The following is a 113,817-nucleotide window of genomic DNA, read 5'->3' on the forward strand; positions in this document are numbered from 1 at the left end:
CCGTCGGCGGTGAGGCCGTCGACGATCCGGAAGAGGTTGTCGACCTCGTCGGGGTCGAGGGCGGCGGAGGGCTCGTCCATCACGATGAGCCGGACGTCGTGGGAGAGCGCCCGCGCCATGGAGACGATCTGTTGCTGGGCGGCGGAGAGGTCGCCGACGTGCCGGGCGGGGTCGATCTCCGGATGCCCGAGGCGGGCCAGGAGCGCTTTCGCGGCGAGACGCCCCTCCCCCGTGCGGACGATGAAGCCGGCGCTGGTCGGCTCGTGGCCGAGGAAGACGTTCTCGGCGACCGAGAGGCCTTCGACCAGGTCGAGTTCCTGGTAGATGGTGGCGATGCCCAGGCGCATGGCCGCGATCGGCGACTTGAGCCGGACGCTCTCACCGCGCCAGGTGATCTCGCCGTCGTCCGGCTGGTGGGCTCCGGCGAGCACCTTGATGAGGGTGGACTTGCCCGCACCGTTCTGGCCGAGGAGGCAGTGGACCTCGCCGGCCTGGACTTCCAGGTCGACGCCGTCCAGGGCGCGGACGCCCGGGAAGAGCTTGGTGATGCCGGACATGGTGAGCAGGGGTGGTTCTGGTGCCATGACGAATCCCCTCGGCGAATGGGGTCTCCCCTGCTCGGGCGGTGCCGAGGGGCCGGGGAGGGCCGGTGAGCGGACAGGGCGCAGGGCTGGAGGTGCCGTGGAGCCGGCGGCACCGCGAACGGCTGCTGACTAGTACCTGATGAGCGAGACCCGACGGGTACCTGACCGATGTAGCTGACGAGTACCGCACTAGTACCTGGCTGATGCCGGGTAGCTGACCAATACGGTGGTGCGTACGGCCCTGTGGTCAGGCCGGTGAGAAGAGGTGGTCGCTGATGAGCCGGGCTGCGCCGATCACTCCGGCGGTGGGCCCCAACTCGCCCAGCACGATGGGCAGATTGCCGGTGGCCAGGGGCAGGGACTGCTTGTAGACCTGGGTGCGGACACTGGCGAGGAGGTTGTGACCGAGGCCGGTGACCCCGCCGCCGATCACCACCAGACCGGGATTGAAGAAGCTGACCAGACTCGCGATCACCTGGCCGAGCCGGTTGCCGCCCTCGCGGATCAGGTCGAGCGCGGCGACGTCCCCGGCGGCGGCGGCGGCCGCCACGTCGGCGGCGGTGAGGCGGCCCGCCGCCTCCAGCCGGGCGGCGAGCTCGGGCGAGCGGCCCTCCCGGGCCGCGTCCTCCGCGTCCCGCGCGAGGGCGGCGCCGCTGAAGTGGGCCTCCAGGCAGCCCTTGTTGCCGCAGGCGCAGGGCCGGCCGTCCGGGTCCACCTGGATGTGCCCGATGTCCCCCGCGCTTCCGGTCGTACCGCGGTAGACCTCGCCGCCGACGACGATGCCGCAGCCGATGCCCGTGCCGATCTTGACGCAGAGGTAGTCGCCCACGGAGCGGGCGACGCCCGCGTGCTGCTCCCCCATCGCCATGAGGTTCACGTCGTTGTCGACCATGACGGGGCAGCCCAGCTCCTGGCTCAGCGCCTCGCGGACCGGGAAACCGTCCCAGCCCGGCATGATCGGCGGCGCGACCGGCACGCCCTCGGGGAAGCGGACGGGGCCGGGGACCCCGATGCCCGCGCCGTCGAAGCCCTCGGCGAGCCCGGAGGCCCGCAGTTTGGCGGCCAACGACAGGACCTGCTCGAAGACGGCGACGGGGCCCTCGCGCACGTCCATCGGGTGGTTGAGGTGTCCCAGTACCTCCAGCTCCGCGTTGGTGACGGCCACGTCTATCGAGGTGGCGCCGATATCGACCCCGAGGAAACGCAGTTCGGGAGCGAGCCGGATGTTGTGCGAGCGGCGCCCGCCGCGCGATGCGGCGAGTCCGTCGGCCACCACCAGGCCGGTCTCCAGCAGCCGGTCCACCTCGACGGCGAGCTTCGAGCGCGACAGCTCGACCTGATCACCCAGTTGCGCACGGGAGTTGGGGCCCCCGTCGCGCAGCAGTCGGAGCAGCCGTGCCTGATGCGCGTTCGCGGGTCGTGCCGTCATGCGTCTCACGCGTCCCTCCCCGCCACATCGGCCAGTCCGTCGGGCTTTCGTGGGGAAGGTAGCAGCGCTTTGCCGGAGTGGGAAGAAGTTGCGCAGGAATCAGCTCCAACTTTCTCCACACCCAGGACAAAGGTTCTCGGCCGGAGCTCACCCCGGCGCCCGGAAAAGCGGTCAGGGGCAGCGGATGACCTGACCCGCGTAGGAGAGGTTTCCGCCGAATCCGAAGAGCAGGACGGGCGCACCGGAGGCGACCTCGCCGCGCTCGACCAGCTTGGACAGGGCCATCGGGATGGAGGCGGCCGAGGTGTTGCCGGAGTCCACCACGTCCCGGGCGATGACGGCGTTGACCGCGCCGATCTTGCGGGCGACCGGCTCGATGATCCGCAGATTGGCCTGGTGCAGGACGACGGCTGCCAGGTCCTCCGGGGCGATGCCCGCCTTCTCGCAGACCCGGCGGGCGATCGGGGGGAGCTGGGTGGTGGCCCAGCGGTAGACGGACTGGCCCTCCTGCGCGAAGCGCGGCGGCGTCCCCTCGATCCGGACCGCGTTGCCCATCTCCGGCACGGAGCCCCACAGCACCGGTCCGATGCCGGGCCCCTCCGGGGTGTCGGGGGCCGCCGGGTCGGCGGTGACGACCGCGGCGCCCGCGCCGTCGCCGAGCAGGACGCAGGTACTGCGGTCGGTCCAGTCCGCGATGTCGGCCATCTTGTCGGCACCGATGACCAGGGCCCGGGCCGCCGCACCGGCCCGGATCGCGTGGTCGGCGGTGGCCAGCGCGTGTGTGAAGCCGGAGCACACCACGTTGATGTCCATCACGGCGGGCGAGCCCATGCCCAGCCGTGCCGCGACCCGCGCCGCCATGCTCGGCGACCGGTCGATCGCGGTGGAGGTGGCGACGAGGACCAGATCGATGTCCGAGGGCGTCAGCCCGGCCGTGGCCAGCGCCTTGGCTCCCGCGTGCGCGGCCATCTCGTCCACCGGCTCGTCGGGGCCACCCACATGGCGGGTCTTGATACCGACCCGGCTGGTGATCCACTCATCGCTCGTGTCGACCATGGCCGCCAGATCGTCGTTGGTGAGCACCTTGGCGGGCTGGTAGTGGCCGAGCGCCACGACACGTGAGCCGGTCATACGGGTTCCCATCGTCGGGTAGGGCAGGAAACATCCAGTCTTGGTCGCTACCGCCGGGTACGGGGGCACGTGATCCCACAGGAATCCGGCCCACACGTTGGAGCGTTGACAACAGCCTGGTCAGCGTGCTGCGGCCCTGACTGCGACACACCGGTGCGGGTGCCGGACAATGTCGGGGTCGGGTTCCGGCTTCGCCCCTACGGAAAGAAGCCATCGCACACGGACAGAATCGGGGTTCACATCCATGGGACGGGCCACCGAACGCCGCCGCACCCTCCGCATCCGGGACGGTGCCGTCTCCTCCCGCGCGGACACCCTGGTGGCGGAGGAGCCCCTGGAGATCCGCCTGAACGGCCGTCCGCTGGCCATCACGATGCGTACGCCGGGCGACGATTTCGCGCTGGCGGCGGGCTTCCTCGTCAGCGAGGGGGTGATCGCCGAAGGGAACGAGGTGCGGTCGATCGCCTACTGCGCCGGGGCGACGGCGGACGGTGTGAACAGCTACAACGTGGTGGACGTGAAGCTCGCGCCCGGGGTCGAGGTCCCCGACATCACGCTGGAGCGGAACGTCTACACCACCTCCTCGTGCGGCCTGTGCGGCAAGGCCGGCCTGGACGCGGTACGCACCACGACCCGGCACCGCGTGGCCGACACTCCCCCGGTCCGGGTCACCCCAAAGCTGCTGTCCGCCCTCCCGGACCGGTTGCGGGCCGCGCAGCGGGTGTTCGACCGGACGGGCGGCCTGCACGCCGCCGCGCTGTTCTCCGAGGAGGGCGAGCTGCTGGACGTCCGTGAGGACGTGGGACGGCACAACGCGGTCGACAAGCTGGTGGGCCGGGCGCTCACGGACCACCGGCTGCCCCTGTCGCGGGCCGTTCTGCTGGTGTCGGGGCGGGCCTCGTTCGAGCTGGCGCAGAAGGCCGTGATGGCGGGTATCCCGGTGCTCGCGGCGGTTTCGGCGCCGTCGTCACTGGCCGTGGACCTGGCGGCGGAAAGCGGGCTGACGCTGGTCGGCTTCCTGCGCGGCCCGTCGATGAACGTGTACGCCGGTGAGCACCGGATCGCGTTGGAGGCGCCGGCCCGCCAGGGCTGAGATCCGGAGTCCCGGAGCTTCCTGCTGCACGGGAACCGCCGGGGCGCGGCCCAGGAGGCGGCCGACGCGCCGGCCTCCGCGATCCTGGCGGGCGGCGATCGGCCGCACCGCGGCACCGGCGGCGGGGAAGGGCCGTGGCCGCTCCGCGGACCGGCAGTGGTCACGGTGCCCGCGGTGATCGAGGTGCCCCCGGTGGTCGCAGTGGTCGGATTGGTCGGATTCGGTGGAGATTCCGGCGCGAGCCACTTACCCCTTCGTCGGAACTGGACCGGACGGGCGCCCGAGCCTTGCCCATCTGGCCGGATTTCGACGGTTGGCCGGGGCGGACGGCACGGTATGCGGAGGGTCCGGGCCCCTCCCGCGGGGCCCCTGCCTGGGGTAGCGTCGCGGCGCTGTGCGGAGCGCCACTAGGAGCATGTCATTGCGCGATTTCACTGTCCCACCCATACCGGCGGCACCTCAGGTCGGCGGTCTGGCCGACGTGGTCTTCGCGTACGCGGAGAACGATCCGCACCGCGTCGCGCTCGGCCGCAGGTGCGCCGGGGGCCAGTGGTGTGATGTGACCTCCGGGGAATTCCGCGATCAGGTGCTGGCCCTCGCCAGAGGACTGATCGCGCACGGGGTGCGGTTCGGCGACCGGGTCGCGCTGATGTCCCGTACGCGCTACGAGTGGACGCTCTTCGACTTCGCGCTCTGGACCGTCGGGGCCCAGTCCGTGCCGGTCTACCCGACCTCCTCCGCCGAGCAGGTCCTGTGGATGCTGCACGACGCCGAGGTCGTGGCGGTGATGGTCGAGCACGAGGACCACGCGATGACCGTCGGCTCGGTGATCGACCGGCTGCCGCGTCTGAAGCGGCTGTGGCAGCTGGACGCCGGAGCGGTGGACGAGCTGTTCGGGGCGGGCGCGGGTATCGACGACGAGGTGGTGCAGCGCCACCGGCGCGCGGTGACGCCCGACTCCGTGGCGAGCGTCATCTACACCTCGGGGACGACGGGCCGCCCCAAGGGATGCGTGATCACCCACGCGAGCTTCATGTTCGAGAGCGACACGATGGTCACGCGCTGGGAGCCGGTGTTCCACTCCAGGCCAGGCGACGAGGCGGCCACCCTCCTCTTCCTGCCCTTGGCCCATGTCTTCGGGCGGATGGTCGAGATCGCCGCGGTCCGCGGCCGGGTCAAGCTCGGCCATCAGCCGGAGCTGTCCGCGAACGCGCTGATGCCGGACCTGGTGACGTTCCGGCCGACGTTCATTCTGGCGGTGCCGTACATCTTCGAGAAGGTGTTCGACGGGGCCCGGCGCAAGGCCGAGGCGGAGGGCCGGGCCGAGCCGTTCGACAAGGCCGTCGACATCGCGGTGAAGTACGCCGAGGCCATGGAGCGGAAGGCGTTCGGGGACGGGCCTGGTCCCTCGGCCGGGCTGCGGATGCGGCACCGGTTCTTCGACAAGGTCGTCTACAAGAAGGTCCGTGACGCGATGGGCGGCCGGGTGCGGCACGCGATGTCGGGCGGCTCGGGCATGGACCGCCGGCTCGGGCTGTTCTTCGCGGGCGCCGGGGTGAGCGTCTTCGAGGGGTACGGGCTGACCGAGTCGACCGCGGCGGCGACGGCGAACCCTCCCGAGCGCACCCGGTACGGGACGGTCGGGCAGCCGATTCCGGGGACGTCGGTGCACATCGCGGACGACGGCGAGGTGTGGGTGCACGGGCCGAACGTGTTCTCCGGCTATCTGGGCGATCCCGGGGCCACCCGGACGGTACTGCGGGACGGCTGGCTCGCCACCGGGGACCTCGGTGCGCTGGACGAGGACGGCTATCTGACGATCACCGGGCGGAAGAAGGAGATCCTGGTGACCTCCGGCGGCAAGAGCGTCTTCCCGGCCGGCCTGGAGGAGCGCGTGCGGGCGCATCCGCTGGTGGCTCAGTGCATCGTCGTCGGCAACGACCGCCCGTACATCGCGGCGCTCGTCACCGTCGACCAGGAGTCCGTGGAGCACTGGCTGTCGATGCGGGGCCGCACCCCGCTCGGCCCGGCCGACCTGGTGCGGGACCCGGACCTGGAGATGGAGGTCCGCCGGGCGGTGGTGGCCGCCAACACGGCGGTTTCCCAGGCCGAGTCGATCCGTACGTTCCGGATCCTGGCCCACCCGTTCACCGAGGAACTGGGGCTGCTGACACCCTCGCTGAAGCTGAAGCGCAAGGCGATCGAGACGGCGTACGCGGTCGAGGTCGACGCGTTGTACCACTGACCCGGCGGCGGGATCGGCGGGCTGGTCCTGTGCAGCCCCTGGGGCGGGAATGCCTGGGCCCGCCCGGTCGTTGTCGTGGGGAATCACCAACCGACGACGTAAGGATCGACCGCTCGTGAGCCAGGTCCCCTCCATCACCCTCAACAACGGCCTCGACATGCCGCAGCTCGGTTTCGGTGTCTGGCAGGTGCCGGACGACGAGGCGGAGAAGGTGGTCGCCACGGCCATCGAGACCGGGTACCGGAGCATCGACACCGCCGCGGTCTACAAGAACGAGACCGGCACCGGCAAGGCCATCGCGGCCTCCGGCATCGCCCGTGACGAGCTCTTCGTCACCACGAAGCTGTGGAACAGCGAGCAGGGCCACGACAGCACCCTGCGCGCTTTCGACGCCTCGCTGGACAGGCTCGGCCTGGACTACGTCGACCTGTACCTGATCCACTGGCCGGTCCCGGCGAAGGACGCGTACACCGACACGTACAAGGCGTTCGAGGAGATCCTCGCCGACGGCCGCGCGAGGACCATCGGCGTGTCGAACTTCCACCCGGAGCACCTGAAGCGGCTGCTCGCCGAGACCTCCGTGGTCCCGGCCGTCAACCAGATCGAGCTGCACCCGCAGCTCCAGCAGGCCGAGCTCCGTGCCTTCCACGCCGAGCACGGCATCGCCACCGAGGCATGGGGGCCGCTGGGGCAGGGCAAGGGCCTGCTGGAGGTGCCGACAGTCGTCGCCATCGCCCAGAAGCACGGCCGTACGCCCGCCCAGGCGGTGCTGCGCTGGCATCTGCAGAGCGGCAACATCGTGATCCCGAAGTCCGTGACACCGTCGCGGATCAAGGAGAACCTCGATGTGTTCGGCTTCGAGCTGGACGCCGACGACCTCGCCGCCTTCGCGGCGCTGGACGAGGGCAGGCGGCTCGGCTTCAACCCGGTGGAGTTCAACGTCGGCGCGTAAGCGTCCGGCCTGCGGCGCCCCACCGTGATGGGCGATTTCGGTGGGGGCGCCGTCGGCAGCCGGTGCGCCGGCCGCAGTACGGCAGTACACACGTCGAACCGGGGAGACAGGGAACATGAGCGGCGAACTCGCGCCCGTCGTCGAGGCGGGTCCGTACCGCCTGCGCAACATCGGCAGCGAACTGGTGCTGGAGGTGTACGGCGCGGCCAAGGGCAGCGGGGCCCGGGTCCAGCAGGGCGAGGCCGACGGCACGGCCGCACAGGTATGGCGGCTGGCCCCGGTGCACGAGGGCGCGGCCCTTTTCCACCTGGTCAACGAGCACAGCGGGAAGCGGCTGGACGTGGCAGGCGCCGGCACGGAGAACGGCACCCGGATCCAGCAGTGGAAGGCCAACAACTTCGGCGCCCAGGAGTGGCTGATCGAACAGCATCCGGAGGCGCCCGGGACGGTGACGCTGGTGAGTTTCATCAGCGGCCTCGTCATGGAGGTCGCCGACCGTTCCACCGAGGCCGGTGGCACGGTTCAGCAGTGGGAGGACACCGACTCCCCCTTCCAGTGGTGGCAGTTGGAGCCGGCGCCGCGGGCAACGCCGGTCAGCTGATCCTCACGGGATCAGCTCGATGTGCGGGTGGTCCGGGGACGCCGGGCAGATGGGGAGCTTCAGGTCGTAGCCGCCGGCGATGACGATCCCGGTGCGGTCCCCCGACAGAGTGCCCGGAAAAAGCGGGACGGGGTTCGCCCGGTCCCCTTCGGGTTTCCCACTGCCGCCGCCGTCCCATGCGGTCGTGGCGATGGGTCAGCAGCGGTTCCGCCGCCGCACCGCACTCGGGGCAGAGCCGGGGAACGGGGTCGGCAGGGGCTCGGGCGACGCCTCGAGGACGTCGAACGGCCGCGCCGGGGTGGTGCGACGCATACTGGCTCCTTTTGGCACTGAATGGCCGAGATCCTGGACCCGAATATGTCCTAGTCCCGTCGGCCCAGGTGCACCGTGCGGGCGGTGAGCAGGTGGACGTCAGGGCGGTGGTGAAGGCCTTCGGGGTCCTCGGGGTCCAGCAGCCGGTCCAGTACCGCGGCGTCCTCGGCCCTCAGCAGCTCCCCGAGCACCTCCCGCTCGCGGGTGATGCTCGCGACGACATGGTCGCGGGCGGGACGGGAGAGCGGGGCGGGCAGGTCGAGGAGGAAGCTTCGGGTGCCCTGCGGGACGAGGCCCACCGCGGTGAAGAGTGCGCTCCAGTCCTCGGTCTCCCGCTTCGCGCCCGGGAGTTCGGACCGCATGTGCTCGAAGCGCGTGGCGGCGACCGCGCCCATACGGGCCTCCAGGCCGGGCTGTCCGATGCCGATGTCGCGGGGCAGCCGCCGGGTGGGCAGTCCGCCCTCGACGAGCGCGACCGTGCCGCCGGGACGCAGGAGCCCGGCGAGGCCTGCCAGAGCGGCGCGCTGGTCGCCCAGGTGGTGCAGGGAGTTGCCCGCCCAGATCAGATCGGCCTCGCCCAACCGGTGGAAGTCCGCAGGGAGTTCGGCCTCCAAGGTCTGGAAGCGGTCGATCACACCAAGGCGCCCCGCACGGTTCTTCGCGCGTTCCAGGAGAGCGGGCGTGGCGTCCACCGCCACCACCTCGGCCTCCGGGAAGACCTCGGCCAGCAGGCAGGAGACGACACCGGGGCCGCTGCCGATGTCCAGGACCCGGCGGACCTGCGGCGCGGTGGGCAGGGCGGCGATCCAGCGGGCCGCCTCCTCGTACTGCGCGCCATTGAGTTCGGCCTCCTGCTCCAGCAGGGGGCCCAGAACGTCCCAGTCGATGTCCGTCGCCGGGTCGCCGCCCGATCCATGCACATGGGCATGCGCGTGGGTGCGTACGGGGGTGGCGGGTGCGTGCGCGTCGAGGTGGCCGTGACCGGCGTGGCTGCTCATGGGATCAGCCTCCCCAAAGGGCGGCCACTCGGCAATCTTCGTTGCCGGTCCGGCAAATCGAGGTGGTCTCCCGACGGGCTGTCGCGATACTCCTGCGGGCTGACGCCCCTGACCCTCTTGAACGCCGCGCTGAGGGCGAAGGGGGTGCTGTAGCCGACCTTCCGGGCCACGGCCTCCACCGTGGCGTCGCTCTCGCGCAGCAGATCGGCCGCGACGGCGAGCCGCCGGCCGGTCAGATACGCCATCGGCGGCTCCCCGACCAGCTCGGTGAACCGCCGGGCGAGACCGGCCCGGGACACCCCGGCGCGGGCGGCGAGCGAGGCGACGGTCCAGGGGTGCGCCGGGTCGTCCCTGAACAACCGCAGCGCCGTGCCCACAACCGGGTCGCCCATCGCGCGGTACCAGGCGGGAGCGTCGGCCCCGGGCCGGGCGAACCAGGCGCGGAGCACGGCGATGAGCAGCAGGTCCAGCAGACGGTCCAGGACCACGCGCTGGCCCGGTTCGTCCTGGGCGATCTCCGCGTCGAGCAGGTCCAGCAGCGGCCGGGTCCGCGCGTCGGCGGGGACCGTGAGCAGTGGGGGCACGGCGTCCAGCAGCCGGCGGCTGATCTCGCCGTCCAGCAGATAGGTGCCGACGAGGACCGCCGTGGAACCGTCGGCCGCGTTTCCCCAGGTCCGTACGGACAGCACCAGGTCCTGGGAGGCCGGTCGGCCGTGCAGCGTGGTGCAGACGCCGCCGGGACCGACGAGCGCGTGGGGTGTCGTCCCGGGTGCGTCGGCGACGCTGTACGGATCGGGGCCGCGGACCACCGCGATGTCCCCGGGGCCGAGCCGGACCGGTTCGCCTCCGCCGGACGGGACGATGAAGGCGGTGCCGCGCCGGACCGACATGAGGCAGATCGGGGCCCGGTCCTCGACCCGCACCGCCCAGGGCGGATCCATCACCATGCGGAGCAGAAACGCGCCCCGGGCCCGTGGTCCGTCCAGGAGTCCGGCGAGAGCGTCCATGGCCGCCAGCCTAGACGCGTGGGCGGAGAGGTGGACGGAGAGGTGGACGGAGAAGTAGGCGCCTGAGTCTTTGGAGCATGTCCGGGCGGCCTCGGGCCAGGGAGCCTGGAGCCATGACGGAGAACGCGTTCACTCGACGAGACAACGGCAACGACAACGGCAACGGCAACGGCGACAGCAACGGCGAGGACGGCGGACGGGGCGTGGGACGGATGACGGGGCAGGGAGCGGGCGTGGCCGCGGGAACGTTTCTGGTGACGAGCGGCACAGGCAAGACCGGTCGTCGGGTGGTGGAACGGCTGACGGCCCTCGGGGTGCCGGTCCGCTCGGGTTCACGCACGGGCGAGGTGCCGTTCGACTGGCAGGACGAGTCGGGTTGGGCGGCGGCTCTGCGCGGTGCCCGGGCCGCCTATGTGGCGTACTACCCGGATCTGGCGGTGCCCGGAGCGGCGGAGGCCATGGCCTCCTTCGGGCGGACCGCCGCGGCGTGCGGGGTGCGCAGGGTGGTGCTGCTGTCGGGCCGCGGCGAACCGCGGGCGGCCGTCGCCGAGGAAGCGCTGCGCGGGGCCGCCGGGACAGCGGAGGTCACGGTCGTCCGGTCGGCGTTCTTCGCGCAGAACTTCAGCGAGAGCGCGCTGCTGGAAGGTGTGCTCGGCGGCGAGGTGGTGTTCCCCGCGGGTACGACGGCGGAACCGTTCCTGGACCTCGATGACCTGGCCGACGTGGTGGTGGCCGCACTGACCGGGGACGGGCACGCGGGGGCGGTGTACGAGCTGACGGGCCCCCGGAGCCTGACGTTCGCGGAAGCGGCCGAGGAGCTGGGCCGGGCGGCGGGTCGGCCGGTGCGGTATGTGCCGGTGACGGGACCCGCGTACGCCTCGTTGCTGGGGGAGTTCGAGGGGTTCGGTCCGGAGGCGGAATTCCTGGCCGAGCTGTTCGCGACGCTCCTGGACGGCCACAACGCGGCGACGACGGACGACGTGAAGCGGGTCCTGGGACGGGAGCCGAAGGACTTCTCCGTCTTCGCCCGCGAGGCCGCCGGGGACGGTGCCTGGCACGGCTGAACCGGAACGCCGTGTCCTGGCCGCCCGGCCCCGGTCGGCAGGACGCCTCCCAGGGCCTGTCGCGAGCCGGGCGCGCCGCCTGGAGAGGCGGCAGTTCGACGACAGGCCTCATGGCACGTGTACACCGACCGAACGGTAGGCGGAGCGCACATATTGCCGGGGTGCCCCCGGGCCCATAACTTGCCCTTATGGAGCTCGAGTTGCGCCATCTGCGAACAGTCCGCGCCATTGCCGACACGGGCAGCCTCACCAAGGCCGCCGCCGCACTGGGGCTTGCCCAGCCTGCCCTCAGCGCTCAGCTGCGGAGGATCGAGAAGGCCCTGGGCGGCGCTCTCTTCGACCGCGACCACACCGGAGCGCGTGCCACCCCGCTCGGCGAACTGGTGCTGGAGCGGGCCCGGGTGGTGCTGCCCGCGGTCAGTGAACTCCAGGCTGAGGCAGTACGGTTCGCCAATGCCACGGGGTCGCTGGACCGGTTCCGGCTGGGCGGCACGCACGGTCCGCTGCTCGGCGGTCTGGTGGACCGGATGGCCGCCGCGCACCCGTCGGCGCCGGTGTCGACGTACACCTCGTGGTCGGTGTCCGAGATCGCCTCGTTGGTGATCGACGGCCGGCTGGACTTCGCGCTGATCGGAACGTGCGGCGAGAGTCCGCCGCCGCTGGCGGACCGGCTGGTCTGGGAGGTCGTCGGGGTGGACCCGGTCTTCGTGATGCTGCCGGAGGACCACACCCTGGCCGGTGAAGAGGAGCTGGACCTGGCAGCCCTCGCGGACGAGTGCTGGGCGGACGTGCCCGGCGACGGCTGCTTCGCCGACTGCTTCACCGCGGCCTGCACCCGGTCGGGCTTCACCCCCGTGTCGGTGTACGAGACGGACACCGCATCCGTCGTCCATCTGGTGCAGGTGGGGCGGGCGATAGGGCTGTGCCGGGCGACGTTCCCGCCGGCACCCGGCCTGGTGACCAGACCGCTGGCCGGCGCTCCGCTCAGCTGGCGTCATCTGGTGGGCTGGCACCCGCACTCGCCCGCCGCGGACGCCGCGGCGGGGACGGTGGCCGGAGCGACCCGCGCGGCGTATGCGGAGGCGGTGTCGCGCAGCCCGAACTACGCGCAGTGGCTCGGCGCGCATCCGAGGTTCGGCACGGTGGCCTGAGCCGGGCCGGGGCCGGGGCCGACCGGACCGCAGCGGCGCGGGGCCCGGCGGGCTGTCCGGCCCCGCCGGACTATTCGGCCCCGTGGGCCGGGGCGGCGGACGCCACCCGGGCGGCGAGCGCGAGGTCCTTCTCGGTGACCCTGCCTCCCGCGTCGTGCGTGTGGACGGAGAGGGCCACCGTGTTGTATCCGAGCGTCAGGTCGGAGTGGTGGTTCAGCTCGTCCTGAATCCGCGCGATGTGGACCGTCAGCGCGGCGGCGGCGAAGTGGGAGGGCAGCCGAAAGGTCCGGGTGATCCGGTCACCTTCCAGCGCCCAGCCGGGCAGGCTCTCCAGCCGACGGTCGATCTCGGTCGGCGACAGCGGTTCTGCGCTCATGGAACGGCTCCCGTGGGTCTCGGTGGATCGGCGCGTACGTCACAGCGGGCCGGGGCGGCCCGTGCCGGCCCCGGTCCGCCGGTGACGTTACGGTCTTGGCATGACGACTGTCTTGCCCGACACGGGCGTGGGGCCGCTGCTGCGGGACTGGCGGGAACAGCGGCGCATCAGCCAGTTGGAGCTGGCCCTTCGCGCGGACTCCTCGGCCCGCCACATCTCCTTCATCGAGACGGGCCGCTCCCGGCCCAGCGAGGACATGGTCCTGCGGCTGGCCGAACAGCTGGACGTCCCGGTCCGTGAACGCAACGCCCTCCTGGTGGTCGCCGGTTACGCGCCCCGCTACGCGCAGACGCCGCTCGACGACCCCGCGATGGCCTCCCTCCGCGACAGCCTCGACCGGCTGCTCTCGGCGTACGAGCCCTATCCGGCGCTCGTGGTGGACGGCACCTACACGGTGGTGGCGGCCAATCGGGGGATCGCCCTCCTGCTGGAAGGGGTGCCGGAGAAGCTGCTGGCCCCGCCGGTGAACGCCATGCGGCTCACCCTCCACCCGGAGGGGCTCGCCCCGCGCATCGTGAACCTCCCGGAGTGGCGGGCGGACCTGCTGGCGCAGATGGGCCGCCAGATCGCCCTCGTACGCTCGCCGGAGCTGCGCGAGCTGTACGACGAGGTGGCCGCCTATCCGGTCCCCGCACGGGCGGGCGGCGCGGACCGCGCCGTCCGGGACGGCCGTACGGGGCGGGAGCGCTCCGCGGCGTTCGCGCTGCCGATGCTGCTCGAACACGGGGGCCGGGTCCTGTCGTTCGTTTCGTCGATCGCGACGTTCAACACGCCGATGGACGTGACGGTGGCCGAGCTGGCCATCGAGACGTTCCTCCCCGCCGACCGGGAGACGGCCTCCTATCTGCACGCCCGCGTCCCGTCCTGATCCCCGGCCCTCGGTGCCACGACCTGCCGGGGCGGCCGGTCGTGGCGCCGGAGCGCGGGATCACCTCAGACGCGCGCTCCGTTGTCGAGCGGGTCGCGCCGGGAGGCACCCGGGCGCCCGTATGCCGAGCCCTTCCGCTTCCCGGGGGCGGGCGGCGGGGACTTGGCGTTCCGTTCCAGGACGATGGCCCCGGGTACGGCGGCGAACACCGAGGACCAGGTGCCGACGCAGATACCGATGAGCAGGGCGAGCGCGAAGTCGGCGAGCGAGTCGCCGCCCAGCACCGCGAGGGCGGCCAGGATGAACAGGGCACCCATCCCGGTGTTCACCGTACGCGGAACGGTCTGGAGGACGGCCCGGCGGGCGATGATGTCCAGCGGTGTCCGCCGGTTCGCCCCCCATATCTCCCGTACCCGGTCGAAGACCACCACCGAGTCGTTGACCGAGTAGCCGATGACGGTGAGCAGCGCGGCCAGGAAGATGCCGTCCACCGGCCGCCCCAGCCAGGCGAAGGCCCCCACCACGAGAATCACGTCGTGCACCATGGCCCCGACGGAGGCCACGGCGAACGTCCAGCGGAACCGGACCGCCAGGTAGGCCAGCTGCACGGCCACCGCGACCCCCAGGGCGATCAGGGCGTTGCGCCGCAGTTCGTCGCCGAGGCTCGGGCCGATCAGCTCGTCCCGTACCTTCGTCGTCTCGCCGCCCTCCTCGGCGAGGGCCGTCCGCAGGGCGTGTTCGCCGTCGTTGTCGAGCTTCCCGGTGCGTACGGACAGGTCGCCGTCCCCGGCCGTGGTGACCTCGGCGTCGCCGAACCCCGCGGCGGCGAGCGTGTCCCGGGCCGTTTCGATGTCGACCGGTCGGTTGGTGGAGTACTCCACCAGTCGGCCCCCGGTGAACTCCACGCCCAGATCGACCCCACGCACCACGATCCCGGCCGCCGCGACGGCGACCAGGGCCGCCGAGACGACGAGCCAGCGGACCGGTTTCCGGTAGAGCCGCGGATCCTTGCGGACCAACCAGGTCCGTACGGCGCCGGGGCGCGCGATGCCGTTGACGCTCCGGTAGTCACTGACAAAGCGGGAGTTCGCGGCGATCTCGGTGAGTGCGCGGGCGATGACCAGCGCGGAGAACATCGAGGCGACGACCCCGATGGCGAGGGTGATCCCGAAGCCCTTGACCGGCCCCGAGCCCAGGAGGAAGAGCAGTCCGGCCGCGATCAGCGTGGTCGCGTTGGAGTCGGCGACCGCACTCCACGCCTTTGTGAACCCGGTGGTCAGCGCGGAGCGCAGGGAGCGTTTCGGCCGTTCGGCGCACTCCTCCCTGGCCCGTTCGAAGACCAGGACGTTCGCGTCGACCGCCATGCCGATCGCGAGGACGAAACCGGCGAGCCCGGGGAGCGTCAGCGTGACGCCGAGGGCGACGAGCGCGGCGTAGGAGATCACCCCGTACGCGCCCAGCGCCACGGCGGCCAGCGCGCCGAAGAGGCGGTAGACGAGGGTGATGAAGAGTGCGGTGGCGGCTGCGCCGATGAGGGCCGCCCGGGCGCTCGCGTCGATGGCCGCCGCGCCGAGCGTCGGACCGACGGTCCGCTGCTCGACGATCTCGACGGGCACGGGCAGGGCCCCGCCCTTGATGAGCAGCGCCAGGTCACGCGCCTCGTCCGCGCTGAACGAGCCGGTGATCTGGGTGGCCCCGGACGGCAGTCCGGCCCGGCAGCCGACCGAGGGGTCGACCTGCGGCGAGGAGATGACCTTCTCGTCGAGGACGATGGCGACCCTCCGTCGGTCGTCCCCGGCGGGATGGCAGGCGGCCTCGCCGGTCAGCCGCTTCCAGTCCTGGCCGGCGTCCTTGCGGAATTCGAGCGAGACGCCCCAGCCCGCTCCCCCCTGCGCGTCGAAGCCGGCGGTGGCGTCCTCGACGCCCGCGCCGGAGAGCCGGGCGGGGCCGAGGGCGAGGGCGCGGCCCTGCTCGTCGGGAAGGGTCAGCCGGTCGGTGCCGGTGGTGGAATCGGTGTCGGTGGTGGAACCAGGGTCGGCGGAATCAGGGTCGGCGGTGGGCTCGGAGCCCGAGGGCTTCTCGTCCGGCTCCTCGACCGGCGGGCCCTCGACCGCGTGGAAGGTGAGCTGAGCCGTGCGGCCGATCACTTCGGCGGCCTGGCGCGGATCCTGGACGTCGGGCAGTTCGACGATGATCCGGTCCTCGCCGGACCGGGTCAGGGTCGGCTCGGAGACTCCCAGCGAGTCGATGCGCCGGCGCAGCACCTCCAGGGTGCGGTCGGTGGTCTCCCGGTCCGCCTCGACGGTGGCGGTGTCCCGGGCCTGGAGCACGATACGGGTGCCGCCCTGGAGATCGAGGCCGAGTCTGGGCGACATGGTCAGGCTGATGTAGACGGAGACGAGCAGAACGGCGACAGCCAGAACCGCTCGCACCGTGGTGGCGCGAGTCATGGAAATCCTCCGGTGGGGCGTCCGGCGCCCTCACCTCAGTGAGGACGCGGCGCCGGATCGGCAGAACAGGACGGATGGCCGGTCGTGGGACCGGTGGTCCTGCCCGGAGGCCCCCGTACGTCGGGGAGCGCGCCCCTGCGACTGCCGGGCGCGTCGAAGGAATGCGCGGCGACGCGCTGTACGCCGACGCGCGGTTCGGCCGGCCTCGGTGGAGCGGGTGTCAGCGCGTCGTGCGGCGGTGGTGGGGCGTGAAGGAGCAGGTACGCCCGGCCGGTGCCCGCCCGGGGGGCCTGCGCCGGATCGGCCGCCGCCCTGGGCTGCTCGTGCCCGGCCCGGACCATCGCACCCGTGCCCGGATGGGCCACGACACCACTCGCGTGGTCCGGCCCCCCGCGCTCAGGTCCCCCGACATGCCCGGCGCGGTGCCTGAAGTCGTATCCGGAGTTATGCCCGGCGCTGTGCCTGAAGTCGTGTCCGGAGCCATGCCCGGCGCGGTGCCGGGAGTCAGGCCCTGCGTGCTGGGTCTGCGGTGCGGCGAGCGCCGAGGCGGCGGCGGTGACGACGGGCGCGAGGCTCCGGGAAGTCGGGGCGGGCGCTGTGCCGGTCGCCGAGGCGGCGCCGCCGACCAGGGTGAGGACAGTGAGAACGGCGAGCACCAGCATGGCCGGCAGAGACCGCACCCGGAACGCGCTCGGCCGGGACGGTCCCGGGTACGGCATCACCTCGGTCGGCCGGATTGCCCGGGCGACACAGTCCGATGGCGGAGCACGGAGCTGAGGATCTGTCCGGGCCCGGGTGCGGGAGCTGCCCAGGTCCAGGGCCTGTCCCCGGGCGGCCGGGGGATGCCCGGTGCGCTCTGGGTGCCCGGTACGCGCAGCAGCTGGTGCGTCAGGCGACCTCCCTGGGAACGCACCGCCCCGAACACCCCGGCACCGCTCCCGTCACGAAGCCGTCCGGGGCCCTTCCCCGATGGGCCCGCATTCGGGCGGAGCGGCCCTGGCCACTCGCCGGGCACGGAAGTGAGCGGGCCGCGAACGTCCGGGACCGGAGGGGTCCGGGAAACAGCGGTCGGGGCAGGGATGATCCGGGCAGATTCCACTCCGTCAGGCCCGTCAGGCCCGTCAGGTCCTCCAGGTCCGCGGAGGACGGGAATCCGTCGGCCCGTGCCGACGTCCCGGGACGACGGCGGGACGGCGCGACCCGATCGCTGTCCGTCGTGCACAGAACGCATAGTCCCTCACCCCTGGCCGGCCACCGCAACCGCCCACACACCCATCGGCCCACTGATAGCGAGGCACGACCGAACCCTCACTATGCAATACGAGGTGATGGAACGCCACTTCCTCACAGATTCACAGGTGCACCATCGCAGCATGCACGGCAGGCAACCGGCTCAGCCCTCCTCCCCCGCCGCCAGGAAGGCGCCGACCAGCTTCGCGAACTCCTCCGGCACCGCGATCCGGACCCCCAGGTCCTCCGCCTTGGCGCGCTTGGATCCGGCCTTCTCCCCGGCGACCAAGAGGCTCGTGCGCCGGGAGACGCTGGAGGACGACTTGCCGCCCGCCCGCTCGATCAGTTCGTTCATCTGGTTACGCGACAGTCTCTCCAACGCTCCGGACATCGCGCCCGTGACCACCACGGTCATCCCCGTCAGGGGCAGCGTGGAATCGGGTCCGGCCTCGCCACCGGCCTCTGCCTCCGCGTCGGCCGCCTCCTCCGTCCCGGGCTCCGGGGGCGGGGTCGCGCCCGGCTCGGTCATCGTCACCCCGGCCGCGACGAGCTTGTCGATCAGCGGCGCCAGCTCCACCAGCTCGGCGACCACCGCGGCCGCCTTCTCCTTGCCGATGCCGTCGACCCGCTGGAGCGTCTCCGCGTCGGCGGCGACGATCCGGTCCATCGTGGCGAAATACCGCGCGATACGACGCGACATGGAACGCCCGGTGCCGCGTACGCCCAAGGCGCAGAAGACCCGGGACAGCGGCCGGGTCCGGGCGGTTTCGATGGCCGCCAGGAGGTTGTCCGTGGAGGTCTCGCCCATCCGGTCGAGGGCGAGCAACTGCTCCCGCTCCAGAGTGAACAGGTCCGCGAAGTCCGCGACAAGGCCCGCGTCGACGAGCTGGACGACCCGGGTGGAGCCGAGACCCTCGACGTCGAGCTGATCTCGCCCCGCCGCATACGAGACGGAGGCGACCAGATGGCAGTTGCGGCCCCGGGTACAGCGCCAGCGCTGCTCGCTCGTGTCGATGTCGGAGCCGCACTGCGGGCAGCTCTCGGGGAAGACGATGGGCGTCTCCTCGCCGGTGCGCAGGTGCACCACGGGGGCCTCGACGCGCGGGATGATGTCGCCGGCCTTGTAGACCATGACCCGGTCCCCCAGCCGCAGGTCGCGGCGGGTGATGTCGGCCGGGTTGTGGAGGGTGGCGTAACCGACGGTGGAGCCGTCGATCTCCACGGGTTCCAGGACGGCGCGCGGCGCGATGATGCCCGTGCGCCCGACGTTCCACTCGACAGCCAGCAGGCGGGTGATCTTCTCCACGGCAGGCAGTTTGTAGGCGATGGCCCAGCGGGGCGCGCGGGTGCCGGAGCCGGCCTCGCGCTGGTCGGCTGCCAGATCAGCCTTGATCACGATCCCGTCGATACCGAACGGCAGCGCGGCGCGCAGGGAACCTGTCCCCTCCACCCGCGCCTGGACCTCCTCGACCGTGGTGGCCCGGAGCGGTGCGACGTCGGTGCCCGCGGCCGTGTGCACGCCGAGGCCGGCCACGTACTCCAGGACCTCGCTGTGGGGCAGTTCGGCGAGGGTCCCGGCGAGCTCCCCGGAATCGGGCAGCGGCAGCGCGTCGTAGGCGAAGAAGGTCGTCTCCACCCGGTAGGCGCGGTCCTTGGCGCGCAGGGTGCCCGCCGCCCCGTTGCGCGGGTTGGCGAAGGGGGCGCCGCCGTGTTCCGTCCGGATCGCGTTGCCCTGTTCGAACTGCTCGTTCGTCATGAGGATCTCCCCGCGCACCTCGATGGTGACCGGGGCGGCCAGCCGCTCCGGCAGGCCGACGACGGCGCCGGCCGCGTGCGAGACGTCCTCGCCGGCCGTGCCGTCCCCCCGGGTGATGAGGCGCTCGAACCGGCCGTCCCGGTAGCGCGCGGCGACCGCCAGGCCGTCGAGCTTCGGCTCCACGCTCCACGCGGTCACCGGCCTGCCGATCCGTCGCTCCAGCGACGCGGTCCAGGTCACGAACTGCTCTGCCGAGAACACGTTGTCCAGCGAGAGCATGGGCACCGTGTGCGGCACATCGCCGACGGCGGCCCCGCCCGCGACCTTGCCCGTCGGCGAGGCGGCAAGCACCTCCCCCGGGTGGTCCGCCTCGTACGCGGCTATTCCGCGTGCCAGCCGGTCGTAGGCGTCGTCGTCCAGCGTGCTCTCGCCCGTGGCGTAGTACGCGGCGGCGGCGAGGGAGGCCTCATCCACCGCGGCGGCATAGGCGGCGGCATCGGCGAGCACAGCGGCTGAGTTCGTCATGGCCACCATTCTTCCGCCCACCACTGACAACGCCCCCGATCCCTTCAGGCCGACGCGGCCAACACGGCGGCCGAGGGGGCCGAAGCCGCGCCGAAGACCGCCGCCGACGTGGTGCGGGTGGCGGAGTTCCTCGCCGAGCTGGAACGACGGCCGGGCCGGTGCGGGCCCTCGCTGAACGGGGCGGCCGGCCTGTGGGTACAAGGGGCTGGATGACAGCCGAAGTGCCGCAGCCCGTACGCCCCGCGACCTTGGAGGACGTGGCGGCCGTGGCCGGTGTGTCACGGGCGACGGTGTTCCGGGGAATCGCCCGGGAACGGCTCGTCCGTCGGGCCCGCCCCGCCGAATCCCTCGGCCCGCACCGGTACCTGGGGGCCGGAGGACTCCTGGAGCCAGCGGGTCAGCACCCGGTGCACCGCCTCGGCGCCCACCAGCCCGCCACCCGGCGGTACGGGTGCGCCCTCGGCGGCCTCGGCGGCCACGATGTCGAGCGGGTCCGTCAGTCCGCGCGGCGAGAGCAGGAACGGCCGGGACTGTTCGCCGCCGAGGCCACCGTGCGAGCCGACCTGCTCCTCGAAGGCGTGCACGGTACCGGTGGCGGGGTCGTAACGGGAGTTGACCATCACGTCGGCGACGTGCGGGAAGGTGTCGGTGCGCCGTACGGCGGCTGCCGCCCCGACGCCGAAGACCGCCAGCGGGCCCTCGCCGTCCGTCAGGTCGGCGACGGGCACTTCGGCCCCGCCGGGCCCGAGCACCACGGAGCCGTGCTCGCCGCAGCGGACGAGGAGGAAGCCGACCCCCGGATGGTTGGCGAGCGTGGAGAGCAGCGCCGGGTGGCGGCGCTCGATCTGTTCGCGGGAGGCGCGGCCCTCGATGTCGGGAAAGGAGACCAGCCCGAGGTTGCCGGAGGCCAGCACGATCGGGTCGGAGAGTTTGGCCGGGTGCTCGGCCTCCTGGCCCTCGACGGGGCGGTGCAGTGCGATCCGCACCGCGTCGCGGGCCTCGGAGGCGCTGCGGGTGCGCTGGGCCCGGCGCGGCACGGGCAGCCCGCAGCCCGCCCGGACGAGGTCCTTGAGCGTGAGTCCGTACTTTCCCGCGAACGTCTCCCCGGAGCTCTGGCCGTGGTCGGAGAGGAGCACGATCCAGTAGGCGCGCGGGGTGTGATCGGCGATCTTGGCGATCAGGGCGAGAGAACGGTCGAGGCGCACGAGGACCTTCTCCGCGTCACGGCTGTGGGGCCCCGAGTGGTGGGCGACCTCGTCGTAGGCGACGAGGTCGGCGTAGACGGCGGTGCGTCCGGCGAACATGTCACCGAGGACGGCGGCGGCGACCACGTCGCGCTCCACGACGGTGGCGAAGGCGCGGATGAAGGGGTAGAGCCCGCCCCGCTTGATCCGCGGTGTGACCTTCCGGGCGCGGGCCCGGGTCGACTGGCCGATCTCGCGGAGGACCTCGGCGACGAAGGAGAGGGCCGTACGGGTGGCGTTGGCCGGGTCGGAGAAGTAGGCGAAGTATCCGGCGCGGGAGCGGCGGCCCTTGCCGCGTCGGGCAGCCATGGAGAGCACCAGGGCGAGCTGTCCGGCTCCGCCGCTGAAGAGATTGCCCCGGCTCGCGCCGTCGATGGTGAGCAGACCGCCGTCACGGGTGCGCTCGATGGCCCGGCGCTGCATTTCGAGGGCGCTCGATGGACGGCTGGAGACCATGACGGTGCGGGTCTCCTTCTCGTACCAGCGGAACGCGGGAACGTCATGGTTACTGCCGTGCAGGATGGCGAGCTGGCTGGCGCCGGTCTGGCTGGACCAGTCGGTGCGCCAAGGGGTGAGCCGGTGTCCGGACGAGTCGGCGAGCCAGCCGGCGACGGTCGGCATCAGCCCGTCGGCCGCGGCCTTCACCAGGACATCGTGGCCGACTCCGTCGAGCTGGAGGAAGACGGTGCCGGGCGGTCCGTCGCGGCCGGGTTCCGGCGGGCCCGGGGAGCGTCCGCGACGGCGGCGCCGGTCGGCGAGGCGGGACAACCGCCGGCGGTAGGCCTCGTCGTCGCGGACGGCGAGCGCGGTGGAGGTGGCGGAGGCTACGGCGGACATCACGGCGGCGACGACGACCGCGGTCTCCGGGTTGGCCGCGCCGCGCCCGTCCGGGATGAGGCGCAGCGCTATCAGCAGCAGCGAGCCGTTGAGGAAGAAGACCAGGGCGCCCAGGACGAGCGCGGGCACGATGAGCAGGGCCCGCACGAGGACGGGCCAGACCAGGGCCGACAGAAGGCCGAAGGCGCCCGCGCCCCAGGCTGCGGTGAAGGCCGTCCTGGTGATGGTGTCGCCGTCGTCGGACTGGAGCTGGAAGTCGGGCAGGGCTCCGGCCAGGACGAGCATGGTGAGCGTGGACACCGCCCAGACCGCGATCACCCGCATCAGGGCTCTGCCCGCCGTACGCCACTTCCCGTCACCCACGCCGGTCCACCTCACGCCCTTCCGCCCTGGCTCCGGTCGCCCGCAGCCTGCCCTTCAGCTTTTCACAGCGCCGACGCCGGTCAGCGGCTTCGGCGAGAGCCTCGAGGCCCGGCGGGACGGTACGGGGGGCGCATAGGCTCGTACCGGCAGCGCACCCGGGCATGGGCCGCGCGCGCCGCGCCGGGACAGGCCCCGGCGTCCCTGCGCCCCCGTGTTCCGGCGCCTCTGGGCCAGGTGGCCACGGGGATTGCGGGACCACGGACATCGGGATCAGGGACATCAGGATCAGGGATTACCGATGACGGATGACGGATGACGGGGATCGAGCGAGGAGGCCGAGGTGTCGGTGGAGATCACCTGGTGGGGTCATGCCACCTGCACGATCGAGGACTCGGGGGTGCGGGTGCTGACCGACCCCCTGTTCGTGCGGCGCTTCGCGCATCTGCGCCGCCGCCGGGGCGAGGTGCCGCCGCCGCAGGCCGCGGTCGCCGAGGTGGTACTGGTCTCCCATCTGCACTCCGACCATCTGCATCTGCCGTCGCTGGCCCGGCTGGCCCCCGGCAGCCGGCTGATCGTGCCGAGCGGCGCGGTGGCGGCCGTGCCGGGTCTGCGGGCGCTGCGGCGGACGCGGCAGCTGCACATCACCGAGGTCAAGCCGGGCGACACGGTGCGGGTCGGCGAGGTGCGGGTGCGGGCGGTCCCCGCCCTGCACGACGGCCGGCGGCTGCCGGTCGGGCCGCACCGGGCGCCGGCGCTCGGCTATGTGGTCGAAGGCGAGGCGCGGACGTACTTCGCCGGGGACACCGGGCTCTTCGACGGGATGGCCGACGCGGTGGGACCGGTGGACGTGGCGCTGCTTCCGGTGGGCGGCTGGGGCCCCTACCTGGGCCCCAGCCATCTTGACCCGGCCCGCGCCGCCGAGGCGCTGACCCGTCTCGCGCCGAGGTCCGCGGTGCCGGTGCACTACGGCACGTACTGGCCGATCGGTCTGGACGGGGTGCGCCCGCACGAGTTCCACTCGCCGGGTGACGAGTTCGTGCGGCATGCGGCGAAGCGGGCGCCCGAGGTGTCCGTGCATCTGTTGGGGCACGGCGAACGCGTGAGACCGGAGGCCGGCCCGTGATCCAGGAGATCCAGGAGATCCAGCAGGTGGTGCGGGAACTGCCCACCGGGTCGGCCCAGCAGGCGGTCGGCTATCCGACGCTGTTCACCCTGGTGGCGCTGGGCTCCTTGGTGCCCGTGGTGCCGACGGGGGCGCTGGTGAGTTCGGCGGCGGTGGTGGCCTTCCACCAGACGTCGCCGCTCACCCTGCTCTTCGTCTTCCTGACGGCGTCGGCCGCCGCGTTCCTCGGGGACGTCTGCCTGTACTGGCTCGGGCAGCGCGGGGTCCGGTCGAGGAACGGCTCGAAGTGGCTGGAGGCGATCACCCGCCGGGCCGCGCCGGAGCGGCTGGCCAAGGCGCAGGAGAAGCTGGAGGCACACGGCGGGACGGTTCTGGTGCTGTCCCGTCTTGTGCCGGCCGGGCGGATTCCGGTGATGCTGGCGTGTCTGCTGGGCAGGATGCCGTTGCGGCAGTTCGCCCGGGGCGATGTTCCGGCCTGCCTCGCCTGGGCGGCGACGTACCAGTTGATCGGCGTTCTGGGCGGTTCGCTGTTCCCGGAGCCGTGGCAGGGAGTGGTCGCGGCGGTCGCCCTGACCCTGCTGATCAGCGGGGCCCCGGCGGTGTGGCGCAGGCTCCGGTCGCGATTCGGCCACGGGACGGGCGACGCGACGGGTTGAACGTTTCGCCACCGCTGGGGCGGCCGTACGCGATCCCCACACACCGCGGCACCCGACTTCACCGGCAACCACATTCTCCGGTTTCCGGCTGCTCCGACTCCTCCGGCTGCTCCGGCTTCCAGCTTCCGGCTTCTCGGTTTCTCCTCGTCCGCGCTCAGCGCAGCGCGCCGAACACCGCCGCGAAACTGTCCAGCGCCCGCCCCACATGCGCGAGCTCCAGGGGCTCGGCGGCGGTGAGGGACTCCGCCTGCTGCTGCGGGGTGGCCCCCACCAGCGGTCCGGTACCCAGGCGTACGCGCAGGGCGCCCAGTTCGTCACCGAAGCGGTGTCCGCCCGGGGCCGGTGCGCCGAGCCGGTCGGTGAGGTACTCCTCCAGCTCCATGGAGTCCGTCACTCCCAGGTCCGCCAGCCGGGAGCGCAGCGGCCCGAGGTCGGCGTAGAGGTGGCGGCCCGCCTGTGGGGGGCGGGCCAGTGCGCCGGAGGAGAGGACCGCGCGATGGGCGGCGGCGGCGACCTCGGACTGGAGCGCCGCGGCGCGCCGGATCCGTTCGCGCACGGACCCCGGCTCCCCCAGGGCGTGGGCGGCCGCGTGGGCGACCGGAGCCGCGACGAGGGCGCCGAGCGCGGTGAGGATGTCCAGGGTGCGGGCGTGCCGGACGGCGGCGCGGGCGGTGTCCGGGAACCGGGCGACGGCGACCGGCCAGGTGGCCGGTACGAGGGCTCCGGACAGGTCGCCGATCACCGTGACGTCGTCCGGGCACATCTCGGCGGGGCTGAGCAGGACGGTGTCGCGGGGCCGGTGCACGGTGTCGCGCCAGGTCTCGTCGCTGATGATGTGCAGCCCTTCACCGACCGCCGCCTCGCACGCCTCGTGGACCAGCTCGGGCGGGGCGACGGTGGCGGTGGGGTCGTCCACGACGGACAGCAGCAGCAGTTTCGGCCGGCCGCCCTCCGCGCGGACCCGGCGGACGGTCTCCAGCAGGGCGTACGGGTCGGGCACGCCGCCGCATTCGGCCGGGGTCGGCACCTGGTAGGCGGGACGGCCCAGCAGCCGGGCCTGCGGCATCCAGGCGGCCGGGCAGGGGCGCGGCATGAGGACGTCGCCGCCGTGAGCGCCGATCAGGGCCAGGAGGAGCGGCTGGGCGCCGGGGGCGGCGGCGATGCCGCCGGCCGCGCCGTGCAGCCCGCGCCGGTCCCAGTACCCACGGGCCGCCTCGCGCAGGAGTCGCCCCCCACCTGGGGGTTCCGGGCGGGTCCGGGCGGAGGCGGCGGCGAGGACGGCGGCCAGTTCGGGGAGGACCGGGAGACCGGGGTCGGGGGCGGGCGGCCCGTAGCGGACAGGGCCGTGGTCCTGGTGCGCGGGTGCGTGGTCCTCGGTCCCGTGCATCCGGCCCTCCTCAGCCACTCTTCGCTCCGCGTCCGCGGCGTCTCCGGCGTCTCCGGCGGTCCGCCCGGAGTATCGGCTCCGGGTCCGGGTCCGGGTCCGGGTCCGGGTTCGGGTCCGGGTTCGGGTCCGGGTTCTCCGGCTTCGTTGCCCAGGCCGACGGCCGCCGGCTTCCCTGGCCGATGGCCTCTGGCTACGTGGCCGACAGCCTCTGGCTTCTTTATACGGAGGTTCCGGGCGGCCCGCCCGCCCAGTCGCGCGCCGTCGCCGCGTGGGCCGTCGCCGCGCGGACCGTTCCGCCGGTCGGTGGCGGCGCGTGGCCGGGGTCTCAGCGCGCCTGCTGGTTCAGCGTGGCGCGGCCGGGTATCCGCTGATCCATGTCCTCACCGAGAACCTCACCCGCCACCGCCACCGCTCCCGCCGCCGCCCGGTTGCGCGGCTGGCTGCAGGAGCGGGACCTGGCCGTCTTCCGGAGCGTCGCTGACCGGCACTGGCCGGGCGCCGACCCACTGCTGCCGAGGCTGAGCCGGACCGCCAACCACGGGCTGCTCTGGTTCGGGGCGGCGGCCGGGATCGCGGCCCTCGGCAGCAGTGCGCGCTCGCGCCGGGCCGCGCTGCGCGGAGTGGCGTCCCTCGCCGTGGCCTCGGCGGCGATCAACACGGTCGGCAAGGGCGCGGTGCGCCGCGAGCGACCGATAGCGGACCTGGTGCCGGTGGTGCGGCAGCTCAAGCGGCAGCCGATCACCACCTCCTTCCCCTCGGGCCACGCGGCGTCGGCGGCGGCCTTCGCCACCGGGGTGGCCCTGGAGTCCAAGGGCTGGGGCGCGGTCGTGGCCCCGGTCGCGGTGGCGGTGGCCGCCTCCCGCGTCTACACCGGGGTCCACTATCCGAGCGATGTGCTGGCGGGTGCGGCGCTCGGCATAGGGGCCGCGTTCGCCCTGCGTGGGGTCGTGCCCACCCGGGGCCAGCTGCCCGCTCCCGGCCGCCCGCCGGGCGAGGCCCCGGAGCTGCCCGCCGGGAAGGACCTCGTCGTGGTGGTGAACCAGGAGTCGGGCACGGCCACCGCGACCGCGTCGCTCGTGCGCGAGGCGCTGCCCGCGGCGGAGGTGGTGGAGGTGGGTCCCGAGGAACTGTCGGCCGCGATGGAGAAGGCGGCGGGCCGGGGCCGGGCGCTGGGTGTCTGCGGGGGCGACGGCACGGTGAATCTGGCGGCCTCCGTGGCAGCCACGCACGGGATGCCGCTGGCGGTCTTCCCCGGCGGCACGCTCAACCACTTCGCCTACGACCTGGGCATCGAAACCGTCCACGACACCGCCGCCGCCCTCACCGCGGGCGATGCTATCCGGGTGGACCTCGGCCGATTCCGGCCGGGGCCCGAGGGTGCGGACGGGTCGGCCGGGTACTTCCTCAACGCCTTCTCGCTGGGCGTCTATCCGGACCTGGTGCGCACCCGGGAACATTGGTCGCCGCGGATCGGCGGCTGGCCGGCGGGCGTGCTCGCGGCGTTCCACGTGCTGCGCGGCCGGCGTCCACTGGAGGCCGAAATCCAGGGACGCAGGCGGCCGTTGTGGCTGCTCTTCGTCGGCAACGGACTCTTCCAGCGGGTGGGTCCCGCCCCGGGGCGTCGCCACAACCTGGCGGACGGACTGCTGGACGTCCGGGTGGTGCACGGCGGCCGGACACCGGCGTTGCGTCTGCTGGCGGCGGCGGTGGCGGGACCGCTGACCCGGTCCCCCGCCCATGCCGCCGTGCGGCGGCGCCGGGTGCGGATCGGCGGCCTCGCGCCGGGGACTCCGTACGCGTACGACGGCGAAGTGGCGCACTCCGGAACGGAACTGACGATCGACAAGCTACCGGAGGCCCTGACCGTCTACTGCCCCATGCCGATCTGACCTCCCGGACGCACCCTCCCCGCGCTTCCCGCCCTCCCCGATCTCCCGGACACCACCCGGCAGCATTCACCAGCCGTCCGCATATCAAGACACCTATCTCACCATTCGGCATGGCGGCGTACGGTGGCCCCTGTCGCCGTGCCCGTCGGCGCGAGGTTTTCGGGAGAGGACGCAACGCCATGCCGAAGGAGACCGCCGTGTACACGCACGGCCACCACGAGTCGGTCCTGCGCTCGCACCGCTGGCGGACCGCCGCCAACTCGGCGGCGTACCTCCTCGACGAACTCCGCCCCGGCCTGGCCGTGCTGGACGTCGGCTGCGGCCCCGGAACCATCACCGCCGATCTGGCCGCACGGGTCGCGCCGGGCCGGGTCACCGCGGTGGACACCACCGACGGCATTCTCGGCCAGGCCGCCGCAGTGGCCGCCGAACGAGGCCTGGAGAACGTCGAGTTCGTGGTGGCCGATGTCCACTCCCTGGATTTCCCCGACGACTCGTTCGACGTGGTCCACGCCCATCAGGTGCTCCAGCACGTGGGCGACCCGGTCCAGGCGCTGCGCGAGATGCGGCGCGTCTGCCGCCCCGGCGGCGTCGTCGCGGCGCGCGACAGCGACTACGCCGCGATGACCTGGCACCCGGAGGCCCCCGGTCTCGGCGAATGGCTCGAGGTGTACGGCCGGGTGGCCCGCGGCAACGGCGGCGAGCCCGACGCCGGCCGCCGGCTCCTCTCCTGGGCGCGGCGGGCCGGGTTCACCGACATCACCCCCACCGCGGCCGCCTGGTGCTTCGCCACCCCGGAGAGCCGCGCCTGGTGGAGCGGCCTGTGGGCGGACCGTACGACGGACTCGGTCTACGCCGAACTGGCGGTACGGGGCGGACATGCGAGCGCCGAGCAGCTCACGGCCCTCGCCGCGGCGTGGCGCTCCTGGGGCGAGGAGGGCGACGGCTGGTTCATGGTCCCGCACGGCGAGGTGCTCTGCCGGGTGTGAGGCGGGGAGAGTCCGGCGTGAGGTGCGGAGGGGTTCCGACCCACCCGCAATCGATCACACCGGTGATGGCCGCCGACTACCCTCGTACGCAGGGAGATCCTCGGAACCACCCTGCGTATCCGCGTCGACGATCTGGAGGCCTCGGTGGCCTTCTACGAAGGGCTGACGAGCACGTCGGCGCAGCGCTTCGAGCGCGGCGGGTGGATCCCGGGTCGGCCACCGCGGCGCGGGATTCGACGGGACCCGTAGAGCCCTCCGCCCCGCTTCTGCCGGCCAGGAAGGCGGCGGGACGCAAGAGGCCGCAGCGGGTGCCCGGACCTGACGGTCGTGGTGCCGCCCCACGTAGCCGTGGCGCCGCCCCGCGTAGCTGAGGAACGCAGATGTCCGGTGAGAGTGGCCTCATTGTCGTTGCTCCACGACCTCCGTCCTCCCTAGTCTCTGCGCAGGCCGCGACGGACCTCTTGTATGTCTCCGGTGAAGCGGTGCCATCTCTGTCCGTTCCACCCGAGGAGACACGATGGGACATCGTCCCGCACCCCGCAGGAGGCCACGGATCACCGCTGTACTGACGGGACTGGTGCTGCTGACAGGTCTGTTGGCGGGCCTGGCGGCTCCGGCGCAGGCCGCCGACAGTGTTCATCCGGGCGCACCTGTCGCTGTGGAGGTCACGGACACCGCGGTCTCCGTTCGCTGGACACCGCCCACCGCCCCCGTGGATGTCCTCCACTACGAGGTGATGAAGAACAACGTGGTGGTCGCGACCACCACCGGTACGACCCACACGTTCACCGGGCTCGTCCCCAACCGGCGCTACTCGTTCGCCGTCGTCTCCGTGCCACGCACCGGACACCCCGCGTCCAGCAATCACACCTCGGTCACCACGACGGGCACGACGCCGCCGATGCCCGCGAAGCCGGTCGTGATGGGCGTCTTCACCGAGAAGAACAGTTACGAACACGGCTTCCACCTCAAAGATCTCGCCACCGGCGGCTCCGCCGCCAAACTCACCCACCTCACCTACGGCTTCGGCACCGTCGAAGGCGGCCGGTGCGGTATCGGGGACAAGCACGCCGCGCTGGAACGGTCCTTCACCGCGGCGAACAGCGTCTCCGGCCGGGCCGACACCACAAGCCAGCCGCTGCGCGGCTACTTCAACCAGCTCCGCGCGCTGAAGAGCCAGTACCCGCAGCTGAAGGTCCTCTGGTCGTTCGGCGGGGACGAGGGGACCGCCGGCTGGGCGGCCGCCCGTGAGAATCCGGCCGCCTTCGCCGCCTCCTGCGCACAGCTCCTCGACGACCCCCGCTGGGCGGGCCTCTTCGACGGCATCGACCTGTCCGTGGAGTTCGCCCCGTGCTACCGCACCTGCCCCGCCGACGGTCCGACCACGGTGACCCCCCTGGCCCGCGAGATGCGGAGCGCGCTGGGCGCCGGCCGGCTGCTGACGATGACCATCAGCCGTGACGGCAGCGCGGAAGCGTCGTACCTGAAGTCCGACCTTCCCCGGGCGGCGGCCCACGTCGACTGGTACAACGTGGAAACGTACGACTACTACCACGCGCAGCAAGACCTGTGGAGCCAGCGGCCGGTGCCCAGCGCCCCCTTGGTGCCCTGGGACATCTGGGAGTGGGGCAGCGACGCCGGCTACGACATGTGGAGTCTGACGGGCGAGGCCATCCACCCGAACAAGCTGGTGTTCGGCATCCCCACCCACGCATGGGGCTGGCAGGGCGTGATCCAGTACCCCTGGTCGCACGCGCCCACGGCACGGGGGCCCGCCGCCGGCGCCTTCGGCCCCGGACTCGACGACTACCGCACCATCAGCCCCAGGTGCGCACCCACCGAGGAGCGGGGAAAGACCGCCGTCGCGTGGTGCGGCACCGAGTACTGGAGCTATGACACACCGGCGACGATCGCCCACAAGACCGCCTACATGAAGGAGAACGGGATGGGCGGAGCGTTCCTGTCCAACCTCCGCGGCGACACCTCGTCGGGCGCGCTTCTCACCGCCGTCACGTCGGGTGTGGCCCCCTGACCGACGGATCGGCCGCACCCTCCCTCCAGTGCGCCCCCATCTGTCCAGCGCGACGGACGGGGGCGTCCGGCTGTTCCGGCCGGCCTCCCCATCCACCGGTCGGCGGATCTCGGGTTCCTGAGCATGGCAGAACTCGTGTTCGCGTCGGACGCGAAGGCTTCGCGTCCGACGCGAACACGATTCGACTGTCGAGGCGGCGGGGCAGCCGGTGTGCGCCATCGTTGGAGCGCCGCCGAGCACCATCACGGCTCCTCATCGATGTAGATCAACACCTTCGGCCGTCTGCCCATGCCGCGATATCCGCGGCCCCCGGCGTGACGCGGCAGACGGCGGGGGCTTTGACCCGGGTGGGGACGGTGACCGCCACAAGCGTCGGGCGCGCCATCCGGTCCCACCACCGCGTCATCGTACGAACCCGGACCTGTGAGCTGGGAGAGTGGTAGCGGCGACGGTTCTGTCTGCGGTCGGGCACAGGCGGGGAGAGAAAGGGGGCCCGTCCCCGTCTTCACCCCTGGAGCCCTCGATGAAGCGCACCGCCATGGCCACCACCTGTGCCGCCACCCTGCTCGCCACCGTTCTGACCGGCTGCTCCGACAGCTCCGGCGACGCCTCGGGGGACGGGTACGGCTCCGTCGCCTCCAGTGCCTCGCCTTCCCAGGCGGCCACCGTCGACACGAAGTCCGCGGGCGGGCTCGGCACGGTCCTCGTGGACGAGAAGGGACGCACCCTCTACCTCTTTCTCGCCGACGAGAAGAACAAGTCGAACTGCCAGGGCGACTGTGCGAAAGCTTGGCCCCCGCTGCTCAGCAAGGGTGCGGCCAAGGCCGGAAGCGGCGTGGACAAGAAGCTGCTCGACATCACCAAGCGTTCCGGTGGCGACGAGCAGGTCACCTACAACGGTCACCCGCTCTACTACTACGCCGGCGACAAGAAGCCCGGCCAGACGAACGGCCAGGGCCTCGACCAGTTCGGTGCCGAGTGGTACGTCCTGGACGCCAAGGGCAAGCAGGTCGACAGCTGAGCCGGAGAACAATGAGTTCACCACACGACGGGAAGGGCGGAGAGAGTCGCGCGACCCGTAGAAGCCTCGCCCTTCTCGGCGTCCTGGTGCCTGTCGCGGTCGGCGTCGGGATCTACCTCTTCGGAACCCACAACACACCGGACTACGACTACGGGCTCTTCGGAGAGCACGGTATCGCCGCAGTCGACCTCAAGGCTCGACTCGGCACCGCGCTGCTCGGCCTCGCCCTCATCCAACTCGGCCTTGCCCTGTGGATGTACGGCCGCCTCCCGGGCACCCGTCGCGCGCCCCGACCTGTGCGGTTGGGGCACCGGTCGCTCGGATTCCTCACCCTTCTCTTCTCACTCCCGATCGCCTACCACTGCCTTTCGACCTACGGAATCGAGACGACATCTCCACGCACCACCATTCATTCCTTCGCCGGGTGCGCCCTCTACGGTGCCTTCGCAGCCAAGGTGATCGTGGTGCGCAGCAGATCCCTGCCCGGTTGGCTGCTTCCCGCGATGGGCTCCCTGCTCGTCCTCGGAATCGCCCTCCTCTGGTACACCGCCGCTTTGTGGTCTCTGAACGCAGGCTCGACACCGGGCTTCTCCTCCGGCTGACCTCGTCGATTCGCTCGTCCTTCGCCTGGGAGCTCGCCGGTGCCACCGCGAGCAGTACCGTCCATGCCCGTCCGAGCCGGCCCGGGCCGGTGTCCGGCCGGCCGGGCGCCCTGTCGTCCTCGGCTGACGCCCCCCGCCGGTCCGGGCCGAGGCGATACGGTGAGGCCCGCTGCCCGGGGAGGCCGGCCCGGGACGGTGTCCGGGTGGGCTCCCGCCGGGCCGTCGCGACCCGCTGCCATGTCTGCTCCCCTGCTGCCGGATTCCGGCCGGGCGGCGGCGGAAACATCGTGGCGCCGGGGCAAGGCCCTGGCTGTCTCCCGCCCGGGCCTTGACTGCCCGGGGCCGTGGTCGCGGCGGGCGATGGCGGCCTGGAGTGGTGTGATTCACGGTGCGTGGCAGCGCCCCGGGCCCTGACCTTGAACGTGGAAGAGATCACTGATGAGCGACTTCACCGACGTCATACTGCTGTTCAGCTACCTGGAAGACGCGGTGCTTCAGGACATCACCAGCCTTGACCCCCATGACGCCGGCCTGGGACGCGGCGCCCTCAAGCGGGTCAGCGGGGACCAGGAGCTCGGGCACTGGGGAGGCAGCCCCCAGGGCGCTGAATGCCACGTCCTCGCAGGCACGTTCGATCACCTCAACGCCGAAAAGCTCCGCAGCACGCTCCGGACGCTGCCCTGGAAGTGCCCCCACTCGGCCCAACTGCTGCTGCACAACGAGAACGACGCCGTCTTCGCGATGTGGATGCTCCTCGACGGGCACTGGCTCGAAGTACCCATGCGACGAACCGCCCGCCGTTCCGCGGACGGTCACCTTCGGCGAACCGACTGCCCCGATGACGAGTACCTGTAGCCGTGACGGCGAAAGTCGCTCGCCTTCACCATCAGGCCCTATGCCTCCGGAGGGCTCATGCGGAAGTCGTAGGCGTCCGGCAGCGGCTCGTCGCTGACCAACGCCCACAGCTCGCCCAGGATTCCGGCCCCCTCACGCAGGTCGGCGACCTCGAATCCGGCGTCGAAGATCCCGCGGGCCGCCCCGGTGTCGCCCTCGGCGACCAGGGCCCGGGCGAGGAGCAGCCGGAAACGCCCGCGCTCACGGATGTCCCCCGGCAGCCCGGCCAGCAGCGTCCGGGCCGCCCCGGGCCGGTCGGCTGACAGGTGTGCCTCGACGGTCTCGCGGGCCAGGGCGACGAGGAGAGCGGCGCCCTCCGTCGACGCCGTGAGGTCCCCCGTTCCCGGAGCCCCGAGGTCCGCGAAGGCCTCGGCGTACAGCTCGGCGGCGTGGTCCGGCCTGCCACTCTCCTCGGCGGCGACGGCGAGGCAGCGCAGCAGCGGCCAGCGCGGTGCGGGGCCGCACTCCAGGCCGCGTTCCCAGCTGCGGACGGCCTGCGCCCGGTCGTCGGCGTGCCACTGCGCGATACCGAGGTGGTACTCGGTGTGCGAGTCCGCGTCGGCGGTCTCCAGCATGTCGCGCCAGGGCGGCGAGACCGGTGTCGGGCCGGGTATGCCGTCCGAGGCCGGCTTCGGCAGGGTGCCGTGCTCCAGCAACTCCCGCCAGGGTGCCTGCTGGGCGCCGATGGCGGCGGCGGGGAACGGGGTGCCGGGCAGCCGGTGGCCGCCCCGCAGCATCTCCAGCGCGCCCCAGCCGGAGCCGACGGCGAGCACCTCGCCCGGTTCGGTGTCGGCGTGCGGCAGCCAGGCCGCGTACGCCTCCTCCACCGCGCCGCGCGGGAGAGCCTCCTCCAGCCGCGCGGCGGCCTCCTCGGTGGCGGCGGCCCAGTCCCGGCCGTGCACGGCGGACGGGTCGGCGGACAGCGGACCGTAGGACTCCAGCCAGCTGAACGCGGCGCCCGCCTCCAGCGGGACGTGCTCCAGCTGGGTACGGGACAGCCCGGCCTGGATCTCCGCGTAGCCGTCTTCCCCGGGCCCGTTCAGCCACTCCTGCCAGCGGCGGCCGCCCCTCCCGTTCCCCCAGCGGAACAGTTTGCGGCCGCGCAGCAGGTCGGTGGAGGTCTGGGCGAGCCCGTGGCCGTCCTCGTCGAGCGCGGCGATCCAGCGCCGGGCGTCGTCGGTCAGCTCGTAGAAGTGGTCGGCGGGGTACTCGGAGCGCAGCGGGTAGGTGTGGTCGAGGCCGCCCGACTCCGGGACGCCGACCCGGGTGAGGGTGTGGTCGTAGCCGAAGTGCCAGGCCTCGTCGGCCGGGACCAGTACACGGGTGTCCGGGGTCTGCGGGACGGCGATGTTGGACCACCAGTAGACCGGTGCGGGCTGTTCGTGCGGGTTGCGTATCCGCACGCCGACGTGCAGGAAGTCGGAGTCCTCGGGGAGCCAGAGGTCCACCTGGAAGGGCAGGTCGCGCAGTCGCTCCCATTCCCAGAGCCGGACCATCGTGGAGCCGTCGGGGGCGGGCACGAGAGCGGCGTGGAGCGGTGCGCAGGACAGGGTCGTGTGACCGGTGGCGCCGATGTTCCACTCGATCCCGCCGGAGAACCAGGCACCGTTGAGGGCGAAGGCGGCGGGCTGGAGGACCGGGTTGCGGTGGAGCAGTTCGCGGCCGGTGGGTTTGTGGTGCAGGGAGTGGATCCGGCCGCCGAGTCCGGGCAGCACGGTGACGCGCAGCCGGGTGTTCTCGATGACGACGGCGTCGATGTCGGTGGGGGTGCGCTCGCGCCCATAGCCGTCGAGCAGCCGGGTGGGCAGTACGGTGCGCAGCGGACGGTGGCCCAGTTGCCGGGCCATGTCTCGCGGCAGGCCCGCCCGTTCGCGGGGGTCGAGCACGGGCGGCGGGGCGGGCGTCCGCAGCGGCGGGAGCGGGTTCTCCGGCCCGAGCGGCGCTGCGGGCAGGTTCAGTACGGCACGTCGTACGGTCGTGGCCAAGGCACCCTCGTTCCCTCGCGGCGGGCCGCCGCAGGTCCGGGCGCCCCCGGTGACCATGGAACACGCAGGTGGCCGCGTGGGCCAGAGGTCCGTCGGCCGGATTTTCGCGGGCCCGGGGTCCGCCCGGACTCCGGGGAGGAGACGAGGGTGTGCGGCAGTGGCGGGTCCGCCGTCACTTGCCCCGTCGGCGGAAGAGGTAGCCGCCGCAGCCGAGGCCGATCAGGAACATCGCCAGCAGGGCGAACCACAGGGGCATCGTCACTTCGGGGATCAGCACCCGGATGGTGACTTTGTTCGTGTTCACGCAGATGAACACGATGACGAGCACGACCACCAGGGCGACCACCACGCGCCCCGGAGTGATCCAGCCCGTGCCGCGCCCGCGCCCGCGCCCGTTCGATACGTCCTTGGGGCTCATGGTCCGGCCCTTCCGCTCGCTTCTCGCCGTCCGGCCCCGCCGTCGTGCGCGCGACCGCCCCCGGGGTCCCAGCATGTCCGGCCGCCGGGTTCGGGGTGCGGTGATGTGCGGCCGTTCGGGTGAACGGGGCGGCGGGCGTCAGCCGGCCGGGACCACCGGGAGTTCCAGGACGCCGGTGTCCTCGGGGGCATGGACGACGGTGACGGGCTTGACGCCGCGGTTGCCGAAGTAGGCGGTGTCGCTGGCGGCGATCACGAACTCCAGGCGGTGCCCCTTCTCGTACCGGTGCACGATGCCGGGCAGCTCCACCGTGAAGGGCCGGGTGACGTCGGGGACCCGGATCGGGGAGACGAGCCGGTTCACCAGCGTACGGCTTCCGTCGGGCGCGATGTCGTAGACCTTGGCGAACAGGACGAGCTTGTCGGAGGCGTCGCCGCTGTTCTGGACCCGTTCCGTCTGCGGCGAGACGACCTTCAGGGTGGCCTTCGGCGCGCCGACGACATCGAGGGGCTCGGTAAGGGGTTCGCCGCGCCAGCCGAGGTAGGTGCCCCTGGTGTCGTACGGCTTGGGGTCGGGCAGTCCGATCAGCGGGGCGATGGAGCTCTCGGAGTGGCTGGTGGGCACGGGCCAGTTGGTGTACTGGCGGCTGCCACGCGCCACCTTGGAGCGGTTGTCGACGAGTTTGCCGTCGCCGGAGAGGTACAGGGACCGTGAGAGGGCGGGGACGTCGGCGGAGGTGCCGTAGCCGCTCCGCCAGTCGCGGTAGTAGGAGAAGGCGGGTCCGGTGTCGGTGTCCGTCTTCTTGTGGAGGTAGCGGTCGAACCAGGCCAGTACCCGTTGTCCGACGTGGCTGGTCTCCAGATTGCCCTGGCTCAGATCGAGTTCGCCGGGGACTTGGCCGCCACTGTGCCCCCAGGACTGCCAGATCATCTTCGTCTCGGTGCCCTGCGCCTTGAGCGTCCGGTAGGTGGCGGTGGCCTCGTTGAGGTTGAACAGGCTGTCAGCCTGGCCCTGCACGATGAGGGTGGGGGCCTTGACCCGGTCGAGGTAGGAGACGGGGGAGACGCTGCGCGCGTAGGCGAGCATCGTCTCGGTCTGATCGGCGGGGTAGCGGCCGGAGTTGAGCAGCCGGATCGTCTCGCAGGCGCGGGTGGCGAAGTGCAGGCAGTCCAGCCGGTTGAAGCGGGACGGGTCCAGGCTCGGGTTGAGGAGCGGCTGCCCCTCCCCGATGAGGTAGAAGCCGTTGGTCCACTGCCACTTGAAGACGCCGGGAGTGTCGGAGGTGACGCCGGTGCGGGCTCCGGTGTTGTTGGGGGCCAGCGCGTAACCGAGGTCGTTCCAGGTGATCAGCGGGACGAGGGCGTCGACCCGGGGGTCGACGGCGGCGGTCGCCATTTGGACCGCGCCGCCGTAGGAGCCGCCGATCATACCGACGCGCGGGTCGCCGTCGGCGTCCCGCGTGACGAAGTAGGCCCTGGTTCCGTCGTCGGCCGCGCGAACTCCCCCCAGGAAGTCGATGAGTTCGCTCGCGGCCTTGCCGTCGATGGCGGGGTCGTCGAGGGTGATCAGGCAGCCGGACTCACCGAATCCGAGGCCCGAGTAGACCAGCCCGACGTAGCCGCGCTCGGCGAAGGCCCTGCCGATGGTGTCGGTGGAGCCGTCGGACTTGCTGCCGCCGAAGCCGTTGGTGGCGAGGACGGCGGGGGCGGGATCGTCCGCGCCGGTCCCGGCGGGCCGGTAGAGGTCGGCGTCCACCGTGCAGGTGCGATCGCCCGCCCCGATGGTGAACTTCAGCGGGGTGACGGTGTACGGATCGGCCTCGGCGTGGGCCGGGCCGGCGACGACGAGGGGGGCGACGAGGGCCGCCCCGGCGACCGCCACGAGTGGGCCGCGCACTCTGGAAACAGCACCTGACACGAAGACCTCCACACCGAGGACACCTTACCGACCAGTAAGTATTGGGCCGCGCTCATGCTGTGACACAGCCCATACCCGTGTCAACGTATCGGTCAGCGGTTCTTGACGGATGTTCACCTTTCACGCACGAAGACACACATCCGGGCGGCCCCGCGAACTGCGGGGATGGGGAACGGGGGATACGGGATGCCAGGTGCGGATACGAGCGGGGCGGGCCGAGGAGGAGGGTGGGTCAGCGCAGGGCGGGGATCTCGACGGTCAGCGTGCAACGCCCGCCGTCCGCCGGTGCGTCGAGCACCGCGGGCACGCCCAGGGGAATCGTCAACGTGGTCGGACCGTGCCCAAATCCCAGCTCCTCGACCACGGGTATGCCCAACGGACCGAGCCGGTCGGCGAGCACGGCGCGGATCCTCTCGTACGGGCCGCACTCCTGCCAGGAGCCGCAGGCCACCCCGACGGCTCCGTCCAGGGCTCCGGACCGCAGGAGCCGGGTGAGGATGCCGTCCAGCCGGTAGGGCTCCTCCCCGGTGTCCTCGATCACCAGCAGTCCACCCCGGGCGTGGGCCCGGCCGCCCGGGGTGCCGGTTCCGGCGGCGAGAAGGCTGACGCAACCGCCGTACAGGACGCCCCGCGCCCGGCCGGGGACCAGGGCCCCGGCCGACTCCAGGCCGAGGGTGGTCACGGTCTCCGGTGCGAAGAGCGTGGCACGCAGGTGCTCGCGCGTCGCCGCGTCCTTGAGGAACCTCTCGGTGGCGACCATCGGCCCGTGCAGGGTCGCGAACCCGGCACGCAGGGCGAACGCCTCGTGCAGCACCGTGATGTCGCTGTAGCCGACGAACACCTTGGGCCCGGCGGCCCGGATCGCCGCCCAGTCGACCAGGTCGACCATTCGGTGGGCGCCATAACCTCCCCGGGCGCAGAGCACAGCCTCCACGGCCGGGTCGCACCACGCCCGCTCCAGGTCCTCCGCCCGGCCCGCGTCCGACCCGGCGAGGTAGTCCAACTCCGGGTGCGTGGTGAGCACATGGGCGCCGACGACGGGTTCGAGGCCCCAGGCACGCAGGACGGCGAGGCCCTCCTCCAGCCGGTCGGCGGGGACGGGGCCACTGGGCGCGACGACGGCGACCCGGGCGCCGGGGCGCAGCCGGGCCGGCCGGGTGAGGGGCACCGCCGGGCCGTGATGTTCACGGGTCATGTGGTCAGCTCCAGGGGCGGTACGTCGGGGCGGTCGATACCGAACGTCTGCGCGTAGAGGGAGAGTTCGGCCTCCAGTGCGCGGACCATGGTCTCCACGCGCCGGAAGCCGTGGCTCTCCCCCTCGAAGCCGATGTAGGCGTGGGCGACGCCCCGGCCGGCGATCGCTGCGAGGAACCGCTCGCACTGGGCGGGCGGGCAGATCACGTCGTCCAGGCCCTGGAGCAGCAGGAAGGGGGTGTTCAGCCGGTCGGTGCGGTTGATCGGCGAGCGTTCCCGGTAGCGCTCGGGCACCTCGGCGAACGGGCCGACGAGGGACTCCAGGTACCGCGACTCGAAGTCGTGGGTCTCGTCCGTGGCCCACCCTTCGAGATCCAGGATCGGGTAGAGAATCGTCCCGCAGGAGTAGATGTCGGTGCTGGTCAGCGATACGGCGGCGGTCCAGCCGCCCGCGCTGCCGCCCCGGACGGCGAGCTTGTCCGGGTCGGCGGCGCCCTCCTCGACGAGAGCCGAGGCGACGGCCGCGCAGTCGGCCACGTCGACCACGCCCCACTGGCCGCGCAGGAGTTCACGGTAGTCACGGCCGTAGCCGGTGGAACCGCCGTAGTTGACCTCGGCCACACCGATGCCGCGCGAGGTGAAGTAGGCGATCTCCAGGTCGAGGACGAGCGGGGCGTGGCCGGTGGGACCGCCGTGCGCCCGGACGACGTACGGGGGCTTCTCCCCCTCGGGACCGGTGCGGTCGGGGCTGTGCGGCGGGTAGATGTGGGCGTGGATCTCGCGGCCGTCGGGGCCGGTGAAGGCGCGGTCCTCGGGCACCGGGTAGTACGCGGGGTCGACCGCGTCGTGGTGGGGTGCGCCGATGACGCGGGTGTGCCCGGTCGCGGTGTCCAGCTCGACGACCTCGGGGCCGGTGCGGGGGCTCGCCGCGACACCGACGACCCGGCTGCCGTGGACGGCGAGCGTGTCGGCCCAGGCGGTCCAGGGGCCCGGTACGTCGGCGAGTTCGCCGGTCTCCGGGTCGAGGATGCCGAGCCGCATGCCGCCCCTGCCGTGCAGAACGGCGATCAGCCCGTTGTCCAGCGGATGGAACCAGCGCAGTCCGATCGTCCAGAGCGGCCCGCCGAACTCCTCGCCCTGGGGCGGCAGGAGGCGGCTGCTGGGAACCACGGCGCCCGGAGCCGCGTCGGGGCGGATGCGCTGGAGCTCCCACCAGCCGGCGAGGTCGGAGACGAACAGGAGGCTGCCGTCGCGGTCCCACTCCACCTGGCAGACCGATTCATCGAGGTCGCCGACGAGAGGCCGGGCACCCGTGAACCCACCCGTTTCGTCGATCTCCGCCAGCATGACCACCGTGCCGTCCCACGGCATCCGGGGGTGGTCCCAGGCGATCCAGGCCGCCCGCCGCCCGTCGTGGGAGACCTTGGGGCCGGTGACGAACCGGTGCCGGTCGTCGGAGAGTTCACGGACCGCCGCCCGGTCGCCCGCCGCCGACCCGTCGAGCGGCACGGCGGCGACGACGCGCCGCACGTCGGTGGGCGCGGGTCCGGTGAACTCCTCCAGCACGCACCAGACCTCACCCGCCGCCCCGTGTTCCGGGCGCACCTGCGGGTCCACCCAGCGCAGCCCGCCGCCGACGTCCGGGACGGGGGTGAGCGGCCACGGCCCGTCGGGCCCGTCGGGGGCGTAGGCGTACAGCCGCTGGTCGGCGAAGTGGGCGAACACCACCAGGAGTTCGCCGTCCTCGCGCACGGTGCCCGCCCAGGGCTGCCCGCCGTACTCGATCACCCGGCTGCGGGCGTTCCAGGGGGCGGGCAGCACGGGGGCGGTGGTGCCGTCGGCGCGGCGGCGCATCAAGGCGCGCCGACCGTCCTCGGCGGGGCGCGGCTCGGTCCACCACACCTCGTCCCCGATGGTGCCGAGGTGGTCGGGGCGGCCGTCGTACGAGGCGGCGAGTGCCGCGTCGACCGGTGACGGCCAGGTTCCGTACGGGGCTGCTGGCACGGTGTTCACGTAGGTCGGTCCCCCCGGGGCGCGGATCGGTCGGCAGGTGGTCAGGCGGTGCGCAGGTAGTGGTCGAGCACGCGGACGCCGAAGTGGAGGGCGTCGACGGGGACGCGCTCGTCGACGCCGTGGAAGAGTCGCTGGTAGTCGAAACCGACGGGCAGCTTCAGCGGGGTGAAGCCGTAGCCGGTGATGCCGAGGCGGGAGAACTGCTTGGCGTCGGTGCCGCCCGACATGCAGTACGGGACGGTGTGCGCGTCCGGGTCGAACCGCTCGACGGCGGCGCGCAGCTTGGCGTACGTCGGGGAGTCCACGGGGGCCTCCAGGGCGGTCTCGCGGTGGTAGAACTCCCAGGAGACCGAGGGGCCGGTGAGCCGGTCCAGGGTCGCGTGGAACTCGTCGTCGCCGCCGGGGACCATGCGCCCGTCGATGAAAGCGGCGGCGTGGCCGGGGATGACGTTGACCTTGTAACCGGCGTCCAGCATCGTCGGGTTGCTGCTGTTGCGAACGGTGTTCTCGACCAGGGACGCGGCCGGGCCGAGCTTGCCGAGGAGTTGGGCGACGTCGAAGCCGGGGTCGTCCAGATCGGCGGTGATGCCGTGCAGCGCGGCGATCTCGGCGATCGCGGCGCGTACGGTCGGGGTGAGACGGATGGGCCACTCGTGCTCGCCGATCCGGGCGACGGCGGCGGCCAGGGTGCTCACCGCGTTCTCCCGGTTGACCTTGGAGCCGTGCCCGGCCCGGCCCTCGGCGGTCAGCTTCAGCCAGCCGGTACCGCGCTCGCCCGCCGCGATCGGGTACAGCGAGAGACCGTCGCCCGCGTGGAAGGTGAAGGCCCCCGACTCGCTGATGCCCTCCGTACAGCCCTCGAACAGCTCCGGGTGCTGATCGGCGAGGAAGCCGGAGCCGTCGGCCGCGCTGTCCTCCTCGTCCGCCGTGTACGCGATGACGATGTCGCGTCGGGGGTAAAAGCCCTCGCGGGCCCAGCCGCGTACGACGGAGAGGACCATCGCGTCCATGTTCTTCATGTCGACGGCGCCCCTCCCCCACACGACTCCGTCGCTCACCTCGCCGGAGAAGGGGTGCACGCTCCAGTCGGCGGGCTCGGCGGGCACCACGTCGAGGTGGCCGTGGACCAGCAGCGCGTCGGCCGACGGGTCGGTGCCGGGGATCCGGGCGACCACATTGGTCCGGCCGGGGGTCCGCTCCAGCAGGGTCGGCTCGATTCCGGCGTCGGAGAGCCGCTCAGCGACGTACTCGGCGGCCGGACGCTCCCGGCAGTCGCCGCCGCCCCGGTTGGTGGTGTCGATGCGGATGAGTTCGGAGGTGAACGTCACCACCTCGTCGAGGGCCTGCCGGTCGACGGGTCCGAGCAGGTCGGGGGCCTCAGCCATACTGTTCCTCCACAGCGGCCGACACGATCGTCGTCACCGCCTTGAACGTGCGAATTCCTTCGTACATCGTCGCGCTGGTGTACGCGACGCGCCTCTCCCCGCTCGGCGCCACGCCGGGGACCACGGTCGCCGCTGCCGCCAGATGTTCGGCGTCGAACTCCAGCTCCACGGTGAACGTCTTCCCGGTGACCGGGTCCCGACGCCCCGCGAGCGCGGTGGCCGCCTTCGCCGCCGCCCTGATGTCGGTGGCGGTACGGGCCGGGGTGCGGCACACCGCGGCGTACCGGGAGACGTAGTCCTTGACGGCGACCTTCCGGGCGTCGGGGGCGTATCCCTGCGCGTCCACGCAGGTCAGGTCATCGCCGGTGACGAGAACGACGGGCACGCCGTACTCGGCGGCGACATGCGCGTTGAGCAGCCCCTCGCTCGCGCGGACCCCGTTCAGCCAGACGCCGGTGATGGAGTTGGCGAGGTAGGTGTGGGCGAGGACGCCCTCCGTACCGGCTCCGGTGTGGTAGCCGACGAAGGCCACCGCGTCCACGTCGCCGTGCTGGATGCCCTCCACCATGGACAGCGACTTGTGCTTGCCGGTGAGCATGCGGACCCGTTCGTCCATGTGCTCCAGGAGCAGATTGCGCATCGACCAGTGGGCCTCGTTGACCAGGACCTCGTCGGCGCCCCCGTCGTGGAAGCCGAGGGCCGCCGCGTTCACGTCGGAGGTGAACATCGACCGGCAGCGCTCCCACTGCGGCGTCCCCGGCAGCACGTCGGCCGGCCAGGTCACTCCGGTGGCGCCTTCCATGTCCGCGCTGATGAGGATCTTCATGCCGCCACACCGTACGCGCCGTGAGCGGCGTGGGCCAGGGAGGGGCGGCCCGTCAGAGGTCCGGTCCGCCGAAGATCCCTCCAGTGGTCTCTCCGATGGTCCTGTCGTTGCTCCTGTCCCTGCCCCCGCCGGTGGCCCTGCCGCTGCCCCCGCCGGTGCTCCTGCCGGTGCTCCTGCCGGTGGCCCTCTTCGGGCGCCCGGGGCGAACACTATGAACGCAATGCGCGCGGGGCTTCTCCCCCGGATGTGGCGCTTCCTAGCATTCCGGCATCCCGGCGCACACTCGCGCCGGGCAGACAGCCAGGAGCCGCCCCGTGAACTCCCCCCACATGCCCGCCCCCGTACGGCCGCTGTACCGCCGCCACCGGTTCCGCTCCGCCGCGCCGGCCGCCGCGGTCGCGGCCCTGCTCCTCGGCGCGGCCGGCGAGGCACCGGCGGCCCCCGCGGTGCCCGCTCCGGCCGGGGCGGGCACCGCATCCGACTGCCCGGCGGCGTCGGCCGGAAGGGCGCGGTGCTAGACGGGAACGGGGCGCACGACGCCATGGTCTGCTCACTGTGCCTGAGCACGGACAAGGCCGGCGAGCATGTCCTGCCGGCCGCACCGCCCGGTCCGCCCTCGCGGGCCTGACCGGCGTCAGCCCGTCCTCGCTCCCCTCAGCAGCTCCTCGATCCGGGACAGCTCGTCCTCGGTGAACTCCAGGTTGGCGACGGCCCCGATGCTGTTCTCCAACTGGGCGACGCTGCTCGCGCCGACGACGGCGGAGGTGACCCGGCCGCCGCGCAGCACCCACGCCAGGGCCAGCTGCGCGAGCGACTGGCCGCGCTCCTTCGCCAGCGCGTCGAGCCCGCGCAGCCGCTCCACCAGCGCTGGGGTGACGGCGTCGGCGGTCAGGAAGGGGCTCGCGCCCGCCGCCCGGGACCCTGCCGGGATGCCGTTCAGATAGCGGTCGGTGAGGATGCCCTGCTCCAGCGGCGAGTAGGCGATGGACCCGGCGCCCAGCTCGTCGAGGACGTCCGGCAGTCCGTCGTCCTCGATCCGGCGGTCGAGCATCGAGTAGCGGGGCTGGTGGATGAGCAGCGGAGTACCGAGGCTCTTGAGGATCGCGGCGGCCTCACGGGTCTGCGCGGCGGAGTAGTTGGAGAGACCGGCGTAGAGGGCCTTGCCCTGCCGTACGGCGGAGTCGAGCGCGCCCATCGTCTCTTCGAGGGGTGTCTCGGGGTCGGGCCGGTGGGAGTAGAAGATGTCGACGTACTCGACTCCGAGGCGCTTCAGGCTCCGGTCGAGGGAGGAGCGCAGGTACTTGCGCGAGCCCCACTCCCCGTACGGCCCGTCCCACATGTGGTAGCCGGCCTTGGTGGAGATGACGAGCTCGTCGCGCAGGTGGGCGAAGTCGGTGGCCAGGGCGCGGCCCAGGGTGAGTTCGGCGGAGCCGGGGGGCGGGCCGTAGTTGTTGGCGAGGTCGAAGTGCGTGATGCCGAGGTCGAAGGCACGGCGCAGGACGCGGCCCTGTTCCTCGGGCGTCCTGTCGCCTCCGAAGTTGTGCCAGAGCCCGAGGGAGAGCGCGGGCAGCAGCAGACCGCTGCGGCCGGTGCGCCGGTAGGGCATGGCGGAGTAACGGTCGGCGGACGGCAGGTACATACGGGCTCCGCGGGAGGGGTACGGGGGTGGCGTGCCGGGACCGGCACGCACCCGGCCCAGGCTTCCTCAGATGGATCCAGCAGTCCAACAGGAGATTCCGCTCGGATTCATCGCCTAGATTGCTCAATCATGGAACTACGTCAGCTGGAGCACTTCGTCGCCGTGGCCGAGGAGCAGCACTTCACCCGCGCCGCCGAGCGCCTCGCCGTGTCGCAGTCCGGTCTCTCCGCCTCGGTACGGGCGCTGGAGCAGGAGCTGCGGACCCCGTTGTTCAGCCGCACCACGCGCACGGTCCGGCTCACCGAGGCCGGGCGGGCGCTGCTGGTGGAGGCCGAGCGCACGCTGGCGGGCGCGCGGGCGGCGCGGGACGCGGTCGACGCCGTACGGGGGCTACTGCGCGGGACGCTGACGGTGGGGGTCGAGCAGTGCGTGGCGGGGGTGAGCCCGGCGCGGCTGCTGGCAGCGTTCCACCGGGAGCATCCGCAGCTGGAGCTGAGGCTGCGCCAGGAGGGCACCAGCAGCCTGCTGGACGGGGTGGCGGGCGGACGTCTCGACCTGGCGTTCGCCGCGACGGTCAGGCCGGCGGAGTGGCGCGGGGAGCTGGTGCCGCTGGCCCGGGAGCCGATGGTGCTGTTGTGCGCGGCGGGGCACGCGTTCGCCGGGCGGCCGGAGGTGGGGTGGGAGGAACTGCCGGGGGCGTCGTTCATCGACTTCCATCCGGACTGGGGCCCCCGGCGGGCCGCCGACGAGGCGTTCGCGGCGGCGGGGGTGCGCCGGACGGTGGGCCTGGAGGTCAACGATGTGCACAGCCTGCTGGAGTTGGTGCGGGAGGGGCTGGGAATCGCGGTGGTGCCACACCACTTCTCCCGTAAGCCGGAAGCGGCCCGGCTGGTCGCCGTGGAGCTGACGGGCGCCCGCCGGCCGGTGTACGAGAGCGTGGTGGTGCTTCCGGCGGCGCGGAGCCTGAGCCCGGGGGCCCGGGCGCTGATGCGGCTGGTGCGGGAGGACCCGGTGCGGGAGCCGGCCGGCGAGGACCCGGTGCGGGAGCCGATGCGGGGCTGAGCCCCGGAGCCTCACCGGCCCGGTCCCCGGCCCGCTCCCGTAGGTCTCGGTCCCGTAGGTCTCAGTCCCGTGCGTCTCAGTCCTCGTGGCCGAGCTGGAGATCGCGCTCGGTGCGGCCGCCGCCCGCGACCTGGAGGACGGTGGCGACCGGAGGGTATCCGGCGGCGATCACGGTGTACTCGCCGGACGACAGGTCGACGAACCGGAACGATCCGTCGGGTCCGGTGGTGAGGGTGTCCACCACGTTGCCCGCCGCGTCGAGCAGGGTGACCCGGGCGTCCTCGACGGGGCGCCCGCCGGTGGCCCGGACGACACCGCGCAGGACGGCCCCGCCCGCCAGCTCGATGTCCTGCCGGGTCTCCCGGGCGGCCTGCACGCTGACCGGGAGGGCGGCGGGCCGGAAGGCGTGGGCGCTGGCGGCGAGGGTGTACTCGCCGGCGACCAGTTCGCCGATGACATAGCCGCCCTCGCGCCCGGTACGGGTGGAGGCGACGACCTCGCCGCGCACGTCGGTCAGGGTGACGGCCGCGTCGTGCACGGGGGCCCCGTCGGGGGTGAGGACGGATCCGGCGAGGCGGCCGGCGCCACCGAGCACCACGTCCAGCTCGACGGGGCGCTCGCCCACGGTGACGCTGACGGCCTGCGGCTGGTGTCCGCCCGCGGCGGCGATCAGGACGTAGGAGCCGGCGCCGGGGACGCTCAGCGCGTACCGCCCGTCCTCGCCGCTGGCCCCGCGCCCGATCTGCCGCCCCTGGACGTCGATGAGGGTGAGGGCGGCGCGGGGGACGGAGGTGCCGTCGGGGTGCTGGACGCTCCCGTGGACCGGGACGCCGGAGAGGTAGCCGGCGGTGGGCCGGCCGGAGGCGGCGCGGGCGGCGGGAATCGGGGCGGCCGTGGTCTCGGCGGTGGCTTCGGGGCTGTGGTGGGACACCAGCGGTTTCTCCTTGAGGAAGAAGGCGAGGATCAGGCCGAGCACGAGCACCGGCACGAGGTAGAGGAAGATGCGCGGCATCGCGTCGACGTACGCCTGGATGTAGGCGTCGCGCAGCGCGGGTTCCATCGCGTGGACGATCTGTGGGGTGATCGACTCGGGGTCGGGCAGCTCGGCGCCGGCGGGCAGGCGTACGCCGAGGGCGTCGGAGAGCCGCCCGGCGAACAGCGTGCCGAAGATCGCCGCGCCGACGCTGCCGCCGATCTGCCGGAAGTAGTTGTTGGCGCTGGTGGCGGTGCCGAGGTCCGAGGGCCGTACGGAGTTCTGCACGGCGAGCACGAGCACGGACATGACCAGTCCGATGCCGATGCCGAGGACGCCCTGGTAGAAGCTGTACGCCAGGGGTGAGGTGTCCGCCTCCAGCAGGGACAGCAGCCACATGCCGACCACCGAGACGGCGCTGCCGAGGATCGGGTAGATCCGGTAGCGGCCGGTGCGGGTGATGAGCCGGCCGGAGACGATGGAACCGCCGACGATGCCCATCATCATCGGGAGCATCAGCAGCCCGGATTCGGTGGCGCTGGCTCCGTCGACCATCTGGAGATAGGTGGGGAGGTAGCCGGCGGCCCCGAAGAGCGCGACGCCGACGACCGCGCCGACCAGACCGGTGACGTTGAAGACGGAGTCGCGGAACAGCCGCAGCGGAATGATCGGTTCTGCGGCCCGGTGTTCGGCGGCGACGAAGAGCACGGCCGTGACGACCGCGCCGGCCGCGAGCCCCAGGATGGTGCGCGAGCCCCAGGCGTACTCGGTGCCGCCCCAGCTGGTGACCAGGACGAGACAGGTGGAGGCGACGGCCAGGAGCACCGCGCCCAGGACGTCGAGCCGGGGCCGGACGGCGGGCCTGGGCAGTTTGAGGACGACGGCGATGACGGCCAGGGTGACCAGGCCGAAGGGGACGTTGACGTAGAAGCACCAGCGCCAGGAGGCGTGGTCGGTGAAGAACCCGCCGAGCAGGGGGCCGGCGACCGAGGCGAGGCCGAAGACCGCTCCGATGAGGCCCATGTAGCGGCCACGCTCCCGGGCCGGGACGATGTCCGCGATGATGGCCTGGACGCCGATCATGAGGCCGCCGCCGCCGATGCCTTGGACGGCGCGGAAGGCGATCAGCTCGTCCATGGTGCGCGACCGGCCCGCGAGGGCGGAGCCGATGATGAAGACGACGATGGCGAACTGGAAGACGCCCTTGCGGCCGAAGAGGTCGCCGAGTTTGCCGTAGAGCGGCAGGACGATGGTGGAGGCGAGGAGGTAGGCGGTGACCGCCCAGGACATCTTCTCCAGGCCGTGCAGCTCACCGACGATCTTCGGCAGGGCGGTGGCGACGATCATCTGGTCGAGCGCCGCGAGCAGCAGGGTGAGCATCAGCCCGAGGAAGACCAGGCGTACCTTGCGGGGGCTGATCCCCGCCGCGTCCGGGCCGGGTACCGGGCCCGCCGGAGGGGGCGGTGCGGCGGGGAGTTCGGCCGTCGCCGCGGTGCCGTCCGAAGTCGGGCCGTCCGGTCCTCCCGGGCCCGCCGGTCCTCCCGGGCCGTCCGGCTCGTCCTTCACCAGCGTGATACCACCCACCACGTAACGCTCCCCTCGTCGCACCTGCGCCGCCCATTTCTCGCATCGCGCGGCGAGGCGGGGCAAACGTGACGAGGGGCGTACGCGGCGCGCACGGAGGACTTATGGGCCGGTGGGAGGTGCTACGGCGCACAACCGCCCACTCCGGAAAACCACCCGTTCCGGTGAGGCCGGCCGTCCCGCGGAGGCCGGGCCCGTCCGGCCTCCGGTACGGGGAAGGTGAGCCGGAACCCCCCCGTGGCCGGTCGTTCCTACTTCTCGACCTCGGTGGCGAGGTTCTGGAGCAGCTCGTCGTAGATCCGGCCGAGGCCCTTGGGTGCGAAGGTCCGCTCGAAGAAACCGCCGATGCCACCCGCGCCGTCCCAGACCGTGGTCACGACGGCCCTGGACTTCCCCTCACCGGCCGGGGTGACGGTCCAGGTGGTGACCATGGAGGAGTTGCGGTCCTTCTCGACGAGCTGCCCGTCGGTCGGCTCGCTGACCTCCAGCAGGCAGTCGCGGACGCGCTTGCTGGTCGCCTGGAGCTTCCAGTGCACGAGGCTGCCCTCGCCGTCGCCGCCCTCCCGGACCTCGTACTCGCTGAAGTGCCCGGTCAGCACCTTGCCGCGGACGTCCTTGTAGTCGGCCAGCGCGTCGAACACCGCCTCCGCGTCCGCCGCGATGATCCGCTCCGTGGTGGCCTCGACCTGCGCCATGGCTGTTCCTCCAGCACTCGGTTGTTCGGTGGGTGAGCTGAGCCAACCACCTCGGGCACAGCCGCTCAAAATCGGGGCCGTCCGGGTTCAGGGGCGGCGCTCCGCGAGAACACAGAACTCGCTGCCCTCCGGGTCGGTGAGGACGGCCCAGCTCGCGCCGCCCTGCCCGACATCGGCGCGGCGGGCGCCCAGGCCGAGCAGCCTGCGGACCTCATCGCCCTGTTCCCGGTCGTTGGGACCGACGTCGATGTGCAGCCGGTTCTTGACGCTCTTGCCCTCGGGCACCCGCGCGAAGTTCAGCCCCGGCTCCACGGAGCCGGGGCGGTCCTCCGCTTCGGTCGCCGCGCGCGGGGCCGATGGTGACGACGCCCTCGTCCTCGTCCCGCACTCCGTAGTCGAGGATCGAGCACCAGAACCGGGCGAGGGCGGCGGGGTCGGCGCAGTCGATCGCGAGCTCGGTGAACCTCCTTGCCATGGTCAGGACCTCCCGGTCACATAGCTGCCCATCAGCGACTCACACGCTGGTCGTGGGCCCACCCCGCACGATCAAGGGAACACGTGTTCTATTCTGTGGTGAGTGCTACCGAGGAGGCGTCCATGCGCTGGGACCATCTGGTCGAGAAGAACCCGAAGGCCGGGAACAGCGCGCTCTTCGCCGCGGACGCGGTGACCACGCGCACGTTCGACACCCCCGAATTCCGGGGCATCACCTTCCACGAGATCCGGGCCCGCTCGATCCTGAACCGGGTGCCCGGCGCCTCGCGGATGCCGTTCGAATGGACGGTGAACCCGTACCGGGGCTGCACGCACGCCTGTGTGTACTGCTTCGCCCGCAAGACCCACAGCTATCTGGACCTGGACACCGGCATCGGCTTCGACTCCCAGATCGTCGTCAAGGTCAACGCCGCCGAGCTGCTCCAGCGGGAGCTGGGTTCCCGGCACTGGCGGGGCGAGCACGTCGCCATGGGCACGAATGTCGACTGCTACCAGCGGGCGGAGGGCCGGTATCGGCTCATGCCGGGCATCATCACCGCCCTGCGCGACCGGGCGAACCCCTTCTCCATCCTCACCAAGGGCACGCTGATCCTGCGGGACCTGGAGCTGCTGCGGCAGGCCGCGGCGGTCGCCGAGATCGGCGTCTCGGTCTCCGTGGGCTTCACCGACCGGGAGCTGTGGCGGACGGTCGAGCCGGGCACCCCCTCCCCCGAACGCCGGCTGGACGTGGTGCGCGCGCTCACCGACGCGGGGATCGGCTGCTCGGTCCTGATGGCCCCGGTCATCCCCTTCCTCGGCGACCGCCCGGAGCAGCTACGCGCCACCGTCGCCGCCATCGCGGACGCGGGGGCGGACTCGGTGACCCCGCTGGTGCTGCATCTGCGCCCCGGCGCGCGCGAGTGGTACCTGCACTGGCTGGGGCAGCACCATCCTCAGCTGGTGGAGCGCTACGAGCGGATGTACGCGGACGGGGCGTACGCCCCCACCTGGTACCAGCGCCGGATCACACGTCAGGTGCACGAGCTGGCGGACGAGTTCGGGATCGGCCCGGCGCACCGGGGCGAGGCCCGGCGGATCGCCCCGGCGCCGGCGGCCGCATCGGAGCCGGGCCCCACCCAGCTGACCCTGCTGTGAGGTCCGGGGCGGAGTCCGGGCGACCGGCCGCAGGGCCGATGGCGTGACCGTACGGGTCGACTCCGCGCGGAACAGGTCCTTCCGCAGGGGTATTCGGGGAGCATGCGGCGGGGACCGGTGATCCGGCGCCGCGTCCCGCCACCCCGGGAGGCCCCATGACGAAACGTGCAGGAATTCTGGTCGCCGTCGGTGCGACCGTCGCCGGTCTGCTGACCGCCGCGCCCGCGCCGGCCACCGCCACCGCGGCGAGCACCCCGCCCGCCCCGAAACCGAAGTGGACGAACTGTCCGACCGACAGCTACCCGACACTCCAGTGCGCGAAGGTCCGCGCCCCGCTGGACCACCGCCGCCCGTCGGGCCGTCAGATCACGCTCGCCCTGTCCCGCGTCCCGCACACCGCGAAGACCTTCCAGGGCCCACTGCTGGTCAACCCGGGCGGCCCCGGTGGCAGCGGCCTGTCGATGGCCGGGTTCGTGGCGTCCTCGCTCCCGGAGAAGGTCGCCGCGCAGTACGACGTGATCGGTTTTGACCCGCGCGGGGTCGGCAGGAGCACCCCGGCCCTGAACTGCCTGCCCGGGCACTTCGATCCGGTGCGCCCCGACACGGTGCCGGACTCCGCCCGCGCGGAGCGCGTCAACCGCGACCGGGCGGAGTCCTTCGCGCGGTCCTGCGGCGAGAAGCACGGCGACGTGCTGCCGTACATGGACACGGTCAGCGCCGCCAAGGACCTCGACGTGATCCGCCGGGCGCTGGGCTCCCGGCAGATCAACTACTTCGGCTACTCCTACGGCACCTACCTCGGCGCGGTCTACGCCAAGCTGTACCCGGAGCGCGTGCGCCGCCTGGTCCTGGACTCGGTCGTCGACCCGGACGACGTCTGGTACGAGGGCAACCTCGGCCAGGACCACGCGTTCGACGACCGTCACAAGGCGTTCGCCGCCTGGGTCGCGAAACACGACGCCGCGTACGGCCTGGGCACGGACCCGGCGGAGGTCGAGGCCGCCTGGTACCGGATGCGGGCGGACGTGGCGCGGGAGCCGGCGGGCGGCACGGTCGGCGCGGGCGAACTGGAGGACACCTTCATCCCCGGCGGGTACTACAACGGCTACTGGCCCTACCTCGCCGAGGCGTTCGCCACGTACGCGAAGACCCGGGACGCCGAGGCGCTGGTCGAGGTGTACGAGAACTTCGGCACGGTCGACGCGAGCGGTGAGAACGGCTACTCGGTCTACACGGCCGTCCAGTGTCGCGACGCCGGCTGGCCCGAGCACTGGAGCACCTGGCGCACCGACAGCCGCCGGATCCACAAGAAGGCGCCGTTCATGACCTGGAACAACGCCTGGTACAACGCGCCGTGCGCGAGCTGGCCGGTGGCGCCACTGCGACCGGTCCGGGTGGACAGCGACCGACTGCCCCCGGCGCTCATCCTCCAGGCCACGGACGACGCGGCGACCCCGTACGGCGGTGCGGTCAGCATGCACCGCAAGCTGAAGGGCTCCAGCCTCGTCGTGGAGGAGGGCGGCGGCAACCACGGCATCTCGCTGAGCGGCAACGACTGCCTGGACGAGCACCTGGCGACGTACCTCACCGACGGAACGGTCCCGCGCGGCCGGGGCGAGGCGGACGCGGTCTGCGCAGCCCTGCCGGACCCGAAGCCGCTGCCCGCCGAGAAGGCGGCGGCCCAGTCGGTGGACAACAGCAAGGGCAGCCGTCTGCACGGCCTGCTCGGCTTCCGCCACTGAGCGGCACGGGCCGCCCGCGCACCCGGTGCCAGGCGGGCGGGCGCACGGGCGGTCCCGCGGGTAACGGGTGCGTACACCGGGGAACGGGTGCGTACGGCGGGGAACAGGGGTGTCGTACGCCCGGGAGCAGGAGTGCCGTCCACCCGCTCACTCCCCCGGCAACCGCCTGAGCGCCTCCGCCGCGGCCGTGCCGAGGCGTGGGTGCGGCAGGGCCGCCGTGAGGACCGGGCGGGCCTGTTCGTCGGCGAGGCGGCCGAGTCCCTCGACGCAGGCCAGGGCGACGCGCCAGTGCGGTTCGCCGGGGGCCAGCAGGCGCTGGAGGGTGGCGACCAGGGCGGGGACCGACTCGGGGGCCCGCAGGTCGGTCAGCAGGCGCACCGGGTGCAGGGCGTAGGCGGTGCGCAGGGTGTTGGTGGCGAGGGCGGCGGCCGCCCTCGGGGTGCGGGGGTCGCCCAGTCGGGCCAGGGCGTGGGCGGCGGAGACGCAACGTCCGGGGTCGCGGTGGTTCAGCAGCAGCACCAAGGCCTCGAAGGCCCGCCGGTCGCCCGCGCAGCCGAGCCGGAAGGCGGCTATCTCGCGGGCCCACAGGGGGCGGTGCGGCTCGACGAGGACCCCGGCCAGCTCCTCGGGATCCTCTGCGGCGACGAGCCGGGTGTACTGCGGCGACCCGGCCGCCTCGGGTTCCAGCCGGTCCATGAGTGAACGGAACTCCTCATCCATGACGCTCAGCGTATCGACGGACACAGTCCGTACGGGTCGGCATCGAGGAGTTCATGTGGCCCAGGGCACAAGGACCCAGGGGTGGCGCGCTCGTTACCCGCCGGTTAATCTCATCTGAGCGGGACACGCTCCCCGCAGGCTCCGGTGGCCTGGTGACGCAGCCATCCGGAGTGCTTGTCGGTTCGGCTTCTCCGTGCGACGTGACTCCGGGACAGAGTCCGTCACCCCCACGGCCGGGCGCGCTCCGAGCGCATCGGCCCCGTGCTCCACGACACGCAGCTTCCGTACGCCACGCGCCGCTCCCTCATCGTCGCGCGTTCCGTGCTCCCACAGTCGTCACTCACCCTGGAGTCCCCTGATGGACACCTCTCTCCCCACCATCGCCGTCGTCGGCCTCGGCACCATGGGCACCGGCATCGCCGAGGTCCTGGCCCTGGCGGGCCGCGAGGTCATCGGCATCGACATCAGCGAAGCGGCCTCCCTGGGGGCCTCCTCCGCCCTGGAAGCGTCCACCGCGCGGGCCGTGAGCCGTGGACGGATCACCGAGCAGGAGCGGATCGACACACTGGCCCGGTTCCGTACGTCCGAGGACCTGCGCAGCGCCGCCGATGCCGACCTGGTCATCGAGGTGGTGCCCGAGACGTACGAGATCAAGCAGCAGGTGTTCCGGGAGCTCGACGCGATCGTCTCCCCCACCGCGATCCTGGCCACCGGCACCAACGCCCTGTCGGTGACCCGGCTGGCCGCCGAGTCCCAGCACCCCGAGCGCGTCCTCGGGATGCACTTCTTCAATCCGGCGCCCGCGATGAGGCTGGTCGAGGTGGTCTCCTCGGTGCTGACCGCGCCGCCCGCCGTCGAGGCCGTCACCGCACTGGCCCGGGAGCTGGGCAAGGAGCCCGTCACGGTCGGCGACCGGCCCGGGTTCGTCGCGGACGGGCTGCTCTTCGGCTACCTCAACCAGGCCGCCGCGATGTACGAGGCGAACTATGCCTCCCGCGAGGACATCGACGCCGCGATGAAGCTGGGCTGCGGGCTGCCGATGGGGCCCCTCGCCCTGCTGGACCTGATCGGCATCGATACCGCCCGCACCGTCCTGGAGGCCATGTACGCCGAGTCCCACGACCGGCTGCACGCCCCGGCCCCCGTCCTCGGCCAGCTCGGCGGCGCGGGCCTGACCGGCCGCAAGGCCGGGCGCGGCTTCTACACGTACGACGCCCCCGGCGGCCGGACCGTGGTGCCCGACACGCTGACCCCGGCGGCCGACTCCGCCTCCGGGCCCGGGCCCGGGCGCGATGTGGCGTCTGTCGGGGTCGCGGGCTCCGGGACGATGGCCTCCGGGATCGCGGAGGTCTTCGCGAAGGCCGGGTACGGCGTGGTGCTGGCGGCCAGGACCCAGGAGAAGGCCGACGTCGCCAAGGGCCGGATCGCGAAGTCGCTGGAGCGTTCGGTGACCAAGGGGCGGCTCACCGCCGAGGCCCGGGACGAGACGCTGGCACGGATCACGACGGCCGGTTCGCTGGACGCGTTCGCCGAGGTCGGCCTCGCCGTCGAGGCGGTCGCCGAGGACCTGGAGGTCAAGCGGCAGCTGTTCGCCGCGCTGGACAAGGTCTGCCGGCCGGGTGCGGTGCTCGCCACCACGACCTCCTCGCTGCCGGTCGTCGCCGTCGCCCGGGCGACCGCGCGCCCCGAGGACGTCATCGGGATGCACTTCTTCAACCCGGCGCCCGCGATGAAGCTGGTCGAGGTGGTCCGCACCGTCCTGACCGCCGACGATGTGCACGCCACGGTCCGCGCGGTGTGCGCGAAGATCCGCAAGCACCCGGTGGACTGCGGGGACCGGGCCGGGTTCATCGTGAACGCGTTGCTGTTCCCGTACCTCAACAACGCGATCAAGATGGTCGAGGAGCACTACGCCTCGCTGGACGACATCGACGCGGCGATGAAGTTGGGCGGCGGCTACCCGATGGGCCCGTTCGAGCTGCTCGACGTGGTCGGACTGGACGTCTCGCTGGCCATCGAGAAGGTGCTGCACAAGGAGTTCCGCGACCCGGGCCTAGCACCCGCGCCACTGCTGGAGCACCTGGTCGCCGCCGGGTGCCTCGGCCGCAAGACGGGGCGCGGCTTCCGCGAACATGCCCGTCGCTGATCCGGGAGCCGAGTGGGGCGGGCTGCTGGGACCCTCCGGCGGCCCGCCCCCGCAGGCGCGCTCTCCTGCATCGATGCGTTACGTTCATGCCATGTCCCAGCCCGCCAAGTCACCCCGTGCCACCGCCGCGACCGACGTCCCGGAGACCACCACCGCGGGGACGCGCGCCGCCGCCCAACGGCTCAAGATGCGCCGCGAACTGGCCGCCGCCGCGATGGAGCTCTTCGCGACGAAGGGCTACGAGGCGACCACCGTCGACGAGATCGCGGGTGCCGCGGGCGTCGCCCGACGGACCTTTTTCCGCCACTTCCGCTCCAAGGAAGAGGCCATCTTCCCGGACCACGACGACACCCTCGTCAGGGCCGAGGCCGTCCTGAACGCCGCCCCCGCGCACGAGCACCCGCTCGACACCGTCTGCCGCGGCATCAAGGAAGTCATGAAGATGTACGCGGCCAAGCCCGCCGTCTCCGTGGCCCGCTACAAGCTGACCCGTGAGGTGCCGACCCTCAGGGAGGCCGAGATCGCGTCGGTGGCCCGCTACGAGCGACTGTTCACCCGCTATCTCCTGGGCCACTTCGACGAGCGCGACCACCACGTGGGCAACGACGACCCGCTGCTCGCGGAGGTCGCCGCGTCCGCCGTGGTCACCGCGCACAACCATGTGCTGCGCCGCTGGCTGCGGGCGGGCGGGCGGGGCGACGTGGAGGCCCAGCTGGATCGCGCCTTCGCCATCGTGCGCGACACCTTCGGCCCGGGCATCGGAGCGGGCCGGACGGCAGGCGCCGAGCCCGAGCGCCCCCCTGCCGCGACGGTGGCCGCGGACGGCGAGGTGCTCGTCGCGGTGGCGCGCACCGATGCCCCGCTGGACGAGGTCATGCGGACGATCCAGCAGGCGCTCAAGGTCCGCTGAGGGCCCCGCGGACGGCCCGTAAACCCGTTCCGCGGCGACCGCGGGCCCATGGTTCGGTTCGCCCATGCGAACCGACGAAGTACGCGAGCTGTACGACCGAGCGATGCGCGAGCACGCCCGCCCCGAGGGCCCCGGGGTCGAGGTCGAGCGCGCCGGGCCCCTGGTGCGCCAGGTCGGCGGCCCCGACGACTGGAACGGGATCGTCTGGTCGGACCCGGAGCTGGACGCCGCGGGGGCCAACGCGGCGATCACGGCCCAGATCGAGCACTACACCGCGCTCGGCCATGGGGAATTCGAGTGGAAGGTCTACTCCCATGACCGGCCCGCCGATCTGGGCGACCGGCTGCGGGCGGCCGGATTCGTACCGGACCCGCCCGAAACCCTGCTGGTCGCCTCCGTCCAGGCGCTGACCTCCGTGCCCGGGGCCGGGCTCCCCGAGGGCGTCACCCTGCGCCCGGTGACCGACGCGGCCGGGGTCGAGCTGATGGCGCTGGCCCACGAGCGGGCGTTCGGCACGGACGCGGACCGGCTTCGCCACCAGGTGCTGACGCGGCTGGAGCAGGCTCCGGACGACTTCGTGGCGCTGGTGGCGCTGGCCGACGGGGAACCGGTCAGCTCGGCCCGTATGGAGCTGTACCCCGGCACCGGCTTCGCCGGTCTCTGGGGCGGCGGAACGGTCGCCGAGTGGCGCGGCAGGGGCCTGTACCGGGCCCTGGTGGCCCACCGGGCCGCCGTGGCCGCCGAGCGCGGCTACCGCTACCTCCAGGTCGACGCCACGGACATGTCGGCCCCGATCCTGGCCCGGCTCGGCTTCGCGGCGCTCGGCACGACGACGCCGTATGTGTACCGCCGGGCCCGGTAGCCGCCCGCCAGCAGGACAGAACGCCCCGTAACACCCATCGTGTTGCTCATGCGTGCCCACGGGATGACAGGTGAGAGAAATTGTTGGCACTGGGTGCCTTGTCAGGTGTCACGGAGTGCCATACGTTGAAGGTGTCCGGGCGGCCGGCGTGCCGAGACCTCGCACGTACGCCGGTTGTCCCCGCAACCACCGTGCTGCGCGCCCGGACGCCTGCGTCACAGGCACCCTTCCGCCCCACCGGGCAAAGCCGAGCTTCACCCGCCGAACCGACGGCAAACACCTCCACACCGCACTCCCCTGCCAGCAGGGCCCCTCAAGCGTTCGCTGAACGCCGCATCACCGGAGGCAACACCGTGAAGGAAATCCTGGACGCGATCCAATCCCAGGACAGCACCGCCGCGGACTTCGCGGCCCTGCCCCTCCCCGAGTCCTACCGCGCGATCACCGTGCACAAGGACGAGGCGGAGATGTTCGCGGGGCTCGAGACCCGCGACAAGGACCCGCGCGAATCGATCCACCTGGACGACGTCCCGGTCCCCGAACTCGGCCCCGGCGAAGCCCTCGTCGCCGTGATGGCCAGTTCGGTGAACTACAACTCCGTCTGGACCTCGATCTTCGAGCCGGTGTCGACGTTCAGCTTCCTGGAGCGCTACGGGAAGCTCAGCGAGCTGACCAAGCGCCACGATCTGCCGTACCATGTCATCGGTTCCGACCTGGCGGGCGTCGTCCTGCGCACCGGACCCGGCGTGAACGCCTGGAACCCGGGCGACGAGGTCGTCGCGCACTGTCTCTCGGTCGAGCTGGAGTCCTCCGACGGCCACAACGACACGATGCTCGACCCCGAACAGCGGATCTGGGGCTTCGAGACGAACTTCGGCGGCCTCGCCGAGATCGCCCTCGTCAAGTCCAACCAGCTGATGCCCAAGCCCCAGCACCTCAGCTGGGAGGAGGCCGCCGCCCCCGGCCTGGTCAACTCCACCGCGTACCGCCAGCTCGTCTCGCGCAACGGCGCGGGCATGAAGCAGGGTGACAACGTGCTGATCTGGGGCGCCAGCGGCGGGCTCGGCTCCTACGCCACCCAGTTCGCACTGGCCGGCGGCGCCAACCCGATCTGCGTCGTCTCCAGCCCGGAGAAGGCCGACATCTGCCGTGCCATGGGCGCGGACGCGGTCATCGACCGCAACGCCGAGGGCTACAGGTTCTGGAAGGACGAGCACACCCAGGACCCCAAGGAGTGGAAGCGGCTCGGCAAGCGCATCCGCGAGCTGACCGGCGGCGAGGACGTCGACATCGTCTTCGAGCACCCCGGGCGCGAGACCTTCGGCGCGAGCGTCTACGTCACCCGCAAGGGCGGCACGATCGTCACCTGCGCCTCGACCTCGGGCTACAACCACGAGTACGACAACCGCTACCTGTGGATGTCGCTCAAGAGGATCATCGGCTCCCACTTCGCCAACTACCGCGAGGCGTGGGAGGCGAACCGTCTGATCGCCAAGGGCAAGATCCACCCGACACTCTCCAAGGTCTACTCCCTTCAGGACACCGGCCAGGCCGCGTACGACGTCCACCGCAATCTGCACCAGGGCAAGGTCGGCGTCCTCGCGCTGGCCCCCCACGAGGGCCTGGGCGTGCGCGACCAGGACCTGCGCGAGCAGCACATCGACGCCATCAACCTGTTCCGTGACGCGTCAGCGGAGCGGACCATCCCATCCCGTCGCAACGTCTGAGGTTCTCCGATGAACGAACGTCAGAAGGACCGGCCCTGGCTCATGCGGACGTACGCCGGTCACTCGACCGCCGAGGCGTCCAACGAGCTGTACCGCCGCAACCTCGCCAAGGGCCAGACGGGTCTCTCGGTCGCCTTCGATCTGCCGACGCAGACCGGATACGACCCGGACCACATTCTCGCCCGGGGCGAGGTGGGCCGTGTCGGTGTTCCCGTCTCTCACCTCGGTGACATGCGGCGGCTGTTCCAGGACATCCCCCTGGAGCAGATGAACACCTCGATGACGATCAACGCGACCGCCATGTGGCTGCTGGCGCTCTACCAGGTGGTCGCGGAGGAGCAGGGGGCCGACCCCGACAAGCTCCAGGGGACCACGCAGAACGACATCGTGAAGGAGTACCTCTCGCGCGGGACGCACGTCTTCCCGCCGGTGCCCTCACTACGGCTGACCACGGACATGATCGCGTACACGGTCAGCCGCATCCCCAAATGGAACCCCATCAACATCTGCAGCTACCACCTCCAGGAGGCGGGGGCCACCCCGGTCCAGGAGATCGCGTACGCCATGTCGACCGCCATCGCGGTGCTCGACGCGGTCCGCGACTCGGGCCAGGTGCCCGAGGAGACGTTCGGGGACGTGGTCGCCCGGATCTCGTTCTTCGTGAACGCGGGCGTCCGCTTCATCGAGGAGATGTGCAAGATGCGCGCCTTCGGCCACATCTGGGACCGCGTCACCCGCGAGCGGTACGGCATCACCGACGCCAAGCGGCGCCGCTTCCGCTACGGCGTCCAGGTCAACTCCCTCGGGCTGACCGAGGCACAGCCGGAGAACAACGTCCAGCGCATCGTCCTGGAGATGCTGGCCGTCACCCTCTCCAAGGACGCCCGCGCGCGCGCCGTGCAGCTGCCGGCCTGGAACGAGGCCCTGGGTCTGCCCCGGCCCTGGGACCAGCAGTGGTCGCTGCGGATCCAGCAGGTGCTGGCGCACGAGAGCGATCTGCTGGAGTACGAGGACATCTTCGCCGGTTCGCACGTGATCGAGACCAAGGTGGACGCCCTGGTCGAGGAGTCGCTGGCGGAGATCGACCGGATCCAGCAGATGGGCGGCGCGATGGCGGCCGTCGAGTCCGGCTACCTCAAGTCGGAGCTGGTCTCCTCGCACGCGGCGCGGCGGGCCCGGATCGAGGGCGGCGAGGAGAAGATCGTCGGCGTCAACATCTACGAGAGCACCGAGCCCAACCCGCTCACCGCCGACCTCGACGGCGCGATCATGACGGTCGACCCCGAGAACGAGGCCCGGGTCGTGGCCGCGCTGCACGAGTGGCGGGACCATCGCGACGAGGCGCGTGCCTCCGAGGCGCTGGCCGCGCTGAAGAAGGCCGCCGCGGGCACCGAGAACATGATGGAGGCGACCGTCGAGTGCGCCCGCGCGGGCGTCACCACCGGCGAGTGGTCCTGGGCTCTGCGGGACGTGTTCGGCGAGTTCCGCGCGCCCACCGGGGTCTCCTCGGCCCCGGTCGCGGTCACCGCCGAGCCGGGGAGCACGCTCGCCCTGGTCCGCGAGAAGGTCACCCGCACCTCCGCCGACCTGGGCGTGGGGCGGCTGCGGCTGCTGGTCGGCAAGCCGGGCCTGGACGGGCACTCCAACGGGGCCGAGCAGATCGCCGTACGGGCCAGGGACGCCGGGTTCGAGGTGGTCTACCAGGGCATCCGGCTGACCCCCGAGCAGATCACCGACGCGGCGATCGCCGAGGACGTGCACTGCGTGGGCCTCTCCATCCTGTCCGGCTCGCACACGGAGCTGGTGCCCGACGTGCTGCACCGGCTGCGCGAGGCCGGGGCCCCGGACATCCCGGTGATCGTCGGCGGCATCATCCCGCCGGCCGACGCCGCCGCCCTCATCGAAGCCGGAGTGGCCGCCGTCTTCACCCCGAAGGACTTCGGCATCACCGAGATCATCGGCCGTATCGTCGACGAGATCCGCGAAGCGAACAAGCTCGACCCTCTGGAGGTCCCCGCATGACCACGCCCACCCCCTCGGTCAACCGTCCGCGTCCGCGCCGCTCGTGTCTGGCCGTGCCGGGTTCCAACCCGCGCTTCCTGGAGAAGGCCCAGGGCCTCCCGGCCGACCAGGTCTTCCTGGACCTGGAGGACGCCTGCGCGCCGCTGGCCAAGGAGGGCGCGCGCCACACCATCGTGGACGCGCTCAACAACGGTGACTGGAGCGGCAAGACCCGGGTCGTGCGGGTCAACGACTGGACGACGCACTGGACGTACCGGGACGTCGTCACGGTCGTCGAGGGCGCGGGCCCGAACCTCGACTGCATCATGCTGCCGAAGGTCCAGGACGCCCAGCAGGTCGTGGCGCTGGACCTGCTGCTGACCCAGATCGAGAAGACGATGGGCTTCGAGGTCGGGAAGATCGGCATCGAGGCACAGATCGAGAACGCCAAGGGCCTGGTGAACATCGACGACATCGCCGCCGCCTCGCCCCGGCTGGAGACGCTGATCTTCGGCCCGGCCGACTTCATGGCCTCGATCAACATGAAGACCCTGGTCGTGGGCCAGCAGCCGCCCGGCTACCCGGCGGACGCCTACCACTACATCCTGATGCGCATCCTGATGGCGGCCCGTACACACGATCTCCAGGCGATCGACGGCCCGTTCCTCCAGATCCGTGACGTGGACGCCTACCGCGAGGTGGCCGGCCGCGCCGCCGCTCTCGGCTTCGACGGCAAGTGGGTGCTGCACCCGGGTCAGGTCGACGCGGCGAACGAGGTGTTCTCGCCCTCGCAGGAGGACTACGACCACGCCGAGCTGATCCTCGACGCCTATGACTGGTGCACCTCCGAGGAGGGCGGCAGGAAGGGCTCCGCGATGCTCGGCGACGAGATGATCGACGAGGCCAGCCGCAAGATGGCCCTGGTCGTCGCGGGCAAGGGCCGGGCCGCCGGAATGCGGCGCACCACCAAGTTCGAAGCCCCGGAGGCCTGATCATGCGGTTCGGACGCACTTATGAGGAGTTCGAGGTCGGTGCGGTCTACAAGCACTGGCCCGGAAAGACGGTCACGGAATACGACGACCACCTCTTCTGCCTGCTGACCATGAATCACCACCCGCTGCATATGGACAGCAACTACGCGGAGAGGACCACCGACTTCGGGAAGAACGTCGTCGTCGGCAACTACGTCTACTCGCTGCTGCTCGGCATGTCGGTGCCCGACGTCTCCGGAAAGGCCATCGCCAATCTGGAGGTCGAATCGCTGAAGCACATCGCGCCGACCTTCCACGGCGACACGATCTACGGCGAGAGCACCGTGCTGGACAAGACACCGTCGAGGTCCAAGAGCGACCGCGGAATCGTGTACGTGGAGACCCGGGGCTACAAACAGGACGGCACGGTGGTCTGCGTGTTCCGCCGCAAGGTGATGGTCCCCACCGAGACGTACGTCAAGGAGCGCGGCGGAGAGCAGCCCGGCCGCCCGACGCCCGCCAGCTGACCGCCCGACGCCTTGAGACCATCCGCGTGAAGCCACAGGAGAAGCAGCCATGACGCGACTCGCCCAGACCGCCGGTCTGAACGACATCCAGCGGGAAATCCTCGCCACGGTCCGGAACTTCGTCGACAAGGAGATCATTCCTGTCGCGACCCAGCTGGAGCACCGCGACGAGTACCCCACGGAAATCGTCGAGGGGCTGAAGGAACTCGGCCTGTTCGGGCTGATGATTCCCGAGGAGTACGGGGGTCTGGGTGAGTCGCTGCTCACCTACGCGCTGTGCGTGGAGGAGATCGCGCGGGGCTGGATGAGCGTGTCGGGCATCATCAACACGCATTTCATCGTGGCCTACATGCTCAAGCAGCACGGCACCCAGGAACAGAAGGACACGTTCCTGCCGCGCATGGCACTGGGCGAGGTGCGCGGGGCCTTCTCGATGTCGGAACCGGCGCTCGGCTCGGATGTCTCGGCGATCTCGTCGAAGGGCGTCCGGGATGGCGAGGAGTACGTTCTCAACGGCCAGAAGATGTGGCTGACGAACGGCGGAACGTCGAATCTGGTAGCCGTACTCTGCCGAAGTGACGAAGGCCACCCCGAGGGGACCGCGCCCCACAAGTCCATGACGACCTTCCTCATCGAGAAGGAGCCCGGCTTCGGAGAGGTCCGGCCCGGCCTGACCATCCCCGGGAAGATCGACAAGATGGGCTACAAGGGCGTCGACACGACCGAGCTCATCATGGACGACCTGCGCATTCCGGCCAATCGTGTCCTCGGGGGCACGACAGGCCGAGGGTTTTACCAAATGATGGACGGCGTCGAGGTGGGACGGGTAAATGTCGCGGCACGTGGCTGCGGTGTCGCACAGCGTGCATTCGAGCTGGGGGTTTCGTACGCGCAGCAGCGCCACACCTTCGGCAAACCGATCGCCCAGCACCAGGCGATCCAGTTCAAACTGGCCGAAATGGCCACCAAGGTCGAAGCCGCTCATGCGATGATGGTGAATGCGGCACGCAAAAAGGACTCCGGGGAACGAAACGACCTGGAGGCAGGGATGGCGAAGTACCTCGCCTCCGAGTACTGCAAGGAAGTCGTCGAGGACGCCTTCCGCATCCATGGCGGTTACGGCTTCTCCAAGGAGTACGAGATCGAGCGCCTCTACCGTGAGGCACCGATGCTGCTGATCGGTGAAGGTACCGCCGAGATCCAGAAAATGATCATTGGCCGACGCCTCTTGGAGGAGTACCGATTCCAGGGCTGATTGTCCCTTTCGAGGCGATTTGGTGGCGAAGAACATCACACCGGGTCATCCTCGACGGGTGCCTTTCCGCCGTCCGACTCGGCTGCTGGCTTGCCCAGTTGCGCCCGGCAACCGATAGCATCGCCGGAAAGCCGCCGTCCCCCGTTGCCAGCGCGGCATCATCCGCTACGAAGGTCATTCATGCCCGACAGCACTTCCTCCGCATCCCGCGGCGGGGTCCGCATCGCCCGCGGAGCATCGCCGTGGCTCCTGCCGACCGTCGCCACCGCAGCCCTCAGCCTGGCCCGCGCCCGCAAGTCGGGGCGCTGGGCAGCAGTGGCTGTGCCCACCACCGCGCTCGCGGCGGGCATGCTGTGGTTCTTCCGTGACCCCGAGCGCGAGATCACTGACGGCCGGGTCATCTCCCCGGCCGACGGTGTGGTGCAGAGCATCATGCCGTGGAAGGACGGGCGCACCCGCGTCGCGATCTTCATGAGCCCGCTCAACGTTCACGTCAACCGCGCTCCGCTGGCGGGCACCGTGACGTCGGTCGAGCACATCCCGGGCGGCTTCGTTCCGGCGTTCAACAAGGAGAGCGAGAACAACGAGCGCGTTGTCTGGCACTTCGACACCGAGCTCGGCGACATCGAGATGGTGCAGATCGCGGGAGCGGTCGCCCGTCGGATCGTGCCGTACCTCCCCGAGGGCACGAAGGTGGAGCAGGGCGAGCGCATCGGCCTGATCCGCTTCGGCTCGCGCGTGGACATCTACCTCCCGGAGGGTATCGATGTCGCGGTCGAGGTCGGTCAGGCCACCACCGCGGGGGTGACTCGAATTGACCGTGATTGATCCTGATACCAAGGCCGGCTGGGTGCCGGAGGCCGACGAAGAGAGCGACGTCGACGGCGCGGAGGACATGCCTCTCTCCATGCGGCTGTCGATAGCGGACACCCTCACGCTCGGTAACGCGACGTGCGGATTCATGGCGGTGTACTTCACCACCACGGGCATTCTGATCCCGCACCTCACGGGCAGCGACGAGACGGGCATGGCCCGCCACTCGGCCGCCACCGCCGTGATCCTCATGCTGATGGCCGCGATCTTCGACCTGTTCGACGGTCTCGTGGCGCGCAAACTGCGCTCCTCGCCGATGGGTGCCGAGCTGGACAACCTCTCAGACCTCATCAGCTTCGGGCTCGCACCGGCCTATTTCGTGCTCGTGTACGGCATGGTCGCCGACGACGCCCATCAGCGGGTGTCGGCCCTGGCGGCGATCGTCGTGTTGCTGGCGGTGGTGCTCAGGCTTGCCAGATTCTCCTGCGTGACGCTGAAGGACGGCATGTTCCAGGGCATGCCGAGCCCCTTCGGAGCACTGACGGTCGTCTCGATCGTGCTCCTGGAGCTGCCCTTCATCCCGACGCTGCTCGCGATCGTCGGTGTGGCGTGGCTGATGGTGAGCCGGGTGGAGTACCCCAAGCCGCGGGGCGTCCTCGCGCTGGCGATGCTCGGCTGGATCATGGCCGCGATGGGGCTGCTCGCCGCGTGGGCGTTCGACGCGCCCGGCGGTCAGCTGCTGCTCCAGACCGGCTGCGCGCTCCAGGTGGTGCTCGGCGCGGTGATACCGCTGTTCGCCACGGCTCGACGGGTGAACACGTTCCGTGACAACCGCCGCGAGGCGCGGGCGGCACAGCTGCCGTAGCGGCGGACAGGCGAACCAGGGCGAGGGCCCGGATGCTCCCCGGCATCCGGGCCCTCGTGCGTTCCCGGCGCCGGCCTCAGCCGTCGTCGCGGGGCTCCAGACTCCAGATCAGCTCGGCGCGCAGGGGCCCCGTCCGGGACAGGGCGGCGCCGTGGTCGACGGCTAGCGCGGAGAGCTGGGAGGCGTGGCACAGGACCGCCGCGCGCTTCGCCGCCCACTGCTCGTCGGAGAGCACCAGCTCGTGGCGGACGGTGAGCCGGTGGGTACGGTTCAGTTCCTGGTAGGCGGTCCCCCACTTCTCGCTCGCGGCCAGCGCCGCGCACGCCCCGGGGGTGCCCCATTCCGGGAGGTGTCCGGTGTAGGGCAGGTCGGCGTACACCCAGGGCTCGGGAGCCCCGGCGGCGGCGAGGACCCGCTGGGCGCGCAGCCGGACGGCCTCGTGGTCCGTCTGGTTGCTGGCGAGCGGTACGAGGACCCGGGTGCCGGGTGCCAGCGAGCGCAGCAGGGGATCGAGGCCGGCCGGTTCGTCGCCCTCGCCGACGTACGGACCGTCGGGGTGGTCGACGAGGACCTGCTCGGCCCCGAGGAGCTCGCAGGAGCGGGCGTCCTCGGCCCTGCGCGCCCGGTACGCCTCGACGGCGGAGCTGAACCCGCAGAGGGCGTCCCACCCCGAGACCGGGAGGCCGGGGGCCGGGGAGCCGCCGTGGACGGTGACGACCGCGATGGGGCCGGGCAGGGTGGGCAGCAGTCCCGCGAGGGAGAGGGCGGCGTCGTCGAAGTGCGGCGAGATGACGACGGTGCGCCAGGGCGGGGGTACGGCGATGGGCACGGTTCCTCCGGAGGGGTGCGGGCGGCTGGGTGGGCGGGTGTTCAGGTCCCCGGGGTACGGCGGGGAATGTCCAGCGGGGCGAGGGCGGCGTCCCAGGCGGCGTCGTCGCCCTCCCAGCGGCCCGGGCTGAGGGCGGCCGTGCCCCACAGGACGCCGGGCGGGAGTGCGTCGGTGTCCGCGGGGGGCGTACGGCGCAGCCACAGCAGGTCGAAGTCATGGTCCGGGTAGCGGGTGCGCAACAGCCGGTGGAGGTCGGCCAGTTCGGGGGCCCCGCTCTCGTCGAACGCGTCGTGGTGGACGTACAGGACGCGCGACCGGGAGGCGGTCAGGGCTCGCCAACGGGTGGCGAGGTGGGTGAACTTGGCCCGGACCGCCGGATGCCGCTCGGCGATGACGGCCGGGGTCAGCCCGGTGCCCTCCGGAGCGTGGAAATCGTGGAAGAAGCGGATGTTCGAGCCCCGGTCACGTACGCAGGCGCCGTCGCTGAACGGTTCGCCCAGGCCGGGGCGGAGGACGTTGGTGAAGTCGGCCTCGATGGTCTCCTTCACAGCGATGAGGTCGAGGTCGAGCCAGTCGAAGAAGTGGGCCCGCTCGACGCCGGTGATCCGGCGGAGCTGGTAGGTCGACTCGCAGTGGTAGCCGAGCCCGACGCAGACGTCGTACATCGCGGACTCCGTCAGACGCCGGTGCGCCGCAGCAGGACGCCGATGCTGCCGCGCTTGCTCAGATAGGCGCGGCCACCGCAGACGGCTTCCAGCGCCGGGGCGACGAGCGGCGTCTCATCGGCCTTCTCCCAGTGCGGGGTGCGCTCCAGCCAGGGGGTCAGACCGGCGGCGAGCGTCTCCGGTTCCAGGGCGACGAAGACCAGGTCGGCGGGGAGGCGGTCGAGCAGGCCGAGATCCTGGCCGTAGTACAGCATCTCGATCAGGAGGTAGGCCGCGCCCGGGAGTTCCGGGCGGGCGGCCAGCTCCTCCAGGGACTCCGCGTGGATGTGCGCGGTGTCCCCGGCGTGGGCGGCCAGCCGGTGGCGGAAGACCGGGTTGGGTTCGGTCGCGTGGACGGTGAAGCCCTTGTCCACGAGCCGGGTGGTGAGGGCCCCTTCGCAGGCCCCGACCTCGATGAGGGGCCCGTTGCCGGGCAGGCGGTGTCCGGCGATCCACGCGACGGTGGTGTCCAGCCGCTCCGCCTCGTAGGCGGACGTGGCGAATTCCCAGGGGTCGGGCACCGAGGCGGCGTCCTCGTCGAGGCTGGCCAGGAGAGCGAAGAGCCGCTCGCGTTCGTCGGGCCCGGCCGCGAAGAAGCGTTCGGTGGCGTGGACCCGTCCGGTCCGGACGACGTGCTCCTCCGAGGCGGTACGCAGCAGGTGCCCGCAGTGCCGGTTGACGAAGCCGAGTTTGGCGGCGACCGCGGGCCGGTCCAGGGGGCGGTCCAGGTCGCTGATGAACTGGAGGTAGGGCGAGTGGCCGACGGCGTGCAGGACGGGCCGCTCCCCCGCGGCGAGGGCGGCGTCCCGGCCGAGCCGGCCGCGGCTGCGCCGGGTGTCGGCGGGCGAGTGGGTCCAGAGGCGGGCCGGGCCGCCCTGGGCCGAGGCCTCGACGAGGGCGGCCAGGGATTCGGGCCCCGGCGAGACGGCGTGCTCGTCGACCGGCCCGACCAGCGGGGCCAGGGCGGCGAGCCGTTCGGCGAGCGGCCGGCCCGCCGGGAGCACCAGGCACTGGCCGGTGTCGCCGCACAGGACGTGGACCTCGTCCTCCTGGCCGCTGAGTACGGAAAGAAAGTCCAGAGCGGCGTCCTCGGCCCTGAGTACCGCCACAATGTCGATCACAGATGGATCCCCTCAGCAGGACTCGGCAGGACATGGTCAGAAGCTGGGCGGACCCGGCCCGATGGCTCGGAGTCCGGAATGAGCTAATCACCGGCATTCCATGTGGTCCAGACCAATTTTCCGCCGATCATGAAGCCCGGAAGAGCGGGCTCCCGAAGCCGGAGTCCCCACTGGCGCCGCGCCGGAACCGGCTTCCCGCTCACGTCCGACGGTTGAGATCCAGCCATTCCCGGCCGCCCTTCATATCCGGCACGTACCATCCCGCGCGCCGGGCCACCAGGGGCGAAACCCCTTTGTCGGCCGAGCCGTTCCGCCGACAGGAGATGAGTACCGGGTTCCCTCACCATGGCGCTGTCCGCTCCTGGAATCGCCTCGCTACCGATGCCCGGACCATTCGGCCGGGGTGCGGAGCGAGGGACCAGGGAGGTCCGATGATGAAGCTGATGCCGGTGGGGGCACCCGCCGCACCGGTCGCGGCGGCGGGGGTGCTGCCACGACCGGTGCGGCGGGTCGGCGTCGAAGGGTGGGAACGGGCTGGACCCGAAGCCGAGCGGATCGGCGAAGCAGGGCGGCCGGCTCGGCGCCGGGGCATGGGCGTGGTCCTGCCAGCCGGTCGCCCGGCGGCGCGCCGATGGGCACGGCGTGCGCGGCCTCGGCGTGCGGGAAGGGCCCGGGGTCTGCCCCCAGGCCCTCCCGCTTTCTCCGTACGTCCGCCCCCGCGTCGGCTCCGTACGTCCGTCCCTCCAGCCTCAGCTCCGCAGGAAGTCCCGGGCGATCGACTCCGCCGCCCGTTCCAGCAGCGGCCCGGCCTTGGCCATGGATACAGCCGGGTCCGGTTCCAGTTCGGCCAGGGCGTAGGCGCGGCTGATGCCCGCCTTCGCCAGGGCCTCCTGGGACAGGCCGAGCCGGCCGCAGACCGCGACGGCCTCGATCCCGGCCGCGCGGGCTGCGGCGGCGACCCCGGCCGGGGCCTTGCCGTGCAGCGTCTGCTCGTCGAGCGAGCCCTCGCCCGTGATCACCAGCGTGACGCCGGTCAGCGCGGGGGCGAAACCGAGCACGTCGAGCATCACCTCGATGCCGGGGCGGAAGCGGGCGCCGAGGGCGACGAGCGCCCCGTAACCGATGCCTCCGGCCGCGCCCGCGCCGGGCAGGGCCGCCGTGTCCGGGCCCAGGATCGAGGCGTAATGCGTCAGGGCCGCGTCGAGGACCGCGATGTCCTCCTCGCTCGCGCCCTTCTGGCGGCCGTACACCTCGGGGGCGCCCTCGGGGCCCGTCAGCGGGTTGTCCACGTCGCTGGCCAGGACCAGGTCGATGTCCACCAGCCGGGGGTCGAGCCCCGAGAGGTCGGCCTCGGCCAGCTCCGCGAGAGGGCCGCCACCGGGGCCCACGGGCTTGCCGTCCTCGTCCAGGAAGCGTGCTCCGAGCGCGGCGAGCATGCCCGCGCCGCCGTCCGTGGTGGCACTGCCGCCGACCCCGAACACGATCGTCCTCGCCCCCGCCTCCAAGGCGGCCAGCAGCAGCTCGCCCGAGCCGTACGTGGTGGCCGTGAGCGGGGCGAACACCCCGTCGGGCAGCCGCTGGAGGCCCGACGCCTCGGCCATCTCCACCACGGCGGTGGACCCGCGCAGCGCGTACGCCGCCGTCACCGGGTCCCCGAGAGGACCGGTCACCCGCGCCTCGCGGCGCTCGAATCCGGCGGCCACCGCCGCCGCGACCGTGCCGTCGCCGCCGTCCGCGACCGGCAGGGTCTCCACCCGCAGGTCGGGGACGACGCGCCGCAGCCCGGCCGTCACCCGCTCCGCGACCTGCACGGCCGTGAGCGAGCCCTTGAACTTGTCCGCCGCCACGAGCACGCGGGCGGTCTCCACATCTGCGCCGTCCGTCACCTTGCATCCCTCTGCTTTCGAACAGGCAGTCGCGCCGCCCCGACCCTATCCGCACGATCCCTGATCCCCCCAGGGCCGTCCACGGCCGTGCGGTCCGGCCCCTACCACTACGCTGTCGGCCGTGACGACTCCCGATGCCGACTACGCCGCGTACATCGCCGGACTTCCCCGCGTCCTGTCCGGCGCCGCCACGCTCTTTCGTGACGCGGAGGGACGGATCCTCCTCGTCGAGCCGAACTACCGCGAGGGCTGGGCGCTGCCCGGTGGGACCGTCGAGTCGGAGACGGGTGAGGGGCCCCGGCCGGCCGCGCGGCGCGAGACGGCGGAGGAGATCGGCCTCGACCTGGCGCCGGGACGGCTGCTCGCCGTGGACTGGGTACGGGGCGTCGGCCGCCCGCCGATCGTGGCGTACCTCTACGACGGCGGCGTGCTCACCGCGGACCAGTTGGCGGCGATCCGGCTCCAGGAGGAGGAGCTGCTGTCCTGGAGGCTGGTGGCGCCCGCCGATCTGGATGGCTTTCTGCTCGGCACGCTCGGCGGCCGGGTCCGGGCGGCGCTGGAGGTCCTGGCCTCCGGCGGCGGGGCCGTGGAGCTGGAGGACGGCGAGCCGGTCGCGTGAGGACGACGGGTTCGGCATCCAGGCTGACGGTCATCCTGGCCGTGGGCGGACCTCGCACCGGCGAATTGCGCTCGCACGCCGGGTGTCCGTTTCTCTAGGCTCGCCCTCATGACTCTCGTCGCGATCCTCAGCGGTGCCGGCATCTCCACCGACTCCGGCATCCCCGACTACCGGGGGCCCAACGGGGTCTGGCGCACGGATCCGGAGGCCGAGAAGCTCGTCACGTACGACTTCTACATGTCCGACCCCGCGATCCGCCGACGCTCGTGGCTGATGCGCCGCGATGCCGCCCTCCGCAAGCCCGAACCGAACGCCGCCCACCGGGCGGTCGCGGAGCTGGAGCGGTCCGGCGTACCGGTCCGGGTGATCACGCAGAACATCGACGGGCTGCACCAGCGGGCCGGCCTGCCCGACCGCAAGGTCCTCGAACTCCACGGCACCGCACACCGGGTGGTCTGCACCCGGTGCCACGCCCGGTCCTCGATGGCCGGGGCACTGGAACGGGTCGAGGCGGGTGAGGCGGATCCGGCGTGCACGGTCTGCGGCGGGATCCTGAAATCAGCGACGGTGATGTTCGGCGAACGGCTGGACCCGCAGGTGCTGGCCGATGCGATGGCGATCGCCAAGGCGTGCGAGGTGTTCGTGGCGGTCGGTACGACGCTGCGGGTGCAGCCCGCCGCCTCGCTCGCCGGGATCGCGGCCGAGTACGGGGCGCGGCTGATCGTGGTGAACGCGGAGCCGACCCCGTACGACGAACTCGCCGACGAGATCGTCCGGGAGCCGATCGGCGTCTCGCTGCCGAAGCTGCTGGCGGGGTTGAGCAGTCCGGACGGCTGACCGGCGCTGTCGGTGACCGTCCGGGGCGGGCCGCTCAGCCGTCCAGGCCCGCCCGGACCCGGCGCGAGGGCTGGAAGACGTACAGATCGAGGATGTCCGGGGCGTCCGCGAGGCCCGGGCCGCCCTCCGCCGCCCAGGTCACGATGTCCTGCTCGGCGTGCTCGTCGTTGACCAGGCCCAGCCAGACCGGACGGCCCCCGGCCCGGCGGCCCTCGGTGGAGGGCTGCACCACGATCACGTTGCCCTGCTCGCAGGCGTCCAGGCACTCGACGGCCCGTACGGTCGCGGCCCCCTCCAGTCCGGCACGGAGCCGGGCCAGCTGGGCCGCGTGGTCGACACCCGGGATCTTCCCGGTGCCGCAGCAGCAGCCCCGGCAGACGCTGACGGTGGGCCGGGGGACACCCTGGGCGGGCGCGTCCTTACGGGGGCGGCGGCTCATGGGGGCACTTCCCGTCGCGGTGGTGTGGAAGGGGGACCACCGCCGGTCCGGGTGATCACCACGACTCTACCGAGAGGCTCGGGGTTCGAACAGCAGTTACCCCAGCCGGCCGGGTGGGGTAACGTTGGCTGCTGCGAAGGGGAGTAGCCCCGCAAACCGGTCGTCGACACACTGGAACCTTCGGGTTCCCGGTGGCCGGGCTCGTGGATCCTGAGAAGGGTTCCACGGGCGGGCGAGACCTTCGGTCCTGTATGACACGCCCGCGCCCTGTGGGCGCTGCCGTCATGCCGGGCCGAGTGGTCCTCCGAAAAGCCCGAACGGCGCTTCGCGAAGATCCGGGGCCCGGCTCGAACAGAAAGCCACCCGGAATGCACCTCGACCCTCTGGCGATCATCACCGCCTTCGGGCTGATCTTCCTCGCCGAGCTCCCCGACAAGACGATGTTCGCGTCACTGGCCATGGGCACGCGGATGCGCCCGCTCTACGTGTGGTTCGGCACGTCGTCCGCGTTCATCGTGCACGTCGCCATCGCCGTGGGCGCGGGCAGCCTCATCGGTCTGCTGCCCGACTGGATCGTCAAACTCGTCTCGGCCTCCCTCTTCGCGCTCGGCGCCTTCCTCCTGCTGCGCGGCAGCGGCGGGGACGACGACCAGGAAGGCGAGGTGAAGACGGTGACCGGGTTCTGGCCGGTCTACTCGACCGCCTTCATGGCGGTCTTCATCAGCGAGTGGGGCGACCTGACCCAGATCACCACCGCCAACCTCGCGGCGAGCAACGGCACCTGGTCCACCGCGATCGGTTCGGCCGCCGCCCTGATGTCCGTCTCGGCCCTGGCGCTGCTCGCGGGGAAGTTCATCGCGGGGCGCGTACCTCTGAAGACCGTCCAGCGGATCGGCGGGATCTGCATGCTGGGCCTCGCCATCTGGACGGCCGTGGAGATCTTCACCGGCTGAGGCCGGTGAGCGGAGGGGCGGGGGCGTACCGGCTTCGGTGCGCCCCCGGGCCGCTTGGGGAACAGCCCGCCCGCCCGCTCTCAGAACAGGGCCCGCACCCCGTCCGCCGTCCCGCCGCCCTCGAAGGCGAGCAGTCGTTGCTTGCGGTCCAGGCCGCCGCCGTATCCGGTGAGGCTCCCGGAGGCTCCGATCACCCGGTGGCACGGCACGATGATCCCGACCGGGTTCTTCCCGTTGGCCAGGCCGACCGCCCGCGAAGCGCCCGGCTTGCCGAGCTCCTCGGCCAGTTCGCCGTACGTACGGGTCTCGCCGTACGGGATCTTCAGCAGCTCCGCCCACACGCTCCGCTGGAAGGGCGTGCCCACGAGGTTCATCGGGAGGTCGAAGGCGGTGCGGTCCCCGGCGAAGTACTCCGTCAGCTGCTGGATCACCCCGCCGAAGGGCTCCGGGTCCGGGACGCCAAAGGTCTCCTGGGGTGGGCGGTGGCGCTGATCGGTCATATAGAGGGCGGAGAGGACGCCGTCGGTCGCGACGAGCGTCAGCGCGCCGTAGGGACTGTCGAGGACCGTGTGCTGCTTGACCGTGGTCATGGAGGACTCCTTCAGGCGGGTAGATGGTTGATGGGGTGGTCGTCCACCGTCCAGAGGTACTGCACGGCGTACGCCCGCCAGGGGCGCCAGTCGGCGGCCCGTGCCGTGAGGGCGGCGGGGGTGGCCGGCAGGCCGAGCCGGCCGGCCGCCCGGCGGATGCCGAGGTCGGTGGGGAGGAAGGCGTCGGGGTCGCCGAGCGCCCGCATGGCGATGGACTCGACCGTCCAGGGGCCGAAGCCGGGCAGGGCGGCCAGTTCGGCGCGGGCCTGCTCCCAGTCGGTGTCGGTGTCGAGCCGCAGCCGGTCCTCCGCGAGGGCGGAGACGAGCGTGGTGAGCGTGGTGCGGCGGGTGCGCGGCAGGGCCAGGGCCTCCGGGTCGAGGTCCGCCAGCGCCTCCGGGGCCGGGAAGAGGTGCGTCAGCCCGCCCTCGGGGTCCTCGACCGGGACGCCGTGGGCGGTGACCAGCCGGGCGGTGTGGGTGCGGGCGGCGGCGGTGGAGACCTGCTGGCCGAGCACCGCGCGTACGGCGAACTCCGCGCCGTCCACGGTGCGCGGCACCCGGCGGCCTGGGCCGTCGTCGACCAGTGGGGCGAGCAGCGGGTCGGTGCGCAGCAGCGCGTCGACAGCGACCGGGTCCGCGTCCAGGTCGAGGAGCCAACGGCAGCGGCTGATGGCCCGGGTGAGGTCGCGGGGGTCGGTGAGGGAGAGCCGGCAGGCGATGTGATCGGGCGCCGGGCTCAGGGTGACGACTCCGTGCCCGTACGGGAGGGCGAGGGTGCGCCGGTACGCGCCGTCCCGCCACTCCTCGACGCCGGGGACGGCGGTCGCGGCGAGGTGACCGAAGAGATTGCTGGGGTTGAGTGGGGCCCGGTACGGAAGGCGGAGCGCGATGACGCCCGGTACGGCGGCAGGCCGGGGGCCCCGGGCGGCTCGGGTGCGCAGTTCGCCGGGGGCCAGGGCGAAGACCTCGCGGACCGTCTCGTTGAAGGTGCGGATCGAGGAGAAGCCGGCCGCGAACGCGACCTGGGCCATGGGCAGCGCGGTCGTCTCGATGAGGAGGCGGGCGGTCTGCGCCCGCTGGGCGCGGGCCAGGGCCAGCGGACCGGCGCCCAGCTCGGCCAGCAGCTGGCGTTCGATCTGCCGTGCGGAGTAGCCGAGCCGGGAGGCGAGCCCGGGCACGCCCTCGCGGTCGACGACCCCGTCCCGGATCAGGCGCATGGCGCGGGCGACCGAGTCGGCGCGGGCGTTCCACTCGGGGGATCCGGGGCTGGTGTCGGGGCGGCATCGCTTGCAGGCCCGGAATCCGGCCTGCTGGCAGGCGGCGGCGCTGGGGTAGAAGGTCATGTTCTGAACCTTGGGCGGCACGACGGGGCAGCTGGGGCGGCAGTAGACGCGGGTCGTGAGGACCGCGGTGAAGAACCAGCCGTCGAAGCGGGCGTCCCTGGACTGGACGGCCCGCACGCAACGCTCGGTGTCGGTGTGCATGGTTCCAGGATGGTGCACCGGTCAGCGGCTTGGCTGGCGGAAATCCGACAGGGTCCTCGCGCGGAAATCCGGCAGCGGTACGTCCGAACCCTCCCGGTGGCCGCGAGGCGCGGTGGGCGGGGTGCGGTGCGCGGTCTCAGCGCATCGCGAGGACTTCCTCGAACTCCACGTACGCGTGGGCGTCGAAGAGCACGAAGCGCACCTCGTCGACCGGCTCCACCGTCTCCGTCAGGACCGTGTGTACGGCGATCCGGGCCCCGTCGTCCATCGGCCAGCCGTAGATGCCGGTGGAGATCGCCGGGAACGCGATGGACCTGGCCCCCAACTCGGCTGCCAGGCGCAGGGATTCGCGGTAGCAGGAGGCGAGCAGGGCGGAACGGTCCTGGGCGCCGGAGAAGACCGGGCCGACCGTGTGCACGATCCACCGGGCGTCGAGGCGTCCGGCGGTCGTGGCGACGGCCTGCCCGGTGGGAAGCCCCTTTCCGTAGTGCGAGGCGCGCAGTTCATGGCAGGCGGCGAGGATGTCGGGTCCGCCTCGCCGGTGTATGGCGCCGTCGACTCCGCCGCCGCCGAGCAGCGAGGAGTTCGCCGCATTGACGATGACGTCGACGGACTGGTCGGTGATGTCGCCGCGGACCAGACGTACGGCGGGGGAGACAGAGGTGCTCATGCGGACATCATGCCGCGCGCCGGGGGCCTTCGCCGCCCGGTCCGTTCAGGAGGCCCGCAGCCTTCGCCATACGGCCTTGGCGGCGTGGTGGCCGGACATGCCGTGGACCCCCGGTCCGGGCGGGGTGGCCGAGGAGCAGAGGAAGACCGCGGGGTGCGCGGTGGCGTAGGGGACGCGGGCGAGCTTGGGGCGGATCAGCGTCTGAAGGCCGGCGAAGGCACCGCACGCGATATCGCCGCCGATGTAGTTGGCGTTGCGTGCGGCGAGTTGGGGCGGGCCCGCGACGGCGCGTGCGAGCACCAGGTCGCGGAACCCGGGGGCGAAGCGCTCCAGTTGGCGCTCGATGACGTCGGTCGCATCGCCCTCCCAGCCCGCCGGGACGTGCCCGTACGCCCAGAAGACATGGCGTCCCTCGGGGGCCCTGGAGGGGTCGGTGAGACTCGGCTGGGCGGTGATGAGGAAGGGGACAGCGGGATCGCGGCCCTCGACGGCAGCCCGCAGCGCCGTGTCGATGGCTCCGGCGGTCGGGCCGATGTGGACGGTGCCGGCGCGGCGCGCCTCCTCGGCCGTCCACGGGACGGGGCCGGAGAGCGCGTAGTCGATCTTGAAGGCGGAGGCGCCGTAGCGGTAGTGGCTGTAGGCGGAGCCGAGGCCGGCGATGCGGGCGAGCGCGGTGGGCGAGGTGTCGAAGACGTAGGCGCGGGCGGGCGGGAGTTCGTCCAGACGCTTGACCTCGCTGCCGGTGCGGATCGTGCCGCCCTGTTCGCGGAGATAGGAGCCGAGGGCGTCCGAGATGGCCTGGGAGCCGCCGCGCGGCACCGGCCAGCCGTTCTCGTGGGCGGCGAGCGCGAAGACGAGGGCGATGCCCGAGGTGGCGAATCCGCTGGTGGGAGCTATGGCGTGGGCGGCGAGCCCGGCGAAGAGGCCGCGGGCCTTCTCGCCGGCGAAGCGGCGGGAGACCCAGGTGGCGGGCTGGAGGCCGAGCAGGCCGAAGCGGGCCAGCCGGTAGGGGTCGCGGGGCAGGCCGGCCCAGGGAGTGCGCAGGAAGTCGGCGGCCAGGGTGTCCCAGCGGCCGACGAAGGGGGCCATGAGGCGGCGGTAGGCCCCGGCGTCGGCGGCCCCCAGCGACATCGCGCTCTCGCCCACCGAGCGGGTGAGCGCCGCCGCGGTGCCGTCCGGGAAGGGGTGCGCGAGGTCGACCTCGGGGTGCAGCCACTGAAGGCCATGCCGGTCCAGCGGCATGCCCCGGAACGCGGGCGAGCCGATCGCCAGGGGGTGCACGGCGGAACAGGGATCGTGCCGGAAACCCGGGAGGGTCAGCTCCTCGGTGCGGGATCCCCCACCGATGGTGTCGTGCGCCTCGTGGACCTCCACCGCGAAGCCGCGGCGGGCCAGTTCGGCCGCGGCGGTCAGTCCGTTGGGCCCCGCGCCCACCACGACCACATCGAGCATCGACGGCACCTTGGGACTCCTTCGTCGGCCGGCAGTCGGATCTCCAGGATATTCGCCGCCACCGACCGTGCTGACGCGGGTACCCCGAGTGCGGTCGGGCGGGTCAGCCGCCCGTGCGCAGGGCGGCCAGGACGCGCTGGGCGGTGGCCTCGTCGCGGGCCGCCGTGAACGGCAGGTCGTTGCCGCCCGCGATACGGAACGGGGCGCCGGACAGGGTCGACTGGGCGCCGCCCGCCTCGGTGACCAGGAGCAGGCCCGCGGCGTGGTCCCAGGCGTACTCCCAGTTGAAGGCGGTGGCGTCCAGGGCGCCGCGGGCGACGGCGAGGTACTCGAGTCCGGCCGAGCCGCAGGGGCGGGCCGCGATGCCTTCGGTGCGCAGGCCGAGCAGGGCCCGCTTCTGGGCCTCGCTGGTGTAGTCGGGATGCGACATGGCCACGTTCAGCACGGCGCCGGGTGCGGGCGCCCCGGAGCGTATCGGCGCCCCGTTGAGTGTGGCGCCCCGACCGCGTACGGCGATGGCCATCTCGCCCCGGACCGGTGCGTACGTCCAGGAGGCGTGTACCTCGCCGTGCTGGGCGAGGGCGACCAGGGTGCAGAAGCCGGCCTCGCCCCGGACGAACTGACGAGTGCCGTCGACCGGGTCGACGATCCAGACCGGGGCGTCGCCGCCAAGGGCGTCGTAGACCGCCGGGTCGGCGTGCACGGACTCCTCACCGACGACGACCGAGCCGGGCAGCAGCTTGGTGAGGGCGGCGGTGAGGTGTTCCTCGGCCAGCCGGTCGGCGGCGGTGACCAGGTCGTGGGGGCCACTCTTCTCGATGATCTCGTGGGCGGCGAGCTTCCGGTGGCGCGGCATGATCTCGGCCGCGGCGGCGGCGCGCACGGCGGCCTCGACCTCGGCCGGCGGTCCGGGGTGCCCGGCGGTCCCGTACAGGAAGTCATCGATCATGGCTCCAGCTAAGCACGGCCGGATGAGCCCTCACCCCTCGGGTGAATGCGGACATCTCCGACGCGGGGCGGCTGCCCGCGGCTCTCGATCCGTTCCGGGGTGACGGAGCGATCCGGGCGTCACGGTACTGGGCGGCTGTCCGGGCGGCTGTCCTCACCCGACCGCCGGCGGCCTCCCCGGACGGGGGCTCCCGGCCGCCGTTGCCGCGATCCGGCGGAGCCGCACTCCCCTGTCCGCAAGTTCACCGAGGCGCTGAGCTCGGGAATCCCGGTGGCGGGCGGCGTGGCCCGGGACCGACCGGCCTCGCTCACCGGCCTGTTCAGCGGATACGTCCAGCGGACCGAGGCGCTGGTGCCGCCCTGGAGGCCCGGCGCCCGGCCTCCTGATTCAGCCGCACCGGATGATTCGGACCGTCCTGCGGGGGCAGGCGATCCGCCGGACGGCCGATCGCCGCCGCCCCGTCGGAAGCCACTTTCCGGCACACGTGGGCGGGAGGCGGATCCTGGCCCGACCGGGCCTACCGTCGGCCTGGTCAGCCACCCCGACCAACGGAGATGTACGACATGGCAAAGATCCTTTTCGTGGTGTCCGGTGCGGACCACTGGACCCTGGCGGACGGCACGGCCCACCCCACGGGCTTCTGGGCCGAGGAGGCCGTGGCTCCGTACCGGGCGTTCACCGGCTCCGGGCACGAGGTGGTCGTCGCCACCCCGGGTGGCGTCGTGCCGACCGTGGACCGCGGCAGCCTGGCGCCGGACGTCAATGGCGGGCAGGAGGGCGCCGACGCGGTGGCGGCCGGTCTTGAGGCGTTCGAGGAACTGCGGCGGCCGGTCGCGCTGGAGGACGTGGACCCGGACGCGTACGACGCCGTCTTCTACCCCGGCGGCCACGGCCCGATGGAGGACCTCGCGGTGGACTCCGTCTCCGGGCGGCTGCTCGCCCGGGTACTGGCCTCGGGCAAGCCGCTCGGGGTGGTCTGCCACGGGCCGGCGGCGCTGCTGGCCGCTACCGGCCCCGACGGCAAATACGCGTTCGCCGGCTACCGGCTGACCGGCTTCACCAACGCCGAGGAGACCCAGGCGGGCTTCGCGGACAAGGCGAAGTGGCTGCTCCAGGACCGGCTGGTGGCGTTGGGCGCGGATTTCCAGGAGGGCGAGCCCTGGGCGCCGTTCGTCATCACCGACCGAAATCTGATCACTGGTCAGAACCCGGCGTCATCAGCCCCGTTGGCCGCCGAAATGCTCAAACGGCTGAACTGACCGGCTGATCTGCGGTTCCCGCCCGGCCGGCCGGGCCGTTCAACCCCGGTCCCGCCGTGCGGGCGGCTCGCAGAGCTCCAGGACCACCTCGCCCGTCTCCGGCTCGTCCCCGGGGACGGGCCGGACGCGCGCGCCGACCGTCACCAGGTGCGGAGCCGCCCCCACGATCCGGCAGCGGAAGACGAACCCTTCGGTGAACCGCACCAGGGACTCGTTGCGCGCCGCCTCGGTGTAGCGGTGGACCACGGCGGTCCTGACGACCACTCCGTGGCCGGTGGTGCGTTCGGGTTCCAGTTCGCTCGACGCGCACACCGGGCACAGCAGCCGCCGGAACGAGGCGGTGCCGCACCAGCGGCAGCGGTTGTAGGGGAGGCCGCACTCCTCGTGCGTCGTTTGGACGGTGCCCGTTACTGCACCCATCGTTGTCCGGGACACGGCTCGACCCCCTGCGCTCGACTCGGACGCGCCGCACCTGCACCGCGGGCACGTCCGCACCATATGGCACTCAGTGCCGGACCGTAAAGGCACCGAGTGCCGATTGCTGCTCAGTTCTCGCCGACGGCCGCCTCGATCTGCTGCACGACACGCCACATCGGGGTGCCCTTCCGCGCGACCATCACGATCACCTCACCGCCACCGGAGACGGGAAACGCGGCGGGAAGGGAGGCCGCGGGAAGGGGCGCGGCCGGGCCGACCGCAGAACCGTCCGGGAGCCCTTCCTCTCCCCCTCCCTCCCCCTCCGGCGACGGCGTGCCCGCCTCCCCGGCGGACCGGCCCCACACCTCGCGCACGAGGGCGAGCGCGTGATCGACAGCCACCTCGGGGTCGCCCGCCCCACCCGAACGCAGCCACAGCCGAAGCCCGTTGTTGTGAGCGGCGACCACCGAAGCGGCGACCACCTCGGCCCTCAGCTCCCGGTCCCGGCCCGCACCGAACCGGCCCCGCAGGTGCCCGGCGAGGGTCTGCTCGTAACGGCGCACCACCGACAGTTCGTACGTCCGCAGCCCCGGCACCTCCCGGGTGAGACGGTAACGCTGCACGGAGAACTCCGGGTCCGCCGCGTACATCCGCAGCACGATGCGAGCGGCATCGCACACCTCGCCGACCGGGTCGCCGCCGTCGACGTCGGCCAGGAACTCGGTCATCTCGGCGAGGCAGCGCTCATGGTCCGGAAAGACCGCGTCCTCCTTGGACGGAAAGTAGCGGAAGAACGAACGCCGGCCCACTCCGGCCCGCGCCACGATGTCGTCCACGGTGGTCCGCTCGAAGCCCCGCTCCAGGAAGAGCTGGAAGGCCGCCTGCGCGAGCACCTCCCGCATGGGTGCCTTCTTCTCAGGTCCTCGCGCCTCGCTCATGCGGCGAAACGTAGCACCGGAAGGGACGCTTTGGCACTGCGTACCTTTACAGAGGGTACTGAGTGCCATATTCTGTCCATCCGTACGAATGACACCCGGGTGGGACCACACCCGGGTAGGCAGGAGAGCCGGCGTGAGCTTGAGGATCGTTGTCTGTGTGAAGTACGTGCCCGACGCGACCGGTGACCGGCGTTTCGCCGATGACCTGACGCTGGACCGTGAGGATGTCGACGGTCTGCTGTCGGAGCTGGACGAGTACGCGGTCGAGCAGGCGTTGCGGATCGCTGACGGGGTGGACGATGCGGAGATCACCGTGGTGACGGTGGGTCCGGATGATGCCAGGGACGCGTTGCGCAAGGCGTTGTCGATGGGTGCGGACAGGGCGGTTCACGTCGAGGACGACGGTCTGCACGGCAGTGATGTGATGGGGACGTCGCTGGTGCTGGCGAAGGCTGTGGAGAAGACCGGGTATGACCTGGTGATCTGCGGGATGGCTTCCACGGACGGTGTGATGGGTGTGCTGCCGGCGTTGCTGGCCGAGCGTCTCGGTGTTCCCCAGGTGACGCTGCTGTCCGAGGTCGCGGTGGCCGGTGGTGTGGTGACGGGGCGTCGTGACGGTGACACGGCCTCGGAGTTGCTGGAGGCGTCGCTGCCGGCGGTGGTGTCGGTGACCGATCAGTCGGGTGAGGCGCGTTACCCCTCCTTCAAGGGGATCATGGCGGCGAAGAAGAAGCCGGTTCGGTCGCTGGATCTGGATGATCTGGGTCTGGAGGCGGACGAGGTGGGTCTGGCGGGTGCGTGGACGGCGGTCGATTCGGCCACGGAGCGCCCGGCGCGGACGGCGGGCACGATCGTGAAGGACGAGGGTGAGGGCGGCAAGCGGCTCGCCGAGTTCCTCGTGGGCCAGAAGTTCATCTAGGCCCGCACGCCCGGCCCCCCCTCCCGCCTTCCTCTCCCCTTCCTCCCGTTCCTTCCCCTTCTCTCTTCTCTTTCTGGAGTGCGTTGTCATGGCTGAAGTTCTTGTTCTGGTCGATCATGTGGACGGTGCGGTCCGTAAGCCGACGCTGGAGCTGCTGACGCTGGCGCGCCGGATCGGTGACCCGGTCGCGGTGGCGTTGGGTGCGGGTGCGGAGGCGACCGCGTCGGTGCTGGGTGAGCACGGTGCGGTGAGGGTGCTGGCCTCGGAGGCCCCGGAGTTCGGTGAGTATCTCGTGGTGCCGAAGGTCGACGCGCTGTGGGCGGCGTTCGAGGCGGTGTCGCCGGTGGCGGTGCTGGTGGTGTCCTCGGCGGAGGGCAAGGAGGTCGCGGCCCGTCTGGCGCTGCGGGTCGGCTCCGGGGTCATCACGGATGCCACTGATGTGGAGGCGGGTGAGCGGGGTGTGGTGGCGACGCAGGCCGCGTTCGCCGCTTCGTTCACGACGAGGTCCCGGGTTTCCAGGGGTGTTCCGGTGATCACGGTGAAGCCGAACTCGGCGCCGGTCGAGCCGGCCGCGGCCCCGGGTGCGGTCGAGGCCCTCGCGGTGTCGTTCAGCGATGCGGCGAGGGGCACGCGGGTGACCTCGCGGACGGCGCGTGAGTCGACGGGCCGTCCGGAGCTGACCGAGGCCGCGATCGTGGTCTCCGGTGGGCGTGGGGTCAACGGTGCGGAGAACTTCCCGCTGATCGAGGCGCTCGCGGACAGTCTGGGTGCCGCGGTGGGTGCCTCGCGTGCCGCGGTCGACGCGGGCTGGTATCCGCACACCTCCCAGGTCGGGCAGACCGGCAAGTCGGTCTCGCCGCAGCTGTACATCGCTTCGGGTATCTCCGGGGCGATCCAGCACCGGGCGGGGATGCAGACCTCGAAGACGATCGTCGCGATCAACAAGGACGCCGAGGCCCCGATCTTCGAACTCGTCGACTACGGCGTCGTCGGCGACCTCTTCGCCGTCGTGCCCCAGCTCACCGAGGAGATCAACACCCGCAAGGCCTGACCCCCCGCGAACAGACCCGCCCCCGGGCCGCACGGTGAACACCACCGCGCGGCCCGGAGCCGTTCCATCACCATCGTCACCGTCGTTCGTCGAACGGACGTGACGCGGGATCCCGGTCGTCGCGATCCTGCGCGCCGAGGCCGAACGTGGTGAAGGCGGTGCGCTCGGGCAGCGGGTAGAACTCCTTGCCCGTCAGCGCGTTGACGATGACGGCGGAACGCCAGGCGGCCAGGCCCAGGTCCGGTGCGCCGACGCCATGCGTGTGCCGCTCGGCGTTCTGTACGAAGACCGAACCGGCTGTCTCCGGTGCGAGAACGAGCCGTTGGGCCGCGTCGACCTGCGGACGCCCGGCCTCGTCGCGGACGATGTACGGGTCGAGAGCGGCGAGGAGCGTGTCGACGGGGCGCTCCCGGTATCCGGTGGCGAGGACGACGGCGTCCGTGACGAGCCGGCCCCGTGCCTCCTGCTGGCCGTGCTCGACACTCAGCTCGACGCGCCCCGCCCCGGTGGTGGCCGCGCCGGTGACCTCGATGCCGGGGGTGAGAGTGACGTCGGGCCAGCTTCCGCCGAGGCCGCGCCGGTACAGCTCGTCGTGGATGTCCCCGAGCGTGTCCCCGCTGACGCCCTTGTACAGCTGCCACTGACGGGGCAGGAGCCGGTCCCGGGTGGCCTGCGAGAGCCCGTGGAAGTAGCGGGTGTAGTCGGGGGTGAACTGCTCCAGGCCGATCTTGCTGTACTCCATGGGCGCGAACGCCGGCGTACGGGCCAGCCAGGTCAGTCCCTCCGCCCCCACGGGCCGGGACCGGAGCAGGTCCAGCAGGACTTCGGCGCCCGACTGGCCCGAGCCGACGACGGTGATGTGGCGGGCGGCCAGCAGCCGGTTCCGCTGGGAAAGATAGTCGGCGGAGTGCAGCACCAAGGCGGCCGGGTCCTGGACCAGCTCACGCAGCGGTTCGGGGATGTGCGGGGCCGTGCCGACGCCGAGGGCGAGGTTGCGGGCATGGGCGAGCCCGCTCGTGAGCTTCTCCCCATCGGGTCCCAGCCGGGTGAACTCCACGGCGAACGCGTCCTGTCCGGGGTCCCAGGCCACCGTGTCGACCCGGTGGCCGAAGCGGGTGGCGGGAAGCTCGGAACTCACCCAGCGCAGATAGTTGTCGAACTCGGAGCGGTGGATATGGAAGTGCTCGGCGAAGTAGAACGGGAAGAGCCTGCGGCGGATCTTGAGGTAATTGAGGTAGGACCAGGGGCTGGTGGGCTCGACGAGGCTCACCAGGTCGGCCAGGAAGGGAACTTGGAGCTTGGCTCCCTCGATGAGCAGCCCGGGGTGCCAGTGGAAGGCGGCGCGCTGCTCGTAAAAGACGGTGCGCAGCCCGGGGACGCCGTCGGCGAGCGCGGCGAGCGAGAGGTTGAAGGGTCCTGCCCCCACCCCCAGCAGGTCGAGGGGCGGCGTGCGCGGTCCGGGCGTCATCGGGTTCCTCCGGCGGGGGCTGGGGCGTGTTTCGAAAGTGGCGCCGTCTGCCGGGAGGGCAGGCCCGGCGGCGTCCGGTGCGTGCGATCGCAAGGCGGAGGGTCACCCCGGTACTGGATGTGTCGGGGTGATCCCGACAACGCGGCGAGCGTGCGTGCCAGGCGTCGCCAGGCAGGCGGGACTTTCGAAACACGCCCCGGGGCGGCGGGGAGTCGCCCCGGGCACGTCGTGCACGTCCCGCACGTCGTCAGCGTCATGGCGACAGCCTTTCCGCCGCAGAGTCATCGGTACCCTCGGTCCGCACGCCGTCCACCGCACCGTCGGTCACGGCACGGTCCGCCGCCGCGGTGACGAGGTCGAGCAGCGGCAGCAGGTCGGCGGCAGCGGCGTCCGGGTGCAGCAGGGTGGCCTTCAGCCACAGGCGGCGCCGGCCGTCGCCGTCTTCCGCCACCGCGCGGCCGAGGACGGCGCGCCCCTCGGCGAGCAGAGTGCGGCGGACAGCGGCGACCACGGCGTCGCCCACCTCGTCCGGCAGCCCGTCGGCCACCGCGGGGCGGAACAGCACGGTGCTGATCCCGATGTCGCCGGGGCGGCGGCGCAGCCCGTGGCGGGCGTCGACGGCCCGCCCGAACTCCTGGGCCGTACGCACGCAGTGCTCCACCAGTTCGCCGAGTCCCCGGCGGCCGAGCGCCCGAAAGGTGACCGCCATCTTCAGGGCGTCGGGGCGCCGGGTGGTGCGGATCGAGCGGCCCAGCAGATCCGGGAGTCCGGCCTCGGTGTCGTCGTCGGCGTTGAGATAGTCGGCGCGCAGGGACAGCGGCGCGAGCATCTCCGCGTCCGCGACGGCCAGCACTCCGGCGGCGACCGGCTGCCAGCCGAGTTTATGCAGGTCGAACGTTACGGAGGCGGCGTGCTCCAGTCCCGCGAGCAGAGGAGCCAGCCGCTCGCTGAACAGCAACGGACCGCCGTAGGCGGCGTCGACGTGGAGTCGGGCCGCATGCCGCTCGGCGATGCGGGCGATCTCCGGGAGCGGGTCGATGCGCCCCTCGTCGGTGGTCCCGGCGGTGGCGACGACCAGCAGCGGCGCTCCGGCGAGGGTGGCCAGGGCGTCGTCGAGGGCGGCCGGGTCGATCCGGCCGTCGCGGCAGGCGACGACCACGGGGGCGGGCAGGCCGAGCATCCATGCGGCGCGGTGGACGCTGTGGTGGGCGTTGGCGCCCGTCACCACCCGGAGGGCGCCGGGGGCGGCCCGTTCCCGGGCGAGGAGCAGGGCGACCAGGTTGGACTCGGTGCCGCCGCTGGTGATGAGGGCATCGGGAGCGGGGGCGGCCGGGTGGACCAGCCGGGCCAGTGCGGCCGTGGTCAGCTCCTCGATCACCCCGGCGGCGGGCGCCTGGTCCCAGGAGTCCATGGAGGGGTTGAGGGCCGCCCCGGCCAGGTCCGCCGCGACGGCCACGGCGAGCGGTGGGCAGTGCAGATGGGCGACACAGGCGGGGTCGGCCGGATCGGCGGCCCCTTCCGCGACCGCGCGGACCAGGTCCCCGAGCGCGGCCTCGGGTCCGATGCCCTCCTCCGGCAGGACCGGGGCGCAGAGGTCGAGCGTGCGCAGGGCCACGGCCTCGGGCCCTCCGGCGGGCAGCGGTCCGCCCCGGGCCGGGGCGGCTTTCTCCAGTGCGTCCAGGACGATCGCGGTGAGGGACCGTAGCCGATCCGGCCCGTGCGCACCGCCCGCGACAAGGCCTCCCCGCGGACCGTTGGGGCCGGGAGCCGGCGGCGTACCGTCGCTCACACCCCACGCTCGACGGGGAGTTCACAGGACGGCAGGCCCTGAGCACGCAACATGGCGAAGTCCTTCGGTCGGAGTGCACGGCGAGTCGTGCGGGTGTGCCGCCCCACGCGCGGGGCGGCACCGGTCACAGAAAGATCCACAACCGGGGCAGTCGCTGGTTAGGCTAACCTAACTCCGACTGTGTGGAGGAATGGCTTCCCGCCGTACGGGGCGATCCGCCGACAGCCGAACTGCCGTCCCCCCGTGCGCGGTCGGGGCCGGACCGGCACCGGTGTTCCGCGTCGACAGGAACGCACCACCGGAGCGCGGCCGCTACTTCGCGTACCAGGCGCCCAGGTCGTTCGCGCCCGGCCCCCCGGCACGCCGCAGCGCATCGGGGGCGCCCAGCAGCTCGGGCGGCAGATAGCCGGAGCGGACGCCGAGTTCCCACCCGTGCGCCTGCACCGCCAGCGCGGCCAGGGCGAGGGCGTGGAGCGGCAGCAGGGTCCGGGGCGCGGGGTCGGGGCCCATGCTCTCGCGATGGTCGACGAGCCGGGAGGCCAACGCCTCCTCGAATGCGGCCTGATCGTCATCAAGGAGCACGCGAAGCAGTCGACTATCCGGCGTCTGAACGCCGATGGTGTCCAAGTTCGCCGCTGCTGAGGCGAGTTCGGCGGCGTCTGGCCTGCGCAGGGGAACGGTGGGCCAGTGCCGGGGCTGATGCCCTTCGGCTTCGGCCAGATAGGGGCACAGCGCGTCCATCGCGGCGAGGTCCGCCGGGTCCGACACCGAGTCGAGCTTGGAGTACGGCACGCCGTCGTGGATCGCGGGCGCGTAGTCGTCCCGCAGCAGCAGTCCGATCACCCGCTGCCAGTCCCGAACAAGCCCGCTGACCAGACAGACCGCGAACGCGTCGAGCCAGGTCCCGGCCGATGGGGCCCGCCCTCCCCCGGAGCCGACGGCATCGCCGAAGGCTATGTCCTCGCTGCTGAGCGTCTCACCGATGAGCGGGAAGAAGATCTCCTGGTCACCGTCGGGGAAGCAGCCGACGCTCATCTCCCCCAGGTGGCACTCCGCCGCCGTCCGCAACGCCGAACGCGCCGCGTCATCGAGCGCGGCACCCTCCGCGGCACGGGCGGCCACGTGGTCGAGCAGCTCGTCGGCCGACTCGCGCAACCGCTCGGGGGACGGGTCGTCGTAACGCATCTTGTGCCATCGCCCCATGGTGCGCCCGCTGATACCGCTCAGCGCGTCGCCCAGGCGCTGAGCACCCACCTCATGACACGTCACTTCCCGCACGCGGAGAGCCCTTTCGTGATCTTCGACCCGGAACCGGCACGCTATCAGCGGGCTCGGACATTCCCGGAGCCGTACGGGCAGGGCCCGGTGCGGGAGCGGCGCTCGCTCCCGCACCGGGCCCGGATCACTCCGCCTCGGTGGACAGCTCCGCGCGGATCTCCCGCGCGGCGGCGACCAGGTTCTCCAGGGAGGCCCGGGTCTCGGGCCAGCCACGGGTCTTCAGGCCGCAATCGGGATTCACCCACAGCCGTGCCGCCGGGATGGCCTCAAGCCCCTCGCGCAGCAGGGCCGCCGCCTCTTCGGCGCCGGGGACGCGCGGGGAGTGGATGTCGTAGACGCCCGGTCCGGCCTCGCGGGGATAGCCGTGGGCGGCCAGCTCACGGGCGACCTGCATATGGGAGCGGGCCGCCTCCAGGCTGATGACGTCGGCGTCGAGATCGTCGATGGCCTGGACGATGTCGCCGAACTCCGCGTAGCACATGTGGGTGTGGATCTGGGTGTCCGGCCGCACCCCGGAGGTGGCGAGCCGGAAGGACTCCGTCGCCCACTCCAGGTACGCGGCGTGCTCGACGGCCCGCAGCGGCAGCGTCTCGCGCAGCGCGGGCTCATCGACCTGGATGATCGAAGTGCCGCTCGCCTCAAGGTCGTCGACCTCGTCGCGCAGGGCGAGGGCCACCTGGCGAGCGGTGTCGCCGAGCGGCTGGTCGTCACGGACGAAGGACCAGGCGAGCATGGTGACCGGGCCGGTGAGCATGCCCTTGACGGGGCGTGCGGTCAGCGACTGCGCGTACGTGGTCCAGCGCACCGTCATCGGCCCGGGGCGCGAGATGTCGCCCGCGAGGACCGGCGGCCTGACATACCGAGTGCCGTAGGACTGCACCCAGCCGTGCTGGGTGGCGAGGTAGCCGGTGAGCTGCTCGGCGAAGTACTGGACCATGTCGTTGCGTTCGGGCTCGCCGTGCACCAGGACGTCGAGCCCGGCCTTCTCCTGGAAGGAGAGGACCTCGCGGATCTCGTCCTTGATGCGTTCCTCGTACCCGGCCCCGTCGATCCGCCCCGCACGCAGGTCGGCACGCGCGGCACGCAGTTCGGCGGTCTGCGGGAACGAGCCGATGGTGGTCGTCGGCAGCAGCGGCAGCCCGAGGTGGGCGCGCTGGGCGGCGGAGCGCTCCGGGTACGGCTGGGAGCGGCGGCCGTCCGCCTCGGTGACGGCTGCCGTGCGGGCGCGGACGGCCGGGTCGCGGGTGAGCGCGGCGCCGGCGCGGGAGGCCAGAGCAGCGCGGTTGGCGGCGAGTTCGGCCGTAATGGCGTCGGTGCCGCCGCCCAGACCGCGGGCCAGGACGACGATCTCCTCGGTCTTCTGCTTGGCGAAGGCGAGCCAGCGGGCGATCTGCGGGTCGATGTCGTGCTCGGCGGCGGCGTCCAGCGGGACGTGCAGCAGGGAGCAGGAGGCGGAGACGTCGACCCGGCCGGCGAGGCCGAGGAGGGTACCGAGGGTGGCAAGCGACTTCTCGTAGTCGTTGATCCAGATGTTGCGGCCGTTCACGACACCGGCGACCAGGCGCTTGCCGGGCAGTCCGCCGGCCGCCGCGAGGTCGTCGAGGTTCCCCGCGCCGGACTCGGTGAAGTCGAGGGCCAGCCCGTCGACGGGAGCCTTCGCCAGGACCGCCAGCGCCTCGCCGAGCCGCCCGAAGTAGGAGGCGACCAGCAGCTTGGGCCGGTCGGTGAGTCCGCCGAGCTCACGGTAGGCGCGGGCGGCGGCGTTCAGTTCGGCCGGGGTCCGGTCCTGCACGAGGGTGGGCTCGTCCAGTTGCACCCACTGCGCACCCGCCGCACGCAGATCGGCGAGGACCTCCGCGTACACCGGAAGCAGCCGGTCCAGCAGGGTCAGCGGTTCGAAGTCCGCCGGTGCCCCGGGGGCCGCCTTGGCCAGCAGGAGATAGGTGACGGGACCGACGAGCACCGGTCGGGGCGTCAGACCGAGGGCCAGCGCCTCCTTGAACTCCGCGACCTGCTTGGCGGAGTCGGCGGCGAACACCGTGTCCGGCTCCAACTCAGGTACGAGGTAGTGGTAGTTGGTGTCGAACCACTTCGTCATCTCCAGCGGGGCGACGTCCTGTGTGCCGCGGGCCATGGCGAAGTAGCCGTCGAGGGCGTCGGCGTCGACCGCTTCGCGGTGCCGCCCGGGGACGGCGCCGACCATGACGCTGGTGTCCAGGACGTGGTCGTAGTAGGAGAAATCACCGGTCGGCACGGAGTGGACGCCGGCCTCGGCGAGCTGCTGCCAGGTCCTCCGACGCAGCTCGGCGGCGGTCTCCCGGAGGGCGTCCGCGTCGACGCGGCCCTTCCAGTAGCCCTCGATGGCCTTCTTCAGTTCACGGTTCTGCCCCTGACGGGGGTAGCCGTACACGGTGGCCCGTGCTGCCGCGGCTGCGGGCTTCGCTGTCACGTGACTCTCCTTCGCGAGCGTGTCTGCATGACAGATCCCGGGACGGGACGCGGACGCGAAGGGATGACGCATCGGGCGGACACCGGGACACGTCGAACCGTGTCCGTCCACCTGACGGTTACGCCGACCCGCCCACGAGGTCACCGAGATCTCCGCACGCGAACGGTCGCGCGCGGGCAGCGGGCAGGTCTTCGGACTCGCGGGCACGTCTGCCGGGGCAGACACCTAATGGCCGTCGCTTCCCAGACCCTGCCGGGCCCAGTGCGTATGACGGCGGTCGTTCCCACTCACCGCTGCGGGGCAGTCCCGGATTTCCACCGGGTTCCCTCTTGCGACGCCCTGCCTGGAGGACAGGGCGAACCAGCTGCACCAGCCAGCCTAAGGGGACGCCCGGCACGCGCACACCGTTGTTCACACTTCGGACGGTGACATGGGACACGGGCCGGCGCACTTCCCGACTCCGGGCCGGACTCCCTCGCGGCGGACACCACGCTGAGCCACGCGTGTTCTCCGCCCGTTCGGCTGTTCGTCAGCGGCATGCTGACCACCAGTCAGGCCGAACGCGCCCCCGGGGCGTGACAGTGACACAGATGTAACCGAATGGCACAGAAACTGCGGAACCACCGAGCGTCACAAGCCGTTCTTCTTCCCACTACACGGCCGCCGACCCGCGGCGAGGCCGATCGAGGAAACGGAAAACGCCAGATGAAGAAGACAGTCGGGTGGGCCCAGGACGGCGACGACTGGACGATCACCGTGAACGGCCATCTGTATCGCGCCGTCGAACGGCCGACGAACGGTCGCGTGCACAACTACCTGGTGCGCGGCAGCGATCTGACCGCCGAATGCCCCAGCCTGGGACACGGCCTCGGTGTGATCCGGGCGCACGAGTCCCGGGGCTGACACTCCACAGGTCCGACGACGAGGTGCGGCGGCCGATGCCGCCCGCGCCTCGACTCGGGCCTTTCAGCGGTGCGTACGGTCCGCGCCGCCCGTAGCGCCCGGGTGCGCCGCACCACGCGTGCCACCCGTGCCATCCGTGCCATTCGCTCCGTCCGCGTCGTCCGTCTGGCGCAGCAGATACGTGTCCATGATCCAGCCGTGCCGTTCGCGGGCCTCCGCGCGCAGCCGGCCGATCCGGCCCGCCACCTCGTCGAGCGGTCCGGCGACCAGGATCTCGTCCGGGGTCCCGATGTAGGCGCCCCAGTGGATCCACCACCCCCTGCCCGTCAGCTGCGTGAAGCTCTCGTGGCCGTCGAGCATCACGACGAGGTCGCAGTCCTCGGGGAATCCCTGGGCGAGCCGTCGGCCGGGGGTGATGTGGATGGGGCGGCCGACCTGGTTCAGGGTGACGCGGTGCCGGGCGGCGAGGGCCGAGACGCTGCTGATGCCGGGGATCACCTCGTACTCGAACTCCACCGTTCCCCGCCCGCGGATGTCGTCCAGGATCGCGAGAGTGCTGTCGTACAGGGACGGGTCGCCCCACACCAGGAAGGCTCCGCACCGCCCCGGTGCGAGCTCCTCGATGATCAGGCGTTCGCAGATGTCGGCGCGGCGGTGGCGCCAGTCGCGCACCGCCGAGGCGTAGCGTCCGGCGTCCTGCCGGGTGCGGTCCCGCCACGGGTCCTCGGCTTCGACGACGCGGTAGGGGCCGGTCAGGTGTTCGGCGAGGATGTCCCGCCGCAGCCGGGTCAGCGCGTCCTTCTCCTTGCCCTTGCCCAGCACGAAGAAGACGTCGGCCCGGCGCATGGCCTTCACCGCGGCGAGTGTCAGGTGGTCGGGGTCGCCGGCGCCCATGCCGATGACGAGGATGTGACGGGGTGCGTCGCTCATGTCGGCCGATCATGCCAGGGGCGGTCGGGATGAACCGGCCCCGCGCATGCGTTGTGGACGTTTGTGGACGTTTGTGTCCGGCTCACAACGGGCCGGGACCCGAGGGCGGAGGCACGGCTGTGCATGGTGAGTACAAGGTTCCCGGCGGCAAGCTGGTCGTGGTGGACCTGGATGTGGAGGGCGGGGCGTTGCGGAACGTGCGTGTCGCCGGGGACTTCTTCCTCGAACCCGACGAGGCGATCCTCGCGATCGACGCGGCGTTGGAGGGCGCCCCGGCCAACACCGACACGGCCGCCCTCGCGGCCCGGATCGAGGCGGCGCTGCCCGACTCCACGGTGATGCTCGGGCTCAGCGCGGAGGGGGTCGCCGTCACCGTGCGCAGGGCGCTCGCACAGGCCACGGAGTGGAGCGACTACGACTGGCAGCTGATTCACGAGGCCCCGCAGTCCCCCGCCCTGCACATGGCACTGGACGAGGTGATCACCGCCGAGGTCGCGGCGGGGCTGCGGCCGCCGACGCTGCGGGTCTGGGAGTGGGACTCCCCCGCCGTGATCATCGGCAGCTTCCAGTCACTGCGCAACGAGGTGGACCCGGCGGGCGTCGAACGGCACGGCGTCAACGTCGTGCGCCGGATCTCCGGCGGTGGCGCGATGTTCGCCGAGCCGAGCTCCACCATCACCTATTCGCTGGCCGTCCCGCAGTCCCTGGTCTCCGGAATGTCGTTCGCCGACAGTTACGCCTACCTGGACGACTGGGTCCTCGAGGCCCTGGCCGACATGGGCATCAAGGCCTGGTACCAGCCGCTCAACGACATCGCCACCGAGGTCGGCAAGATCGCCGGGGCCGCGCAGAAGCGGATGGTCGGGCCGGACGGCGGGCCTGGCGCCGTGCTGCACCACGTGACCATGGCGTACGACATCGACGCCGACAAGATGCTGGAGGTGCTGCGGATCGGGAAGGAGAAGATGTCCGACAAGGGCACCCCGTCCGCGAAGAAGCGCGTCGACCCGCTGCGGCGGCAGACGGGACTCCCCCGCCAGGCCGTTATCGAACGCATGATCGAGTCGTTCCGTGGGCGTCACGGTCTCACCGCGGGAAGCGTGACGGACGACGAAATGGCGCGCGCCGAGGAGCTGGTACGCACCAAGTTCGGAACGCCGGAGTGGACGGCCCGGGTGCCCTGAGGATCGCCCCGGGACACCCCCCGCAGGGCCCCGCGCCGGGCGCGGGGCCCACTCCCCCGGGTGCCGGACGTCGGCCGCCGCGCGACGACCGGCATCGGCGCTCAGGAGGGTCTTCGGCCCGTGAAGGCGAAGCGCCCCGCCGCGGGAAGGGCCTCGGGGTTGGCCGCGTCCTCCCGCGACAGGGCGGTCCTTCGGTGTGCGGTGGTGCGCCCGTGACTACTTCGGCATCAGGACGGTGTCCACGATGTGGACCGTGGCGTTGGCGGTGGGCACATTGCCGCAGACCACGCTCGCGGTGTCGTTGACCTTGTACGACTCACCGGAGCCGGCGGTGCTCAGGGTGCTCTTCTCCAGGGTGTCGTGGGTGCCGCTCTCCAGCTGCTGCGGGGTCAGCTTCTCACCCACGACGTGGTACGTGAGGATCTTGGTGAGCATCGCCTTGTCGGCCAGGACCGCGTCCAGGTCGGCCTTCGGGATCTTGGCGAAGGCCTCGTTGGTCGGTGCGAACACCGTGATGTTCTCGGCGTTGTTGAGGGTGTCGACCAGGCCGGCCTGCTTGACGGCGGCGACGAGGGTGGACAAGTCCTTGTTGTTCGACGCGGCCGTGGCGACCGGGTCCTTGGCCATGCCGTCGAAGGACCCGGCGCCCTCTGCCGGAACACCCGCGCAGGCGGGACCGAAGGGCTGGTCGGCCGAAGCGTTATCTCCGTCGGCCGGGGCCGCGCCTTCGGGGGCCGACTCCGTGGCGGACGAACTGTCGGACGCCTTGTCCGAGCTGTCGTCGGAGCAGGCGGCCAGCGACAGGGGCAGCATCACGGCGGCGACGACGGCGACGGCAGCGCGGCGGTGGCGAAGGGCGTTCATATGGATCTCCTCAATTGGTTGCACAGAAGGGATTTACCGTCACGAAAGGAAAAGTGTGTGGGGGCTGCCGGACGGACCCGGTGAGGGGCCGCGCCCGCGGAGTCAGTCGACGGTCACCACCACGGAGTGCCGGCCGCTCGCACCGTCGGGGACGGTCTTGGTGCGCTTCTCCGTCTGGACCTCGCCGGTGCGGTCGGTGGCCCGGACGGTCAGGGTGTGGCCTCCGGGGGTGGCCTTCCAGGGGTAGGACCACTGGCGCCAGGTGTCGACGGTGCCCTGTTCGGCGAGCTGCGCCGGCCGCCAGGGGCCCTCGTCCACCCGGATCTCGACCTTCTCGATACCGCGGTGCTGGGCCCAGGCCACTCCGGCCACCATGACCGTGCCTGCCTCCGGGCGCCCGAAGGGCTTGGGGGTGTCGATCCGGGACTGGGTCTTGATCGGGGCCTCACGGGCCCAGTCGCGCCTCACCCAGTACGGGTCGTAGTCGTCGAACGTGGTGAGCTCGATGTCCTCGATCCACTTGCAGGCCGAGACGTACCCGTAGAGGCCGGGGACGACCATACGGACGGGGAATCCGTGGGCGAAGGGCAGCGGTTCGCCGTTCATCCCGACCGCGAGCATCGCGTCCCGGCCGTCCATGACGTCCTCGACGGGGGTGCCGAGCGTCATGCCGTCCACCGAGCGGGCGACGAGCTGGTCGGCCGGGCCGCGCCGGGACGGCGGCTTCACCCCGGCCTCCCTGAGCAGGTCGGCGAGCCGGACGCCGATCCACCTGGCGTGGCCGACGTAGGGTCCGCCGACCTCGTTGGAGACGCAGGTGAGCGTGATCTCCCGCTCGATCAACGGGCGTTCCAGCAGGTCCTGGTAAGTGAACTCCAGGTCCTGCCGTACGCCCTTGCCGTGGATGCGGAGCCGCCAGGAGTCCGCGTCGACCTTGGGAATCACCAGCGCGGTGTCCACCCGGTAGAACGAGTCGTTCGGGGTGGTGAAGGGACTGATACCGCGGACCCTCATCTGTGCGCCCGCCGGAATCGGTTTCGCGGGCGAGGCCGGCGACGGCAGCGTCACGGCCTCACGGGAGGCGACGGCGTTCTGGCTGCTGCGGCCGTTCAGCGTCCGGCCCACGACGCCCGCCGCCGTGGACGCGGCGGCCGCGGCGGTGGCCGCGATCACGAAGCCCCGCCGGTCCCAACCGGCCCCGGGCTCCGGCTCGTCGCTCTTGACCTCGGCCCGCTCGCATCGCTGCTCCTGGCCGGCGATCCGGTGCGGAGCGCTGAGCCGGCCGATGAGGACGTACAGCAGTACGGCCCCGACGGCCGCCCCCAGCAGGGACGGCAGACCGTCCACCGGGCCCGTGGAGTCCGGCCTGCTGACGGCGGCGGCCGTGCCGACCACGCCGAAGACCAGGACCGTTGCGGAGCCGGCCCGCCGGTACCGCAGGGCGAACAGGCCGACCGTCAGGGCGAAGAGGGCGAGCGTGACGACGATCCCGAGTTGCAGGACGAGCTTGTCGTCCTCGCCGAAGTTCCGGATCGCCCAGTCCTTCACACCGGCGGGCGTCCGGTCGATGGCCGCTCCGCCGACCGCTGTCACGGGACTCGCCTCGGGCCTGACGGCCGCCGAGACGAGCTCGGCGAAGGCCAGCGAGGCGAATCCCGCGAGCAGTCCGCTCAGGGCGGCCGGCGTGCCGCGGGTCAGGGCTGTTCGGGTGATCCTCACGGTCGTCATTCGGAGCGGCGGGACCGGCGGATTGGTCCGGGATCGCATCAGCCCCGAGAACGCGCTCCGCCCCGGCGGGCACAGGGCCCGCCGGGGCGGAGCGAAGCGGCTGAGGCATCCGCCTCACATCAGGTCAGCCGAGGGTCGCGATGGCCTGGTTGAACGTGGCGGACGGGCGCATGAGAGCCTCCGCCTTGGCCGGGTCGGGCTGGAAGTAGCCGCCGATCCCGGCCGGGGAGCCCTGCACCGCGATCAGCTCGGCGACGATGGTCTCCTCCTGCTCGGCCAGCGTCTTGGCGAGCGGCGCGAACGCCTCGGCGAGCTTCGCGTCGTCGGTCTGCCGCGCCAGCTCCTGGGCCCAGTACAGGGCCAGGTAGAAGTGGCTGCCGCGGTTGTCGATGCCGCCGAGGCGACGGCTCGGGGACTTGTCCTCGTTGAGGAAGGTGCCCGTCGCCCGGTCCAGGGTGCCGGCGAGGACCTGCGCCCGCGCGTTGTCCGTGGTGATCGCCAGGTGCTCGAAGCTGACCGCGAGGGCCAGGAACTCGCCCAGGCTGTCCCAGCGCAGGTAGTTCTCCTTGACGAACTGCTGGACGTGCTTGGGGGCCGAGCCGCCCGCGCCGGTCTCGAAGAGGCCGCCGCCGTTCATCAGCGGGACGACGGAGAGCATCTTCGCGCTGGTGCCGAGCTCCAGGATCGGGAAGAGGTCGGTGAGGTAGTCGCGCAGCACGTTGCCGGTGACGGAGATGGTGTCCTCGCCGCGGCGGATGCGCTCCAGGGAGAAGGCGGTGGCCTTCTCCGGGGTCTTGATGGAGATGTCCAGGCCGTCGGTGTCGTGGTCGGCGAGGTACGTGGTGACCTTGGCGATCAGGTTGGCGTCGTGCGCGCGGCTCTCGTCCAGCCAGAACACGGCCGGGTTGCCGGTGGCGCGGGCGCGGGTGACGGCGAGCTTGACCCAGTCCTGGATCGGCAGGTCCTTGGTCTGGCACATCCGGAAGATGTCGCCGGCGCCGACGGCCTGCTCCAGCACGACCGCGCCGCCCGCGTCGACGACGCGCACGGTGCCGGTGGCGGGGATCTCGAAGGTCTTGTCGTGGCTGCCGTACTCCTCGGCCTTCTGCGCCATCAGACCGACGTTGGGGACCGAGCCCATGGTCGACGGGTCGAAGGCGCCGTTGGCGCGGCAGTCGTCGATGACGACCTGGTAGACACCGGCGTAGCTGCTGTCCGGGAGGACGGCGATGGTGTCGGCCTCGTCGCCGTCCGGGCCCCACATGTGACCCGAGGTGCGGATCATGGCGGGCATGGAGGCGTCGACGATGACGTCGCTGGGAACGTGCAGGTTGGTGATGCCCTTGTCGGAGTCGACCATCGCGAGGGCGGGGCCCTCGGCGAGCTCGGCCTCGAAGGACGCCTGGATCTCGGCGCCGACGCCCGGCAGGGAGCCCAGGCCCTTGAGGATGCCGCCGAGGCCGTCGTTCGGGGTGAGGCCCGCCGCGGCGAGCTGGTCGCCGTACTTGGCGAAGGTGTTCGGGAAGAAGGCGCGGACCGCGTGGCCGAAGATGATCGGGTCGGAGACCTTCATCATGGTGGCCTTGAGGTGCACGGAGAACAGCACGCCCTCCGCCTTGGCGCGGGCGACCTGCGCGGTGAAGAACTCCCGCAGGGCGGCGACGCGCATGACGGCCGCGTCGACGACCTCGCCCTTGAGGACGGGTACGGACTCGCGGAGCACGGTGGTGGTGCCGTCGTCGGCGCCCAGCTCGATACGGAGCGAGCCGTCCTCGGCGATGACGGCGGACTTCTCGGTGGAGCGGAAGTCGTCGACGCCCATCGTGGCGACGTTGGTCTTCGAGTCGGCGCTCCAGGCGCCCATGCGGTGCGGATGGGCCTTGGCGTAGTTCTTGACGGACGCGGGAGCGCGGCGGTCGGAGTTGCCCTCGCGCAGCACCGGGTTCACGGCGCTGCCCTTGACCTTGTCGTAGCGGGCGCGGACGTCCTTGTCCGCGTCGGTGCGCGGGTCGTCCGGGTAGTCCGGGAGCGCGTAGCCCTGCTCCTGGAGCTCGGCGACGGCGGCCTTGAGCTGCGGGATCGACGCCGAGATGTTCGGCAGCTTGATGATGTTCGCGCCGGGCGTCCTGGCCAGCTCGCCGAGCTCGGCGAGAGCGTCATCGATACGCTGCTCGGCCTTGAGGTGCTCCGGGAAACTGGCGATGATCCGGCCCGCGAGGGAGATGTCACGGCGCTCGACCGTGACGCCTGCGGTCGAGGCGTAGGCCTCGACTACGGGCAGGAACGAGTAGGTCGCCAGGGCAGGGGCCTCGTCGGTGTGCGTATAGATGATGGTCGAGTCAGTCACCGGGTGCTCCGCTCCACGTCTGCAACATTGCTTGACATCAAGATATCTCTTCACCGTTCCGGGCTCCACAAGGCCCCCGCACGGCTTCACGCACCGTGGGCGCGCCCGTGTCCCGAAGACTGGCTCCCGTCGGTCCGCGAACGCGGCTCGACCGGGCCGGACTCGTACGCGAAGACCACGAGCTGAGCCCGGTCACGGGCGCCGAGCTTGATCATCGCGCGGCTCACATGGGTCTTGACCGTGAAGGGGCTGACCACCATGTGGACGGCGATCTCGTCGTTACTGAGCCCCCGCGCCGCCAGTGCGGTGCCTTCCCGCTCACGACGGGTCAGTGTTTCCAGGCCGTGGGCGGTGGAGCGGCCCGGAGGGCGGGCGACGAACTCGCCGAGCAGCCACCGGGTCCCCGAACCAACCTCGTCCTCGCACCACCGCGACGGCTCGATCCGGGCAACCAGCAGGCCGAGGCCAGATGTCCCGGGACCGTCGTGAAACTGGGTACAGCTCAATCGTCCTCAAGGACGGCAGTGGAGCGAACCTACCGCTGGCTCATGCTCCACCGCCGCCTCACCGGCGAGAACACCATCTCCTGGCGAGACCCGACGCCACAGGGCAAACAGCAGGTTCCGGGATAGAACACCGGAACAAAACGACCTCCGAGGAGCGGCGTTACGGAGTCGGGGGCCGGTGCTCGTACCAGCGCAGGTCGTCCTCCAGCTGGGCGGCGAGCGCGATCAGCCGCTCCTCGCTCCGGGAAGGCCCCAGGAGCTGGGCGCCGATGGGGAGCCCGGACCGGGTGAAGCCGGCCGGGACGTTCACCCCGGGCCAGCCGAGGACGTTCCACGGCCAGGCGTAGGGGCAGGCGGCCGCCATTGTGAGGTCGGTGCGCCAGGCGCTGAGGTGGTCGAAGGCGCCGATCCGGGGCGGCGGCGCGGCCGTGGTCGGGGTGAGCAGCACGTCGAAACCGGAGGCGTCGAAGAGGGCGCCGATCCTGCGGTGCTGGCGCACTTCACGGGCGCGGGCGGCCCGCACCACCCGCCCGCCCAGCCGCGTCCCGGTCCGCAGTGCGCTGCGGGTGCGCGGGTCGAGCAGGGCCGGTTCGGGATGGCGTGCGGCGAATTCGGCGATCCCCGCGGTGGCACGGGGCACGAAGGCCAGGCCGATCAGCCCGTACCGGGGTCGGGCCTCCTCGACGTGGTGGCCGAGCCGGGCGAGGGTCTCGGCGAGCGCGGTGACGGCCCGGCGCACCTCCGGGTCCGGTCCGGCACCGGTGAGCGTGAGCGGGGGACGCCAGGCGAGGGCGATGCGCAGCCTGCCCGGGTCGCGGCCGGCGGCGTCGGCGGCACGCACGGCGGGCGGGCGGTGGAGGTCCTCGGGATGCGCTCCGGCGACGGCGTCCAGGAGCAGCGCCGCGTCGGCGACCGTACGGGCGAGGGTGCCGTTCACGGTGAGCCCCTGGAAGGCGTCGCTGTGCGGGTGGACCGAGATGCGCCCGCGCTGCGGTTTGATGCCGACGAGGTGCGTCCACGCGGCGGGGATGCGCACGGATCCGGCACCGTCCGAGCCGAGGGCGGCGGGGACGAGTCCGGCGGCGACGGCCGCCGCCGATCCGCCGGAGGAGCCACCCGGGGTGTACGCGGTGTTCCAGGGGTTGCGGGTGGCGCCGAAGGCGGGTCCTTCGGTGAAGGGCCACTGGCCCAGTTCGCAGGAGTTCGTCTTGCCGACGACGACGGCTCCGGCGGCGCGCAGCCGGCGGACCGCCTCGCTGTCGGAGGCGGCCGGGGGTCGCTCTCCGTCGCAGCCGAAGTGGGTGGGCAGGCCCGCCACATCGCTGTCGTCCTTGACGGCGACCGGCACGCCGAGAAGCGGCAGCCGTTCCCCCGCCGCGAGCCGCCGGTCGGCCGCCGCGGCCTCGGCGAGGGCCGCTTCGGTCCGCAGGTGGCGGAAGGCGTTGAGGGTGGGCTGCGTGGCCTCGATGCGGGCGAGGGCGTCGGTCACGAGTGCGGTGGAGGTGATGGTGGCGCCGGCGAGCCGACGGGCGCTCTCCGCGAGTCCGTGGCCCGGCGGCGGAAGGTGGGCGGCGGGGCGGGTTCCGCGCCCGGGTTCCCGTACGGCCGGGCCGGTCTGTTCGGTGGGCTCCGCTGAGGACATGGGCGTGCCGCCTCCCTCGTGGTGCGGACCGACCGGTCGTCCCGGCTGCGCCCACACGTACTACTGGAGGGTAACGAGAGGAGGCGGCACGCTCAACCGTTCCGGCCGGACCGGGCGCCCGCTCTGTCGCCCATACCCCGGGCGGACTCGCCAGGACCGTCGGCCGGAGAGGCGGCGCGTTCCGTCGACACAGACGTGGCGACGGTGCGTGAGCTCGATGGGCTTCACAGGCACAGAGTCATCCGGCCATGAGCTTCCTTCTGCCGCCCGCGTGCAGATCGAATCGCCGGATGTCAGGCTCCCGCGCTCGCGCGTTCAGGTTCTCGGAGCACCTCGCTTCCCCTCGCCGGAGGGGCGCGGAAAGCGCGAGGCGGCGCCCTGCCGGTCTGGCGCCTTGGCGAATGCCTTGGGATTGGCGCTCATCCGGCTTCCTCGCTCTCCGAGGAGGTCGTGCCGACATCGAGTTCGACGCAGGCCACGGCGAGCAGGCGGTCCGTGCCGACCTCGCGCATCGACATGTCGGCAACCTCGATGCCCGGGTCGGCTCGACTACGCCAGCGACGAGCGGAAAGTGTGAGGGCAGCACCCGGGTCCGCGTTGCTGAAGTAGCCGATCTTCTGATCCACTACTTTGCGCCGCATGAACTGCCCGTCATCACGCCCGAGCGAGCGCCACAGGTTCAGCAGAGCCGTGTCGAAGATGGAGAAGTACGACGCGAAGTACACCAAGCCGACGCCGTTGATGTCCCGAGTGATGTCGAGCGTGTACTCGCATGCATGGACCGGACCGGCCGGCACCAGGTCCTGTCGGGCCTCGGGATGAAAACTGCCCGCTCCCCGGGCGCGGCCCACCAGTGTCCGGGGAGAGTAGTCGTTGGGAAGCCTCGGCAGATGGGTGTGGGTGAAGTCCGGGGGCACCACCTCGGACAAGCCACGATTGCTGCCGGGGCGGGAGCGGGTGATCCAGCGGTTGACGTTCTCGACGTACAGGCAGTCCGGGTGCGGCCGCTCGTACACCTCCGCCGCGTCCAACGGCCCCTCGGGCAGAGCGAGGTCTGCGGGGGCGAGGCGGTGGAGGGTGAGCACCGACTGGCTGCCGAACTGGAACACCCGGGATTCCACTCGCAGTTCGTCGCCGAAGGTCAGCCCGTTGGGGTGGACGACCCGCCCGCCTCTTACCCGGTAGTAGTAGAAGGAAAGATAGGCGGGCCGGCCCTCGGCGGTCCGAGCCGCGTGGACGTTCGTCCCGCAGGCCGCTGCCACCGCCTCCCAGGTCCAGTCCCCGATACGCCCGTAGATCAGCGATCCGCTGCCGCACATCCCCGGGGACACGGTCACCCTGCGGGACAGGGAACCGTCGTCAACCATCATTCTGCCGTTCCCCACAACGCTTTCCAGCACTGACTCACCTCCGTCGCTGTTCCGCTGTCGCTCCTGCGATCCGAGCCCGCTGTCGGCCCCGGAACCCGTTCAGGACTCCGGCTCGGCACGGTCGGCTTCGGCTGTGCCGGCCAGCCGGCGCTCCTCCACCACGCGCGCGAGCTCCGCCAACGTGCCGGCGTCCGCGAGCTCGTAGTCGTGGATCTCGATGGCGAGCCTGCTGCTCAACAGAGCCGCGAGTTCCACCATGGTCACGGAATCCAGGCCCACATCGGTCCGGCTGGCTGTCGGTACGATTTCCTCCGCCCTGATCTGGAACTCGTCGACCAGAATGTCCTTGAGCACCTCATACACCGCCCGCGCCCCTTTTCTCCTTCTGCCCCCGCTTGTCACGGAGCGCCAGTGCCACGTCGACGATGAGGTCCTCCTGGCCGGCCACCGCCTGGAGTCGGCCCAGTTCGAAGAAGACGTCGCGTGGATCGACGCCCTCGCGCCGCGAGACGTCGAGCACCCGTGACTTGAATCCGGAGAACACCCCCGCCAGGCCGCTGACGACGGCGACGGAGTCGATGCTCGGCGGGGCGTCCATCAGCTCCCTCCGGGCGATGTCCGCAGCGTCCAGCAGCCGGTACAGGTCGATGCCCGTCGAGAAGCCCATCCGCTCGAGGACCGGCACCAGGACCTCCAGCTGGGTGTTGCCCGCTCCGGCGCCGAAGCCGCTCGCGCAGGCGTCCAGAATGCTGGCCCCCGCCTCCGCCGCCGCGATGGAATTCGCCACGGCCATACCGAGGTTGTTGTGCCCGTGGAACATCACGGGCACCTCGACCGCCTCGCAGATGGCGCCGACACGTTCGGTGACGTCCGCGGGGAGATAGTGACCGGAGGAGTCGAGGATGCCGACACCGGTCGCTCCGTAGCCGACGAGTCGGGCGGACTCCTCGGCCAGCCGCTCCGGGGTGGCCATGTGACTCATCAGGAGCACGCCGTGCGCGTCCACACCCGCCTCGCGCAGGAATCCCAGGTGCCGCTCCGCGAGGTCTCCCTCGGTGCAGTGGGTTCCGATCCGAACCACGTCGACCTCGTGATCGATCGCCTTCTTCAGATCCGCCGCGGTGCCCCAGCCGGGCAGCATGAAGACACCCATCTTGCTGCTGCGAAGCGCCTCCCTGACCACGGACAGCATCTCGTCGTCGCTGAGGCGGGCCTGTCCCACCTGTAGGGAGGAGGCACCCAGGCCGTTGCCGTGGCCCACCTCGACCACGGGGACGGCGGCGGAGTCGGCCGCCGAGGCGTACGCGCGCAACTGCTCCGGGCTGAGCTGATGACGTACCGCGTGATGACCGTCGCGCAGGGTCGGGTCGTGGATCTGGACGGGCCTGCCCGCAACGGCCGGGGCGCCAGGTGACTGGTTCATGATGTTTCCGCACCTGCCTTGGAGAGGCGGCTTGCCGCGTACTGCTCGGCGACATGAAGTGCCGCCGAGTTGATGATGTCGATGTTTCCGGCATACCGGGGGACCCGGTCGCCGGACGCCGCGACCTCGACGGCGGTGAACGCCCTCCCGTCGTGTACCTCGCATGCCGTCACGCCGTACCCGGCGGCGAAGTCGCGCACGCTCCGCGCGGCCTCGGCGACCAGTGGGCGTACCGACTCCGTGGTGAGCCCCTCGCCGAGCAGGCTCATGGCGACGCGAAACATCGCTGGGGGCCTGGCGGGACTCAGGTTGAGGATCGCCTTGACGTTCTTGACCCCGGTGAGGGCACGGATCGCGTCCTGGGTGGTCTCCACGTACTCGTCGAGGTTGAGGCGCGTGGAGCGACCCACACTCGGGCTGGCGGCGGTGGTGACCACCTCGATGTAGTCGATCCGGTGGTGCCGGGTGATGGCGTGCAGAATCGGGATGGACGCCTGGCCGCCGCAGCTGACCATATTGACGTCGCGGCAGGTCAGAGCCTCCGAGCCGTTGACCACGGGCACCACCATCCGTCCGACCCGGCTGGGCGTCAGGTCGATGAGCATGGTGTCCAGTGGCTTCAGCCGCTCGGCGTGCTCGGCGTGCGACAACGCGTTGGTCGTGTCGAACACCACGTCGAACACATCGTCGGTGTCGGTGAGGGACCCGATGCCGTTCGCCGCGGTCCGCAGTCCGAGCCTGGCCGCTTGTCTGAGACCCGGGGTCGCCTCGTCGCGGCCCACGACGAGGCGGAGGTCGAGGGAGCTCGACCGCATCACCTTGGCCGCCAGATCGACCCCGAGCAGGCCCGCGCCCAGGACCACCGCGGACAGCCGTCCATCTGGTTCCATGCCTGTTATGCCCTTCCGTAGGGGATGACTCGTCGTCACGGAACTCGTCCTGTGATGACTCGTCGTCACAGGACTCGTCCTGGCCGTACCCGAGCCATGGGGTCGGCCGGACCCGGTCATGTCCGACCGTCGCGTACGGTCGCGGGCCTGGGCGAGGGCGCGGGGTCAGGGCCGTCGACGTGCAGGGTGACAGCTCCCAGGCGGTCGAACTCAGCGGTGAAGGTGTCACCGGAAGCCATCGGGACCGCGGCGTGCAGAGCTCCCGTCATGATCACTTGGCCGGCGTCGAGGGTCACACCGTGGTTGCCGAGGGTGTTCGCCAGCCACGCCACGACCGCCACGGGGTCGCCAAGAGCCGCGGCTCCCGCGCCGGTCGCCACGAGCTCGCCGTTCCGGTAGAACGCCATGCCCAGCAACCGGAAGTCGAGGTCGGGGCGGAAGGCGACGGAGCGGCCCAGAACGGCTGCTCCGTTCGAGGCCAGGTCGGCGATCGTGTCGGCGATGCCGATGCGCCAGTCCTCGATCCGGGAGTCGACGATCTCCAGGCCGGTGATCACTTCGCCGATGGCCCCACGTGCCTGCTCCACCGTGACACCCGGACCGGCCAGAGGAGTCGCGAGCCGGAAGACGATCTCCGCCTCGACCCTGGGGGCGATGAAAGCGTCGTGGGAGAGGCGTGCCCCGCTGTCCCGGACGGTCGATGCCAGCACGGGCCCGTAGTCCGGGGTGTCGACGCCGAACATGCTCTGCATCGGCGCGGACGTCAACCCCGCCTTGTACCCGATGACTCTGTCGCCGTCCGCGAGGAGCATCGCGGTGAGCTCGCGCTGGATGGCGTATCCGTCCTCCATTCCCAGCGCTGGATCCTTATCGGTGAAGGGCTTGATGGGGGCGCGTTTCGCACGCGCCTCGTACAGCTCTGCCGCCTTGTGTACGGCTTGCTCGGCCGAGATCTTCACAGCACTCCTCTGTCGGTGCCGGCTGCTCCGGCGTTGTCCGCCACCACGAAGCGCCTCAGCCGACGGCGACGAACGCGCGGCTGCCGGGCATGCGCAGCGGGGTGCAGGTCACCTCGGAGAAGCCGGCCCTGGCGAAGCCGTCGCGCCATTGCTGCTCGGAGGGCAGCTTTACGTCCATCGAGCTCGCGTGCAGATAGCTGAACAGGGCGCTGAAGCCTCGTTCCCGCGCGCCGGGAGTAAAGGGCACCGCGTCGGTCACGACGAAACAGCCGCCGGGGGCGAGCGAGGTGCGTACGGTGCGCAGGAGGCTGTCGAGCACCTCGGGCTTGCTGACCACGTCGTGCATCACGAAGCCCGCATGCACGACATCGGCGTCCCGGACCGGCGAGGCGTCCTCGACCAGCGACTCGATCGAGCGGTGGGCCACTTCGAGCCGGCCGCGCACCCCCGCCCGCTCCGCCGCCCGCGTCGCTTCCTCGCACGCCCCCGCGCTCAGGTCGAGGGCCACACCGGTGCTGTCCGGCAGCTCGGTCAGCAACCGGATCAGCAGAGCTCCCGCACCGGCGCCCAGGTCGACCACGCGCCGCGGCTTGCGTTCGGTGATCTGCGCGACGACGTCGGGATAGAAGCCGGACGAGCCGATCCAGCGCGAGGAGACCGCCACCTGTCGACCGTCACGGCGGTAGCCGGTCGCCGCGGCCGGTTCGCGCGCGATCTCCGCCACGTGGTCGATATACGGGCGGTTCGCGTTGAGCGACCAGCAGAGGTAGCCGGCCTGGTAGCGGCGGTCGGCCAGGTCGGCGCAGGGGACGAACCGCCCGCCCGCCTCGCTCTGTTCCAGTAGGCCCGCGGAGACCAGCGCCCGGAGAAAGCCTCGGGCGCCGTCCTCGGGCAGATCGGCGGCGGCCGCCGCCTCGTCCAGGGTGAAGGGCGACCGCCCGTCCAGCAGAGCGGACAGCCCGAGGTTCTCGGCCATCTGCAAGAAAGCGGCATCCGCGGCCAGATCTGCGGCCGTTTCCCTGGAATCAGCGCTTTTCATTCACCACTCCAAATCAAAGCGAGAAACTTACCGGGTTTCGCATGCACGAATCTCCGACGAAAGATCGGAAAGGCGAGCACCCGAGCACGAAATGGGTACCCCGTTCGGCCCAGCCCCATGCGATGACTCCAGAGAAAAAATTGTTCATATTATTGCGAACATACGCCCGAGGTTCGATTGCGTGTTCGTCACTACCGAAGCGGCCGGACGCCTTCCGGATCCCGCAGATCACCGAACTCGTCCGGCGGATCCGAAAACCCCGCAGCACTCCACAGACGTCTCGATAATAGTTTCGATATGACAGGCCCGGTTCGGAGAATTCATTCCGCTGCATAATGAGATTCAGCAGCCATTCGAACAGATCCGAACAAGGAATGAAGGCTATGGAGAAGAACGAAGAACAAGACGCCGTGGCTAAAGTTCGCGCGTACTACCGGTTGGTTGACGAGGACGACGTGCCAGGCCTCATCGCGCTCTTCGCCGAGGACGCCGTCTACCGCCGCCCCGGCTACAAGCCGATGCACGGGCACACCGATCTCAAGGCGTTCTACACGGAGAAACGGGTCATCGCGCGGGGGACGCACACCCTCACCACTACCGTGGCCGACGGCCAACGGATCGCAGTGAACGGCGACTTCCACGGCGTTCTCAAGGACGGCCGCGAAGTCTCCCTCGCGTTCGCCGACTTCTTCGTGCTCGACCATGCGCAGCTGTTCGCACGGCGGGACACGTACTTCTTCTCGCCCATGGTCTGAACAGCGCGAGCGCCCCTGTTTCGACGAACAGGGGCGGCACCGCGGTTGCGGGCCGCCCACCGGAAGCCGGTGGACAGCCTGCCTACGGCCGGATGGGCCGGCCTCAGTGCGCGTCCACCGCCGCATGGGGGTTCGGGTGAGACGCGGAGGACGCGGACTGGCTGTGGGGAATCGTCGAGCCGGTCCGACTGCCCGACGCGAGCGCGTCGGCGAGTTCGCGAAGCCGGCGCATCAGCTCCGCCGCCTCGGCATGGTCGGTGCCGATACACAGGGCGCCGAACTTTCCGTGGTGCAGGACGGGGCTCATCAGGTGGAGCACGACCCCGGTCCTGCGCCCGGGGTCGTAGGCCAGGGGCGAGTTCGTGACGGCCTCGATCAGCTGGGCGGGGCGCAGGCCCCGGTAGTGGGGCGCGAGAATGCCGTCCGAAGCCTGATAGACGTACTCGGTTCCTTCCACGACCAGCCGTCCGTCGCCCGTGGGGGCCACTCCGAGCAGGCCGGTGGCCATGGTGAACGGGTGCTTGGTGGCCGTCGCCCGGAGATTGATCTCGCATCCCCACAGGCGCCAGTCGCCCTCCGACCGCAGAGCGAGGAAGTCCACTCCGTACTCACCACTGTCCACGCCCAGTTCGAGCAGAGCCCGCCCCACTCGCAGTCCGTAGTCGACGAGTACCGAACGGTAGTCGACGTGGGCCGGGAAGGTGCAGCCGGTGTAACTCTGCCCCTTCTCACCGAGAACCTGGTCATGGGTGGAGATCGCCTCGACGCCGCCCTCTTCGGTCAACCGGCCCTGGAAGCTCGGGCTGGAGACCTGACCGCCTTCGATCCACGCCTCCGCGATCGCGCCGGACTCTTCCAGCAGCCCGACGAAATCGTCCCAGCTGATCCCGGAGTCCACCAGGGTGGCCCCAGGCAGGCTTTCGAGGACGAGATCGACCAGGGCGTCACCGGACATGAGCACGGCATCCTCGCCCATGTCGAGCAGAGCGTTCCCGAGCCCGCCACCGTATGCGGTGCTGTCGAGCTTGAGGAGGACTTTGCGGTGCCCCGCCCGCACCAGCGCCGCTGTCCCGGCGGCGAGCTCGGCCACGCTGTGGCACAGACCGGTGCCCGGCGCCACGGGGATACCCGTGGCGGCGAAGATCTCCCGGCTGGAGTGCTTGCTCCCTCTCGGGATGTGAACGGAGGAGGACTGGGTGCCCGGTACGCCCAATTCACGGGCCAGCGACTCCAGAGGCAGGGACGGCTCGAAGTAGCTCAGCCGAGCGTGCGCGCCCGCGCTTCGGTGAACCTTCACAAATTCCCGCAGCGCCTCGCGAGCGGTGGCCGCTTGTTCGCTGGCGGGGTCCAGGACCTTCTCACTGAGCCAGCGGGAGGAGACATCGTCCAGTGACAGGAGTCCGACCCGCTCCCGAGCGTCTCGCCGCTCACCGCTCATGTCGTTCTGACCACCGGACAGCAGGTTGACGTAGTAGTCCACCTGCTGGTCCGCGTCGACGATCAGTGGAGCGGTGACGTAGAGCACGTGGCCGCCGCCCCGAAGGACGGTGTTGACAATCGTCGCGCCCAGCAACCGCTCGGGGAAGTAGGTGGCGCCGATCAGCCGCTCCAGCAGCTCCGGTCTGCACTCCCGGCTCTCGATGTGGATGCTTGCCACAGGGGGGCGGGGGTTCTCAGTCACAATGTCCTCGTGGCTCGGGTTGATTTCGTAGATCAACAACGTGAGTGCCCGTACCGAAGTCACGGCCCTCGACGGTAGCGCGTGCACGACGGTGCGCGGAGGCTTTCAGAGGCACCGTCACCCTTCGCACATCATGCGGGCGTCGAGCCCTGTGGGGGCTCCGGATGGCGCTGGGGTCTTCGACTCCCGAGCCGCAGACGCTCTGTGTCGAACCGCGCCGAGAGCACGGCTACGCCCGCCGGGCCGAGGTGGTGCCCCCATACAGTGCGACGCTCCCCTGGAATGCTGTGGGAATGCCGTGCTGGGCGTGAGGCACGACGGTCTGGGTCACGGAATCCGCCGGCACGATGTCGGGCACCCGCAGCGTCACAGCGGGCCGCGGGACAACGACCTCACCGACGACATGAAGAAGGCGTACGGGTCGGTGCACGACAGCGCCGCCGCCACCGTGGGCGCGCACATCCCTCTGGGCCGGCTCCACGACCGGCCCGGGCCACGCCGATCTCAACACCGCTCCGGCACTGCTTGGCGGAACGACGGAATGATGTCGGAGCCGTAGGCGTCGATGGTGCCCTCCCGGTTGTCGTGCATGTCGTAGACGGCGAACTGGTCCACGCCGAGGTCCTTGAGGTGCCGCAGCTTCTCGATGTGCGCCTCTGCGGGGCCCAGGAGGCAGAAGCGGTCCACGATCTCGTCGGGGACGAAGGCGGTATCGGGGTTGTCGGCGCGGCCGTGGTGCCCGTAGTCGTAGCCGTGCCGGTCCTTGATGTACGCGGTGAGTTCCTCCGGAACCATTCCCGAGTGTTCGCCGTACTTCTCCACCAGGTCGGCGACGTGGTTGCCGACCATGCCGCCGAACCAGCGGCACTGGTCCCGGGCGTGGGCGAGCGCCTGCGGGGAGTCGTCCGCGGTGACGTACGCGGGGGCCGCGACGCAGATCGTCAGGGCGTCGGGATCGCGGCCCGCGTCGGTGGCGGCCTGCCGCACCGCCTTGACCATCCACTCCGTCAGGAACGGGTCGGCGAGTTGGAGGATGAACCCGTCCGCCTTCTGCCCGGCCAGGGCCAGGGCCTTGGGGCCGTAGGCAGCCATCCAGACGGGGAGCCTGCCGTTCTTCACCCAGGGGAGGCGGATCGGGTTGCCGTCGACCTCGGCCTCACGTCCCTCAGCGAGGTCCCGGATCACATCGATGGCCTCGCCGAGACGAGCCAGGGTGTTGGGTCTACGGCCGGCGACGCGCATGGCGGAGTCGCCGCGGCCGATGCCGCAGACGGTCCGGTTGCCGTACATGTCGTTCAGGGTCGCGAAGGTGGAGGCCGTCACCTCCCACGTGCGCGTGCCCGGGTTGGTCACCATCGGGCCGACGTGGAGCTTGGTGGTGTGTTCGAGGATCTGGCTGTAGATGACGAAGGGCTCCTGCCACAACACGGCCGAGTCGAAGGTCCAGCCGTAGCGGAAGCCGTTGCGCTCCGCCCGGCGCATCAGCCCGACGACCTGCGAGGCGGGCGGGTCGGTCTGCAGGACGAGTCCGAAGTCCACGCGGAACCTCCAGTTTTCGAGGAGAGAGAACAAGACCCCGGGTCGCTCAGCCCAGGTACTGGCAAAGACCACGCGGCAGGAACACCCCGTGACCCGCGTGACCCGCGTACTTGCGCTGATCCACCACCACCTCACCCCGCGAGAGGACCGTCTCGACCTGGCCGGTCACCGTCTTCCCCTCGTACGCCGAGTAGTCGACGTTCATGTGGTGGGTCTCGGCCGACAGCACCTGTGTGGCATGCGGGTCATAGATGACGATGTCCGCGTCCGAGCCGGGCGCGATGGTGCCCTTTCGCGGGTAGAGGCCGAACATCCGGGCCGGAGACGCGCACGCGATCTCGATCCAGCGACGGCGGGAGATGTGCCCGTCCACCACCGCCTGATGGAGGAGGTCCATGCGGTTCTCCACCCCCGGCAGGCCGTTGGGGATCTTCGAGAAGTCGCCCCGGCCCAGCTCCTTCTGACCGGTGAAACAGAACGGGCAGTGGTCCGTCGACACCACCTGGAGGTCATGGGTACGCAGGCCCCGCCACAACGCCGCCTGGTGCTCCTTCGGTCGCAGCGGCGTCGAGCACACGTACTTGGCGCCCTGGAAGTCCGGCTCCGCCAGGTTGTCCGTCGACAGGAACAGGTACTGCGGGCAGGTCTCACCGAAGACCGGCAGGCCCATGTCCCTCGCCGCCGCCAGCTCCGCCACCGCCTCCTCGGCCGAGACGTGTACGACATACAGCGGGGAGCCCGCCACCCGGGCGAGCTGGATCGCCCGGTGCGTGGCCTCCGCCTCCAGGAGGGACTTGCGGACCTCCCCGTGGTAGCGGGGATCGGTCTCGCCCCGGGCCAGAGCCTGTTCGACGAGGACGTCGATCGCGATGCCGTTCTCCGCGTGCATCATGATCAGCCCGCCGGTGTCCCCGGCCATCTGCATGGCCCGCAGGATCTGGCCGTCATCCGAATAGAAAACACCCGGATAGGCCATGAACATTTTGAACGAGGAAACACCGATCTCGACCAGCCTCGGCATCTCCCGTAGCGTCGACTGGTTCACATCCGACATGATCATGTGGAACGCGTAGTCGATCGCGCAGTTCCCGTCCGCCTTCTCCATCCAGGCGTCCAGACGGGCCCGCAGCGCCTGTCCCTTCGACTGCACCGCGAAATCGACGATCGTCGTCGTCCCGCCCCACGCCGCCGCCCGCGTCCCCGTCTCGAACGTGTCCGACGCGAACGTGCCACCGAACGGCAGCTCCATATGCGTGTGCGCGTCGACCCCACCGGGGATCACGTACTTCTGCGACGCGTCGATCACCCGGTCCGCCGTCCACTCCTGCGTACCCGGCGCCGCCAACGCCACCACTCGGCCGTGCTCGATCAGCACATCCGCGTGCACCTCGTCCGCCGCCGTGATCACAAGACCACCGGTAATCAGAGTCCGAGTCATTTCCCAGCCTTCCCTTCACGCCGACCATCGACCAGCCCACCACCGGCGCCGGCCGGTGCCACGCCCCGGCCCGCCGGCCCCCTCACCCCGCCGCCTCGATCCGCTGGTCGGCGCTCCAGCTCTCGACGGCATCGGTCCCGTGTGCGGCGAGGGCGGCGATCCGGCCGCCCTCGACGAGCACGTCGGCGTGGATCTCGTCGGACGCGGTGCTGACCGGGCCACCGTGGATGACGGCGCGGCTCATAGGTGTCTCCTCACTCCGGGGCAGCCCCGGCCCTCTGGGCGTACGGCGGGGCCGCCCCGCGCGGTTCGTCTGCGTACGGGCCCGCAAGGGCGGGGATCAGCCCGCCGCGTGCAGGGCGTCCGCGAGGATCGCCGCGCCTTTCTCGGCCTCGGCGACGGTCAGGGTCAGCGGCGGGGCGATCCTGAGGACGCTGGTGTTGTGGCCGCCGCCCTTGCCGATGAGCAGCCCGCCCGCGCGGGCCGCTTCGAGGACGGCCGCGGCTGCTTCGGGGTCGGCCTCGTCGGTGCCGGGCCTCACCAGCTCGATGCCGATCATCAGGCCCCGGCCACGCACCTCGCGCACGGCGGGCGATGCGGCGGCGATGCCCCGCAGCCGTTCGATGAGGAGTCCGCCGACGCGCCGCGCGTTGCCCTGGAGGTCGTGCTCCAGGAGGTACGACAGGTTGGCGAGCGACGCGGCCATGGTGACCGGCGAACCGCCGAAGGTGGAGATGGAGTTGGCGTCGAGGCAGTTCATCACCTCGGCTCGGGCCACCACTCCCCCGACCGACATGCCGTTGCCGATGCCCTTGGCGAAGGTGAGGATGTCCGGTGGTCCGTGCTCGGCGTGCGCCTGCCAGCCCCAGAAGTGCTCGCCGGTACGGCCCCAGCCGGTCTGCACCTCGTCCGAGATCCACAGCACTCCGTGCCGGTCCAGGACGTGCCGGAACGCGGCGAAGAGCCCGTCGGGCGGGGAGGTGAAACCGCCGACGCCCTGGATGGGTTCGGCGATCAGAGCCGCGGGCCGCCGGGTGTGCCCGAGGAGGTCCTCCAGGTCGGCGACGCACGCCCGGATGAACCGCTCGTCGCTCAGCTCGGCATACGGCCCCCGGGTGCGGACGCCGCCATGGACGTACAGGGTCTGGAGCGGGGACAGACTCGTGGGCGACCAGGCCTGGTTGCCGGTGATGGAGACGGTGGAGAACGACCGGCCATGGTAGCTGTTGCGCATCGCCAGGATCTGGTTGGAGCGGCGGTACGCGGTGGCCAGCAGCAGCGCGGTGTCGTTGGCCTCGGTGCCGGAGGTGGTGAAGAAGACCCGGGCGTCGGGGATGCCGGAGAGGGTGGCGATCCGCTCGGCCAGCTCCACCATGGGGCGGTTGAGGTAGAGGGTGGAGGAATGGATGATCCGCCCGGCCTGTTCGGCCACCGCCTCGGTCACCTCGGGCAGGGCGTGGGCGGTCATCGTGGTGAGGATGCCGCCGAAGAAGTCCAGGTAGCGGTTGCCGTCGGCGTCCCAGACGTGGCGGCCCTCGCCGTGGGTGAGTTCCAGGGGGTGGCGGTAGTAGAGGGCCAGCCACTCGGGGCTGACGGCCAGGTGGCGTTCGTGCAGCCCGGTCACGGTTCCACCAGCCCGTCGTAGGCGTCGGGCCGTCGGTCCCGGTAGAAGGCCCACTGCTGGCGGACCTCATCGATCAGGCCGAAGTCCAGGTCTCGGACGAGGAGTTCCTCCTCCCTGTCGCTGGCCACGTCCCCGACGAACTGGCCGCGTGGGTCGACGAAGTAGCTGGTTCCGTAGAAGTCGTTGTCGCCGTACTCCTCCTGGCCGACCCGGTTGATCGCGGCGACGAAGTACTCGTTGGCGACGGCGGAGGCAGGCTGCTCCAACTGCCAGAGATGGCTGGAGAGTCCACGCGAGGTGGCCGAAGGGTTGTACACCAACTGGGCTCCACCCAGTCCGAGTTGACGCCACCCCTCGGGGAAGTGCCGGTCGTAGCAGATATAGACGCCGACCTTGCCGACCGCGGTGTCGAAGACCGGCCAGCCGGCGTTGCCGGGCTTGAAGTAGTACTTCTCCCAGAATCCCTTGACCTGCGGGATGTGATGCTTGCGGTACTTGCCGAGATACGAGCCGTCGGCGTCGATCACGGCCGCGGTGTTGTAGTAGAAGCCGGACTGCTCGATCTCGAAGACCGGGACGACGATCACCATCCCGGTCTCGCGGGAAAGGTCCCGCATGCGCCGGACGGTCGGCCCGTCGGGGACCGGCTCGGCCCAGCGGTAGTGCTCGGGTTCCTGGACCTGGCAGAAGTAGGGGGCGTTGAACACCTCCTGGAAGCCGATGATCCTCGCGCCCTGCCTGGCGGCCTCGCGCGCGTGTTCCTCGTGCTTGGCGATCATGGATTCGGTGTCGCCGGTCCAGGTCGCCTGGACGAGTGCGGCGCGTACGACGTGGGACATGAGCTGCTCCTTCGACGCGGCGTCAGAGAGCCTCTACGCGTTCTCTACGCACGTAGATCGGTGCATGGATGGAGAACGTAAGCCCCTCCGCACGGCGGGGCAAGACCATCGCCGTGAACCGGCGGAGTCGATCATGTTTCGCACCCGACCGGTCCACAACGGACACGGTCCCGATCTCCGGTGGCGTTCAAGACGCCCCTGGGGGCCTCAGAGCAGGCCCGGGGACCGCTTGGGCCCCTCAGGCACCGGCACGCCCGGGGACCGCCTCACGCCCGGCGGCGGCCGGCGCGCCCGCCGCGGCGGCGAACCCGGCGGGCGGCAGCGAGGACACCTCCCGGAGCAGGGTCGTCCGGTCGTCGGCGAGCCCGGCGCGGTACAGGGCGGCTACGCGCAGCGTTCGGGCACGCTGCGGCGGGAGCACTACCGCCCGGCGTGCGCCCCTTCGCGCTCCGGCGGCAGCGGCCGGACTCAGAACGTGATGGCGATCCCGGTATGCGGGCGCTTGCCGAGCCGGGCGACCGTCGCGGGCCAGTCGACGAGCCAGAACTTCCAGGTGTACTTGCGCGCCAGCAACTTGCGCGCCGCGCGGGTGCCGTCCTCGTCCAAGAGCTTCGCAGTGCCCTCCGCACCGGGGGCCCCTTCGGCGATCCTGCCGCGTACATCGCAGACGGTGACGACGACCTTGCCGTTGTTGCGCAGTCGCTTGACCTTCCACGAGTCGGAGCGTGTCCAGACGTACAGCACATCACCCTCGGCGGCGGCCCAGACGGGCGTGGCGACGGGTGTGCCGTTCTTCCGGTACGTGGTCAGGCTGACGTACTCGCTGCGTGCGAAGTCCTGGAGAGTCACGGCGCGACCCTACGCGCCCCGAGGGGCGACCCGCCGGCCCGGCCTAGGCGGTCAGCGGGGCGGCCGCTGGTTCCGGCGCGCAGCGGCCGAGGATCTCGTCCATGGAGAGGCCCAGCGCACCGGCGAGGGCGGCCACGGTGAAGAAGGCGGGGGTGGGTGCGCGGCCGGTCTCGATCTTACGGAGGGTCTCCGCGGAGATTCCGGCGCTCGCGGCGACGGCGGCCATGCTGCGTTCCCCGCGCGCCGCACGGAGCAGCATGCCGAGCCGTTCGCCGCGCAGGCGCTCTTCGGGTGTCAGAGGGGTACGGACCATGAGGCCACCCTACTACGGAATGCCATTTCTATACCGTCATTACTATACCGCTTCAACCGGTATAGTAATGGGCATGGTGCACATCAAGACGGACACATCCATCGAAGCGATGCGCGAGGCCGGCCGGGTCGTCGCGCAGATCCTGACCTGCGCGCGGGAGGTGGC

Annotated in this window: 96 protein-coding genes, 3 pseudogenes and 1 riboswitch (2 of these 100 only partly in view); of the genes and pseudogenes, 40 read left to right on the top strand and 59 right to left on the bottom strand. The window is 71.6% G+C overall.

Annotation, left to right across the window (positions count from 1 at the left end; translation table 11 throughout):
* The 3 genes from ACZ60Q_RS04475 to ACZ60Q_RS04485 form a co-directional block, all read right to left on the bottom strand.
* Window positions 1–584, bottom strand: partial view of a sugar ABC transporter ATP-binding protein gene (locus ACZ60Q_RS04475; protein ID WP_469628269.1) — the beginning only. The gene continues 940 nt to the left of window position 1, outside the view; 584 of the gene's 1,524 nt are visible here — the first part of the coding sequence; the start codon lies at window positions 582–584; its stop codon lies off the left edge, out of view.
* A 247-nt stretch (window positions 585–831) separates the two neighbouring features.
* On the bottom strand, window positions 832–2,013 hold the full coding sequence (locus ACZ60Q_RS04480; protein WP_469628272.1) for an ROK family transcriptional regulator: 1,182 nt from the start codon (window positions 2,011–2,013) through the stop codon (window positions 832–834).
* A 171-nt stretch (window positions 2,014–2,184) separates the two neighbouring features.
* Window positions 2,185–3,144, bottom strand: coding sequence for a beta-ketoacyl-ACP synthase III (locus ACZ60Q_RS04485; protein WP_469628275.1), 960 nt, complete (start codon window positions 3,142–3,144; stop codon window positions 2,185–2,187).
* A 244-nt stretch (window positions 3,145–3,388) separates the two neighbouring features.
* Between ACZ60Q_RS04485 and fdhD the strand changes: the two genes are divergently transcribed.
* From fdhD to ACZ60Q_RS04505, 4 genes are all read left to right on the top strand, one after another.
* A complete protein-coding gene (gene fdhD / locus ACZ60Q_RS04490; RefSeq protein WP_469628278.1) occupies window positions 3,389–4,237 on the top strand; it encodes a formate dehydrogenase accessory sulfurtransferase FdhD in 849 nt (282 codons plus the stop codon).
* 445 nt (window positions 4,238–4,682) lie between these two features.
* On the top strand, window positions 4,683–6,482 hold the full coding sequence (locus ACZ60Q_RS04495) for an AMP-dependent synthetase/ligase (protein WP_469629504.1): 1,800 nt from the start codon (window positions 4,683–4,685) through the stop codon (window positions 6,480–6,482).
* A gap of 115 nt (window positions 6,483–6,597) precedes the next feature.
* The gene (locus ACZ60Q_RS04500; RefSeq protein ID WP_469628281.1) at window positions 6,598–7,434 is read left to right on the top strand and encodes an aldo/keto reductase; all 837 of its coding nucleotides are present in this window, start codon (window positions 6,598–6,600) and stop codon (window positions 7,432–7,434) included.
* A gap of 115 nt (window positions 7,435–7,549) precedes the next feature.
* Window positions 7,550–8,035 (top strand): RICIN domain-containing protein, encoded by a 486-nt coding sequence (locus tag ACZ60Q_RS04505; protein ID WP_469628284.1) that lies wholly within the window; start codon window positions 7,550–7,552, stop codon window positions 8,033–8,035.
* A 362-nt stretch (window positions 8,036–8,397) separates the two neighbouring features.
* Here the strand turns inward: ACZ60Q_RS04505 and ACZ60Q_RS04510 are convergent, their stop codons facing one another.
* Both ACZ60Q_RS04510 and ACZ60Q_RS04515 read right to left on the bottom strand, forming a co-directional pair.
* Window positions 8,398–9,345: a class I SAM-dependent methyltransferase gene (locus tag ACZ60Q_RS04510; protein ID WP_469628287.1), complete on the bottom strand. Its 948-nt coding sequence runs from the start codon at window positions 9,343–9,345 to the stop codon at window positions 8,398–8,400.
* Complete coding sequence (locus tag ACZ60Q_RS04515) at window positions 9,342–10,352, bottom strand: AraC family transcriptional regulator (protein WP_469628290.1); 1,011 nt, start codon at window positions 10,350–10,352, stop codon at window positions 9,342–9,344. Before ACZ60Q_RS04515 ends, ACZ60Q_RS04510 begins: the two co-directional genes overlap by 4 nt.
* A 113-nt stretch (window positions 10,353–10,465) precedes the next feature.
* On the opposite strand from ACZ60Q_RS04515, the gene ACZ60Q_RS04520 reads away from it, so the two are divergent.
* Together ACZ60Q_RS04520 and ACZ60Q_RS04525 are read left to right on the top strand one after the other, a co-directional pair.
* A complete protein-coding gene (locus ACZ60Q_RS04520) occupies window positions 10,466–11,416 on the top strand; it encodes a Rossmann-fold NAD(P)-binding domain-containing protein (protein ID WP_469628293.1) in 951 nt (316 codons plus the stop codon).
* Between the two features lie 188 nt (window positions 11,417–11,604).
* Window positions 11,605–12,567, top strand: coding sequence for a LysR family transcriptional regulator (locus ACZ60Q_RS04525; protein ID WP_469628296.1), 963 nt, complete (start codon window positions 11,605–11,607; stop codon window positions 12,565–12,567).
* Between the two features lie 70 nt (window positions 12,568–12,637).
* On the opposite strand, the gene ACZ60Q_RS04530 is transcribed toward ACZ60Q_RS04525, so the two are convergent.
* Window positions 12,638–12,943: a 4a-hydroxytetrahydrobiopterin dehydratase gene (locus ACZ60Q_RS04530; protein ID WP_469628298.1), complete on the bottom strand. Its 306-nt coding sequence runs from the start codon at window positions 12,941–12,943 to the stop codon at window positions 12,638–12,640.
* Between the two features lie 100 nt (window positions 12,944–13,043).
* Here ACZ60Q_RS04530 and ACZ60Q_RS04535 point away from each other — a divergent pair, with 100 nt between their 5' ends.
* Window positions 13,044–13,871 (top strand): helix-turn-helix domain-containing protein, encoded by an 828-nt coding sequence (locus ACZ60Q_RS04535; protein ID WP_469628301.1) that lies wholly within the window; start codon window positions 13,044–13,046, stop codon window positions 13,869–13,871.
* Between the two features lie 65 nt (window positions 13,872–13,936).
* Here the strand turns inward: ACZ60Q_RS04535 and secD are convergent, their stop codons facing one another.
* From secD to ACZ60Q_RS04550, 3 genes are all read right to left on the bottom strand, one after another.
* A complete protein-coding gene (gene secD / locus ACZ60Q_RS04540) occupies window positions 13,937–16,321 on the bottom strand; it encodes a protein translocase subunit SecD (protein WP_469628304.1) in 2,385 nt (794 codons plus the stop codon).
* A 1,393-nt stretch (window positions 16,322–17,714) separates the two neighbouring features.
* The gene (gene ligA / locus ACZ60Q_RS04545; protein WP_469628307.1) at window positions 17,715–19,841 is read right to left on the bottom strand and encodes an NAD-dependent DNA ligase LigA; all 2,127 of its coding nucleotides are present in this window, start codon (window positions 19,839–19,841) and stop codon (window positions 17,715–17,717) included.
* A gap of 269 nt (window positions 19,842–20,110) precedes the next feature.
* Window positions 20,111–22,276, bottom strand: coding sequence for a phage holin family protein (locus tag ACZ60Q_RS04550; protein ID WP_469628310.1), 2,166 nt, complete (start codon window positions 22,274–22,276; stop codon window positions 20,111–20,113).
* Between the two features lie 346 nt (window positions 22,277–22,622).
* Between ACZ60Q_RS04550 and ACZ60Q_RS04555 the strand changes: the two genes are divergently transcribed.
* Complete coding sequence (locus tag ACZ60Q_RS04555) at window positions 22,623–23,399, top strand: MBL fold metallo-hydrolase (RefSeq protein WP_469629506.1); 777 nt, start codon at window positions 22,623–22,625, stop codon at window positions 23,397–23,399.
* Window positions 23,396–24,055 (top strand): DedA family protein, encoded by a 660-nt coding sequence (locus ACZ60Q_RS04560; protein ID WP_469628313.1) that lies wholly within the window; start codon window positions 23,396–23,398, stop codon window positions 24,053–24,055. The genes ACZ60Q_RS04555 and ACZ60Q_RS04560 overlap by 4 nt, the downstream gene beginning before the upstream one ends.
* 154 nt (window positions 24,056–24,209) lie before the next feature.
* Here the strand turns inward: ACZ60Q_RS04560 and ACZ60Q_RS04565 are convergent, their stop codons facing one another.
* Window positions 24,210–25,442 carry an aminotransferase class I/II-fold pyridoxal phosphate-dependent enzyme gene (locus ACZ60Q_RS04565; RefSeq protein WP_469628316.1) on the bottom strand — a complete coding sequence of 411 codons (1,233 nt, stop codon included), beginning with the start codon at window positions 25,440–25,442 and terminating at the stop codon, window positions 24,210–24,212.
* A 374-nt stretch (window positions 25,443–25,816) separates the two neighbouring features.
* Here ACZ60Q_RS04565 and ACZ60Q_RS04570 point away from each other — a divergent pair, with 374 nt between their 5' ends.
* From ACZ60Q_RS04570 to ACZ60Q_RS04600, 7 genes and pseudogenes are all read left to right on the top strand, one after another.
* The gene (locus ACZ60Q_RS04570) at window positions 25,817–27,331 is read left to right on the top strand and encodes a phosphatase PAP2 family protein (RefSeq protein WP_469628319.1); all 1,515 of its coding nucleotides are present in this window, start codon (window positions 25,817–25,819) and stop codon (window positions 27,329–27,331) included.
* A 179-nt stretch (window positions 27,332–27,510) separates the two neighbouring features.
* Window positions 27,511–28,320: a methyltransferase domain-containing protein gene (locus ACZ60Q_RS04575; RefSeq protein WP_469628322.1), complete on the top strand. Its 810-nt coding sequence runs from the start codon at window positions 27,511–27,513 to the stop codon at window positions 28,318–28,320.
* Window positions 28,321–28,416: 96 nt separating this feature from the next.
* Window positions 28,417–28,521, top strand: a pseudogene (locus tag ACZ60Q_RS04580) (VOC family protein); the annotation flags it as partial.
* Window positions 28,522–28,837: 316 nt separating this feature from the next.
* Window positions 28,838–30,352 (top strand): glycosyl hydrolase family 18 protein, encoded by a 1,515-nt coding sequence (locus ACZ60Q_RS04585; protein WP_469628324.1) that lies wholly within the window; start codon window positions 28,838–28,840, stop codon window positions 30,350–30,352.
* A 523-nt stretch (window positions 30,353–30,875) separates the two neighbouring features.
* Window positions 30,876–31,373, top strand: coding sequence for a COG4315 family predicted lipoprotein (locus ACZ60Q_RS04590; protein WP_469628327.1), 498 nt, complete (start codon window positions 30,876–30,878; stop codon window positions 31,371–31,373).
* An 11-nt stretch (window positions 31,374–31,384) separates the two neighbouring features.
* Window positions 31,385–31,975 (top strand): DUF6529 family protein, encoded by a 591-nt coding sequence (locus ACZ60Q_RS04595; RefSeq protein WP_469628328.1) that lies wholly within the window; start codon window positions 31,385–31,387, stop codon window positions 31,973–31,975.
* 438 nt (window positions 31,976–32,413) lie between these two features.
* Window positions 32,414–32,830, top strand: coding sequence for a hypothetical protein (locus ACZ60Q_RS04600; protein WP_469628330.1), 417 nt, complete (start codon window positions 32,414–32,416; stop codon window positions 32,828–32,830).
* A gap of 38 nt (window positions 32,831–32,868) precedes the next feature.
* Here ACZ60Q_RS04600 and ACZ60Q_RS04605 read toward each other — a convergent pair whose 3' ends face one another.
* The 7 genes from ACZ60Q_RS04605 to ACZ60Q_RS04635 all read right to left on the bottom strand — a co-directional run bounded on the left by ACZ60Q_RS04605 (window position 32,869) and on the right by ACZ60Q_RS04635 (window position 42,607).
* Window positions 32,869–34,854 carry a DUF5107 domain-containing protein gene (locus ACZ60Q_RS04605; RefSeq protein ID WP_469628332.1) on the bottom strand — a complete coding sequence of 662 codons (1,986 nt, stop codon included), beginning with the start codon at window positions 34,852–34,854 and terminating at the stop codon, window positions 32,869–32,871.
* Window positions 34,855–35,026: 172 nt separating this feature from the next.
* A complete protein-coding gene (locus ACZ60Q_RS04610) occupies window positions 35,027–35,272 on the bottom strand; it encodes a LapA family protein (RefSeq protein ID WP_469628335.1) in 246 nt (81 codons plus the stop codon).
* Between the two features lie 138 nt (window positions 35,273–35,410).
* Window positions 35,411–37,168, bottom strand: coding sequence for a CocE/NonD family hydrolase (locus tag ACZ60Q_RS04615; protein ID WP_469628338.1), 1,758 nt, complete (start codon window positions 37,166–37,168; stop codon window positions 35,411–35,413).
* A 253-nt stretch (window positions 37,169–37,421) separates the two neighbouring features.
* Window positions 37,422–38,384: a S66 peptidase family protein gene (locus ACZ60Q_RS04620; protein WP_469628341.1), complete on the bottom strand. Its 963-nt coding sequence runs from the start codon at window positions 38,382–38,384 to the stop codon at window positions 37,422–37,424.
* Window positions 38,381–40,396, bottom strand: coding sequence for a S9 family peptidase (locus ACZ60Q_RS04625; RefSeq protein WP_469628344.1), 2,016 nt, complete (start codon window positions 40,394–40,396; stop codon window positions 38,381–38,383). The genes ACZ60Q_RS04620 and ACZ60Q_RS04625 overlap by 4 nt, the downstream gene beginning before the upstream one ends.
* Window positions 40,397–40,437: 41 nt before the next feature.
* Window positions 40,438–41,781 carry a M20/M25/M40 family metallo-hydrolase gene (locus tag ACZ60Q_RS04630; RefSeq protein ID WP_469628347.1) on the bottom strand — a complete coding sequence of 448 codons (1,344 nt, stop codon included), beginning with the start codon at window positions 41,779–41,781 and terminating at the stop codon, window positions 40,438–40,440.
* Entirely contained in the window at window positions 41,774–42,607 is an 834-nt protein-coding gene (locus ACZ60Q_RS04635; RefSeq protein ID WP_469628350.1) for a M55 family metallopeptidase, read from the bottom strand. The genes ACZ60Q_RS04630 and ACZ60Q_RS04635 overlap by 8 nt, the downstream gene beginning before the upstream one ends.
* Before the next feature lie 314 nt (window positions 42,608–42,921).
* Here ACZ60Q_RS04635 and ACZ60Q_RS04640 point away from each other — a divergent pair, with 314 nt between their 5' ends.
* Complete coding sequence (locus ACZ60Q_RS04640) at window positions 42,922–43,125, top strand: hypothetical protein (protein WP_469628352.1); 204 nt, start codon at window positions 42,922–42,924, stop codon at window positions 43,123–43,125.
* Between the two features lie 116 nt (window positions 43,126–43,241).
* Here the strand turns inward: ACZ60Q_RS04640 and ACZ60Q_RS04645 are convergent, their stop codons facing one another.
* Complete coding sequence (locus ACZ60Q_RS04645; protein WP_469628355.1) at window positions 43,242–44,246, bottom strand: aldo/keto reductase; 1,005 nt, start codon at window positions 44,244–44,246, stop codon at window positions 43,242–43,244.
* Between the two features lie 129 nt (window positions 44,247–44,375).
* Between ACZ60Q_RS04645 and ACZ60Q_RS04650 the strand changes: the two genes are divergently transcribed.
* Window positions 44,376–45,308, top strand: coding sequence for a LysR family transcriptional regulator (locus ACZ60Q_RS04650; RefSeq protein WP_469628358.1), 933 nt, complete (start codon window positions 44,376–44,378; stop codon window positions 45,306–45,308).
* 76 nt (window positions 45,309–45,384) lie between these two features.
* Here the strand turns inward: ACZ60Q_RS04650 and ACZ60Q_RS04655 are convergent, their stop codons facing one another.
* From ACZ60Q_RS04655 to ACZ60Q_RS04665, 3 genes and pseudogenes are all read right to left on the bottom strand, one after another.
* A complete protein-coding gene (locus tag ACZ60Q_RS04655; protein ID WP_469628361.1) occupies window positions 45,385–47,868 on the bottom strand; it encodes an MFS transporter in 2,484 nt (827 codons plus the stop codon).
* Window positions 47,869–48,116: 248 nt separating this feature from the next.
* Complete coding sequence (locus ACZ60Q_RS04660) at window positions 48,117–48,560, bottom strand: SRPBCC family protein (RefSeq protein ID WP_469628364.1); 444 nt, start codon at window positions 48,558–48,560, stop codon at window positions 48,117–48,119.
* An 87-nt stretch (window positions 48,561–48,647) separates the two neighbouring features.
* Window positions 48,648–49,035, bottom strand: a pseudogene (locus ACZ60Q_RS04665) (VOC family protein).
* A 122-nt stretch (window positions 49,036–49,157) separates the two neighbouring features.
* Between ACZ60Q_RS04665 and ACZ60Q_RS04670 the strand changes: the two are divergent.
* Both ACZ60Q_RS04670 and ACZ60Q_RS04675 read left to right on the top strand, forming a co-directional pair.
* Window positions 49,158–50,189 carry an Rv2578c family radical SAM protein gene (locus ACZ60Q_RS04670; protein ID WP_469629509.1) on the top strand — a complete coding sequence of 344 codons (1,032 nt, stop codon included), beginning with the start codon at window positions 49,158–49,160 and terminating at the stop codon, window positions 50,187–50,189.
* 155 nt (window positions 50,190–50,344) lie between these two features.
* Window positions 50,345–51,931, top strand: a complete 1,587-nt coding sequence (locus tag ACZ60Q_RS04675; protein WP_469628366.1) for an alpha/beta hydrolase — start codon at window positions 50,345–50,347, stop codon at window positions 51,929–51,931.
* Between the two features lie 147 nt (window positions 51,932–52,078).
* On the opposite strand, the gene ACZ60Q_RS04680 is transcribed toward ACZ60Q_RS04675, so the two are convergent.
* Window positions 52,079–52,651 carry an adenylosuccinate lyase gene (locus ACZ60Q_RS04680; protein ID WP_469628369.1) on the bottom strand — a complete coding sequence of 191 codons (573 nt, stop codon included), beginning with the start codon at window positions 52,649–52,651 and terminating at the stop codon, window positions 52,079–52,081.
* Window positions 52,652–53,009: 358 nt separating this feature from the next.
* Between ACZ60Q_RS04680 and ACZ60Q_RS04685 the strand changes: the two genes are divergently transcribed.
* The 10 genes from ACZ60Q_RS04685 (at window position 53,010) to pssA (ending at window position 64,728) form a co-directional block, all read left to right on the top strand.
* Window positions 53,010–54,797: a 3-hydroxyacyl-CoA dehydrogenase family protein gene (locus tag ACZ60Q_RS04685; RefSeq protein ID WP_469628372.1), complete on the top strand. Its 1,788-nt coding sequence runs from the start codon at window positions 53,010–53,012 to the stop codon at window positions 54,795–54,797.
* A 91-nt stretch (window positions 54,798–54,888) separates the two neighbouring features.
* Window positions 54,889–55,707: a TetR family transcriptional regulator gene (locus ACZ60Q_RS04690; RefSeq protein WP_469628375.1), complete on the top strand. Its 819-nt coding sequence runs from the start codon at window positions 54,889–54,891 to the stop codon at window positions 55,705–55,707.
* Window positions 55,708–55,771: 64 nt separating this feature from the next.
* On the top strand, window positions 55,772–56,569 hold the full coding sequence (locus ACZ60Q_RS04695; RefSeq protein WP_469628378.1) for a GNAT family N-acetyltransferase: 798 nt from the start codon (window positions 55,772–55,774) through the stop codon (window positions 56,567–56,569).
* A gap of 353 nt (window positions 56,570–56,922) precedes the next feature.
* Window positions 56,923–58,296: a crotonyl-CoA carboxylase/reductase gene (ccrA, locus tag ACZ60Q_RS04700; RefSeq protein WP_469628381.1), complete on the top strand. Its 1,374-nt coding sequence runs from the start codon at window positions 56,923–56,925 to the stop codon at window positions 58,294–58,296.
* Between the two features lie 9 nt (window positions 58,297–58,305).
* Entirely contained in the window at window positions 58,306–60,318 is a 2,013-nt protein-coding gene (locus ACZ60Q_RS04705; protein WP_469628384.1) for a protein meaA, read from the top strand.
* A complete protein-coding gene (locus ACZ60Q_RS04710) occupies window positions 60,315–61,289 on the top strand; it encodes an HpcH/HpaI aldolase/citrate lyase family protein (protein WP_469628387.1) in 975 nt (324 codons plus the stop codon). The genes ACZ60Q_RS04705 and ACZ60Q_RS04710 overlap by 4 nt, the downstream gene beginning before the upstream one ends.
* Before the next feature lie 2 nt (window positions 61,290–61,291).
* Window positions 61,292–61,795 (top strand): MaoC family dehydratase, encoded by a 504-nt coding sequence (locus tag ACZ60Q_RS04715; RefSeq protein ID WP_469628390.1) that lies wholly within the window; start codon window positions 61,292–61,294, stop codon window positions 61,793–61,795.
* Window positions 61,796–61,844: 49 nt separating this feature from the next.
* Window positions 61,845–63,050, top strand: coding sequence for an acyl-CoA dehydrogenase family protein (locus ACZ60Q_RS04720; RefSeq protein WP_469628393.1), 1,206 nt, complete (start codon window positions 61,845–61,847; stop codon window positions 63,048–63,050).
* A gap of 180 nt (window positions 63,051–63,230) precedes the next feature.
* A complete protein-coding gene (locus tag ACZ60Q_RS04725; RefSeq protein WP_003965076.1) occupies window positions 63,231–63,878 on the top strand; it encodes a phosphatidylserine decarboxylase in 648 nt (215 codons plus the stop codon).
* Window positions 63,879–63,900: 22 nt separating this feature from the next.
* Window positions 63,901–64,728 (top strand): CDP-diacylglycerol--serine O-phosphatidyltransferase, encoded by an 828-nt coding sequence (pssA, locus tag ACZ60Q_RS04730; RefSeq protein WP_469629511.1) that lies wholly within the window; start codon window positions 63,901–63,903, stop codon window positions 64,726–64,728.
* A gap of 76 nt (window positions 64,729–64,804) precedes the next feature.
* Here the strand turns inward: pssA and ACZ60Q_RS04735 are convergent, their stop codons facing one another.
* From ACZ60Q_RS04735 to ACZ60Q_RS04750, 4 genes are all read right to left on the bottom strand, one after another.
* Complete coding sequence (locus tag ACZ60Q_RS04735; protein ID WP_469628396.1) at window positions 64,805–65,557, bottom strand: PIG-L deacetylase family protein; 753 nt, start codon at window positions 65,555–65,557, stop codon at window positions 64,805–64,807.
* Window positions 65,558–65,598: 41 nt separating this feature from the next.
* Window positions 65,599–66,222, bottom strand: coding sequence for a DUF1796 family putative cysteine peptidase (locus ACZ60Q_RS04740; protein ID WP_469628398.1), 624 nt, complete (start codon window positions 66,220–66,222; stop codon window positions 65,599–65,601).
* Between the two features lie 11 nt (window positions 66,223–66,233).
* Window positions 66,234–67,382 (bottom strand): class I SAM-dependent methyltransferase, encoded by a 1,149-nt coding sequence (locus ACZ60Q_RS04745; protein WP_469628401.1) that lies wholly within the window; start codon window positions 67,380–67,382, stop codon window positions 66,234–66,236.
* Window positions 67,383–68,131: 749 nt separating this feature from the next.
* Entirely contained in the window at window positions 68,132–69,250 is a 1,119-nt protein-coding gene (locus tag ACZ60Q_RS04750; protein ID WP_469629514.1) for a glycerate kinase, read from the bottom strand.
* 139 nt (window positions 69,251–69,389) lie between these two features.
* On the opposite strand from ACZ60Q_RS04750, the gene ACZ60Q_RS04755 reads away from it, so the two are divergent.
* Together ACZ60Q_RS04755 and ACZ60Q_RS04760 are read left to right on the top strand one after the other, a co-directional pair.
* Window positions 69,390–69,887 carry an NUDIX domain-containing protein gene (locus ACZ60Q_RS04755; protein ID WP_469628404.1) on the top strand — a complete coding sequence of 166 codons (498 nt, stop codon included), beginning with the start codon at window positions 69,390–69,392 and terminating at the stop codon, window positions 69,885–69,887.
* Between the two features lie 108 nt (window positions 69,888–69,995).
* Complete coding sequence (locus ACZ60Q_RS04760; protein WP_469628407.1) at window positions 69,996–70,724, top strand: SIR2 family NAD-dependent protein deacylase; 729 nt, start codon at window positions 69,996–69,998, stop codon at window positions 70,722–70,724.
* 34 nt (window positions 70,725–70,758) lie between these two features.
* On the opposite strand, the gene ACZ60Q_RS04765 is transcribed toward ACZ60Q_RS04760, so the two are convergent.
* Window positions 70,759–71,163, bottom strand: a complete 405-nt coding sequence (locus tag ACZ60Q_RS04765) for a (2Fe-2S) ferredoxin domain-containing protein (RefSeq protein ID WP_469628409.1) — start codon at window positions 71,161–71,163, stop codon at window positions 70,759–70,761.
* A gap of 368 nt (window positions 71,164–71,531) precedes the next feature.
* Here ACZ60Q_RS04765 and ACZ60Q_RS04770 point away from each other — a divergent pair, with 368 nt between their 5' ends.
* Window positions 71,532–72,116 carry a TMEM165/GDT1 family protein gene (locus ACZ60Q_RS04770; protein WP_469628412.1) on the top strand — a complete coding sequence of 195 codons (585 nt, stop codon included), beginning with the start codon at window positions 71,532–71,534 and terminating at the stop codon, window positions 72,114–72,116.
* A gap of 80 nt (window positions 72,117–72,196) precedes the next feature.
* On the opposite strand, the gene ACZ60Q_RS04775 is transcribed toward ACZ60Q_RS04770, so the two are convergent.
* The 5 genes from ACZ60Q_RS04775 to ACZ60Q_RS04795 form a co-directional block, all read right to left on the bottom strand.
* Entirely contained in the window at window positions 72,197–72,706 is a 510-nt protein-coding gene (locus tag ACZ60Q_RS04775; protein ID WP_469628415.1) for a methylated-DNA--[protein]-cysteine S-methyltransferase, read from the bottom strand.
* Between the two features lie 11 nt (window positions 72,707–72,717).
* Entirely contained in the window at window positions 72,718–74,190 is a 1,473-nt protein-coding gene (locus tag ACZ60Q_RS04780; protein ID WP_469628418.1) for an AlkA N-terminal domain-containing protein, read from the bottom strand.
* 136 nt (window positions 74,191–74,326) lie between these two features.
* A complete protein-coding gene (locus ACZ60Q_RS04785) occupies window positions 74,327–74,860 on the bottom strand; it encodes an O-acetyl-ADP-ribose deacetylase (RefSeq protein WP_469628421.1) in 534 nt (177 codons plus the stop codon).
* 45 nt (window positions 74,861–74,905) lie between these two features.
* Complete coding sequence (locus ACZ60Q_RS04790; protein WP_469628424.1) at window positions 74,906–76,321, bottom strand: phytoene desaturase family protein; 1,416 nt, start codon at window positions 76,319–76,321, stop codon at window positions 74,906–74,908.
* Between the two features lie 94 nt (window positions 76,322–76,415).
* On the bottom strand, window positions 76,416–77,261 hold the full coding sequence (locus tag ACZ60Q_RS04795; protein WP_469628427.1) for an inositol monophosphatase family protein: 846 nt from the start codon (window positions 77,259–77,261) through the stop codon (window positions 76,416–76,418).
* Window positions 77,262–77,824: 563 nt separating this feature from the next.
* Here ACZ60Q_RS04795 and ACZ60Q_RS04800 point away from each other — a divergent pair.
* On the top strand, window positions 77,825–78,520 hold the full coding sequence (locus ACZ60Q_RS04800) for a type 1 glutamine amidotransferase domain-containing protein (RefSeq protein ID WP_469628430.1): 696 nt from the start codon (window positions 77,825–77,827) through the stop codon (window positions 78,518–78,520).
* A gap of 39 nt (window positions 78,521–78,559) precedes the next feature.
* On the opposite strand, the gene ACZ60Q_RS04805 is transcribed toward ACZ60Q_RS04800, so the two are convergent.
* Both ACZ60Q_RS04805 and ACZ60Q_RS04810 read right to left on the bottom strand, forming a co-directional pair.
* The gene (locus tag ACZ60Q_RS04805) at window positions 78,560–78,940 is read right to left on the bottom strand and encodes a Zn-ribbon domain-containing OB-fold protein (RefSeq protein ID WP_469628433.1); all 381 of its coding nucleotides are present in this window, start codon (window positions 78,938–78,940) and stop codon (window positions 78,560–78,562) included.
* Between the two features lie 125 nt (window positions 78,941–79,065).
* A complete protein-coding gene (locus ACZ60Q_RS04810) occupies window positions 79,066–79,839 on the bottom strand; it encodes a TetR family transcriptional regulator (protein WP_469629515.1) in 774 nt (257 codons plus the stop codon).
* A 169-nt stretch (window positions 79,840–80,008) separates the two neighbouring features.
* On the opposite strand from ACZ60Q_RS04810, the gene ACZ60Q_RS04815 reads away from it, so the two are divergent.
* Together ACZ60Q_RS04815 and ACZ60Q_RS04820 are read left to right on the top strand one after the other, a co-directional pair.
* Entirely contained in the window at window positions 80,009–80,794 is a 786-nt protein-coding gene (locus tag ACZ60Q_RS04815; RefSeq protein WP_469628436.1) for an electron transfer flavoprotein subunit beta/FixA family protein, read from the top strand.
* Window positions 80,795–80,882: 88 nt separating this feature from the next.
* Window positions 80,883–81,845, top strand: a complete 963-nt coding sequence (locus tag ACZ60Q_RS04820; RefSeq protein WP_469628439.1) for an electron transfer flavoprotein subunit alpha/FixB family protein — start codon at window positions 80,883–80,885, stop codon at window positions 81,843–81,845.
* Between the two features lie 76 nt (window positions 81,846–81,921).
* Here the strand turns inward: ACZ60Q_RS04820 and ACZ60Q_RS04825 are convergent, their stop codons facing one another.
* The 4 genes from ACZ60Q_RS04825 to metE all read right to left on the bottom strand — a co-directional run bounded on the left by ACZ60Q_RS04825 (window position 81,922) and on the right by metE (window position 88,829).
* Complete coding sequence (locus tag ACZ60Q_RS04825; RefSeq protein WP_469628442.1) at window positions 81,922–83,313, bottom strand: lysine N(6)-hydroxylase/L-ornithine N(5)-oxygenase family protein; 1,392 nt, start codon at window positions 83,311–83,313, stop codon at window positions 81,922–81,924.
* A gap of 253 nt (window positions 83,314–83,566) precedes the next feature.
* Entirely contained in the window at window positions 83,567–85,102 is a 1,536-nt protein-coding gene (locus ACZ60Q_RS04830; protein ID WP_469628445.1) for a pyridoxal phosphate-dependent decarboxylase family protein, read from the bottom strand.
* Between the two features lie 312 nt (window positions 85,103–85,414).
* Window positions 85,415–86,380 (bottom strand): immunity 49 family protein, encoded by a 966-nt coding sequence (locus ACZ60Q_RS04835; RefSeq protein ID WP_469628448.1) that lies wholly within the window; start codon window positions 86,378–86,380, stop codon window positions 85,415–85,417.
* A 124-nt stretch (window positions 86,381–86,504) separates the two neighbouring features.
* Window positions 86,505–88,829: a 5-methyltetrahydropteroyltriglutamate--homocysteine S-methyltransferase gene (gene metE / locus ACZ60Q_RS04840; protein WP_469628451.1), complete on the bottom strand. Its 2,325-nt coding sequence runs from the start codon at window positions 88,827–88,829 to the stop codon at window positions 86,505–86,507.
* Window positions 88,830–88,994: 165 nt separating this feature from the next.
* Window positions 88,995–89,209: riboswitch (cobalamin riboswitch) on the bottom strand.
* A 325-nt stretch (window positions 89,210–89,534) separates the two neighbouring features.
* Here metE and ACZ60Q_RS04845 point away from each other — a divergent pair.
* Entirely contained in the window at window positions 89,535–89,732 is a 198-nt protein-coding gene (locus ACZ60Q_RS04845) for a hypothetical protein (protein WP_469628454.1), read from the top strand.
* A 63-nt stretch (window positions 89,733–89,795) separates the two neighbouring features.
* On the opposite strand, the gene cobF is transcribed toward ACZ60Q_RS04845, so the two are convergent.
* Window positions 89,796–90,662: a precorrin-6A synthase (deacetylating) gene (cobF, locus tag ACZ60Q_RS04850; protein ID WP_469628457.1), complete on the bottom strand. Its 867-nt coding sequence runs from the start codon at window positions 90,660–90,662 to the stop codon at window positions 89,796–89,798.
* 119 nt (window positions 90,663–90,781) lie between these two features.
* On the opposite strand from cobF, the gene ACZ60Q_RS04855 reads away from it, so the two are divergent.
* Window positions 90,782–91,846, top strand: a complete 1,065-nt coding sequence (locus tag ACZ60Q_RS04855) for a lipoate--protein ligase family protein (RefSeq protein ID WP_469628460.1) — start codon at window positions 90,782–90,784, stop codon at window positions 91,844–91,846.
* Between the two features lie 216 nt (window positions 91,847–92,062).
* On the opposite strand, the gene ACZ60Q_RS04860 is transcribed toward ACZ60Q_RS04855, so the two are convergent.
* From ACZ60Q_RS04860 to ACZ60Q_RS04910, 11 genes and pseudogenes are all read right to left on the bottom strand, one after another.
* Window positions 92,063–92,710 (bottom strand): fasciclin domain-containing protein, encoded by a 648-nt coding sequence (locus ACZ60Q_RS04860; protein ID WP_469628463.1) that lies wholly within the window; start codon window positions 92,708–92,710, stop codon window positions 92,063–92,065.
* 102 nt (window positions 92,711–92,812) lie between these two features.
* On the bottom strand, window positions 92,813–94,438 hold the full coding sequence (locus ACZ60Q_RS04865; protein ID WP_469628466.1) for a sulfite oxidase: 1,626 nt from the start codon (window positions 94,436–94,438) through the stop codon (window positions 92,813–92,815).
* 124 nt (window positions 94,439–94,562) lie between these two features.
* Complete coding sequence (locus ACZ60Q_RS04870; protein ID WP_469628469.1) at window positions 94,563–96,785, bottom strand: NADP-dependent isocitrate dehydrogenase; 2,223 nt, start codon at window positions 96,783–96,785, stop codon at window positions 94,563–94,565.
* Between the two features lie 86 nt (window positions 96,786–96,871).
* Window positions 96,872–97,192, bottom strand: a pseudogene (locus tag ACZ60Q_RS04875) (response regulator transcription factor); the annotation flags it as partial.
* Window positions 97,193–97,451: 259 nt separating this feature from the next.
* Window positions 97,452–98,933 carry an amidase gene (locus ACZ60Q_RS04880; protein ID WP_469628472.1) on the bottom strand — a complete coding sequence of 494 codons (1,482 nt, stop codon included), beginning with the start codon at window positions 98,931–98,933 and terminating at the stop codon, window positions 97,452–97,454.
* A 419-nt stretch (window positions 98,934–99,352) separates the two neighbouring features.
* Complete coding sequence (locus tag ACZ60Q_RS04885; protein WP_469628475.1) at window positions 99,353–100,303, bottom strand: LnmK family bifunctional acyltransferase/decarboxylase; 951 nt, start codon at window positions 100,301–100,303, stop codon at window positions 99,353–99,355.
* 99 nt (window positions 100,304–100,402) lie between these two features.
* Window positions 100,403–100,666: an acyl carrier protein gene (locus ACZ60Q_RS04890; protein WP_469628478.1), complete on the bottom strand. Its 264-nt coding sequence runs from the start codon at window positions 100,664–100,666 to the stop codon at window positions 100,403–100,405.
* Window positions 100,659–101,726, bottom strand: a complete 1,068-nt coding sequence (gene dmpG / locus ACZ60Q_RS04895) for a 4-hydroxy-2-oxovalerate aldolase (protein ID WP_469628480.1) — start codon at window positions 101,724–101,726, stop codon at window positions 100,659–100,661. Before dmpG ends, ACZ60Q_RS04890 begins: the two co-directional genes overlap by 8 nt.
* Complete coding sequence (locus ACZ60Q_RS04900) at window positions 101,723–102,616, bottom strand: acetaldehyde dehydrogenase (acetylating) (RefSeq protein WP_469628483.1); 894 nt, start codon at window positions 102,614–102,616, stop codon at window positions 101,723–101,725. The genes dmpG and ACZ60Q_RS04900 overlap by 4 nt, the downstream gene beginning before the upstream one ends.
* Window positions 102,617–102,732: 116 nt before the next feature.
* A complete protein-coding gene (locus ACZ60Q_RS04905; RefSeq protein ID WP_469628485.1) occupies window positions 102,733–103,575 on the bottom strand; it encodes a 2-keto-4-pentenoate hydratase in 843 nt (280 codons plus the stop codon).
* Between the two features lie 55 nt (window positions 103,576–103,630).
* A complete protein-coding gene (locus ACZ60Q_RS04910) occupies window positions 103,631–104,551 on the bottom strand; it encodes a class I SAM-dependent methyltransferase (protein ID WP_469628488.1) in 921 nt (306 codons plus the stop codon).
* A 446-nt stretch (window positions 104,552–104,997) separates the two neighbouring features.
* On the opposite strand from ACZ60Q_RS04910, the gene ACZ60Q_RS04915 reads away from it, so the two are divergent.
* Window positions 104,998–105,369 carry a nuclear transport factor 2 family protein gene (locus ACZ60Q_RS04915; protein ID WP_469628490.1) on the top strand — a complete coding sequence of 124 codons (372 nt, stop codon included), beginning with the start codon at window positions 104,998–105,000 and terminating at the stop codon, window positions 105,367–105,369.
* A gap of 103 nt (window positions 105,370–105,472) precedes the next feature.
* Here ACZ60Q_RS04915 and ACZ60Q_RS04920 read toward each other — a convergent pair whose 3' ends face one another.
* The 9 genes from ACZ60Q_RS04920 to ACZ60Q_RS04960 form a co-directional block, all read right to left on the bottom strand.
* A complete protein-coding gene (locus tag ACZ60Q_RS04920; protein WP_469628492.1) occupies window positions 105,473–107,026 on the bottom strand; it encodes a peptide ligase PGM1-related protein in 1,554 nt (517 codons plus the stop codon).
* A 528-nt stretch (window positions 107,027–107,554) separates the two neighbouring features.
* Complete coding sequence (locus ACZ60Q_RS04925; RefSeq protein ID WP_469628494.1) at window positions 107,555–108,589, bottom strand: TIGR03842 family LLM class F420-dependent oxidoreductase; 1,035 nt, start codon at window positions 108,587–108,589, stop codon at window positions 107,555–107,557.
* A gap of 46 nt (window positions 108,590–108,635) precedes the next feature.
* Complete coding sequence (gene hydA, locus ACZ60Q_RS04930; protein WP_469628497.1) at window positions 108,636–110,027, bottom strand: dihydropyrimidinase; 1,392 nt, start codon at window positions 110,025–110,027, stop codon at window positions 108,636–108,638.
* Between the two features lie 82 nt (window positions 110,028–110,109).
* On the bottom strand, window positions 110,110–110,271 hold the full coding sequence (locus tag ACZ60Q_RS04935) for a hypothetical protein (protein WP_469628499.1): 162 nt from the start codon (window positions 110,269–110,271) through the stop codon (window positions 110,110–110,112).
* Window positions 110,272–110,367: 96 nt separating this feature from the next.
* Window positions 110,368–111,651 (bottom strand): aspartate aminotransferase family protein, encoded by a 1,284-nt coding sequence (locus tag ACZ60Q_RS04940; RefSeq protein ID WP_469628502.1) that lies wholly within the window; start codon window positions 111,649–111,651, stop codon window positions 110,368–110,370.
* A complete protein-coding gene (locus tag ACZ60Q_RS04945) occupies window positions 111,648–112,490 on the bottom strand; it encodes a nitrilase-related carbon-nitrogen hydrolase (RefSeq protein WP_469628505.1) in 843 nt (280 codons plus the stop codon). Before ACZ60Q_RS04945 ends, ACZ60Q_RS04940 begins: the two co-directional genes overlap by 4 nt.
* 238 nt (window positions 112,491–112,728) lie before the next feature.
* Entirely contained in the window at window positions 112,729–112,911 is a 183-nt protein-coding gene (locus tag ACZ60Q_RS04950; protein ID WP_469628508.1) for a hypothetical protein, read from the bottom strand.
* 47 nt (window positions 112,912–112,958) lie between these two features.
* Window positions 112,959–113,339, bottom strand: a complete 381-nt coding sequence (locus ACZ60Q_RS04955; RefSeq protein ID WP_469628510.1) for a PPOX class F420-dependent oxidoreductase — start codon at window positions 113,337–113,339, stop codon at window positions 112,959–112,961.
* A gap of 43 nt (window positions 113,340–113,382) precedes the next feature.
* A complete protein-coding gene (locus ACZ60Q_RS04960; RefSeq protein WP_469628513.1) occupies window positions 113,383–113,652 on the bottom strand; it encodes a helix-turn-helix domain-containing protein in 270 nt (89 codons plus the stop codon).
* 73 nt (window positions 113,653–113,725) lie between these two features.
* Between ACZ60Q_RS04960 and map the strand changes: the two genes are divergently transcribed.
* On the top strand, window positions 113,726–113,817 hold the 5' portion of the coding sequence (gene map, locus ACZ60Q_RS04965) for a type I methionyl aminopeptidase (RefSeq protein ID WP_469628516.1). 676 nt of this gene lie beyond the right edge of the window; the window shows 92 of its 768 coding nt (coding positions 1–92); its start codon is at window positions 113,726–113,728; its stop codon lies beyond the right edge, outside the window.

The organism is Streptomyces sp. NPDC104313 (genome assembly GCF_055583985.1).

What these genes read in the sequence shown, in the direction of transcription:
- ACZ60Q_RS04480 (WP_469628272.1), bottom strand. Translation starts at nt 2,013, where the DNA reads ATGACGGCACGACCCGCGAACGCGCATCAGGCACGGCTGCTCCGACTG.
- ACZ60Q_RS04485 (WP_469628275.1), bottom strand. Translation starts at nt 3,144, where the DNA reads ATGACCGGCTCACGTGTCGTGGCGCTCGGCCACTACCAGCCCGCCAAG.
- fdhD (WP_469628278.1), top strand. Translation starts at nt 3,389, where the DNA reads ATGGGACGGGCCACCGAACGCCGCCGCACCCTCCGCATCCGGGACGGT.
- ACZ60Q_RS04505 (WP_469628284.1), top strand. Translation starts at nt 7,550, where the DNA reads ATGAGCGGCGAACTCGCGCCCGTCGTCGAGGCGGGTCCGTACCGCCTG.
- ACZ60Q_RS04510 (WP_469628287.1), bottom strand. Translation starts at nt 9,345, where the DNA reads ATGAGCAGCCACGCCGGTCACGGCCACCTCGACGCGCACGCACCCGCC.
- ACZ60Q_RS04515 (WP_469628290.1), bottom strand. Translation starts at nt 10,352, where the DNA reads ATGGACGCTCTCGCCGGACTCCTGGACGGACCACGGGCCCGGGGCGCG.
- ACZ60Q_RS04520 (WP_469628293.1), top strand. Translation starts at nt 10,466, where the DNA reads ATGACGGAGAACGCGTTCACTCGACGAGACAACGGCAACGACAACGGC.
- ACZ60Q_RS04525 (WP_469628296.1), top strand. Translation starts at nt 11,605, where the DNA reads ATGGAGCTCGAGTTGCGCCATCTGCGAACAGTCCGCGCCATTGCCGAC.
- ACZ60Q_RS04530 (WP_469628298.1), bottom strand. Translation starts at nt 12,943, where the DNA reads ATGAGCGCAGAACCGCTGTCGCCGACCGAGATCGACCGTCGGCTGGAG.
- ACZ60Q_RS04535 (WP_469628301.1), top strand. Translation starts at nt 13,044, where the DNA reads ATGACGACTGTCTTGCCCGACACGGGCGTGGGGCCGCTGCTGCGGGAC.
- secD (WP_469628304.1), bottom strand. Translation starts at nt 16,321, where the DNA reads ATGACTCGCGCCACCACGGTGCGAGCGGTTCTGGCTGTCGCCGTTCTG.
- ligA (WP_469628307.1), bottom strand. Translation starts at nt 19,841, where the DNA reads ATGGTGGCCATGACGAACTCAGCCGCTGTGCTCGCCGATGCCGCCGCC.
- ACZ60Q_RS04565 (WP_469628316.1), bottom strand. Translation starts at nt 25,442, where the DNA reads ATGCACGGGACCGAGGACCACGCACCCGCGCACCAGGACCACGGCCCT.
- ACZ60Q_RS04570 (WP_469628319.1), top strand. Translation starts at nt 25,817, where the DNA reads ATGTCCTCACCGAGAACCTCACCCGCCACCGCCACCGCTCCCGCCGCC.
- ACZ60Q_RS04575 (WP_469628322.1), top strand. Translation starts at nt 27,511, where the DNA reads ATGCCGAAGGAGACCGCCGTGTACACGCACGGCCACCACGAGTCGGTC.
- ACZ60Q_RS04585 (WP_469628324.1), top strand. Translation starts at nt 28,838, where the DNA reads ATGGGACATCGTCCCGCACCCCGCAGGAGGCCACGGATCACCGCTGTA.
- ACZ60Q_RS04590 (WP_469628327.1), top strand. Translation starts at nt 30,876, where the DNA reads ATGAAGCGCACCGCCATGGCCACCACCTGTGCCGCCACCCTGCTCGCC.
- ACZ60Q_RS04595 (WP_469628328.1), top strand. Translation starts at nt 31,385, where the DNA reads ATGAGTTCACCACACGACGGGAAGGGCGGAGAGAGTCGCGCGACCCGT.
- ACZ60Q_RS04600 (WP_469628330.1), top strand. Translation starts at nt 32,414, where the DNA reads ATGAGCGACTTCACCGACGTCATACTGCTGTTCAGCTACCTGGAAGAC.
- ACZ60Q_RS04610 (WP_469628335.1), bottom strand. Translation starts at nt 35,272, where the DNA reads ATGAGCCCCAAGGACGTATCGAACGGGCGCGGGCGCGGGCGCGGCACG.
- ACZ60Q_RS04620 (WP_469628341.1), bottom strand. Translation starts at nt 38,384, where the DNA reads ATGACCCGTGAACATCACGGCCCGGCGGTGCCCCTCACCCGGCCGGCC.
- ACZ60Q_RS04630 (WP_469628347.1), bottom strand. Translation starts at nt 41,781, where the DNA reads ATGGCTGAGGCCCCCGACCTGCTCGGACCCGTCGACCGGCAGGCCCTC.
- ACZ60Q_RS04635 (WP_469628350.1), bottom strand. Translation starts at nt 42,607, where the DNA reads ATGAAGATCCTCATCAGCGCGGACATGGAAGGCGCCACCGGAGTGACC.
- ACZ60Q_RS04645 (WP_469628355.1), bottom strand. Translation starts at nt 44,246, where the DNA reads ATGTACCTGCCGTCCGCCGACCGTTACTCCGCCATGCCCTACCGGCGC.
- ACZ60Q_RS04650 (WP_469628358.1), top strand. Translation starts at nt 44,376, where the DNA reads ATGGAACTACGTCAGCTGGAGCACTTCGTCGCCGTGGCCGAGGAGCAG.
- ACZ60Q_RS04660 (WP_469628364.1), bottom strand. Translation starts at nt 48,560, where the DNA reads ATGGCGCAGGTCGAGGCCACCACGGAGCGGATCATCGCGGCGGACGCG.
- ACZ60Q_RS04670 (WP_469629509.1), top strand. Translation starts at nt 49,158, where the DNA reads ATGCGCTGGGACCATCTGGTCGAGAAGAACCCGAAGGCCGGGAACAGC.
- ACZ60Q_RS04675 (WP_469628366.1), top strand. Translation starts at nt 50,345, where the DNA reads ATGACGAAACGTGCAGGAATTCTGGTCGCCGTCGGTGCGACCGTCGCC.
- ACZ60Q_RS04680 (WP_469628369.1), bottom strand. Translation starts at nt 52,651, where the DNA reads ATGGATGAGGAGTTCCGTTCACTCATGGACCGGCTGGAACCCGAGGCG.
- ACZ60Q_RS04685 (WP_469628372.1), top strand. Translation starts at nt 53,010, where the DNA reads ATGGACACCTCTCTCCCCACCATCGCCGTCGTCGGCCTCGGCACCATG.
- ACZ60Q_RS04690 (WP_469628375.1), top strand. Translation starts at nt 54,889, where the DNA reads ATGTCCCAGCCCGCCAAGTCACCCCGTGCCACCGCCGCGACCGACGTC.
- ACZ60Q_RS04695 (WP_469628378.1), top strand. Translation starts at nt 55,772, where the DNA reads ATGCGAACCGACGAAGTACGCGAGCTGTACGACCGAGCGATGCGCGAG.
- ACZ60Q_RS04705 (WP_469628384.1), top strand. Translation starts at nt 58,306, where the DNA reads ATGAACGAACGTCAGAAGGACCGGCCCTGGCTCATGCGGACGTACGCC.
- ACZ60Q_RS04710 (WP_469628387.1), top strand. Translation starts at nt 60,315, where the DNA reads ATGACCACGCCCACCCCCTCGGTCAACCGTCCGCGTCCGCGCCGCTCG.
- ACZ60Q_RS04715 (WP_469628390.1), top strand. Translation starts at nt 61,292, where the DNA reads ATGCGGTTCGGACGCACTTATGAGGAGTTCGAGGTCGGTGCGGTCTAC.
- ACZ60Q_RS04720 (WP_469628393.1), top strand. Translation starts at nt 61,845, where the DNA reads ATGACGCGACTCGCCCAGACCGCCGGTCTGAACGACATCCAGCGGGAA.
- ACZ60Q_RS04725 (WP_003965076.1), top strand. Translation starts at nt 63,231, where the DNA reads ATGCCCGACAGCACTTCCTCCGCATCCCGCGGCGGGGTCCGCATCGCC.
- ACZ60Q_RS04740 (WP_469628398.1), bottom strand. Translation starts at nt 66,222, where the DNA reads ATGTACGACGTCTGCGTCGGGCTCGGCTACCACTGCGAGTCGACCTAC.
- ACZ60Q_RS04760 (WP_469628407.1), top strand. Translation starts at nt 69,996, where the DNA reads ATGACTCTCGTCGCGATCCTCAGCGGTGCCGGCATCTCCACCGACTCC.
- ACZ60Q_RS04765 (WP_469628409.1), bottom strand. Translation starts at nt 71,163, where the DNA reads ATGAGCCGCCGCCCCCGTAAGGACGCGCCCGCCCAGGGTGTCCCCCGG.
- ACZ60Q_RS04770 (WP_469628412.1), top strand. Translation starts at nt 71,532, where the DNA reads ATGCACCTCGACCCTCTGGCGATCATCACCGCCTTCGGGCTGATCTTC.
- ACZ60Q_RS04775 (WP_469628415.1), bottom strand. Translation starts at nt 72,706, where the DNA reads ATGACCACGGTCAAGCAGCACACGGTCCTCGACAGTCCCTACGGCGCG.
- ACZ60Q_RS04780 (WP_469628418.1), bottom strand. Translation starts at nt 74,190, where the DNA reads ATGCACACCGACACCGAGCGTTGCGTGCGGGCCGTCCAGTCCAGGGAC.
- ACZ60Q_RS04785 (WP_469628421.1), bottom strand. Translation starts at nt 74,860, where the DNA reads ATGAGCACCTCTGTCTCCCCCGCCGTACGTCTGGTCCGCGGCGACATC.
- ACZ60Q_RS04795 (WP_469628427.1), bottom strand. Translation starts at nt 77,261, where the DNA reads ATGATCGATGACTTCCTGTACGGGACCGCCGGGCACCCCGGACCGCCG.
- ACZ60Q_RS04800 (WP_469628430.1), top strand. Translation starts at nt 77,825, where the DNA reads ATGGCAAAGATCCTTTTCGTGGTGTCCGGTGCGGACCACTGGACCCTG.
- ACZ60Q_RS04805 (WP_469628433.1), bottom strand. Translation starts at nt 78,940, where the DNA reads ATGGGTGCAGTAACGGGCACCGTCCAAACGACGCACGAGGAGTGCGGC.
- ACZ60Q_RS04810 (WP_469629515.1), bottom strand. Translation starts at nt 79,839, where the DNA reads ATGCGGGAGGTGCTCGCGCAGGCGGCCTTCCAGCTCTTCCTGGAGCGG.
- ACZ60Q_RS04820 (WP_469628439.1), top strand. Translation starts at nt 80,883, where the DNA reads ATGGCTGAAGTTCTTGTTCTGGTCGATCATGTGGACGGTGCGGTCCGT.
- ACZ60Q_RS04825 (WP_469628442.1), bottom strand. Translation starts at nt 83,313, where the DNA reads ATGACGCCCGGACCGCGCACGCCGCCCCTCGACCTGCTGGGGGTGGGG.
- ACZ60Q_RS04845 (WP_469628454.1), top strand. Translation starts at nt 89,535, where the DNA reads ATGAAGAAGACAGTCGGGTGGGCCCAGGACGGCGACGACTGGACGATC.
- cobF (WP_469628457.1), bottom strand. Translation starts at nt 90,662, where the DNA reads ATGAGCGACGCACCCCGTCACATCCTCGTCATCGGCATGGGCGCCGGC.
- ACZ60Q_RS04860 (WP_469628463.1), bottom strand. Translation starts at nt 92,710, where the DNA reads ATGAACGCCCTTCGCCACCGCCGCGCTGCCGTCGCCGTCGTCGCCGCC.
- ACZ60Q_RS04865 (WP_469628466.1), bottom strand. Translation starts at nt 94,438, where the DNA reads ATGACGACCGTGAGGATCACCCGAACAGCCCTGACCCGCGGCACGCCG.
- ACZ60Q_RS04880 (WP_469628472.1), bottom strand. Translation starts at nt 98,933, where the DNA reads ATGTCCTCAGCGGAGCCCACCGAACAGACCGGCCCGGCCGTACGGGAA.
- ACZ60Q_RS04885 (WP_469628475.1), bottom strand. Translation starts at nt 100,303, where the DNA reads ATGATGGTTGACGACGGTTCCCTGTCCCGCAGGGTGACCGTGTCCCCG.
- dmpG (WP_469628480.1), bottom strand. Translation starts at nt 101,726, where the DNA reads ATGAACCAGTCACCTGGCGCCCCGGCCGTTGCGGGCAGGCCCGTCCAG.
- ACZ60Q_RS04900 (WP_469628483.1), bottom strand. Translation starts at nt 102,616, where the DNA reads ATGGAACCAGATGGACGGCTGTCCGCGGTGGTCCTGGGCGCGGGCCTG.
- ACZ60Q_RS04910 (WP_469628488.1), bottom strand. Translation starts at nt 104,551, where the DNA reads ATGGCCGAGAACCTCGGGCTGTCCGCTCTGCTGGACGGGCGGTCGCCC.
- ACZ60Q_RS04915 (WP_469628490.1), top strand. Translation starts at nt 104,998, where the DNA reads ATGGAGAAGAACGAAGAACAAGACGCCGTGGCTAAAGTTCGCGCGTAC.
- hydA (WP_469628497.1), bottom strand. Translation starts at nt 110,027, where the DNA reads ATGACTCGGACTCTGATTACCGGTGGTCTTGTGATCACGGCGGCGGAC.
- ACZ60Q_RS04935 (WP_469628499.1), bottom strand. Translation starts at nt 110,271, where the DNA reads ATGAGCCGCGCCGTCATCCACGGTGGCCCGGTCAGCACCGCGTCCGAC.
- ACZ60Q_RS04945 (WP_469628505.1), bottom strand. Translation starts at nt 112,490, where the DNA reads ATGTCCCACGTCGTACGCGCCGCACTCGTCCAGGCGACCTGGACCGGC.
- ACZ60Q_RS04960 (WP_469628513.1), bottom strand. Translation starts at nt 113,652, where the DNA reads ATGGTCCGTACCCCTCTGACACCCGAAGAGCGCCTGCGCGGCGAACGG.